Origin of the sequence: Martinezella tropici (assembly GCF_008370325.1) — a bacterium.
GTDB classification, from domain to species: Bacteria; Pseudomonadota; Alphaproteobacteria; order Rhizobiales; family Rhizobiaceae; genus Rhizobium; species Rhizobium tropici_B.
The window spans coordinates 1-115343 of record NZ_VNIP01000018.1 but is presented as its reverse complement, the minus strand read 5'-3'; the positions used below and the strand labels follow the sequence as shown (position 1 = coordinate 115343).

99 protein-coding genes, 2 tRNA genes and 1 pseudogene (1 of these 102 running past the window's edge) are annotated in these 115343 nt (G+C 60.3%); 51 read left to right on the top strand and 51 right to left on the bottom strand.

The features are described 5' to 3' along the window. On the top strand, positions 1-1132 hold the 3' portion of the coding sequence (acs, locus tag FP026_RS28745) for an acetate--CoA ligase (RefSeq protein ID WP_149637969.1). It extends 827 nt beyond the left edge of the window; only the last 1132 of its 1959 coding nucleotides appear in the window; its start codon lies off the left edge, out of view; its stop codon occupies positions 1130-1132. A 62-nt stretch (positions 1133-1194) separates the two neighbouring features. Here acs and FP026_RS28740 read toward each other — a convergent pair whose 3' ends face one another. Beyond that, positions 1195-2187: an alpha/beta hydrolase family protein gene (locus FP026_RS28740; protein WP_149637968.1), complete on the bottom strand. Its 993-nt coding sequence runs from the start codon at positions 2185-2187 to the stop codon at positions 1195-1197. A 37-nt stretch (positions 2188-2224) separates the two neighbouring features. Beyond that, positions 2225-2452, bottom strand: a complete 228-nt coding sequence (locus FP026_RS28735; RefSeq protein ID WP_149638033.1) for a DUF1674 domain-containing protein — start codon at positions 2450-2452, stop codon at positions 2225-2227. A gap of 221 nt (positions 2453-2673) precedes the next feature. On the opposite strand from FP026_RS28735, the gene htpX reads away from it, so the two are divergent. The 4 genes from htpX (at position 2674) to purH (ending at position 8653) form a co-directional block, all read left to right on the top strand. Continuing rightward, complete coding sequence (htpX, locus tag FP026_RS28730) at positions 2674-3660, top strand: zinc metalloprotease HtpX (protein ID WP_149637967.1); 987 nt, start codon at positions 2674-2676, stop codon at positions 3658-3660. After that, positions 3657-5066 carry an RsmB/NOP family class I SAM-dependent RNA methyltransferase gene (locus tag FP026_RS28725; protein WP_149637966.1) on the top strand — a complete coding sequence of 470 codons (1410 nt, stop codon included), beginning with the start codon at positions 3657-3659 and terminating at the stop codon, positions 5064-5066. Before htpX ends, FP026_RS28725 begins: the two co-directional genes overlap by 4 nt. 93 nt (positions 5067-5159) lie before the next feature. Beyond that, positions 5160-6863: a heparinase II/III family protein gene (locus FP026_RS28720; protein WP_149637965.1), complete on the top strand. Its 1704-nt coding sequence runs from the start codon at positions 5160-5162 to the stop codon at positions 6861-6863. A 173-nt stretch (positions 6864-7036) separates the two neighbouring features. After that, positions 7037-8653, top strand: coding sequence for a bifunctional phosphoribosylaminoimidazolecarboxamide formyltransferase/IMP cyclohydrolase (gene purH, locus FP026_RS28715; RefSeq protein WP_149637964.1), 1617 nt, complete (start codon positions 7037-7039; stop codon positions 8651-8653). A 168-nt stretch (positions 8654-8821) separates the two neighbouring features. Here the strand turns inward: purH and FP026_RS28710 are convergent, their stop codons facing one another. After that, positions 8822-10216: an MFS transporter gene (locus FP026_RS28710; RefSeq protein ID WP_149637963.1), complete on the bottom strand. Its 1395-nt coding sequence runs from the start codon at positions 10214-10216 to the stop codon at positions 8822-8824. A 48-nt stretch (positions 10217-10264) separates the two neighbouring features. After that, the gene (locus FP026_RS28705; RefSeq protein ID WP_149637962.1) at positions 10265-15055 is read right to left on the bottom strand and encodes an NAD-glutamate dehydrogenase; all 4791 of its coding nucleotides are present in this window, start codon (positions 15053-15055) and stop codon (positions 10265-10267) included. A 293-nt stretch (positions 15056-15348) separates the two neighbouring features. Here FP026_RS28705 and pdxY point away from each other — a divergent pair, with 293 nt between their 5' ends. Both pdxY and FP026_RS28695 read left to right on the top strand, forming a co-directional pair. Continuing rightward, positions 15349-16224 carry a pyridoxal kinase PdxY gene (gene pdxY / locus FP026_RS28700; protein ID WP_149637961.1) on the top strand — a complete coding sequence of 292 codons (876 nt, stop codon included), beginning with the start codon at positions 15349-15351 and terminating at the stop codon, positions 16222-16224. Between the two features lie 72 nt (positions 16225-16296). After that, positions 16297-16938, top strand: a complete 642-nt coding sequence (locus tag FP026_RS28695; protein WP_149637960.1) for a carbonic anhydrase — start codon at positions 16297-16299, stop codon at positions 16936-16938. An 82-nt stretch (positions 16939-17020) separates the two neighbouring features. On the opposite strand, the gene FP026_RS28690 is transcribed toward FP026_RS28695, so the two are convergent. The 10 genes from FP026_RS28690 to FP026_RS28645 all read right to left on the bottom strand — a co-directional run bounded on the left by FP026_RS28690 (position 17021) and on the right by FP026_RS28645 (position 26304). Further along, positions 17021-17842, bottom strand: a complete 822-nt coding sequence (locus FP026_RS28690) for a lytic murein transglycosylase (protein WP_149637959.1) — start codon at positions 17840-17842, stop codon at positions 17021-17023. Positions 17843-18129: 287 nt separating this feature from the next. After that, positions 18130-19164 (bottom strand): aspartate-semialdehyde dehydrogenase, encoded by a 1035-nt coding sequence (locus FP026_RS28685; RefSeq protein WP_149637958.1) that lies wholly within the window; start codon positions 19162-19164, stop codon positions 18130-18132. A 373-nt stretch (positions 19165-19537) separates the two neighbouring features. Then, on the bottom strand, positions 19538-20047 hold the full coding sequence (locus FP026_RS28680; RefSeq protein ID WP_149637957.1) for a Dps family protein: 510 nt from the start codon (positions 20045-20047) through the stop codon (positions 19538-19540). Positions 20048-20345: 298 nt separating this feature from the next. Then, entirely contained in the window at positions 20346-21095 is a 750-nt protein-coding gene (locus tag FP026_RS28675) for an SDR family NAD(P)-dependent oxidoreductase (protein WP_149637956.1), read from the bottom strand. Positions 21096-21255: 160 nt separating this feature from the next. Next, positions 21256-21510 carry an ArsR/SmtB family transcription factor gene (locus tag FP026_RS28670; RefSeq protein WP_112339939.1) on the bottom strand — a complete coding sequence of 85 codons (255 nt, stop codon included), beginning with the start codon at positions 21508-21510 and terminating at the stop codon, positions 21256-21258. 334 nt (positions 21511-21844) lie between these two features. After that, positions 21845-22588 carry a lipid A 1-phosphatase LpxE gene (gene lpxE, locus FP026_RS28665; RefSeq protein ID WP_149637955.1) on the bottom strand — a complete coding sequence of 248 codons (744 nt, stop codon included), beginning with the start codon at positions 22586-22588 and terminating at the stop codon, positions 21845-21847. A gap of 192 nt (positions 22589-22780) precedes the next feature. Beyond that, entirely contained in the window at positions 22781-23893 is a 1113-nt protein-coding gene (leuB, locus tag FP026_RS28660) for a 3-isopropylmalate dehydrogenase (RefSeq protein ID WP_149637954.1), read from the bottom strand. Positions 23894-24171: 278 nt separating this feature from the next. Next, positions 24172-24990 carry a sugar phosphate isomerase/epimerase family protein gene (locus FP026_RS28655; protein ID WP_149637953.1) on the bottom strand — a complete coding sequence of 273 codons (819 nt, stop codon included), beginning with the start codon at positions 24988-24990 and terminating at the stop codon, positions 24172-24174. A 273-nt stretch (positions 24991-25263) separates the two neighbouring features. Then, positions 25264-25872: a 3-isopropylmalate dehydratase small subunit gene (gene leuD / locus FP026_RS28650; RefSeq protein ID WP_149637952.1), complete on the bottom strand. Its 609-nt coding sequence runs from the start codon at positions 25870-25872 to the stop codon at positions 25264-25266. 195 nt (positions 25873-26067) lie between these two features. Beyond that, positions 26068-26304, bottom strand: coding sequence for a hypothetical protein (locus FP026_RS28645; protein WP_112339850.1), 237 nt, complete (start codon positions 26302-26304; stop codon positions 26068-26070). Positions 26305-26415: 111 nt separating this feature from the next. On the opposite strand from FP026_RS28645, the gene FP026_RS28640 reads away from it, so the two are divergent. From FP026_RS28640 to FP026_RS30800, 3 genes are all read left to right on the top strand, one after another. Further along, complete coding sequence (locus tag FP026_RS28640; RefSeq protein WP_149637951.1) at positions 26416-27357, top strand: HpcH/HpaI aldolase/citrate lyase family protein; 942 nt, start codon at positions 26416-26418, stop codon at positions 27355-27357. Between the two features lie 21 nt (positions 27358-27378). After that, the gene (locus tag FP026_RS28635; RefSeq protein WP_149637950.1) at positions 27379-27585 is read left to right on the top strand and encodes a DUF1737 domain-containing protein; all 207 of its coding nucleotides are present in this window, start codon (positions 27379-27381) and stop codon (positions 27583-27585) included. A gap of 251 nt (positions 27586-27836) precedes the next feature. Continuing rightward, entirely contained in the window at positions 27837-27962 is a 126-nt protein-coding gene (locus FP026_RS30800; RefSeq protein ID WP_281408627.1) for a hypothetical protein, read from the top strand. A 47-nt stretch (positions 27963-28009) separates the two neighbouring features. Here FP026_RS30800 and FP026_RS28625 read toward each other — a convergent pair whose 3' ends face one another. Then, complete coding sequence (locus FP026_RS28625; RefSeq protein ID WP_149637948.1) at positions 28010-28447, bottom strand: metallopeptidase family protein; 438 nt, start codon at positions 28445-28447, stop codon at positions 28010-28012. Between the two features lie 277 nt (positions 28448-28724). On the opposite strand from FP026_RS28625, the gene FP026_RS30690 reads away from it, so the two are divergent. The 5 genes from FP026_RS30690 to bfr all read left to right on the top strand — a co-directional run bounded on the left by FP026_RS30690 (position 28725) and on the right by bfr (position 35555). Continuing rightward, positions 28725-29720: an ImuA family protein gene (locus FP026_RS30690; protein WP_246665480.1), complete on the top strand. Its 996-nt coding sequence runs from the start codon at positions 28725-28727 to the stop codon at positions 29718-29720. 40 nt (positions 29721-29760) lie between these two features. Continuing rightward, the gene (locus tag FP026_RS28620) at positions 29761-31188 is read left to right on the top strand and encodes a Y-family DNA polymerase (protein WP_246665485.1); all 1428 of its coding nucleotides are present in this window, start codon (positions 29761-29763) and stop codon (positions 31186-31188) included. Further along, the gene (locus tag FP026_RS28615) at positions 31185-34652 is read left to right on the top strand and encodes an error-prone DNA polymerase (protein ID WP_149637946.1); all 3468 of its coding nucleotides are present in this window, start codon (positions 31185-31187) and stop codon (positions 34650-34652) included. Before FP026_RS28620 ends, FP026_RS28615 begins: the two co-directional genes overlap by 4 nt. A 140-nt stretch (positions 34653-34792) precedes the next feature. Then, a complete protein-coding gene (locus tag FP026_RS28610) occupies positions 34793-35104 on the top strand; it encodes a (2Fe-2S)-binding protein (RefSeq protein ID WP_149637945.1) in 312 nt (103 codons plus the stop codon). Further along, positions 35070-35555 carry a bacterioferritin gene (gene bfr, locus FP026_RS28605; protein ID WP_149637944.1) on the top strand — a complete coding sequence of 162 codons (486 nt, stop codon included), beginning with the start codon at positions 35070-35072 and terminating at the stop codon, positions 35553-35555. The genes FP026_RS28610 and bfr overlap by 35 nt, the downstream gene beginning before the upstream one ends. A gap of 47 nt (positions 35556-35602) precedes the next feature. On the opposite strand, the gene FP026_RS28600 is transcribed toward bfr, so the two are convergent. The 7 genes and pseudogenes from FP026_RS28600 to FP026_RS28570 all read right to left on the bottom strand — a co-directional run bounded on the left by FP026_RS28600 (position 35603) and on the right by FP026_RS28570 (position 42101). Next, positions 35603-36142: an RNA pyrophosphohydrolase gene (locus FP026_RS28600; RefSeq protein WP_149637943.1), complete on the bottom strand. Its 540-nt coding sequence runs from the start codon at positions 36140-36142 to the stop codon at positions 35603-35605. Between the two features lie 15 nt (positions 36143-36157). Beyond that, positions 36158-37339 carry a divergent polysaccharide deacetylase family protein gene (locus FP026_RS28595; protein ID WP_149637942.1) on the bottom strand — a complete coding sequence of 394 codons (1182 nt, stop codon included), beginning with the start codon at positions 37337-37339 and terminating at the stop codon, positions 36158-36160. 210 nt (positions 37340-37549) lie between these two features. Then, positions 37550-38878 (bottom strand): S41 family peptidase, encoded by a 1329-nt coding sequence (locus FP026_RS28590; RefSeq protein ID WP_149637941.1) that lies wholly within the window; start codon positions 38876-38878, stop codon positions 37550-37552. Next, positions 38868-40325, bottom strand: coding sequence for a murein hydrolase activator EnvC family protein (locus FP026_RS28585; protein ID WP_149637940.1), 1458 nt, complete (start codon positions 40323-40325; stop codon positions 38868-38870). Before FP026_RS28585 ends, FP026_RS28590 begins: the two co-directional genes overlap by 11 nt. Before the next feature lie 272 nt (positions 40326-40597). Next, the gene (gene rlmH, locus FP026_RS28580; RefSeq protein WP_149637939.1) at positions 40598-41080 is read right to left on the bottom strand and encodes a 23S rRNA (pseudouridine(1915)-N(3))-methyltransferase RlmH; all 483 of its coding nucleotides are present in this window, start codon (positions 41078-41080) and stop codon (positions 40598-40600) included. 115 nt (positions 41081-41195) lie between these two features. Then, positions 41196-41638: pseudogene (rsfS, locus tag FP026_RS28575) on the bottom strand (ribosome silencing factor). Between the two features lie 163 nt (positions 41639-41801). Further along, a complete protein-coding gene (locus FP026_RS28570) occupies positions 41802-42101 on the bottom strand; it encodes a DUF1330 domain-containing protein (protein ID WP_149637937.1) in 300 nt (99 codons plus the stop codon). 296 nt (positions 42102-42397) lie between these two features. Between FP026_RS28570 and FP026_RS28560 the strand changes: the two genes are divergently transcribed. After that, the gene (locus tag FP026_RS28560) at positions 42398-42781 is read left to right on the top strand and encodes a winged helix-turn-helix domain-containing protein (RefSeq protein WP_149637935.1); all 384 of its coding nucleotides are present in this window, start codon (positions 42398-42400) and stop codon (positions 42779-42781) included. Here FP026_RS28560 and modC read toward each other — a convergent pair whose 3' ends face one another. From modC to rplU, 11 genes are all read right to left on the bottom strand, one after another. Then, a complete protein-coding gene (modC, locus tag FP026_RS28555; protein ID WP_149637934.1) occupies positions 42782-43855 on the bottom strand; it encodes a molybdenum ABC transporter ATP-binding protein in 1074 nt (357 codons plus the stop codon). Beyond that, on the bottom strand, positions 43852-44553 hold the full coding sequence (gene modB / locus FP026_RS28550; protein ID WP_149637933.1) for a molybdate ABC transporter permease subunit: 702 nt from the start codon (positions 44551-44553) through the stop codon (positions 43852-43854). Before modB ends, modC begins: the two co-directional genes overlap by 4 nt. 87 nt (positions 44554-44640) lie before the next feature. Further along, the gene (gene modA / locus FP026_RS28545; protein ID WP_149637932.1) at positions 44641-45438 is read right to left on the bottom strand and encodes a molybdate ABC transporter substrate-binding protein; all 798 of its coding nucleotides are present in this window, start codon (positions 45436-45438) and stop codon (positions 44641-44643) included. Between the two features lie 571 nt (positions 45439-46009). After that, positions 46010-46591, bottom strand: coding sequence for a nicotinate-nucleotide adenylyltransferase (locus FP026_RS28540; protein WP_246665484.1), 582 nt, complete (start codon positions 46589-46591; stop codon positions 46010-46012). 37 nt (positions 46592-46628) lie between these two features. Continuing rightward, positions 46629-47912, bottom strand: coding sequence for a glutamate-5-semialdehyde dehydrogenase (locus tag FP026_RS28535; RefSeq protein ID WP_149637930.1), 1284 nt, complete (start codon positions 47910-47912; stop codon positions 46629-46631). Next, the gene (gene proB / locus FP026_RS28530) at positions 47905-49074 is read right to left on the bottom strand and encodes a glutamate 5-kinase (protein WP_149637929.1); all 1170 of its coding nucleotides are present in this window, start codon (positions 49072-49074) and stop codon (positions 47905-47907) included. Before proB ends, FP026_RS28535 begins: the two co-directional genes overlap by 8 nt. Beyond that, positions 49071-50177, bottom strand: a complete 1107-nt coding sequence (gene obgE, locus FP026_RS28525; protein ID WP_149637928.1) for a GTPase ObgE — start codon at positions 50175-50177, stop codon at positions 49071-49073. Before obgE ends, proB begins: the two co-directional genes overlap by 4 nt. Before the next feature lie 266 nt (positions 50178-50443). Next, positions 50444-51031, bottom strand: a complete 588-nt coding sequence (locus FP026_RS28520; RefSeq protein WP_149637927.1) for a GNAT family N-acetyltransferase — start codon at positions 51029-51031, stop codon at positions 50444-50446. Beyond that, positions 51028-51663 (bottom strand): GNAT family N-acetyltransferase, encoded by a 636-nt coding sequence (locus tag FP026_RS28515; RefSeq protein WP_149637926.1) that lies wholly within the window; start codon positions 51661-51663, stop codon positions 51028-51030. Before FP026_RS28515 ends, FP026_RS28520 begins: the two co-directional genes overlap by 4 nt. A 128-nt stretch (positions 51664-51791) precedes the next feature. After that, positions 51792-52061: a 50S ribosomal protein L27 gene (gene rpmA, locus FP026_RS28510; protein ID WP_004127267.1), complete on the bottom strand. Its 270-nt coding sequence runs from the start codon at positions 52059-52061 to the stop codon at positions 51792-51794. A gap of 32 nt (positions 52062-52093) precedes the next feature. After that, the gene (gene rplU, locus FP026_RS28505) at positions 52094-52411 is read right to left on the bottom strand and encodes a 50S ribosomal protein L21 (RefSeq protein WP_004127263.1); all 318 of its coding nucleotides are present in this window, start codon (positions 52409-52411) and stop codon (positions 52094-52096) included. 306 nt (positions 52412-52717) lie between these two features. Here rplU and FP026_RS28500 point away from each other — a divergent pair. Further along, positions 52718-52807, top strand: a tRNA-Ser gene (locus FP026_RS28500). Between the two features lie 66 nt (positions 52808-52873). On the opposite strand, the gene FP026_RS28495 is transcribed toward FP026_RS28500, so the two are convergent. The 4 genes from FP026_RS28495 to FP026_RS28480 form a co-directional block, all read right to left on the bottom strand. Further along, positions 52874-53248, bottom strand: a complete 375-nt coding sequence (locus FP026_RS28495) for a hypothetical protein (RefSeq protein WP_149637925.1) — start codon at positions 53246-53248, stop codon at positions 52874-52876. Further along, on the bottom strand, positions 53241-53756 hold the full coding sequence (locus tag FP026_RS28490) for a Panacea domain-containing protein (RefSeq protein ID WP_149637924.1): 516 nt from the start codon (positions 53754-53756) through the stop codon (positions 53241-53243). Before FP026_RS28490 ends, FP026_RS28495 begins: the two co-directional genes overlap by 8 nt. A gap of 447 nt (positions 53757-54203) precedes the next feature. Continuing rightward, positions 54204-54599, bottom strand: a complete 396-nt coding sequence (locus tag FP026_RS28485; protein ID WP_149637923.1) for a cupin domain-containing protein — start codon at positions 54597-54599, stop codon at positions 54204-54206. 240 nt (positions 54600-54839) lie between these two features. Then, entirely contained in the window at positions 54840-55760 is a 921-nt protein-coding gene (locus FP026_RS28480; protein WP_149637922.1) for an alpha/beta fold hydrolase, read from the bottom strand. Between the two features lie 156 nt (positions 55761-55916). Between FP026_RS28480 and FP026_RS28475 the strand changes: the two genes are divergently transcribed. Both FP026_RS28475 and FP026_RS28470 read left to right on the top strand, forming a co-directional pair. Beyond that, positions 55917-56381 carry a winged helix-turn-helix transcriptional regulator gene (locus FP026_RS28475; protein ID WP_149637921.1) on the top strand — a complete coding sequence of 155 codons (465 nt, stop codon included), beginning with the start codon at positions 55917-55919 and terminating at the stop codon, positions 56379-56381. Positions 56382-56589: 208 nt separating this feature from the next. Beyond that, entirely contained in the window at positions 56590-57252 is a 663-nt protein-coding gene (locus FP026_RS28470; RefSeq protein ID WP_149637920.1) for a flavin reductase family protein, read from the top strand. Between the two features lie 18 nt (positions 57253-57270). On the opposite strand, the gene FP026_RS28465 is transcribed toward FP026_RS28470, so the two are convergent. Beyond that, positions 57271-57885, bottom strand: coding sequence for a TetR/AcrR family transcriptional regulator C-terminal domain-containing protein (locus FP026_RS28465; protein WP_149637919.1), 615 nt, complete (start codon positions 57883-57885; stop codon positions 57271-57273). A gap of 84 nt (positions 57886-57969) precedes the next feature. Here FP026_RS28465 and FP026_RS28460 point away from each other — a divergent pair, with 84 nt between their 5' ends. Further along, positions 57970-59178: a TCR/Tet family MFS transporter gene (locus FP026_RS28460; protein ID WP_246665483.1), complete on the top strand. Its 1209-nt coding sequence runs from the start codon at positions 57970-57972 to the stop codon at positions 59176-59178. A 45-nt stretch (positions 59179-59223) separates the two neighbouring features. Here the strand turns inward: FP026_RS28460 and FP026_RS28455 are convergent, their stop codons facing one another. Beyond that, entirely contained in the window at positions 59224-60141 is a 918-nt protein-coding gene (locus FP026_RS28455) for a DUF1003 domain-containing protein (protein WP_149637917.1), read from the bottom strand. A 451-nt stretch (positions 60142-60592) separates the two neighbouring features. Between FP026_RS28455 and FP026_RS28450 the strand changes: the two genes are divergently transcribed. Then, the gene (locus FP026_RS28450; RefSeq protein ID WP_149637916.1) at positions 60593-61549 is read left to right on the top strand and encodes a phytanoyl-CoA dioxygenase family protein; all 957 of its coding nucleotides are present in this window, start codon (positions 60593-60595) and stop codon (positions 61547-61549) included. A gap of 35 nt (positions 61550-61584) precedes the next feature. Here FP026_RS28450 and FP026_RS28445 read toward each other — a convergent pair whose 3' ends face one another. The 5 genes from FP026_RS28445 to FP026_RS28425 all read right to left on the bottom strand — a co-directional run bounded on the left by FP026_RS28445 (position 61585) and on the right by FP026_RS28425 (position 64478). Then, a complete protein-coding gene (locus FP026_RS28445; protein WP_149637915.1) occupies positions 61585-62094 on the bottom strand; it encodes a DoxX family protein in 510 nt (169 codons plus the stop codon). An 18-nt stretch (positions 62095-62112) separates the two neighbouring features. After that, positions 62113-62868 carry an HvfC/BufC N-terminal domain-containing protein gene (locus FP026_RS28440; protein WP_149637914.1) on the bottom strand — a complete coding sequence of 252 codons (756 nt, stop codon included), beginning with the start codon at positions 62866-62868 and terminating at the stop codon, positions 62113-62115. A 9-nt stretch (positions 62869-62877) separates the two neighbouring features. Further along, the gene (gene bufB, locus FP026_RS28435) at positions 62878-63732 is read right to left on the bottom strand and encodes an MNIO family bufferin maturase (protein ID WP_149637913.1); all 855 of its coding nucleotides are present in this window, start codon (positions 63730-63732) and stop codon (positions 62878-62880) included. A 145-nt stretch (positions 63733-63877) separates the two neighbouring features. Next, positions 63878-64165, bottom strand: coding sequence for a BufA1 family periplasmic bufferin-type metallophore (locus FP026_RS28430; protein WP_149637912.1), 288 nt, complete (start codon positions 64163-64165; stop codon positions 63878-63880). A 46-nt stretch (positions 64166-64211) separates the two neighbouring features. Beyond that, a complete protein-coding gene (locus FP026_RS28425) occupies positions 64212-64478 on the bottom strand; it encodes a BufA1 family periplasmic bufferin-type metallophore (protein ID WP_149637911.1) in 267 nt (88 codons plus the stop codon). Between the two features lie 290 nt (positions 64479-64768). Between FP026_RS28425 and FP026_RS28420 the strand changes: the two genes are divergently transcribed. The 9 genes from FP026_RS28420 to FP026_RS28380 all read left to right on the top strand — a co-directional run bounded on the left by FP026_RS28420 (position 64769) and on the right by FP026_RS28380 (position 74518). Beyond that, positions 64769-65335 carry a sigma-70 family RNA polymerase sigma factor gene (locus FP026_RS28420; RefSeq protein ID WP_149637910.1) on the top strand — a complete coding sequence of 189 codons (567 nt, stop codon included), beginning with the start codon at positions 64769-64771 and terminating at the stop codon, positions 65333-65335. Further along, complete coding sequence (locus tag FP026_RS28415; RefSeq protein WP_149637909.1) at positions 65322-65957, top strand: NrsF family protein; 636 nt, start codon at positions 65322-65324, stop codon at positions 65955-65957. Before FP026_RS28420 ends, FP026_RS28415 begins: the two co-directional genes overlap by 14 nt. 237 nt (positions 65958-66194) lie before the next feature. Further along, a tRNA-Gln gene (locus FP026_RS28410) sits at positions 66195-66268 on the top strand. 168 nt (positions 66269-66436) lie between these two features. Then, complete coding sequence (locus tag FP026_RS28405; protein WP_149637908.1) at positions 66437-67567, top strand: glycosyltransferase family 4 protein; 1131 nt, start codon at positions 66437-66439, stop codon at positions 67565-67567. A 305-nt stretch (positions 67568-67872) separates the two neighbouring features. Beyond that, positions 67873-68865 carry a GDP-mannose 4,6-dehydratase gene (gene gmd, locus FP026_RS28400; RefSeq protein ID WP_149637907.1) on the top strand — a complete coding sequence of 331 codons (993 nt, stop codon included), beginning with the start codon at positions 67873-67875 and terminating at the stop codon, positions 68863-68865. A 25-nt stretch (positions 68866-68890) separates the two neighbouring features. After that, positions 68891-69856, top strand: coding sequence for a GDP-mannose 4,6-dehydratase (locus FP026_RS28395; RefSeq protein WP_149637906.1), 966 nt, complete (start codon positions 68891-68893; stop codon positions 69854-69856). Positions 69857-69935: 79 nt separating this feature from the next. Then, positions 69936-70430: a hypothetical protein gene (locus tag FP026_RS28390; protein WP_149637905.1), complete on the top strand. Its 495-nt coding sequence runs from the start codon at positions 69936-69938 to the stop codon at positions 70428-70430. 13 nt (positions 70431-70443) lie between these two features. Continuing rightward, a complete protein-coding gene (locus FP026_RS28385; protein ID WP_149637904.1) occupies positions 70444-73350 on the top strand; it encodes a glycosyltransferase family 4 protein in 2907 nt (968 codons plus the stop codon). Between the two features lie 43 nt (positions 73351-73393). After that, entirely contained in the window at positions 73394-74518 is a 1125-nt protein-coding gene (locus FP026_RS28380) for a glycosyltransferase family 4 protein (RefSeq protein ID WP_149637903.1), read from the top strand. Between the two features lie 11 nt (positions 74519-74529). Here FP026_RS28380 and FP026_RS28375 read toward each other — a convergent pair whose 3' ends face one another. Then, complete coding sequence (locus FP026_RS28375) at positions 74530-75912, bottom strand: O-antigen ligase family protein (protein WP_188112709.1); 1383 nt, start codon at positions 75910-75912, stop codon at positions 74530-74532. Between the two features lie 158 nt (positions 75913-76070). After that, entirely contained in the window at positions 76071-76646 is a 576-nt protein-coding gene (locus FP026_RS28370; RefSeq protein WP_149637901.1) for a sugar transferase, read from the bottom strand. A 187-nt stretch (positions 76647-76833) separates the two neighbouring features. On the opposite strand from FP026_RS28370, the gene FP026_RS28365 reads away from it, so the two are divergent. Further along, positions 76834-77769 (top strand): NAD-dependent epimerase/dehydratase family protein, encoded by a 936-nt coding sequence (locus FP026_RS28365; RefSeq protein ID WP_149637900.1) that lies wholly within the window; start codon positions 76834-76836, stop codon positions 77767-77769. 15 nt (positions 77770-77784) lie between these two features. Here FP026_RS28365 and FP026_RS28360 read toward each other — a convergent pair whose 3' ends face one another. Next, complete coding sequence (locus FP026_RS28360) at positions 77785-79071, bottom strand: nucleotide sugar dehydrogenase (RefSeq protein ID WP_149637899.1); 1287 nt, start codon at positions 79069-79071, stop codon at positions 77785-77787. 250 nt (positions 79072-79321) lie between these two features. Here FP026_RS28360 and FP026_RS28355 point away from each other — a divergent pair, with 250 nt between their 5' ends. The 4 genes from FP026_RS28355 to FP026_RS28345 all read left to right on the top strand — a co-directional run bounded on the left by FP026_RS28355 (position 79322) and on the right by FP026_RS28345 (position 82350). Next, on the top strand, positions 79322-79510 hold the full coding sequence (locus tag FP026_RS28355; RefSeq protein ID WP_149637898.1) for a hypothetical protein: 189 nt from the start codon (positions 79322-79324) through the stop codon (positions 79508-79510). Beyond that, complete coding sequence (locus tag FP026_RS30415) at positions 79500-79670, top strand: hypothetical protein (protein ID WP_188112708.1); 171 nt, start codon at positions 79500-79502, stop codon at positions 79668-79670. The genes FP026_RS28355 and FP026_RS30415 overlap by 11 nt, the downstream gene beginning before the upstream one ends. A gap of 150 nt (positions 79671-79820) precedes the next feature. Next, the gene (galE, locus tag FP026_RS28350; RefSeq protein ID WP_149637897.1) at positions 79821-80804 is read left to right on the top strand and encodes a UDP-glucose 4-epimerase GalE; all 984 of its coding nucleotides are present in this window, start codon (positions 79821-79823) and stop codon (positions 80802-80804) included. Then, positions 80782-82350 (top strand): alkaline phosphatase family protein, encoded by a 1569-nt coding sequence (locus FP026_RS28345; protein WP_149637896.1) that lies wholly within the window; start codon positions 80782-80784, stop codon positions 82348-82350. Before galE ends, FP026_RS28345 begins: the two co-directional genes overlap by 23 nt. A 70-nt stretch (positions 82351-82420) precedes the next feature. On the opposite strand, the gene FP026_RS28340 is transcribed toward FP026_RS28345, so the two are convergent. Further along, the gene (locus FP026_RS28340) at positions 82421-82927 is read right to left on the bottom strand and encodes a DUF1993 domain-containing protein (protein WP_149637895.1); all 507 of its coding nucleotides are present in this window, start codon (positions 82925-82927) and stop codon (positions 82421-82423) included. 374 nt (positions 82928-83301) lie between these two features. On the opposite strand from FP026_RS28340, the gene FP026_RS28335 reads away from it, so the two are divergent. The 14 genes from FP026_RS28335 (at position 83302) to FP026_RS28270 (ending at position 106340) form a co-directional block, all read left to right on the top strand. Next, positions 83302-84231, top strand: a complete 930-nt coding sequence (locus FP026_RS28335; RefSeq protein WP_149637894.1) for a sugar ABC transporter substrate-binding protein — start codon at positions 83302-83304, stop codon at positions 84229-84231. Positions 84232-84301: 70 nt separating this feature from the next. Continuing rightward, positions 84302-85843 (top strand): sugar ABC transporter ATP-binding protein, encoded by a 1542-nt coding sequence (locus FP026_RS28330; RefSeq protein WP_149637893.1) that lies wholly within the window; start codon positions 84302-84304, stop codon positions 85841-85843. Positions 85844-85875: 32 nt separating this feature from the next. Further along, a complete protein-coding gene (locus tag FP026_RS28325; protein WP_149637892.1) occupies positions 85876-86901 on the top strand; it encodes an ABC transporter permease in 1026 nt (341 codons plus the stop codon). 191 nt (positions 86902-87092) lie between these two features. Next, the gene (locus FP026_RS28320; protein ID WP_149637891.1) at positions 87093-88151 is read left to right on the top strand and encodes a dipeptidase; all 1059 of its coding nucleotides are present in this window, start codon (positions 87093-87095) and stop codon (positions 88149-88151) included. 47 nt (positions 88152-88198) lie between these two features. Further along, positions 88199-89839, top strand: coding sequence for an ABC transporter substrate-binding protein (locus tag FP026_RS28315; RefSeq protein ID WP_149637890.1), 1641 nt, complete (start codon positions 88199-88201; stop codon positions 89837-89839). 21 nt (positions 89840-89860) lie between these two features. Then, positions 89861-90928 (top strand): ABC transporter permease, encoded by a 1068-nt coding sequence (locus FP026_RS28310; protein ID WP_149637889.1) that lies wholly within the window; start codon positions 89861-89863, stop codon positions 90926-90928. Then, positions 90925-91851 carry an ABC transporter permease gene (locus tag FP026_RS28305; RefSeq protein WP_149637888.1) on the top strand — a complete coding sequence of 309 codons (927 nt, stop codon included), beginning with the start codon at positions 90925-90927 and terminating at the stop codon, positions 91849-91851. The genes FP026_RS28310 and FP026_RS28305 overlap by 4 nt, the downstream gene beginning before the upstream one ends. Beyond that, the gene (locus FP026_RS28300) at positions 91848-92681 is read left to right on the top strand and encodes an ABC transporter ATP-binding protein (RefSeq protein WP_149637887.1); all 834 of its coding nucleotides are present in this window, start codon (positions 91848-91850) and stop codon (positions 92679-92681) included. The genes FP026_RS28305 and FP026_RS28300 overlap by 4 nt, the downstream gene beginning before the upstream one ends. Next, a complete protein-coding gene (locus FP026_RS28295; protein WP_149637886.1) occupies positions 92678-93427 on the top strand; it encodes an ABC transporter ATP-binding protein in 750 nt (249 codons plus the stop codon). Before FP026_RS28300 ends, FP026_RS28295 begins: the two co-directional genes overlap by 4 nt. A gap of 161 nt (positions 93428-93588) precedes the next feature. Beyond that, positions 93589-93777, top strand: coding sequence for a hypothetical protein (locus FP026_RS28290; RefSeq protein ID WP_149637885.1), 189 nt, complete (start codon positions 93589-93591; stop codon positions 93775-93777). A 162-nt stretch (positions 93778-93939) separates the two neighbouring features. Then, the gene (locus FP026_RS30410) at positions 93940-94098 is read left to right on the top strand and encodes a hypothetical protein (protein WP_162943936.1); all 159 of its coding nucleotides are present in this window, start codon (positions 93940-93942) and stop codon (positions 94096-94098) included. A 987-nt stretch (positions 94099-95085) separates the two neighbouring features. Beyond that, the gene (locus tag FP026_RS28280) at positions 95086-103596 is read left to right on the top strand and encodes a GH36-type glycosyl hydrolase domain-containing protein (RefSeq protein WP_149637883.1); all 8511 of its coding nucleotides are present in this window, start codon (positions 95086-95088) and stop codon (positions 103594-103596) included. Between the two features lie 93 nt (positions 103597-103689). Next, positions 103690-104904: an OpgC family protein gene (locus tag FP026_RS28275; protein WP_149637882.1), complete on the top strand. Its 1215-nt coding sequence runs from the start codon at positions 103690-103692 to the stop codon at positions 104902-104904. Between the two features lie 344 nt (positions 104905-105248). Continuing rightward, a complete protein-coding gene (locus tag FP026_RS28270) occupies positions 105249-106340 on the top strand; it encodes a porin (RefSeq protein ID WP_149637881.1) in 1092 nt (363 codons plus the stop codon). A 340-nt stretch (positions 106341-106680) separates the two neighbouring features. Here the strand turns inward: FP026_RS28270 and FP026_RS28265 are convergent, their stop codons facing one another. Next, positions 106681-108450 (bottom strand): glucan ABC transporter ATP-binding protein/ permease, encoded by a 1770-nt coding sequence (locus FP026_RS28265; protein ID WP_149637880.1) that lies wholly within the window; start codon positions 108448-108450, stop codon positions 106681-106683. Between the two features lie 379 nt (positions 108451-108829). Here FP026_RS28265 and FP026_RS28260 point away from each other — a divergent pair, with 379 nt between their 5' ends. Together FP026_RS28260 and pyc are read left to right on the top strand one after the other, a co-directional pair. Further along, the gene (locus FP026_RS28260; protein WP_149637879.1) at positions 108830-109570 is read left to right on the top strand and encodes a helix-turn-helix transcriptional regulator; all 741 of its coding nucleotides are present in this window, start codon (positions 108830-108832) and stop codon (positions 109568-109570) included. Between the two features lie 116 nt (positions 109571-109686). Then, positions 109687-113148, top strand: coding sequence for a pyruvate carboxylase (gene pyc / locus FP026_RS28255; protein ID WP_149637878.1), 3462 nt, complete (start codon positions 109687-109689; stop codon positions 113146-113148). A 99-nt stretch (positions 113149-113247) separates the two neighbouring features. Here the strand turns inward: pyc and FP026_RS28250 are convergent, their stop codons facing one another. Both FP026_RS28250 and FP026_RS28240 read right to left on the bottom strand, forming a co-directional pair. Beyond that, positions 113248-114504, bottom strand: coding sequence for a multidrug effflux MFS transporter (locus FP026_RS28250; RefSeq protein ID WP_149637877.1), 1257 nt, complete (start codon positions 114502-114504; stop codon positions 113248-113250). A 415-nt stretch (positions 114505-114919) separates the two neighbouring features. Beyond that, a partial coding sequence (locus tag FP026_RS28240; protein WP_149637875.1) for a TetR family transcriptional regulator occupies positions 114920-115343 on the bottom strand: 424 nt, incomplete at its 5' end.

Genomic DNA, 115343 nt, shown 5'->3' with positions numbered 1-115343 from the left:
CACGACGGCCGGCTATCTCGTCTATGCGGCGATGACGCATGAATATACGTTCGACTATCACCCCGGCGATATCTACTGGTGCACGGCCGATGTCGGCTGGGTCACCGGCCATTCCTATATCGTCTACGGGCCGCTCGCGAATGCCGCGACCTCGCTGATGTTCGAAGGCGTGCCGAACTACCCGGACCAGGGCCGCTTCTGGGACGTCATCGACAAGCACAAGGTCAATATCTTCTACACGGCGCCGACGGCGATCCGTTCGCTGATGGGGGCCGGCGATCATTTCGTCAAGCGCGCCTCGCGCTCCAGCCTGCGCATCCTCGGCACGGTCGGCGAGCCGATCAATCCGGAGGCCTGGGAATGGTACTACAAGGTGGTCGGCGACAGCCGTTGCCCGATCGTCGATACCTGGTGGCAGACGGAGACCGGCGGCCACATGATCACGCCGCTTCCGGGCGCGACGGACCTCAAGGCCGGTTCGGCCACCCTGCCCTTCTTCGGCGTGCAGCCTGAGCTGGTCGACAATGAGGGCAACGTGCTGGAAGGAGCCGCCGACGGCAATCTCGTCATCGCCGACAGCTGGCCCGGCCAGATGCGCACGGTCTATGGCGACCACGAGCGCTTCATCCAGACCTACTTCTCCACCTACAAGGGCAAGTACTTCACCGGCGACGGCTGCCGCCGTGATGAGGACGGTTATTACTGGATCACCGGCCGCGTCGACGACGTGCTCAACGTCTCGGGCCATCGCCTCGGTACGGCGGAGGTGGAATCGGCACTGGTGTCGCACAGCCATGTTTCGGAAGCGGCCGTTGTCGGCTATCCGCATTCGATCAAGGGTCAGGGTATCTACTGCTACGTGACGCTGATGGTCGGCCAGGAAGGCTCGGACGCGCTGCGGCAGGAGCTGGTGAAACACGTTCGCGCCGAAATCGGCCCAATCGCCTCGCCGGACAAGATCCAGTTCACGCCCGGCCTGCCGAAAACCCGCTCCGGCAAGATCATGCGCCGCATCCTGCGCAAGATCGCCGAAGACGATTTCGGCGCACTCGGCGATACCTCGACGCTTGCCGATCCGGCTGTCGTCGATGATCTGATCGCCAATAGGCAGAACAAGGCGGATGCGGCGTAAGTCTGACCAGGGGCATTGGGCCATTTGACGTTAGGTGAGAGCTGTGCTCTCGCCTAAGTTTCTCATTCAGCGGTGCTGAAAAAAGCAATTGCCATTTGAGCAACATGGTTGTGCACGTTTTCGCGTACCAAGCCCGCAATGTCGGTAAAGACTGCTGGTGATGCCTTCAGGCCTTGTGGTGTGGCCTCAGGCAAAAACGTATAGTGGCCCACTCCGCCGCCCATGATTTCAAGAGAGCTGGAGCGCACATTCTCGTGGAGCCATGTGCAGCATTCGTGAGCCGGCGCTATGATATCTGCGTCGCCACCAATGATCTGAACAGGAGCTGTTATTTCTTCGAGGCTTTCCTTGGCAAAGCCGAGAACCGACCGACCTGGCGCGATCGCCAAAGCGGCCTTCACTCTTTCGTCTCTGAAGTTGCCTCGTCGTCGATTCCATGACTCCAGGAACCTGCTGTCTTGGAGAAGCGAAGGAATGTGATCCGCCAAATCAGGGAATTCTCGCGGGCCGCGTATGGGGCTCTTCTGAGGGTTATCTGGTTCGAACTGAGAGTAGGCAATGCGCGCGCCGACAAACAGCATCGCGGTATGGGCACCTGCGGAAAATCCCGCGACATGGGCTTGATCTTCGACGGCTCCTCCCAAAACCTCTCTCCAGTCATTTGCGTTGAGCAAGGCGGTCAGATCGGCCGCTCGCTCCCAAAGACAGAGGAATCCCTCTGCTCTGTAGGGTTCCGAACCTGTATGGCCGTGATGGTCGATACCCAAGGCCACGAAGCCGGCCTGAGCCAATCGATGTCCGAGCCATTCTAGTCCGATGGCAAGGCCGCCCGACCCATGGGACAGCAACACCAGGGGGAGCGGATCGGAAGACTTCTTCATCGGCACGTTGGGCGCGACCGGCTTTTGCTTGAACCAAGACGGCGAAGATGCAATTTCGATTGCATCATCATCGGCCGGATACCACATGGACCAAGCCAAAGGGCGGTGGCCGGTACCGCTCCAGTTTGCGCGCTTCTTATCAAAGGACAGACCTTGAGAGAAACCTACAGGCATTATTCTCCCATCGAATGACGGCTAACCTAAACTCATCTCAAAAATCGATCGCCCGTCCATTGATCTCCCAGTCGCCGAAGCGTGCGGGGTCGGCGCCGCCGCGGCCGCCGATTTCCGGGGGGAGCTCGGCCTGTGCTTGAGCTTCCTGCACCTTGCGGCGCTCCTCGGCTTCGGCAAGCGCGCGCTTGGCCGCAGGCGAGAGCGGCTTGCGAGTGATTTCACCGGTTTCGGTGTCGAGTTTATTGTCGTTATCGGCTGTCTGCATGATCTGATCGGTCCGGAACCGTTGAATTAGGCGGAGGAATAGCCAAATCATAGAGCATGATGCCGAAAAGTGTGAACGGTTTTCGGGTGACATCATGCTCTGCTTTTTTGATTTCGGAGCGGATTCAGATTTCAGGTCGAAAAGACCTGAAATCATCCGGCTCCGGCGCGTCCGGCCGCAAAGAAAAAGGTTCGGACGACAGATGTGTTGGAGACCCCTCGATGAATCTCATGCGTACTGCCATGCTGCTGGCCTTCATGACCGCTTTGTTCATGGGCGTCGGCTATCTGATCGGCGGTCAATCGGGCATGCTGATCGCATTCGTCGTTGCTGCCGGCATGAATTTCTTTTCCTACTGGAATTCCGATCGCATGGTACTCTCCACCTATGGTGCGCAGGAGGTGGACGAGCGCAGTGCCCCGGAATTCTACCGCATCGTCCGCGATCTAGCCCGCAATGCCGGCCTGCCGATGCCTAGGGTTTATCTCTATGACAGCCCGCAGCCGAACGCCTTTGCCACGGGCCGCAATCCGGAAAATGCCGCCGTTGCCGCCTCCACCGGCCTGCTGCACGGGCTGACGCCCGACGAAGTCGCTGGCGTGATGGCGCACGAGCTTGCCCATGTGCAGAACCGCGACACGCTGACCATGACGATTACGGCGACGCTTGCCGGCGCCATTTCCATGCTCGGCAATTTCGCCTTCTTCTTCGGTGGCCGCCGCGACAACAACAATCCGCTCGGCATGGTCGGCGTCCTCGTGGCGATGATTGTCGCCCCTCTGGCTGCCATGCTGGTGCAGATGGCGATCAGCCGGACGCGCGAATATTCGGCCGACCGCCGCGGCGCCGAGATCTGCGGCAATCCGCTTTGGCTTGCCTCCGCACTCGGCAAGATCGCCCGCGGCGCAGAGCATATTCCGAATGAAGAGGCCGAAGGCCATCCGGCGACGGCGCATATGTTCATCATCAATCCGCTCTCCGGCGAGCGCATGGACAATCTGTTTTCCACCCATCCGAACACGGAAAACCGCATCGCCGCGCTGTATGAAATGGTTCGTTTCAGCGGCGGCAGCGCCCCGCCGATGACGCCATCTTCGGACTTTGGCTCGACGGGACCGTCCTTCACTGCTAATCCGGGGCGCAAATCGCGCTCCGTGCCGAATACGGGTCGCGGTGGTTCGCAACCGCCGAAGGGTCCCTGGTCTTGAGTTCTGACACGAAAAACAATGCTTCCAATAGAGACGGAAAACGATCGGGCAAGCGGCCTCAGCAATCCCGCCCGCTCGATTCGTCTCCGCCGAAGCCTGGCCTTGCGGCCCGCGCGGCGGCGGCAAAGATCCTGGGAGCCGTGCTGGACCGCAAGACGCCGCTCGACGGCATGCTCGATTCTGAAGGCGGCAGTGCTGCCTATACGACGCTCAGCGACAGCGATCGGGCGCTGGTGCGCGCCATTTTGAACAGCGCGCTGCGGCACCTGCCGCGCATCGAGGCGGCAATCTCGTCGCTGCTCGATTCACCGCTGCCGGAAGGCGCCCGCGCGCTGCATCATGTGCTTGTTGTCGGCGCGGCGCAGATCCTCTATCTCGACGTACCGGATCATTCCGCCGTCGATCTTGCCGTCGAGCAGGCTAACCGCGATCCCCGTAACCGCCGTTTCGCCAAGCTGGTCAATGCCATTCTCCGCCGCATCGGCCGCGAAAAGCAGGAGATTCTTGAGCGGGTCGCGAAAGTGCCGGCCATGCCGGACTGGTTCCTCTCCCGGCTGGAGGCGGCCTATGGTGCTGCCGCTGCGCTCAGAATTTCCGACACGCAGCTCGAGCCGGCCGCGATCGACCTCACGGTGAAATCCGATGCAGAAGGTTGGGCGAAACGGCTGAACGGCACCGTGCTGCCGACGGGCGGCTTGCGGCTTGCCGCTTTCGAAGGAGCCATTCCCTCGCTGCACGGTTTCGATGAGGGTGAGTGGTGGGTGCAGGATGCCGCCGCCAGCATTCCGGCAAAGCTTTTCGGTTCGCTGGCCGGCAAACGGGTGGTGGATCTCTGCGCAGCACCCGGCGGCAAGACGGCTCAGCTCATTCTCGCCGGCGCTAAGGTCACCGCACTCGATCAATCCGCCAACCGCCTGAAGAGGCTGTCCGCCAATCTCGGGCGCCTCGGCATGGAAGCCGAGACCGTCGTTGCCGATATGAGCAAATATCAGCCCGACGAACTTTTCGACGCCGCTCTTCTCGATGCCCCCTGCTCCTCGACGGGGACGACACGCCGCCATCCGGACGTGCTCTGGACCAAGGGGCCGGAGGATATCGCCAAGCTTGCCGCCCTGCAGGAGCGCCTGCTTCGCCACGCCCTGACGCTGGTCAAGCCGGGCGGCGTGGTGGTGTTTTCCAATTGCTCGCTCGATCCGGAAGAGGGCGAGGATCTGGTCGCGCGCCTGCTCTCCGATACCGACAATGTCGAGCGCGTGCCGATCGCCGCGAGCGATTGGCCGGGTCTCGAAACGGCGATCTCGCCGCTTGGAGCGTTCCGCACCACGCCGGATATGCTGCCGCTTTCCGATGGCTTTGCTTCTGGTCTCGACGGCTTCTTCGCCGCCGTGCTTCGCCACACGCGCTAGTTGTACATTGGCGCATCATTCCCCAGGACGGTTAAAAAACCCGGTAATATGTCCTTAATCGGTATATCCGTAACCTCTTTTTAACCACGGGCCATGAGAGTAAGCAAAAGCAAATATGCAGGTCTGCGGCAGGGTTTTGTGAGTTCATACATGCGGGAAGCATGGCGGCGGATGTCGCGCCGCGCGGCGTTGACGCGATTGCGTCTCACCCGCCACACGATGCGTGTGCCGGAACGCCTGATCGTGGCGCCGACCGATCTGCGCAGCGTCGATCCCTTTTTCGTCGAAGAGCTTCTGAACGGACGCATCCTGCTGGCCGGGCGCGTCCTGGAAACGCAAGGCGCATCGCCCTTCTCGCTCGAACTGCCATCGCTGGCCTTTGCCGCCCGGCTGCATAATTTTCGCTGGCTGCGGCATTTGCGGGCGGAGAAAAGCGACCAGGCCTCGGCCATGGCGCGGTCGATCCTTACCGATTGGATTGCCGTTCATGGCCGCCGGCTGCACGGTCTTGCCTGGTCGCCTGATATAGCGGCGCAGCGACTGATCGCGCTCCTGTCGCATTCGCCAGTGCTTTTGCATGGCACCGACAGCGGTTTCTACCGCCGTTTCATGCGGATGCTCGTCTTCCATGTGCGCTTTCTGCAGCGGATCGTTTCGTCCTCGCCGGATGGCATCACCCGGTTCCGCGTGCGCATCGCGCTTGCCATGTCCTCGGTCGCCATGCCGAGCAGCGCTCTGCGGCTGAAGCGCGCCGGCCAGGCACTCGACCGTGAGATCGACCGGCAGATTCTGCAGGATGGCGGCCATATCTCCCGCAATCCGCGCGCGTCGCTGGAACTGCTGCTCGATCTGCTGCCGCTGCGACAGACCTACGTCAATCTCGGCCATGACGTGCCGATACGGCTTATTCCCGGCATCGACCGTATGTATCCGGCGCTGCGCTTCTTCCGCCACCAGGATGGCGATCTGGCGCTGTTCAACGGCGCGACCTCGACGCTTGCCAACGAGCTGATGTCGGTGCTGCGCTATGACGAGACGGCGGGGCAGGCTTTCAAGGCCTTGCCGCACACTAGATATCATCGGTTGGCGGCCGGTTCGGCCGTCGTCATTATCGATGTGGGAACCGCCGCCTCGGCCGATCTTAGCCGCACGGCGCATGCGGGCTGCCTTTCCTTCGAAATGTCATCGGGCAAGACGCGCTTTATCATCAATTCCGGTTCCCCGGAGTTTGCAGGCGAGCGCTTTACACAAACTGCGCGGGCGACCGCGGCGCATTCGACTGTCACGCTCAACGACACCTCATCATCGCAGTTTTCCAAATCGAAATCTCTCGGGCCGATCATGGTCGGCGGTGTCAAGAAGGTCATCGTCGAGCGCGCCGAGACCGAAGACGGCCGCGATTATGTCCGGGCCGCTCATGACGGCTATCTCTCGGCCTTCGGCTATGTCCACGAGCGGGAGCTCAGCCTCAATGCCAGCGGCACGATCGTCGCCGGCCGCGACCGGCTCTTCGTGCCGGAGGGCAGGAAACAGCCGCCGAAGGGCGAAGGCATTGCCTCCGCTCGCTTCCATATCCACCCTTCCATCAGCCTTCTGCAGACGGAAACGGATTCCGCGCTGCTGATCGCGCCGGATGGAGAGACATGGGTCTTCTCCTCGCCGGGCAACGAGGTGCTTGTCGCGGAGGACATCTTCTTTGCCGATCCTTCGGGCATGCGTTCTTCCGATCAGCTCGAGATCGTTTTCCGAATCACGGAAAAGCCGGAAATCCGCTGGTTTTTATCCCATCGGCCATAGGCTAAGCGCGTCAGCTATGCTAACGGGGCGGCATTATCCGTCCCGCGCCATCTACGCCGGACGCCTCGTCTCCTCATGCCGGAGCGTATCAGCTCTGTTTTTGTTATCTCGCAATTCCGGACGGAAAACCGCTGCGCACTTTTCCTGGAATTGCTCCAGACCGGAGAAAGCCCATGGCCGTCGTTTCCAAGAAAATTCCCGCTCCCGACAAGGTGAAGGTGAAAACCGCGCTTCTGTCCGTCTTTGATAAGACCGGGATCGTCGAGCTGGCGCGTGCGCTCAGCGAGCAGGGCGTGCGCCTCCTGTCGACCGGCGGCACGCACAAGGCGATTGCCGCAGCGGGTCTCGCGGTGACCGACGTGTCGGAAGTCACGAATTTTCCGGAGATCATGGACGGCCGCGTCAAGACGCTGCATCCGAAGGTCCATGGCGGTTTGCTTGCCATCCGTGACGATGCCGAACACCAGGCCGCGATGAAGGAACATGGCATCGAAGGCATCGATCTTGCCGTTATCAATCTCTATCCCTTCGAGGACGTACGCAAGGCTGGCGGCGATTATCCGACGACGGTCGAGAATATCGACATCGGCGGCCCGGCGATGATCCGCGCTTCGGCCAAGAACCATGCCTATGTGACGACGCTCACAGATCCGGCCGATTATGCCGAGCTGCTGGCGCAGCTTGCCGCCGATGCAGGTCAAACGACCTATGATTTCCGCAAGCGCATGGCCGCCAAGGCTTTTGCCCGCACCGCTGCCTACGACGCGATGATCTCCAACTGGTTTGCCGAAGCGCTCGATATCGCCACGCCGCGCCATCGCGTCATCGGTGGGGTCCTGCGTGAGGAGATGCGCTATGGCGAAAACCCGCACCAGAAGGCGGCTTTCTACGTGACGGGCGAAAACCGCCCCGGTGTTTCCACGGCGACGCTCATCCAGGGCAAGCAGCTTTCCTATAACAACATCAACGACACAGATGCGGCCTATGAGCTCGTTGCCGAGTTCCTGCCGGAAAACGGCCCGGCCTGCGCGATCATCAAGCATGCCAACCCCTGCGGCGTTGCCACCGGTCCGAGCCTGGTTGAAGCCTACAAGCGCGCCCTTGCCTGCGATTCGGTTTCGGCCTTCGGCGGTATCATTGCGCTGAATAGCCTGCTCGATGCGGAAACCGCCGAAGAGATCGTCAAGCTCTTCACCGAAGTCATCATTGCGCCCGAGGTTAGGGAGGAAGCCAAGGCGATCATCGCCCGCAAGCCCAACCTCCGCCTGCTCTCGGTCGGCGCCTTGCCCGATCCGCGTGTGCCGGGCCTGACCGCCAAGACCGTCTCAGGCGGCCTGCTGGTGCAGAACCGCGACAATGCCTTGGTCGAGGATATGGAGCTCAAGGTCGTCACCAAGCGCGCGCCGACGGCGCAGGAGCTGGAAGACATGAAGTTCGCCTTCCGCGTCGCCAAGCATGTGAAGTCGAATGCCGTCGTTTACGCCAAGGACGGCCAGACGGCCGGCATCGGCGCGGGACAGATGAGCCGTGTCGATTCCGCTCGTATCGCCGCGATCAAGGCCGAGGAAGCCGCCAAGGCCATGGGGCTTGCCGAGCCACTGACGCGCGGTTCGGCCGTCGCCTCCGAAGCCTTCCTGCCCTTTGCCGACGGCCTGCTTTCGGCGATTGCAGCAGGTGCCACCGCGGTCATCCAGCCGGGCGGCTCCATGCGCGATCAGGAGGTCATCGACGCGGCCAACGAGCACAATGTCGCGATGGTCTTCACCGGCGTGCGTCATTTCCGTCATTGATCAGCGGATATACCAGATTCGAAGAATGCATATCCCGGTTGGTTCGCCAGCCGGGATTTTCTTTACCTAGAGCAATTCCAGGAAAAGTGCGTAGCGGTTTTCCGTCCGGAATTGCGTAAAAACAAGAGGATAGAGCGTTTTCGCGATTCGGAGAAAAGCGGAAAGGCTCTATTTCGTTGCCCTATCCGCCGGATAAGGCGTCGGCAGCAGAAGCAGCAGGCCGCCGGCGAGGAAGAGGACGAGCGTCGCCATGCCGAGGCGGGCCGAGCCGCTCCAGTAGGTCACCAGCGAGAAGAACAGCGTTGCCATGAAGCTGGTGGCGCGGCCTGACAGCGCGTAGATGCCGAAATAACGGCCGGCCTCCGAGAGGCTGACGCTGCGGGCGAGATAGGAGCGCGAGGAGGCCTGCACGGGGCCGAAGGCGATGCCGATCAGCAGGCCGTAGCCGATATAGGCCTTTTCCGCCGCGGTGCCGAATAGGCCGCCGGAATTGACGGTCGAGAGCGGAACAAGGCCGAAGAGCGTGAAGCCGGGTCCGGTCGATATGATGCCGAAGGTGGCGACAAGCAGCAATGTCAGGCTGATGACGACGGTCGTCTTCGAGCCGAGCCAGCGATCGACATAGCCGGCGGCGAAGCAGCCGAAAATGGCGATGACATTGAGGATGATGCCGTAGATACCGATCTCGATCGTCGCCCAGCCGAACATGCCGGCCGCGAAGGTACCGCCGAGGATCAAGAGGCCGTTGACGCCATCCTGATAGATCATGCGGGCGATGAGAAAGAGGCTGATGCCGCGCCGGCGCTTCAGCTCGCTGAGGGTCGCCGATAGCTCGCGGAGGCCCGAGCGAACCGCGGTGCGAAGCGGCAGGCCGCGGGCGGCGTCCGGCGTGAAGAGGAACATCGGCAGGATGAAGATCAGATACCATGCGGCCGAAATCGGCCCGGTGATGCGGGCATCCTCGCCGAGTGCGGCATCGAGGCCAAAGAGTGGTGTCAGGCCGAGGATGGTCTTTCCGGTCTGCGGATTGCCGGCGAGCAGGGTCACGACGGTGATCAGCACGATCATGCCGCCGAGATAGCCGAGGCCCCAGGCGGCGTTCGACAGCTTGCCGACATCGTCCTTGCCGACCAGCCGAGGCATCATCGAATCATTGAAGACGATCGAGAATTCGGCCGAGATCGACGCCAGGATCATGAAAATGACGGGATAGATGACAGGCGATCCAGGCGCTGCCCCCCAGAGGCAGAAGAGGCTGGCGATCTTGATGACGGCGAAGAAGGCGATCCACGGTTTACGGGCGCCGGATTGATCGGCGATCGAGCCGAGGACGGGGGAGAGAATGGCGATGATCACCGAGGAGATCGTCGCCATATTGCTCCATGTCGTCTGTGCGGAGACGGGATCGGCCGTCAGCCGCGCGACGAAATAGGGGCCGAAAATGAAGGTGGTGACGACCGTGAAAAAGGGTTGGGCCGCCCAGTCGAAAAACATCCAGCCCCAGATACCGCGTGCCGGCACTTTTGCCGGCACGTCATTGTCAATAATTTCGGTCGCCACCAGATTCAGCCCTCATTCCCTCATCCGCATGACGAGGTCGGGCGGACTGTGTCACCTTGACCTGCCGTTCGCAAGATCGGTAAGCAGGCCAGCGGCGACAGTGATGCGGGCGAGGTTGGGATCGCCGCTTTCGCTGAGGCCGCCAAGCTCTTCGGCGATGCGATTGATGCGGATACGGTCTTCCGCATGCCATGCCTGAACCGGCTGTTTGTCCTTCGGATGGTTCGACAGTGCGGAGATGACGATATCGCGGCGGGCGCCGGCGATCTGGTCGAGGCTACGCGCCAAAGCGAGGCTCTCATAGTGGTCGCCGGTGACGATCCGGCTGCCGGCGAGTAGCAGGCGGCCGACACGGAAGGTCTGCGAGACGGTGAAGTAGCTTTCGGCCGCCCGGTTCAGCGTATCGCCGGTGCGTTCGGCGATCTGCATGATCTCCGGCACGAGGACGAGCGCGTAGATCGTGGCGATCTCCGAAGCGAGCTTCTCCGGCAGGCCGGCAGCCTGATATTCCGCTTCGCGAGCGGCGATCTCGGCTGCGAAATCCGCCGGGATGTGGCTGAGGAAGACGGGGCGCAGCTTCTTCAGGGCTGCACGAAGCCGGCTAACAGTTTCCTCGATATCGCCCTTGGCCGCTCCGGTCTTCAGGAGGAGGCGCGTCAGCGCGGTATAGACCTCGGTGATCTCGCCATAGACTCGGTTCTGCATCTGGCCGCCAACCTTGCCATCCAGCGCGTCGGTCTCGTTCCAGAGCCGGTCGAGATCGAAACCGTCGCGGGCGATGACGGCCGCCTTGACGACTTCGGCAGCCGATGCGGCCGTCGCGTCCATCATGCTCACCGCAAAGCCCGGGCCGCCACGGTTGATCGCTTCGTTGGCAAGCGCCGTGCCGATGATCTCGCGGCGCAGGCGGTGACTTTCGATATCGGCGGCGTTCGAGCGCTGCATCTTGGCGGGGAAATAGCGGCTGAGCGTTGCGGCGAAATAGGGATCGTCGGGCAGGTCGCTCGCGACGATCGCATCGAAGAGGACGATCTTGGCGTAGGAGAGCAGCACACCGATTTCAGGGCGGGTCAACGGGCGTCCGTTGGCATAGCGCTCGGCGAAGGTCTGGTCGTCGGGCAGGGTCTCAACCTTGCGGTTGAGCTGCTTTGCCGCTTCCAGCACGCTCATGAAGCGGCTGAGTTCGAGAGCGTTGCCTGCACCCTTGCGCTCTGTCAGCGAGATCGCCAGGGATTGCAGGTAGTTGTTGCGCAGGACGAGAGATGCCACTTCATCGGTCATGGAGGCGAGCAGTGTGTCGCGCTTGGCGCGCGTCAGCCGGTCGTCGAACATGGCAGATGCCAGCGCGATCTTGATGTTGACCTCGACGTCCGAAGTGTTGACGCCGGCGGAATTGTCGATGGCGTCGGAATTGCAGCGCCCGCCCTTGAGGCCATAGGCGATGCGGCCCTTCTGCGTGACGCCGAGATTGGCGCCCTCGCCGATCACCCTGGCGCGAACCTCGTCAGCCGTGATGCGGATCGGATCGTTGGCGCGATCGCCGACTTCCGAATCCGTTTCAGCGGTTGCCTTGACGTAGGTGCCGATGCCGCCGAACCACAGCAGGTCCACTGGCGCCTTGAGGATCGCCGTCATGATCTCGAAGGGGGTTGCGACCGCCTTGTCGATGCCGATGGCCGCCACCGCTTCCGGCGTCAGCGTGACCGATTTTGCCGAGCGCGAGATGATCATGGCGCCCTTCGACAGAACGGACTTGTCGAAATCCTGCCAGCTCGAGCGCGGTAGGTTGAAGAGGCGCTGCCGCTCAGCGAGCGTCTTGCCCATGTCCGGATCGGGATCGATGAAGATGTCGCGGTGGTCGAAGGCGGCGAGCAAGCGGATTTTCGGCGACAGCAGCATGCCGTTGCCGAAAACGTCGCCGGACATGTCACCGACGCCGACGACGTCGAAGGGCGTTGTCTGTATATCGATGTCCATTTCGCGGAAATGTCGCTTCACGGTTTCCCAGGCGCCGCGAGCGGTGATGCCCATCTTCTTGTGATCGTAACCGGCCGAGCCACCCGAAGCGAAGGCATCGTCCAGCCAGAAGCCGGCTTCCTGCGCCAGCGCATTGGCGGTGTCGGAGAAGGTGGCGGTGCCCTTGTCGGCAGCGACGACGAAATAGGGGTCGTCACCATCAAGCCGCACGGTGTCGGCCGGCGGGATGATATCGGCGCCGGCGATGTTGTCGGTGATCGACAGCAGCGTGCGGATATAGGTCTTGTAGGCTTCGCGGCCGGTATTGAAGATCTCGTCGCGGCTGCCGCCAACGGGGAGCTTCTTCGGATAGAAGCCACCCTTGGCGCCGACGGGCACGATGACCGCGTTCTTGACCTGCTGCGCCTTTACCAGGCCCAGCACTTCGGTGCGATAGTCTTCGGCGCGGTCAGACCAGCGCAGGCCGCCGCGGGCCACCTTGCCGAAGCGTAGGTGCACGCCCTCCACTTCGACGCCGTAAACGAAGATTTCGCGGAAGGGGCGCGGCTCGGGCAGGCCATCCAGCAGCTTCGGATCGAGCTTGAAGGCAAGCATGGCCTTCGGCGTGCCGTCCGGGTTCTTCTGGAAATAGTTGGTGCGCAGCGTCGCGTCGATGGCGTTGACATAGCGGCGCAGGATGCGGTCGTCGTCGAGGCTTGGAACATCGGCAAGCTCGGTTTCAATGCCTGCATGCAGGTCGACAAGCTTCTTCGTGCGGTTCTTGTCGCTGAGTTTCGGGTCAAGCGTGTCATGGAAGAGGCGGAAAAGCGAGGCAGCGATGCGCGGGTATTTGTCCAGTGTCGCGGCGATGTAATCCTGCGAATAGGCGATGCCTGCCTGGCGCAGATAGCGGGAATAGGCGCGCAATACATTCGTTTCGCGGGCGGAAAGGTCGGCGGAGACGATCAGCCTGTTGAAGGCATCATTGTCGATCGTGCCGCCGAAAGCGGCGAGGAAAGCTTCTTCCAGGGCCGCGCCATGGCGGGTGAGATCGATCGTTACGCCGCTTCGAGCTTCGAGCTCCATATCGTGAAGCACGACATGGCCGGTCGAGCCGTCCTTGGCAGTGACATAGATATCGAAGGTGCGCTCGCTGATGACGTTGAAGCCGAGATTTTCCAGCAGCGGCACGCGGCGCGACAGCGCGAGATTGCCCTGGCCATGAAAGATTTTCAGCGAGAGAATGTCGCCGGCTTCGTCCTTGCGGATATAGAAGGCGATGCGGATCGGTTCGACGCCGGCGGTTGCGGTGATATCAGGCAGATCGGCAAAGGCATCTTCCGGCGAAAAGGCTTCCTGGAAGGCCTGGCTGACGGAGATACTCGGCGCTTTCGGGCCTGCCAGCATGACGAAGCGTTCGTCCCAGCGGGCTGTGATGGCACGGATCGCCTCTTCGAGCTTCGCTTGCGGGATATGCGGTGTCTTGCCGGCGCTACGTCCGATGATGAAATGCACGCGTGCCACGCCGCCTTCCGGGAAGGCCGGATAATAGGCGGAGACGCGGCCGTCATAGACTGACTTCAGGTAGTTGCCGATCTTCTCGCGGACGACGGAATCATATTCCTCGCGCGGCACATAGACGATTACCGAAACAAAGCGGTCGAAATGGTCGATGCGCGGCAGCGCCCGCACGCGCGGCCGGTCGGCCAGGTCGTTGATTTGTTCGGCGAAGCTTGCGAGCAGCGTCGTGTCGATCTGGAAGAGGTCGTCGCGCGGATAGGATTCCAGCGTGTTTTCGAGCATGCGGCCGGAGTGGCTTGTGGGATCGAAGCCGAAATGATCCTTGACCTTCTGGACCTTGGAGCGCAGCAGCGGCACTTCGGCCGCTGCACTGGTATAGGCCGTGGAGGTGAAGAGGCCGACGATGCGCAGCTCGCCCGTCACGTTGCCATCCGCGTCGAAGCGCTTGACGCCGACATAATCCATATAGGCACGGCGGTGGACGATCGACTTGACGTTGGCCTTGGTGACGATCAGGAAATCCGGCCCGTTGAGGAAAGCGAGGATTTCCGGTGTCGTGGTGACGGCGTCCTTACCCTGCCTCAGAACGCGCACATCCGGATTGGAAAGGATGCCGAGGCCGGTGCCGCGATCACGCTCCACCTTGGCGTTGGCGCCCTTGCCGGAATAGACATATTCGCGCATGCCGAGGAAAGTGAAGTTGCCGTCACGTAGCCAGGCAAGGAAGGCGAGCGCCTCGTCGCGGTCGTTCTTGCGGCGGCCCGCCGCCTCATGGGTGGAAAGCTCCGAGATGACCGTATCGAGGCGGGACAGCATCGGCTTCCAGTCGGAGACGGTGAGATGCGTCTGGTCGAGCACGCTCTGGATCCGCTTGATCAGGTCCGTTGCCTGTGTTGCCGTCAAAGGCGAGAGATGAAGCTGGATATGGCTGACGCGATGGGCAGGATCGCTCGGATGATCGGCGGAATAGAGGCTCGGCTGCTTGCCCTTCTCGATGACCAGAATCGGGTGCACGGCCATATAGAGGTCGCGGTAGCTGCTGGTCACCTCGCCCATGATCGATTCGTAAAGGAAGGGCATGTTCTGGTCGGTGATCGAGAGGATCGACACGGCGGCGCCATCGGGCTCGATATGGGCGACCTGCTCGATGCTGACGCGCGGAGAGGTACCGCTCCAGGCTGCCAGTTCCCTGGCCGCGTGCGCCGCAGCAAGAGCCAGCATTTCCGGGGTGTATCGCTCCATATCGTCATTGCTGGCGCGGCCGAACAGGATTTCGGGATCGAGGTGCGCCTCGCCCGCCGTCGCGGCTAATTTGCGTGCCGCTTCGATCTGTTTTTCCCGTTTCGGATTGGTTCTCGGCGCCATGAAATTCCTCCCGATTTTCGAATTCTGACCACAGTAGCAGAAGGTTTAGCGAAAAAACTGGCAAAAAGAATGCGGATTTAGTTGCTTTTGGACCGATTTCGCTCCGTTTTTTCAAGAATCTTGCCGGAATATGCGCTTCCGATGCAAAGCAGATGAACATTGGCGTGAAATTGACGGAATAAGCTCGTCAACAGAGGTTTTCATGACTCTGTGAAGCGCGGTTGACAGAGTGGCGCGAAAGGGATCATCAACTGCGCCATGCAGTGCGAAGCCCTGAACTGAAAGCAAGGATCATGTCGCAAATGTCGGCCGGCGCCGTTATCGTCATCTCCAGCCATGTTGTCAGAGGCTCCGTCGGCAATCGTGCGGCCGTTTTCGCGCTGGAAACGCTCGGTCATCCCGTCTGGGCGCTGCCGACTATCGTTCTTCCCTGGCATCCAGGCCATGGCCGCTCGACGCGGCTGGCCTTCAATGAGGCGGATTTCGACCACGCCATCGACGATCTCATCGCGGCACCCTGGCTTTCCGAGGTGAAGGCGGTTCTCTCAGGCTATTTCGGCAATGCCGCGCAGGCGCGCTCGGTCGCCAGGCTGGTGACTGCCCTGCGGGAAAAGAACCCCGACCTTTTCTATGCCTGCGATCCTGTGATCGGCGATGCCGGCGGCCTTTATGTGCCCGAGGCAACGGCCGAAGCCATCCGCGATCTCCTGATTCCGCTGGCATCTCTCGCGACGCCGAATCGTTATGAGCTCGCCTGGCTTGCCGGCGCGCCGCTCGAGGACAACAACGCCATCATGGAAGCGGCCCTTGCGCTGGGACCATCGCGCATGCTGGTGACGTCGGCGGTGCCGATGATGGCCGGCGGCATCGGCAACCTCTATCTTAGCGGCCGAAACGCTTTGCTTGCCGAGCATCGCAGCATCGAAGGAGCGCCGAACGGGCTTGGCGACCTGCTGTCCGCGGTGTTCCTGTCGCGGCTGTTATCGGGCATGGATGAGGAAAGGGCGCTGCAGCTGACGACGGCCAGCGTGTACGAAGTGCTGGCGCGCGCCGTCAAACGTGGCAGTAACGAGCTGACGCTCGCCGTCGATTCCGCGAGCCTGTCGACACCGATGGCGATGGTGCAACTGCGGCACCTCATCCATCCGGCGCAGCGGCGGAAGAAATAGCGGCTTGCGACGGTTAACGCTTTTTGCAGCGCAACAGTTGCCATCGACAGAACTGCGCTGTAATCCAATGTCATGCAAAGCTTTCCCGACACCCTTCTGAACGGTTATCGTAACTTCATGAGCGGGCGTTACGTCGATGAGCGCGAACGCTATCGCAATCTGGCGGAGATCGGCCAGAACCCATCGACCCTTGTGATTGCCTGCTGTGACTCCCGCTCGGCGCCGGAGATCATCTTCGATGCCGGCCCGGGAGAGCTCTTCGTCATCCGCAACGTCGCCAACATGGTGCCGCCCTATGAGCCGGATGGCAATTTCCATGCGACCTCGTCGGCACTCGAATTCGCCGTCCTGTCGCTCAAGGTCTCGGATATCGTCGTGATGGGTCACGGCCGTTGCGGCGGCATCCGTGCCGCGCTCGACCCCGATGCCGAACCGTTGTCTCCCGGCGATTTCATCGGCCGATGGATGGGCTTGCTGAAGCCGGCCGCCGAACAGATCCAGAGCAACGATATCATGACACCGGCCGAGCGGCAGACGGCGCTGGAGCGCATTTCGATCCGCAATTCGCTGGAGAACCTGCGCAGTTTCCCGGAGATCAAGGCGCGGGAAGAAGAGGGCAAGCTTAGTCTTCACGGCGCGTGGTTCGACATTTCGACCGGCGAGCTATGGATCATGGATCCAGACACCCGCGATTTCATCCGCCCGGATGTGTGAGGGCGGAAGGCAGATCAAATGAAAAGGCGCTGCGGACCATCCGGTCGCAGCGCCTTTTTCATTCCCGTCGCCGTTGTCTGGCTTACTGGCCGTCGATCTGCTGACCGATATAGGCGATCGCCTGCTGATAGACCCTTGCGTCGTTCCAGCCGGCGATGGCGGAGAAATTCGGCTCGCCGGGCTGATAGCCGGCGCCCGGCTGCCAGCCATGGCCGCGCAGGAAGTTGGCCGTCGAAGCGAGCGCATCCGCGCGCGAGCCGACGAGGTCGACTCTGCCGTCGCCATCTTCGTCGACGCCGAAGGCAACGACGTTCTTGGGCATGAATTGCGTCTGGCCGATCTCACCATGCGCCGCGCCGCGTGCCGACGGGCTGAGGTAGCCTTCGCCGACAAGCTTCAGGGCGGAGTAGAGCTGTTCGGTGAAGAAGGCCGAACGACGGCAGTCATAGGCAAGGGTCGAAACGGCCGAGAGCGTATGCTGGTCGCCCATATAGCCGCCGAAGCCGGTTTCCATGCCCCAGATCGCGATGATCGGACCCGGGGGGACGCCGAAGCGCTTCTGGATCCTGGCGAAGAGCGCCGCATTGGCCTGCTTCATGCTCTTGCCGCGATTGATGATCGTCTGGCCGCCGCGCTTCTTCATGAATTCCTCGAAGGAAAGCTTGAAGCTCTTCTGGCCGCGGTCGGCGCGGATGGTGGGCTGATTGTAATGAACGTTGGCGAAGGCTTTATCAAGGACCGAGGGGCTGATGCCCTGCCCTTGCGCTTCGCGTTTGAATTCCTGCACCCAATTCTCGAAACCGGCGGAAGTGTTGCCACAGGATGCCGCATTTGCGGCAATCGGCGTCGCCAGCAACAACCCGCCCGCCACGAGAGTTGCCATTCCAGACTTTGTGATGCGCATTCAGTGTCCCCGAATTCTTACCGCGCCGCGAACGCGGTAACCGTTTTTGAAAGGCGCATAAACCCTCCAGTTTCCAAGCTTATGCGCTGTCTAGTCGCCGCTGGACCATGCCAGCATCCGACTGCTCTGTCATTATCTCATTTTAGCAATCAATGTTTCGCTTCACGTGAAACATCACCGCCAAACTCATTTGCAAAAGCCCCGCCTTTCATCCGAAATGGCGAGGCTTTCGTTCGATCCTGCTTAGCCGGCAAGAATTTATAAACCGTAAATTGGTTTACGGATCCTTACGCAGCCTGCTTGCGCGGCTTGATCAGGCCGCGGTTGACGAGCAGTTCGGCAATCTGGATGGCATTGAGCGCGGCTCCCTTGCGCAGGTTGTCGGAGACGACCCAGATGTTGAGGCCATTTTCGACCGTTGCGTCCTCGCGGATACGCGAAATATAGGTCGCGTCTTCGCCGGCGGATTCGTAAGGCGTGATGTAGCCGCCGTTTTCATGCTTGTCGATGACGAGGCAACCAGGAGCTTCGCGAAGGATATCGCGGGCCTGGTCGGCAGTGATCTCGTTTTCGAACTCGATGTTGACCGATTCGGAATGGCCGATGAAGACAGGAACGCGCACGGCCGTGCAGGTGACCTTGATCTTCGGATCGAGCATCTTCTTGGTTTCGGCCAGCACTTTCCATTCTTCCTTGGTGTAGCCGTCTTCCATGAAGCTATCGATATGCGGAATGACGTTGAAGGCGATGCGCTTGGTGAACTTCTTGTTCTCGATCGGATCGGCAACGAAGACGGCGCGGGTCTGGTTGAACAGCTCGTCCATGCCATCCTTGCCGGCGCCGGAAACGGACTGGTAGGTCGAGACGACGACGCGCTTGATCTTGGCGAAATCGTGCAGCGGCTTCAGGGCGACGACAAGCTGCGCGGTCGAGCAATTCGGATTGGCGATGATGTTGCGCTTGGTGAATTGCGTGATGGCATCCGGGTTCACTTCCGGAACGATCAGCGGCACGTCGGCGTCGTAGCGCCATGCGGAGGAGTTATCGATGACGACGCAGCCTTGGGCACCGATCTTCGGCGAGACCCTCTTCGAAACGTCGCCGCCGGCCGACATCAGGCAGATGTCGGTGTCGGAGAAATCGTAATTCTCCAGGTTGGCAACCTTCAGCGTCCGGTCTCCGAAGGAAACCTCGGTTCCCTGCGAGCGGGCCGATGCGAGCGCCACGACCTCATCGGCGGGAAAGCCGCGTTCGGACAGGATGTTGAGCATTTCACGTCCGACATTTCCGGTCGCGCCCGCTACTGCAACTTTGAAACCCATTTCTCAAGCTCTCTTTCTCTTCTCTCCTCTTTGGCGAGGGGGGAACCGCGGCCATAACGGCCGGTTCCTGTCCCCGGCCGAGCCGGGGAGAGAGCGGCAGGCCAGAGACGTCAGACGGTTTTCGTCGTCGTTTTGGCCTTGGTTTTGGAAGAAACCGGAAAATAGACATCCCGCCCGGCACATTGCGCCGGGTGACTGAAGCTATCGAGCTGTTCGAAGCGAACCATGGAAGTCTTCCTTTTCCGTCGCCGGTTCTAAGATGTTTTCCACAGGAGTCAAGGATTTCCTCGCTCCCGTCGGTGCGGGAGCGAGGAAATCGAGCGCACCGGAACCGGCCTTCGACTATCGTGTTCGAAGGCACGTCGCTTCGATATCAGCGGTTGGACTGGCGGGTGGTTTCAAACAGGAACCAGGTGCGGCGCTCGGACTCGTCGATCCAGTTTTCAAGAAGGCTCGCGGTGGCGACATCGCCGTACTCGTCGCAGACATCGTGAACGGCGCGCATTTCGGCAGACAGCTTGAGATTATCGTCAGCGAGTTCGGCCAGCATGTCCTGCGGATCGACATATTCGGCGTCATTGTCCGGAATGCGCTGCAGCTTGGCGATCTGACCGATCGACCGCAGGGTCGTTCCGCCGATCTTCCTGGCACGCTCGGCCATAGGGTCGGTCATCGCGAAAATCTGTTCGCCCTGTTCGTCGAGAAGCAGGTGATAATCGCGGAAATGCGGCCCGCTCATGTGCCAATGAAAATTCTTGGTTTTCAGATAGAGGGCGAAGACATCCGCCAGCAGGGCGCTCAAGGCTGCGGAAATATCGCGTGTCGCCTCCTCGCTGAGATTGGTGCGTGTACCCAGTTTCGACTTGGTATTGGCGGTATTCATAAAGACGTCCTCCGTTGTTGTTCACGACAGCGATCGCCGGCGGATCTTAGGGGAGTTCGATGACATTCGCTGCTGCGTAGGATCGCATTGAACACAGGATGTTTTGAAATCTCACGGCCGAAATATCGCCGCTTTGCGGCCTGGCAGCTGTGATGCTTAGGCGGAAAACCCGAACGCATCTACTAAATAGGAAAGTGGGGTGGTTTGGCAATTGTTTGCTAATGTATTGGCCGGGCGTGCGGTTGTGTCGCGCCCGGCAAACCGCCCTCCTCTCGGAGGGCAGTATCGCGAATAGCGACTACTTCAGGCCACCGCCGACATAGATGGTTTCGCCGGTCACCCAGGCGGCATCTTGCGAAGCGAGGAAGACGGCGACCGGAGCGATATCGGTCGGCTGACCGAGACGGCCGAGAGGCGTTTGGGAGACGAGATGCTTTTCAAAATCGCTGCCAATGATGCCTGCGGCAACAACGCCTTCCGTCTCGACGCCGCCAGGTGCCAGATTATTGACCCGGATATTTCGTGAACCGAGTTCCTTGGCGAGAATCTTGGTGACGGAATCCACAGCGGCCTTGGTTGCCGTATAGACGGAGGCAGTCGGCAAGTTCATGCTGACAGCGTTGGAACCGATGTTGATCACGCTGCCGCCCTCGGGGCCGAAATGTTTCACCGCCTCTTGCGTGGCCAGCAATGTCCCCAGGACATTGATGTTGAATTGGCGATGAAATTCCTGCTCGGCGAATTCCTCGATCGTCGCGAATTTATAGACGCCGGCATTGTTGACGAGGATATCGACGCGCCCGAAGGCCTGCTTAGCCTCGGCAAAGAGGTGCTTGACGTCCTCGGATTTGGAAACATCGCCGTGGACAGCGAGCGCCTTGCCGCCCTTGGCGGTGATTTCCGCCACCACTTTATCGGCACCTTCGCGGCTCGAGGCGTAGTTGACGACAACGGCTGCACCCGCTTCGCCCATAGCCTTGGCGATGCCGGCGCCGATGCCTTTGGATGCTCCGGTCACGATCGCGACCTTGCCTGTCAGTTTGCTCATGTCATTTTCCTTCGGAAATTGTTAGACATTTTTACAATCATCAAATCATTCGACAGACGCGACCCGAAAACCGCTCCGCATCGTCACTTTGATATTTAGATAATCATCTAATTGATACAAGAGCCACGGCGGAAAATGCCGATGGCGTGGGATGGAATCATCAGATCTTGGAAAGTTCCGCCATATAGGCGTTCAGGGTATCGCGGCGCAGCACGAGGTTGGCGAACTTGCCGTCCCGCTGGATCTCGATGAGACCGGCATTCTCAAGTTCCTTGATATGATGGGACATCGTCGCGGCGCTGACGGCATGGCACTCGTTCAGCGTGCTGCAGGGCATGGGTTCGCTGCGCGTGCCGATTTCCTTCAGGATCTGCACACGTCGCGGCTCGGCAAGTGCCCGGGAGATCAATCCCATCTGCCTTTCGCTCAAACGTATCGGCCCGGCATCCATGATTTTCATCGCAAGTGAACGAAATCGGGTTGACCGCCCTCGGTGACCCGTCTGTCAGATATATGAATGTACGGCGGGCTTGGCAACCTTTGCGATCTTTCTATGCATCGCCAGGCGTAAAGGCCGATGCGGGATCTATCCCCTCGCCCACCGGGCAATCGCGTATAGGTCGGATCAGCACCGGAAACTCCTTCTCCCCGCTGGGGAGAAGGGAGGGCGGCTACGATTTCAGGTGATATGCGATTTCCCTGCAACCGACCGCGGGCGGCGGCGCTGCGCATAGTTTTCAATCGGAGCGTCACTTGCTCTTCAGCAACCGCCATTTCGGCGTCGGCCAGCCGGCGGGGTTGATGCGGAAAAGCAGGCCGTAGCGGGAATAGACGGTCGCCATCATGAAGGAAAACCAGCCGCCAAGCGCCAGGCCGGCGATGACGTCGCTTGGATAGTGCGCGCCGACCATGACACGCGTGATCGCCAGCCACAGGGCGCAGGCAGCGAAGATATAGCGGTAGCGTGGGAACATGAAAGCAAGCGCCACGAAGAGGGCGCCAATGGTGGTCGCATGGCCTGACGGGAAGCTCTCGAAGCTGGCCCGGCCGTTGAAGGGCGAGAAACCAAAAGGGCCCCAATCGGCAAAATGGGTGGGGCGGGCGCGGCCGATGGCGCGCTTGAGCAGATTGGCGAGAAGGCCGGAAAGCACGACTGTCGTCAGCAGATAGCCGCCGATCTGGCAGATACGCAACGCTTTGCAACGACAGCGCTGCGAATGCAGCAGACGGCTACCGGCCCAGCCTTCGAAGAACAGGAAGGCGCTGATGATGATGATCCACTCGGAATCGCCGAAATCGGTCAGCATTCCGCCGACGAAGCGAACGGAGGGCGACTGGCTTTTAAGGGTGGCGCCGAGAGGCCAATCGAACAGGAGGGCCGAAAGAAGCACGATATTGGCTGTCAGAAAAAGGCAGATTTTCCAGTGAGACGAAGCAAGTGCCGCATCGCTTCGCCGCCAACGCCTATCGAGAGACGTCAAGATCGCCTGCATAATCATCGCCCATTTTGATTTCCAATCAGCTGGACGACTAGCAGGCTCCTGTAACAGTATTTTTAAGATCGCCGGATCGGCCCGTCGATTCGAGGCTCACTGCCGGCTCCTCGTGCTTAATGAAAACCCCGCACTGCGCTGCAGAGCGGGGTTTCGTGTTTCACGTGAAATATATCAGGCGATCTATCTGGCTTATGCCGAAAGGGCCTTGAATTCGGCGAGGATGGCGTCGCCCATTTCGGCGGTGCCGACCTGGCGGCTGCCAGCCGACATGATGTCGCCGGTGCGGATGCCACTGTCGAGCACGTTGGCAATCGCCTTTTCCAGTGCATCGGCTTCGGTAACCAGGCCGAAGGAGTAGCGCAGGCACATGGCAAAGGAAGCGATCATGGCGATCGGGTTGGCGATGCCCTTGCCGGCGATATCGGGTGCGGAACCGTGCACCGGCTCGTAAAGTGCTTTGCGCTTGCCGGTCTTGGCATCGGGTGCGCCGAGCGAAGCGGACGGCAGCATGCCGAGCGAGCCGGTCAGCATGGCGGCGACGTCGGAGAGCATGTCGCCGAACAGGTTGTCTGTCACGATGACGTCGAACTGCTTCGGTTGGCGAACGAGCTGCATGCCGCCGGCGTCCGCCAGCATATGTTCGAGCTGCACGTCGGAATATTTTTCCTTATGCGTTGCGGTGACGACCTGGTTCCAGAGCACGCCCGACTTCATGACGTTGCGCTTTTCCATCGAGCAGACGCGGTTGTTGCGGGTGCGCGCCAGTTCGAAGGCGACGCCGGCAATGCGCTCGATCTCGTAGGTGTCGTAAACCTGGGTGTCGATGCCGCGCTTCTGGCCGTTGCCGAGATCGATGATCTCCTTCGGCTCGCCGAAATAGACGCCGCCGGTGAGCTCGCGGATGATGAGGATATCGAGGCCGTCCACCAGCTCCGGCTTTAGCGAAGAAGCAGCCGCCAGCGCCGGGTAGCAAATGGCCGGGCGCAGGTTGGCAAACAGCTGCAGATCCTTGCGCAGGCGCAGCAGGCCGGCTTCCGGGCGCACTTCATAGGGAACGCTGTCCCACTTCGGGCCGCCGACGGCGCCGAAGAGCACGGCATCAGCCGCAAGCGCCTTCTGCATGTCTTCTTCGGAGATAGCGGCGCCATGCGCATCATAGGCGCAGCCGCCAACAAGGCCTTCATCCGTGACGAAGCCGGCATTCTTCGCCTCGTTCATATAAGCGATGATCTTGCGAACTTCGCCCATGGCCTCGGGGCCGATGCCGTCGCCCGGCAGGAGGAAGAGATTGCGCACTGTCATGGGGAAAGCCTCCGCGAAAGAAAAAGTTGCGGGGTTTTTAGACCTGCAAATGCGGCTTTTCAAGCGAGGAAGGGGCCGAAACGGTACGGTTTTCGGGCATATTGGACCGAAAGCCTACCCTCGCCCCGTCGGGGAGAGGGTCGCGCGGAACGCGCGGGGTGAGGGGGCGTTACCGAGGATCTCTCTTTTAGGTAAATCTGGTAGCGGCAGCTTCGTGCCGCCCCCCTCATCCGCCCTTCGGGCACCTTCTCCCCCAGGGGAGAAGGGATATTCGAGCCTTACTCAGCCAGTCCGAGCGAAGCGAGATAGGCTGCCGATGCCGGGATCTTCGACTTGTCCTTGATCTCGATGATCAGACGCGGATTGCTGTCGAGCTTGGCAAGGGCGGCAAAGACGGCACGCCAGTGGATATTGCCTTCGCCGAGGCTCCAGTGACGATCGGCATAACCGTCGGCGTCCTGCAGATGGACATGCTGCAGGCGATTGCCGGCGGCATGCACGTAGTAGTCGACCGGCGGAGCGCCCGTATAGCCATGGGCGTAATGGGCATGGCCGGTGTCGATCGAAACCGCGACGGCGGGCGAATTGAAGCTGTCGGCGAGGCCAACGCGGATATGGGGATCCTTGTCCTCGATATTCTCGATGACCATGGTGAGGCCAATATCTTCGGCGCGCTTCACCGCGTCCTTCAGCGTCAGATGCGTATATTCGATGATCTTTTCGCGCTCGCCCTTGTTGTTGTCGAGGTTGTTATAGGACCACGACGTATAGGGGCTATGGATGACCATCTGCGTGGCGCCGATATTGGCGCAGACATCGAGCGCCTGCAGCAGGCGCTTGGAGACGACGGCACGGATATCCGGATCCTGCGAGGCGATGACGAAGCCCCAGAACGGGCCATGGATGCCAAGGCGGCCCTGATGGCCGTCGAGCAGCTTGCGGGCGCGCTCGGCAAGCGGAGCCCAGTCACCATTGAGGATTTCGGCTTCGACGAAACTCTGCAGTTCCAGATCGCGCGGCTTTTCGAGCAACCAGTTACGATGGATTTCGACGTCGTCAAGCGTCATGGCGGCGCCGACAATGGGAAGGGAGGTCATGAGGGGCTCCATTGCGTGGAGAAGAGAAGAACAGGGGTGGGAGAGGCCCCAAAAGGCCTCGGCAGGCCTGTATGGACCCCCTTCTTGTCGAGCATATTACAGCGGGTGGGAAAGATGGTGTCTGATCAGCTTTCCGGGATTTGCGGTCTCCGCTCCTGGGGTGCCGTAACTGCGGATAGTTCCCTCTCCCCGCTTGCGGGAGAGGGAGTTCTCGGCATGAAAAAAGCCGGGCTGTAAGGCCCGGCTTCGAAACATGCGATAATGATAAACCGGTCAGGCGGCCCAGGGGCGCGATGCGGCATTCGTCTTTTCGAAATCGTTGATCGCGGAAGATTTTTCCAGCGTCAGGCCGATGTCGTCGAGCCCGTTCAGCAGGCAATGGCGCTTGAACTCGTCGAGTTCGAACTTGAGCGCGCCGCCGTCCGGACCGGTGATTTCGAGATTTTCCAGATCGACCGTCAGAATGGCGTTGGAGCCACGCGAGGCGTCGTCCATCAGCTTGTCGAGATCTTCCTGGCTGACCTTGATCGGCAGGATGCCGTTCTTGAAGCAGTTGTTGTAGAAGATGTCGGCGAAGCTGGTCGAGATGACGCAACGGATGCCGAAGTCGAGCAGCGCCCAGGGAGCATGCTCACGCGAGGAGCCGCAGCCGAAATTGTCGCCGGCGACGAGGATCTTGGCGTTCTGATAGGCCGGCTTGTTCAGCACGAAATCTTCGTTCGGCGTGCCGTCCTCGTTATAGCGGGCTTCAGCGAAAAGGCCCTTGCCGAGACCCGTGCGCTTGATGGTCTTCAGATAATCCTTCGGGATGATCATGTCGGTATCGACATTGACGACCGGGAGGGGTGCTGCGACACCGGTCAACTTCACGAACTTGTCCATGGGGTCCTGCCTTCATTCTCGTCTAAGCACGAATTATCCTGCCAATAGAGCAAATCCGGCCCGAAATGAAGGAGAATCTTGGAAATGCTCTAAAAGGTGGCGCTTTGGGTCGCATTCCACCTTTCGCGCGTGTCCGAGCTTTGGGGGCGAATGCGTTCGGCAGCCCGCGAGAGGCTGCCCTCACCTGTTTCGACCTCAGAGGTCGATGATCGTGCCGCGACCGTCGTTCCAGATGCGCATTTCGCGCTGGCCATTCGTCTTTGCCTTGGCATGCACCGGCGCCGGCTTCATGCGGAGCGAAATCGCGCGGGCTGCCATGAGCACGGTCAGGATACCGCCGACGGCAAGCGTGACCGAAACGGTAAACAGCGCCATGGCTGCAAACACGGTAATACCGGCAAGCGCGATGAACAGGGAACGGATATTCTGCATGGTCGAGACCTCTCTACTCCCAGCAATGTGGTCCTCTTCCTTCCCCTCTGCAAGAGGAGCATGGCTTTTTGTTGACTTGCCTGGCGATCAAAAGCGCGGCAAAACGGCACAATGAGCCAATCTGAGAGCCAGACTTCCCCTTCCCGGCCCGCCCACCTGCGCCGCTCGGTCTTAAGCGTTCCCGCTAGCAACCGCCGCGCGCTGGACAAGCTTTCGAGCCTCGATTGCGACGCCGTCATCTTCGATCTCGAGGATTCGGTCTCGCCGGAAAAGAAGGCCGAGGCGCGGGAGAATTTGCGGGCCTTCTTCGCGGCTTCGCCGCTTCCGGGCAAGGAGCGGATCATCCGCATCAACGCGCTTTCCTCCAATTTCGGGGCCGACGACCTGGCGCTGGTTGCGGAGCTGGAGCCGGATGCGGTGCTCTTGCCCAAGGTGGATGAGCCGCAGGATGTGACTGGCGTCAGCGACAGGCTCGCGGAAGCCGATGCGCCGGAAAGCTTGCGCATCTGGGCGATGATCGAGACGCCGCGCGGCATCCTGAACGCTGCTTCGATCGCCGAGGCCGGGCGCACGGCGGGCAGCCGGCTCGATTGCTTCGTCGTCGGCCTTAACGATCTCAGAAAGGAAACGGGTGTCCTGCCGCAGCCGGGTCGCGTCTATCTCGTGCCCTGGCTGATGCAGGTGGTGCTTGCTGTCAGCGCCTATGGGCTCGAGGCCATCGACAGCGTCCTTAACGATTTCAAGGATGCCGAGGTATTCGAGGCTGAATGCGGCCAGGGCCGCATCATGGGCTTTGCCGGCAAGATGCTGATCCATCCAAACCAAATCGAAGCGGCTAACCGGCATTTCGGCCCGGATGAAGCTGTCATCGCCGAGGCTGAAGCTATCATATCAGCCTTTGCCGAGCCGGGTGCCGATGCTCTCAATGTCGTGAACCTTAACGGACGGATGGTGGAGCGGCTGCACCTTGTCCAGGCGGAGAGACTCGTCCATAAAGCTCGCCTGATCGAACAGCGCTCCATTGCCCTTCGACAGGCTCAGGGCGAGGACTGATACGTTACGAAAGATGCTTTGATGAAACTCTACCGCTTCCTCACCGGTCCCGACGACGCGTCCTTCTGCCACAAAGTGAGTGCTGCGCTGAACAAGGGCTGGGAGCTATACGGCTCGCCGACCTATGGCTTCAATGCCACGAGCGGGCGGATGGAGTGCGGTCAGGCCGTGGTCAAGGAAGTGGCCGGCAAGGATTACGACCCGGATATGAAGCTTTCGGAACAATGATCCGGAGGAAAAGCAGAGCAAGCCGTCGTGACCCTCGTCCATAACGAACGCACCAAACTATTGGCCAATGCGCTCGATCGTGCATCTACCGCTTGCATTGCTGCGGGTCTAATCGCTCCCGTGGTCTCGGCGGTGAATGGTACCGCTGCTTTCCAACTTTCCTGGATCGCCATTCTTTCTAGCATCAGTTGGCTTTTTGCTGCTTTTACATTACATATGGCAGCGAGGCACGTTGTGGGGAGGCTGAAACTATGAATAGCGCAGCCATCTTCTTTTTCTTTGTTTTACCCTTTGTCATCGCGGCGCTGGGGTGGATAATCGTGTTCGTCAACGATTGGAATGATCGGCGCCAGCAAAGGCTTCATCCCGGCGAATAAATCGTCGGATTTTCCTTCTTTCCCGCAATTCTTAAATGCGAAACGCGTCAGCGATCCGTCGCTTCTTCCGCGCTCGCCTCGATGCGCTCCATGTCCTCGTCGCTCAGGCCGAAATGGTGGCCGATCTCGTGGATCAGGACGTGGGTGATGATGTCGCCGAGGGTTTCGTCGTTTTCGGCCCAATAATCGATGATCGGCCGGCGATAGAGGCGGATCTTGTTGGGCATGTCGCCGGTCTGGGCGGTGAAGCGCTCAGAGATGCCGCGGCCTTCGAAGAGGCCGAGCAGGTCGAAGGGCGTTTCCAGCGCCATGTCCTCGAACACGTCATCATCCGGGAAATCTTCGATGAGGATGACGAGATCACCGGTGAGCGAGCGAAATTCGTCCGGCAGGTGGCTATAGGCCTCCATTGCCAGAGATTCGAATGTGCTAATGGAGGGCGAGTGACGATCCCGCCAGTTTTCGCTCTGGTCAACGCGAGCCATGAATACTTCCTTCCTTGGCTGGTCATATAGAGGCTTTGCGCTGCTTTTACGAGAGCGGATTGGAGCATGATGCCGAAAAGTATTTGAGCGGTTTTCGGACGACATCATGCTCTACCTATTTGATTTTAGAGCGAATTCGGATTGTAGGTCGAGTGGACCTAAAATCAACCGACTCTACGCAGAGGAATATTTTCTTATAAATTGGTGTTGACTCTTTTCCTGACCTCTGGAATCCATAAGAACATAACAGGAACATTATCGATCTGGAGTGAACGTCATGGCCGAGGCCGCCGTGGCGCGGGAAACGCTTTTTGTCCTGCGTGAAACCATTGCCAGACTGGAAGGCAGGCCGATTCCGGCACTGGCAGCGGCGGCGTATGAGATGCTGGCGGCCAAGCCGGTCATGGGATCGGCAGGCATTGGAAAGCCTCTGCCTGCCCAAGCCAGGTCTGCTCAGTCTAAGCCTGCCCAGCCGTTTCTTGCGACCGGCGTCGACGATCTCGATGCCGCCCTGCAAGGCGGTCTGCCGCTCGATGCGCTGACGGAAATCCGCTCGCTCGGCCTGCGCGATGCGGGGGCAGCGAGCGGCTTTACCCTTGCGCTTGCCGCGCGGCTTCACGCGCAAGCTTCGGGTACAGACGCGGCCGCATCTCCGATCCTGTGGATCGGCGATACGGTCGCCACGATGGAGGCGGGCCTGCCCTATGCCATCGGCATCCGGAATTTCGGCCTGGAGCCCGAGGCTTTCCTGCAGGCCTCGCCGCGCAAGCTGGAAGACGCGCTCTGGGTGGCGGAGGCAGCACTTGGGAGTGCTGCCTTTACTCTCGTCATTCTGGAAGTGCGCGGCAATCCCGCCCGTTTCGGCCTGACCGAAAGCCGACGGCTGGCGCTGAGGGCCAAGGCGGCGGGGCGGCCCTTGTTTCTGTTGCGACAAGGAGGCGAGGAGGAAGCGAGCAGCGCCCTCTTCCGCTTTTCCGTCGAACCCGCGCCGGCGCTGGCGCGGCCCCTGCCGGACGGATCGGTGCTTGGCGGCAGCATCGGTCATCCGGCCTTTCGTCTGACCTTGGAAAAGAGCCGAAACCCGGCGCCTCTTTCCATAACCCTGGAGTGGAATGCCCATGACCGCCGCTTTGCCCCTGTCCTCGACACTCAACGCCCTGCCTTTCCCGGCGAACACGCAGCGCATTTTGGCGCTGACCTTCCCGCATCTGCCGACCGACCGCATCGCGCGCAAGCGCTGGGGCCTGTCCTGGCGTTCGACAGGCAGGCTTGAAGCGCCGCCGCTGGCCTGTGCCGGCAAGCTCAACAATGCCATGCGGCTGACCGCGCTCAACGAGCGTGCGGAGATGATCGGCCTGAAGCAGGGCCAGGGCGTGGCCGAGGCGAAGGCGATCTGTCCCGATCTCGATGTCGTCGAGGAGGATTCGGCCGCGGATCGCAAGCTGCTGGAAGCGATCGCCGACTGGTGTGACCGCTATACGCCGCTGGTGGCGATCGACGGTAAGGATGGTCTTTTTCTCGACATTACCGGCTGCGCCCATCTTTTCGGCGGCGAAGAGGCGCTGCTCGAGGATATATTGATCCGGATTTCCCGGCTGGGCCTCGATGTGCGTGGCGCCATTTCCTCCGCGCCCGGCCTCTCCTGGGCGGTTGCTCGTTTCGACGAAAGCCGTGTCGTTCCTTCGGAAGCCATGGAAGAGGCCCTGGCGCCACTGCCCGTGGCGTCTCTGAGGCTCGGCGAAGAGACCATCGCCGCGTTGCAGAAACTGGGATTGAAGCAGGTGGGCGACCTTCTGGCAGCGCCGCGTGCGCCGCTTGCCCGCCGTTTCGGTGCGCAGCTGATGTTGCGGCTCGATCAGGCCGTCGGCCTCGTCGAGGAGCCGATCTCGCCGCGCCGTCCGGTCGCGCAATTGTCGGCCGAGCGCCGGCTGGCCGAGCCAGTTCAGGCGGAAGCCGACATTCTCCAGCTTGCCCGCCAGCTCGCCGAAACGTTGAAGCCGGGACTGGAAGCCCGTGGTGTCGGCGGCCGCTCCTTCGAACTCCTGTTGTTCAGGGTGGATGGAGCAGTCTTCCGCGTTGCTGCGGGCGCATCGCAGCCGCTGCGGGAGCCGTGCCGGATCGCCAACCTGTTCACGGAGCGTTTTGGCGCCATTCATGACGATCTCGATGTCGGCTATGGTTTCGAGATCGTCCGTCTCAATATTCTCCAATATGCGCCTTTCGACGCGATGCAAGGCGATTTCGTCGGAGAAGACCGTCAGGACGGGTCGCTCGCCGCTTTTGTCGACCGGGTGGCCGCGCGGCTGGGCCCGGATTGCCTGCAGGGTTTCGAGCTGCAGCAAAGCCATATTCCCGAGCGGGCGATACGGCCGGTGCCGGCTATGGATGTCCTTGCCGCTCGCAGACGGGCGGGCGCCGACTATGCCGGCTACGGCTTTTCCCGGGGTGAACGGCCGTTGCGGCTGTTTCGCATGCCGGAGCCGATCGAAGCCGTTGCCGCCGAAGTGCCCGATGGCCCGCCCCGGCAGTTCCGTTGGCGGCGGGTCATGCATCGGGTCAGCCGGGCTGAAGGGCCGGAGCGGCTTTCGGCGGAATGGTGGATCGAGGAAAAGGAAGAACCCGCCCGCGATTATTTCCAGGTGGAGGACGAGGAAGGCCATCGTTTCTGGCTGTTCCGCAAGGGGCTTTATGGACGCGGGGGAACGGCGCCGGACTGGTACATGCACGGGGTCTTCGCATGAACGCGCGCCCGAGCTTTCACGAACCCGTGCCCTTCTTCGAGATCGGGGCGAGAACGAACTTCTCCTTTCTCGAAGGCGCCTCGCATCCGGAAGAAATGGTGATGCAGGCCGCCATCCTGAAACTGTCCGGGTTTGGAATTGCCGACCGCAATTCGGTGGCAGGCGTCGTCAAGGCGCATGCGCATACCAAGGTTCTTTGGGCGGAGCATAAGAGGGCCATCGAGGAAAACCTGGAGCTTCGAGCCAAGGGGAAGCCGGAAAAGCCGCTCCTGAAGCCTGCCCCTTTTCAGCCCGGCGCGCGCCTGGTGTTTTCGGACGGCACGCCTGACATTCTTGCCTATCCGGAGAATCGCAAGGGCTGGGCACATCTCTGCCGGCTGTTGAGTGCCGGCAATCTCAGAGCCGAGAAAGGTTCCTGTCAGCTCGAGGAAGCCGACCTTCTGGAATGGGGCGACGAGATGATGCTGGCGCTCGTTCCCGATGCGACAAGCGTCGAGACGCCGGAGGAGCAGGCAAAGCTTGAGGAGTGCCTGAAGCGGCTATGGATGCGCTTTGGCCGAAAGTTCCATATGGTCCTGTCGCCTGCCTATGACGGGCGGGATCGGATGGTCTTTGCTACGTTTTCCATTCTTGCGCAACGCAACGGCGTGCGGCTGATCGCCAGCAATCAACCGCTCTATCATGCAACCGAACGCAAGCCGCTTGCCGATATCATTGTTTCGATCCGCGAGCATGTGCCGATCGCCGAAGCCGGTTTCAAACTGGCAGCGAATGCCGAGCGCTATATGAAGGACGCTGCCGAGATAGCGCGCCTTTTCCGGGATTATCCGAAGGCGGTCGCCAATACGCAGAAGTTTTTTAGCCGGCTGTCTTTTTCACTGGATGAGCTGAAGCATAACTATCCCGACGAAAGCGTTCCTGGCGAAACCGTCTCGGAAACGCTGGAGCGGCTGACGTGGGAAGGCGCCAGATGGCGCTATCCTGATGAGATTCCCGAAAAGGTCGCCAAACAGATCAATGATGAGCTCGCTCTTATCCGCGAAAAGCAATATGAGCCCTATTTCCTGACGGTGCGCCGCATCATGGAACATGCTCGCAGTAAGAATATCCTGTGTCAGGGGCGTGGTTCAGCCGCCAACTCCTTGGTCTGCTATTGCCTCAAGATTACGGAGGTCAATCCAGAAATCACGTCGCTTTTGTTCGAACGCTTCATCTCGACGGAGCGCGAGGAGCCGCCTGATATCGATGTCGATTTCGAACATGAGAAGCGTGAAGAGGTCATCCAGTTTATCTATGACCATTACCACATCGAGCATGCCGGGCTGACGGCGGCGGTCACCAGCTATCGGGCGCGCTCGGCCGGCCGCGAAGTGGCCAAGGCCTTCGGCCTGTCGGAGGATGTGCAGTCGGCTCTTGCGAGCGGCGTCTGGGGCTGGTCGACGGAAGAGCTGTCCGAGCGCGAGGCGAAGATTGCCGGTCTCGATCTCAAGGACAAGACGACACGGAACGTCCTTTCCTATGCTTCGACGCTGATGGGATTTCCGCGGCATCTGACCCAGCATGTCGGCGGCTTCGTCATCACCAGGGATCGATTGGACGAAGTGGTGCCGATCATGCATACGGCGATGGATGATCGCTACATGATCGAGTGGAACAAGGACGATCTCGACAATCTCAACATATTGAAGATCGACGTGCTCGCGCTTGGCATGCTGACCTGTCTCGCCAAGGCTTTCGATCTGTTGCTCCTGCATTACGACGTGAAGAAGGAGCTCGCTGACCTTGGTTACGCCAACTACCCCGACGGCGAGCCAGTCTACGACATGATCTGCCGGGCCGACACGATCGGCGTCTTCCAAATCGAAAGCCGGGCGCAGATGAGCATGCTGCCGCGTCTGCGGCCCCGCAAATTTTACGATCTGGTCATCGAAGTGGCGATCGTTCGGCCAGGTCCTATCCAGGGCAATATGGTGCACCCCTATCTCAAGCGGCGGGAAGCCTATCGGGCGGGAAAGGAGCTCGACTATCCGAGCGAAGAGCTGAAGGAAGTGCTGAAGCGAACGCTGGGCGTTCCCCTGTTTCAGGAACAGGCTATGCAGATCGCCATTACGGCAGCGGGATTTACGCCTGCCGAGGCCGACAAGTTACGCCGGGCGATGGCGACCTTCAAGCGGACCGGGACCATCCACACTTTCGAGGAGAAGATGGTCGGTGGCATGGTTGCCCGGGGTTATGACCGTGAGTTCGCCAAGAACTGTTTCGAGCAGATCAAGGGCTTCGGTGAATATGGCTTTCCTGAAAGCCATGCGGCCTCCTTCGCCCTTCTCGTCTACGCCTCCTCCTGGCTCAAAGCCTATTATCCCGATGTCTTCTGTGCGGCGATCCTCAATGCCCAGCCGATGGGCTTCTATGCGCCGGCGCAGCTGGTGCGCGATGCGCGCGAGCACGGCGTCGAGGTGCGGCCGGTGGATGTCAATCGTTCCAGCTGGGATTGTCTGCTGGAGAAGGCGTCTTTCGACCGCAGTTCGGTCGAGCCGCGTCATGCGTCGATGCGCGGGATCGTCAAGACGCAATGTGCCGTCCGCCTCGGCTTCCGGCAGGTCAAGGGTCTGTCTGAGGATGAGATGAAGCAGCTCACTGAGCGCCGTGGCGAGGGCTATCGGTCCGTGCGCGATCTCTGGCTGCGCTCCGGTCTTGCCAAGGCGCAGATCGAGCGCCTGGCGGATGCGGATGCGTTCGGCTCTATCGGCTTGAGCCGGCGCGAGGCACTCTGGGCGGTGCGGGCGCTCGATGCCGGAAGTGCCGCCGAAAAGCTCCCCCTTTTCGATCTTGGCGACCATGCGGAACTCCAGATCGAGCCGGCTGTCACGTTGCCGGAGATGCTGCCCGGCGAGCAGGTCATCGAGGATTATCGCTATCTGTCACTGTCGCTGAAAGCGCATCCGGTTTCCTTCCTGCGCGCCGATTTCGCGCGGCAGGGCATCGTGCAAAGCCGGGATCTGCCAAAGGTGGCGAATGGGCGGATGGTGACGATCGCCGGCCTGGTGCTGGTGCGCCAGCGGCCGGGTTCGGCCAAGGGGGTGATCTTCATGACCTTGGAGGACGAGACCGGCGTTGCCAATGCGATCGTCTGGCCGAAGAAGTTCGAGAAGTATCGTGCCATCGTCATGGGCGCGCGGCTGGTGAAGATCCGTGGCCGGCTGCAGAGCGAGAGCGGTGTCATCCATGTGGTGGTCGATCATATCGAGGACATGACGCCGGCGCTCGGCATTCTTCAGCGCGAGGCACGGCGTTTCGGCGTCAGCGATCGGGCGGATGAGGCGCTTCGGCCGACCATGGATGTCAGACAAAAGGAGAAGCTCCCGCTGCCGCCGCGTGGAGCCGCTGCCGGGGCAGCGGCGGAAGGCCGCAGCAATGGTGCCGAAACAGCTGGAGTCATGCCGCGGGGGCGCAATTTCCATTGAAATTCCGGTCTTCGCATCGAAGGCAAAAGGTCAACGGCCTCATCGGCGGATGAATTCGAATCGTTTCTTTCTTGACAAAGGGCGTCTTCTTTAGCAGATAACAAGACAGCGAATGTCATGTTTGACGGGCTGAACGAAGAATGCTGGTTTGCAGTTGTAATTACATCACCGACAAGGAAATCAGGGACGTCATCAACGAGTTCCTGGACGAGGATTGTTGGCAGCTCATCGTTCCCGCCAAGGTTTATCACGCCATGGAAAAGCGCGGCCGTTGCTGCGGCTGTTTCCCGAATGTCGTTGATATCATTATACAGACAACCGAAGATTATCATGCCCGTCGTCACTCGACGGAAGCCGAAATATTTGATTTCATGTCCCGCCTGAAAAAATTTCATGAAGACAACAGGAGAGCGGACATTGAAAGGCGACAAAAAAGTCATCGAGCGGCTTAACGAGGCGCTGTTTCTCGAGCTTGGCGCAGTCAATCAATATTGGGTTCACTATCGACTCCTTGAGGACTGGGGCTACACGAAGCTCGCCAAAAAGGAGCGCGCCGAATCCATCGAGGAAATGCAGCACGCCGATCGTCTCGTCGCTCGCATCATCTTTCTCGAAGGCCATCCGAACCTGCAGACGCTGGCGCCGTTGCGCATCGGCCAGAATGTCAAGGAAGTGCTGGAAGCCGATCTCGCCGGCGAATACGACGCCCGCACGGCCTACAAGAAATCCCGCGACATCTGTCACGATGCCGGCGACTATGTTTCGATGAAGCTGTTCGAAGAGCTCTTGGCGGACGAGGAAGGCCATATCGACTTCCTGGAAACCCAGCTCGATCTGCTCGGGAAGATCGGCGAAGCCAAGTATGGCCAGCTCAACGCTGACTCCGCCGATTCCGCGGAATAGCCCACAGCTTGCAGAACCGGCCGCTTTTGCGGCCGGTTCTCTTACGTTCAGTCTTCGGCCTTCAGGCCGGCGAGATGGCTGAATTCTGAAACGACCCGTTCGTAGACCGACCGCTTGAAGGCAACGATCAGGCCGGGCAGCGCTTCCATCGGCTTCCATTCCCAGGCATCGAATTCCGGTTCGTGGCCGCCCGGCGGCGGGTTGATGGCGATCTCGCTTTCGTCGCCGTCGAAGCGGAAGGCGAACCAGCGCTGCGTCTGGCCGCGGTATTTTCCTTTGAGGCCGATACCAATCAGCTGCGGCGGCAGATCGTAGTTGATCCAGTCTTTCGCTTCCGCCAGCAGGGTCACGGTTTTCATACCCGTTTCTTCGTAGAGCTCGCGATAGGCGGCTTTCAATGGATCTTCGCCGTCGTCTATCCCGCCTTGCGGCATCTGCCAGAGCTGCGGCGAGCCGTCATATTCGGAATTGCCGACCGGAATGCGGCGTCCGGCCCAGACCAGACCATCCCGGTTCAGGATCATGATGCCGACACAGGGACGGTAGGGCAGGTCTTCGGCTCTCACGGGGGCGTGGGGCGTGCTCATCTTTCTCTCCAGCGATCAGGGATGTTTCGGGTCTTCGGCAAGCGCCGAGACAGCAACGATTTCTATGCCGCGCATGGCGGCTTCCTCACTCCATTTGCTGATGGCGTCGACGCTCTCGTCGAAGGCGGAGGCAACGCCGATCGCCGAACCATTGCGGCGGGCAATGCGCTCCAGCTCATCGAGTTTTTTCAGGATCGCCTCCTGCTGCAGCTCTCCATCGAGCTGGATATCGGCAAAGGCATGCGGCACTTCCAGCGTTTTCGACAGCGTTCCGGATTTCGATTGTGCCGAAGAGCCATCATCCAGGAACAGCAAGCCGCGTTTGCCGACGTCGCGCAGAACCGGCTCCAGGGCATTGGGATTGGCAAGGAAGCGGCCGCCGAGATAGTTCATGACACCGGTATAATTGGTGATCTTGCCCATTGCCTTGTGCAGATTGTCGATATTCTTCGCCGATGACAGCGAGGTCAGCAGCGTATCCGGTCCGGGATTGTTGCTGGGATAGTCGAAAGGCTCGAAGGGCACCTGGATGAGGATCTCGTGGCCGCCGCGTCTGGCCTCCTGCATCCAACGCTGCAGGCTGTTGCCGCTGGCGGCAAAGGCGAGCGTGATTTCCTCCGGCAGCTTCTCGATGGCGCGCTGAGTGCCCGTCTGGCTGAGGCCGAGGCCGCTGACGACGATGGCGATGCGCGTGCCGCGGGTGCCGGACCAGGGCCGCGCATATTGGTCCATCGGCCTGAGCCCGCTCGGCGCGGTGACCGGCAGCTTGCCGAAGGGCGAATCCTCCAGCAGGCTCTCGTTCGGCGTCGCCGCCATGCGCGGATCCTGGCCCACCTGATTGGCGTTGATCAATACCGGGCCGCTGCCGTCGCGATTGCCGGGGCTGAACATGGTGACGACGGAACCGTCATCGGTGACGACACGCGACGTATTGGCGCCGGATTGCGGGTCAACCTGGGTCAGGGCCGACTGGCCGTTCGCCGGCTTGGTTTCGGCTGGCGGCGCGGGCTCTTCCTTTTTTGCGGTTTCGATCGGCCGGGTCTTCTGAAGCTCGTCGCGTTGCAGCGCCGAATAGAGGGAGAAGCAGGCAATCGCGATCAGACAGAAGCCGCCGAGAATACGCCCAAAGGGTGGAAGACGCCGCTGGTGGCCGGGGCGGCGATTCTGTCCCAACGGTGCATGCAGATCCGTTCCCAAAGTTCCTATCCACCCCAAGCGGAAAACTGTATCGGCGTCGGGCACTCCCCTCGCAGCCGAGCGGCAAGATGCCGGCAACACTCAAAGTGCTAAAACATGAGCTGTTTTGAACAAGGCCGATGTCATTCGGCCGAGGAGAGCGGAACGATACGCAAATCCCCTCCCCGTTTATGAAAGCGCCGGGTCTGTTTCCAGCCCGGCGCCATCTCCTTACTTGGAGGAAACTGCCTTTTCCGGGTTCGGCGGGAAGGACGGATCCGTCTTGGCGCCGCGCAGCAGGTCGAGCGCGTAGTTGAGCTGGATATCGTCCTTCGGGTCCGGCGGCACATAGGCCGAAGAGCCGGAACCCTTGTCGGTTTCGCTCTGGCCCTTGATATGGCCCGGCAGGCTGGATTCGCCTTCCGTCGTCAGCTTGCCCTTCAGATCATCCGGCAGCGGCTGGTCGACCTTGATGTCAGGCGTGATGCCGGTGCCCTGGATCGAGCGGCCCGAGGGCGTGTAATAGAGCGCCGTCGTCAGGCGCAGCGCGCCGTTGCCGTCGCCCAGAGGAATGATCGTCTGGACGGAGCCCTTGCCGAAGGACTGCGTGCCGAGAACGGTGGCGCGACGCAGATCCTGCAAGGCGCCTGCGACGATTTCCGAAGCGGAAGCCGAGCCGCCGTTGGTGAGCACGATGATCGGCTTACCGTCGGCCAGATCGCCGGGCGTGGCGTTGAAGCGGCGCGTTTCATCCGGGTTGCGGCCGCGCGTGGAAACGATCTCGCCACGCTCGAGCACGTCGTCGGCGACATTGATCGCCTGGTCGAGCAGGCCGCCCGGGTTGAGGCGCAGGTCGAGGACATAGCCCTTCAGCTTGTCGGCCGGGATATCCTTCTTGATCTTGGCGATCGCGGCTTCGAGATCCGGCGTCGTCTTTTCCGTAAAGGAGATAATGCGGATATAGCCGACATCGCCGCCTTCCTCGCGTGACTTGACGGCGGCAACGGCGATCACGTCACGAATAACGGTGAGTTCGATCGGCTTGTCGGCGCCCTTGCGCATCAAGGTGAGCTTGATCGGCGTCTTGACCGGGCCGCGCATCTTCTCGACGGCGTCTTCCAGCTTCAGGCCGCGAACGGACTGGCCGTCGATCGCGGTGATATAGTCGCCGGCAAGAACGCCGGCCTTGGCGGCAGGCGTATCGTCGATCGGGGTGATGACCTTGACGAGGTCGTTGTCCATCGTCACTTCGATGCCGAGGCCGCCGAATTCACCCTTGGTCTGGGTGCGCATGTCTTCGGCGTCCTTGGCATTCATATAGCTCGAATGCGGGTCCAGAGAGGTCAGCATGCCGTTGATGGCGGCTTCGATGAGCTTGTCTTCCTGCGGCGGCGTCACATACTGCGCGCGGACGCGCTCAAAGACGTCGCCGAAAATCGACAACTCCTTGTAGGTGGAAGTGCCAGCGGCTTCCGCCGGCGCTACCGCCGAGTAGATAACGCCCATCGCGGTCGCACCCATCAATGCGCCGACGAGAACAAGAGAAGCCCTACGTATCATTGCGTGCCTTTCCAGTGTCTTTGGAGGTCCACCAAGGCCGAGAATCGACCGGTTTTCCATCTTTTCTGAATTCAATGTAAAGCGTTGGCCGATCCGTTTCCAGCGCCAAAGCGGTCGCGCTCGCGACTCTTTTTTGGCCCATCGTGGCGAGCGGCTCGCCGGCGAAGACAAATCTGCCCGGACGCGTCTTGATCGCGTCCATTCCCGACAGCACCATGTGATAACCGTCGCCCGTATCCAGAATGATCATCTGACCGTAGCTGCGAAACGCGCCGGCGTAGACAATCGTGCCGTCGGCAGGAGCCGTGACGAGCGCTTCCGGACCCGTCGCAATGGTCAACCCCATCGCCGTATGGCCGGTACCGTCGTCGTCGCCGAACTGGCGGAGGGTATCGCCCGCCACGGGCAGCTCCAACTTCTGTTTAAGGTCCGAGAAGGGATATGCGGGCGTAATGCGGTTTTTATCGGGCACACCGTTCTCGGCGAGGGCCTTCGCCTGCTCGCGCTGCTGTTCGGTCATTTGCGCCCGGCGCGCCTCTTCCGCCCGCGCGGCAGCCGCGGCGTCGCGTACCGAGCCGATCTGGCTTTCCAGCGAGGCGACGAGTCCTTCCAGGCTGGTTGCCTGGCCTGCCAGTTCCTCGGCGCGCTTGCGCTCGGCCCCGAGCTGGGCGGCATTCTCCTTGCTGTGTTTGTCGTTTTCGGCAATCAGCAGATCCATGCGCCGCTCCTCCTCCAGACTGTTGGTCATGGTGGTGGTGAAGCTCGCCTTTTCGGCCGCCGCGTCGGCATGCAGCTTGCTGAGATCCGTGAGATCGGCGATCAGTTTGTCCGTCTCCTTGCGCATTCCCGGCACGACGGCGCCGAGAAGAATGGCACTGCGTACAGAGCCGAGTGCGTCGTCCGGCGTCACCAGCAGCGCAGGCGGCGGGTTGCGGCCCATGCGCTCTAGAGCGCCCAGCACTTCGGCCAGCAGGGCGCGGCGATCATGCAGGGACGCGCGGATTTTGCCTTCCTTGACGGCAAGGTCCGTCAGCGTCTTCTCGCTCTGCTGGATCTTACGATCCAGCTCCTTGCGGCGGGCGGCGCTGTCGATCAGTGCTTGGCGCAGGCTGGTGGTGCTCTTGTCGAGGGAGGCGATGCCGTCTTCCAGCTCTTTCGTCTTGCCGGAGGAGAGATTGATCGTCTTCGACAGCTCGTCCAGCTGGGCGCGGGTTTCGTCGCGCTTGCGGGCAAGATCCTCGGCCGGGTCGGGAGCCTGTTGCACCGGCGGCGCCGATGCGGTCGTCGCGGCGCGACCGTCAGGCGCCTGCGGTGCAGTGGTATCGGCCTCCTGCGCCACGGCCACGTCCAGCAAAGGGAAAGGGCCGGTCACATAGGCGCCCACACCGAGACATGCCGCCAGAGGTGGCAGCAGAAGACGGGAAAGCATGGGCTGGGCTTTTCTCATCCAGTCGGTTCGGGCCTGGTCCCTTCGGATCGCGTGAAAATAGGCTGATTTGCCGCGATCGGCTAGAGCGTTGCCGCTTTTCTTCGAATTGCGAAAACGCTCTATGTTCTTGTTTCTTTACGCATCCGGACGGAAAACCGCTGCGCACTTTTCCTGGAAATGCTCCAGGAAGCATCGTCATTTTCAGGGCGGGAATCAAAACACGCCTGTGTGAGCGTTTCGTTAACGCAAAAAGCCCGAAAGCCAAACTGTTTTCGAAGCGGGATAGAGGGTTACACCCTGTGGTAGGGATGGCCGGAGAGGATGGTGACGGCGCGGTAGAGCTGCTCGGCAATGAGGATGCGGACCAGCTGGTGCGGCCAGGTCAGCTTGCCGAGGCATATGGTCAGGTCGGCCTTGTCGTAAAGGGATGGGTCGAGGCCGTCGGCGCCGCCAATGGCGATCGTCAGGTCGCGCTTGCCCTGATCGCGAAATGTCCCGAGCATGGCGGCGAAGGCTTCGCTGTCGAGCGCCTTGCCACGTTCGTCGAGAAGAATAAGCACGCCGCCTTCCGGATGCGCCTTCTGCAGCAGACCCGCCTCTTCGCGCTTGCGGGTCTCGCTGTTGGAGGCGCGGCTTTCGGCAACCTCGGTCATGCGTGCCATTTCCAGGCCGATCGCCGGTCCGGCTTTGGCGAAACGGTCGAGATAGCGAGCCGCAAGATCCTTTTCAGGGCCGGCCTTCAACCGTCCCACCGCGAAAAGACCTATCCGCATTCCCGCTCCCAACCATATCCGCCGTCATGGCGGCACAAAACGAAACTCTTGCCGGAAGCTCATGTCCGGCGATGTGAAGCTGCCGACCGGTGCCGGGAAAGCGGTCCGGGGTCGGTTAGTGCAGCGTGCCTTCGTCGAGATCGGGAGCTGCCCACATCTTTTCGATGTTGTAGAACTCGCGGATCTCCGGTCGGAAGACATGAACGATGATATCGCCGGTGTCGATCAACACCCAGTCGCCACCATCGAGACCTTCGACGCGGGCATTGCCGAAGCCCTCGTCCTTGAGATCGGTCATGAGATGGTCGGCAATCGCCAGGACATGGCGGTTCGATCGGCCGGAGACGACGACCATGTAGTCTCCAAGCGCGGACTTGCCAGCAATGTCGATGGGGACGATATTTTCGGCCTTGGAGTCCTCGAGGCTTGCGAGGACGGCTTGCAGGGCGCGGGCAGCGGCATCGGCGCCACGTTCCGAGCTCTTCGGGATAACGACAGGCGTTCTTCCCTTGGCGTGTACTGTTGTCAGTGCTCTTCCTTCCTTGAGTAACAGAACATGCACATCGATGATCTGAGTCGATCACCCCCTAAAGATAGGCACCAAAGCATTAAGGTTTCAAGACGCCAATGGCCATCTTGAGGCGTTCAGGACAAGGATTTGTGTCCGAATTGGGCTCTTTCGCACCAGATATGGGTGAATATTCGCGCCGAGGGCCAAAAATCAGGCTGCCGAGCCTACTCCATCGACAAGAATGAGCTTGCGGCTGAGAGCCTTGTCGCGAATGTCGAGCGCAGCTGCGTATTCCGGCGAACGATACCAGGCCTTCGCCCGCTCGAGGTCGGGAAACTCCACGATGACGAGGGCTCGCGGCGACCAATCGCCCTCCAGTTGTTCGATCGGACCGCCGCGGACCAGATAGCGGCCGCCATATTGGCCTATGGAGGCGGCAGCGCGGGTTCGGTAGGTCTCGAAAGCTTCGACATCCCTCGCCGTGACGTCGGAGATGATATAGGCCGGCATAGTGTCTCCCTTCCCCGCGAAAGTCGAACTCCCGTACAATCCCCGTTCCTGCCCTGAGTTTGCATGCGGACGCGTCTTTTACATTGGAGATCAGATAGGCCGATATCGCCGCTTGTCCATTCCCGTCGGGATGTACAGGCAGGCGAAGGCCGCGTATAGGCCAGCGGGATTTCAGGTCGAATTGACCTCAAATCTGAATCCGCGCTAGCATCAAATAGATAGAACACGATGTCGTCCGAAAACTGCTCACACTTTTCGGCATCATGCTCTCGGGAGACCAAACCGTTACAGATGCTATGACAGATGCTCCGCAGCCACCGTTGAAGCCCATCCTCCGCATCAGCTTTTCGGGGCAGGATCGGCTTGGGCGCGGCAAGATGGAACTTCTCGAGCATATTCAGGAGACCGGCTCGATTTCCGCTGCCGGCCGCGCCATGGATATGTCCTACCGTCGGGCCTGGCTGCTCATCAGCGAATTGAACCACATGTTTCGCGAGCCGGTGGTGGAATCCCAGCGCGGTGGGCAGAAGGGTGGCGGCGCAGCCCTGACACCGTTCGGCGAGGAGTTGCTGCGGCGCTTCCGCGGTATGGAAACGACCTTGCGCGCCGCCATTGCCGACGACCTGAACTGGCTCGAAGCCAATCGAAGTTCAGTCGAGGCTTCTTCGGAAAAATCCTGATTAATGTTCGAGTGCCACGGTCTTGATGACCGCATGGATCGGCAGGCCGATGCGCAATCCCAGCCGCTCGGCGGAGAATTGCGTGATGCGTGCAAGCACCGTGTCGCCGCCGCAATCGACCCTGACCTCCGCCGTTCCGTCCGCGGCCGTACCGATCTCCAGTACTTCACCGTCGAGGATATTGAGGGCGCTGAGACCCTCTGGCCGCGCCGTCGCCAGCATGACGTCGCGGGCAGGGATATGGACGCGTAGGGCCTTGCCGACAGCCGCCGCCTGACCCGGCACGACGAGTTTCGCAGTCTTCAGGGCGATAGTGGTCAGGTGATGCCGGTCGTCCATCGATTCCACGCGGCCCTCCAGCAGCACGCCGGCCTCGCGGCGATCGGCCGCCAGCGGGCCGGATAGCTGGCTGAAAATATCGACAGCGGCACCGATCGTCTCGACCCTGCCGTCGCGCATGACGACGACGCGGTTGGCGAGCCGCGCCACTTCGGCCATCGAGTGGCTGACATAGATGATCGGTATCCTGGTCTCGTCGCGCAGCCGCTCGAGATAGGGGAGAATCTCCGCCTTGCGGGCTTCGTCGAGTGCAGCAAGCGGCTCATCCATCAATAGGAGCCGTGGGGAGGAAAGCAGGGCGCGGCCGATCGCGACGCGCTGCTTTTCGCCGCCGGAGAGCGTGGCTGGTCTGCGGTCGAGCAACGCGCCGATGCCGAGAAGATCGACGACGCCGTCAAAGCTTTCGCCGCGCTCGTTGCGGGGAGCGAACCAGCGGCCGTAATTGAGGTTCTGCCGCACCGAAAGATGCGGAAACAGGCGCGCTTCCTGGAAGACATAGCCGAAGCGGCGGCGGTGGCGCGGCACGAAGATCTGCCTGCCGGTGTCGGCAAGCACCGTTTCGTCGAGGCTGACGCGGCCGTGATCGGGCCGGATGAGGCCGGCAATGATGCGGACGATCGAGGTCTTGCCGGACCCGGAGCGGCCGAAAAGGGCGGTTACGCCGCCATCGGAGGTGAATGCGGCCTCCAGCGAAAAGGCGCCGAGGCGATGGCGGATATCGACCGAAAGCGTCATTCGAAATCCACCCTCCGTCCGGCGAGATAGGCAAGGAATTCCGAAGCGAGCAGCGCCGCCATGGAAATGACGATGGCGACGATGGTCAGCCGCATGGCACCGGCATCGCCGCCCGGAACCTGGGTGAAGGTATAGATGGCCGAAGACAGGGTCTGTGTCTCGCCGGGAATGTTGGAGACGAAGGTGATGGTGGCGCCGAACTCGCCCATCGCCTTGGCGAAGGAGAGGATCATGCCGGCGATGATGCCAGGCAGGATCAGTGGCAGGGTGACCGTCAGGAAGGTCCAGATAGGGCTGGCGCCCAGCGTGCCGGCCGCCTCTTCCAGCTTGCGGTCGACGGCCTCGACCGACAGGCGGATGCTTCTGACCATCAGCGGGAAGCCCATGACGCCGCAAGCAAGTGCAGCACCCGTCCAGCGGAACGAGAAGACGATACCGAGATATTGGTCGAGCAAAGACCCGATCGCCCCCTTGCGGCCGAAGAGGATGAGCAGGATGAAGCCGGTGACGACTGGCGGCAGGATCAGCGGCAGATGGATGACGCCGTTGAGGACCGATTTGCCCCAGAACCGGCCGCGCGCAAGCAAGAGCGCGGCGACAATGCCGAAGGGCAGGCTTACCAGCATGGCGACAATGGAAACGCGCAGGCTCAGCTCTATGGCCGTCCATTCGTCGCTGCTCAAACCCAACGCTTCCAAATATCCGCCCCTTAAAACATCTCAGGCCCGCCATGGGTCGGCGAGCCTGATGATTGAACTTTCATGCCTGACTTGCGGTGATGACGCTCACTGCTTCAGGATCGTGAAGCCCTCATGCTCGAAGAACGGAACAGCCTTAGCCGATTTCAGATAGTCAAAATAGGCTTGCACATCCGGGTTCTTGCTGCTGCTGGTAATTGCGATCGGGTAGACGATCGGCAGGTGGCTGTCTGCCGGGAAGGTGCCGACAACGGCAACGCCCGGATCGGCCGAGACATCTGTCTGATAGACGATGCCGTAGGGCGCTTCGCCGCGGGATACCAGCGCGAGGGCTGCACGCACGCTTTCAGCGCCAGCAACCTTCTTTTCGACGGAAGCCCAGATGCCGAGCTTTTCCAGCGCCGTCTTGCCATATTTGCCTGCCGGCACCGATTCCGGCTGGCCGATCGCCAGGCGGCCATCGCCGAGCAGGCCAGCGAGATCGAAGCCCGGCTTGATCTCAACCGGCCTCGCCTTGTCCTTGGCAGCGACCAAAACGAGCTTATTGCCGAGGAGGTTCACCCGGCTGTTGTCCTTGATCAGCTTCTTGCCGGCGACATAGTCCATCCAGTTGGTGTCGGCGGAGATGAAGACATCGGCCGGGGCGCCGTTTTCAAGCTGCTTGGCGAGCGGGCCGCTGGCCGCATAGGAGACGGTCACTTCCTTGCCGGTTTCCTTGGCGAAGGCAGCGTCGGCATTGTCGAGCGCGTTTTTCATGCTGGCGGCTGCAAAAACGACGATCTTATCAGCAGCGAATGCCGGCACAGGTGCGGTCGAAAGGCAGAGCCACACGGCGGAAGCGGCGGCGGTTGCAAGCTTGATCCATCGGCGTCGGCTGGTGGCCATTTTATTTCTCCCCAAAGATATCGACATATTTCGACAGATATAACGACGCGCGAAGCTTGGCTAGGGATGTGTTTGTAAAAATATATCGCCTTGGTGCAGCGTAACCTTACGAATTCTATGGATTTTCCGTGCCGCAGCGCATACGAGTGACTTCGGGCATTACAAAAATGCATGACTGGATTCGCCCAGCAGATTGGCGAACGCTCACGAAACAAGACGTAACGTTACGAACCGTGGGATCCGGTGTCATTCTTTCGCCTAAGTAATTCCAACAATGAAAATTAAATCGCGAGAAATTTGGAAAAGAAGCGTTTTTTGGGCAGAAAATTTTCAGAGCCATGCTTCTATTGCATTGCTGCATTGCGCAATCGGCCATTTATTAAGCGGTAAAATCTGCTAAAACATAATCATCGAAACGGCGATCTCCTCCTCCCAATGCCGTTCGATATGGATCAGCAACTCTCCTCCTCCCAGTTGCTGATCAGGTTCAAAAGCCCGACGCACCTCCTCCCGCGTCGGGCTTTTTATTTTTAAGCTCTTCCCAGAAATTTTGGCCAGGAATTCGTGTCGACTATTGTGCGGCGCGCAAGGCTGTCGAGCTGAGCGCCGATCGCGGTCCGTGGATGAAGGTCCAGGCCGGCGCCCGCTTCTTCCAGAGCACGCGGGCGTCATCCTCGTCGACACGCGCATAATGGAAGGTCTTCGCCATCTTGGCCGAGAGATAGGACAGCGTTGATCCCGGCCGGTCAATGACGGCGATCGGGAAGGTACGGGCGATTTCCTGCCATTTCTGCCAGCGGTGGAACGTATTCAGGCTGTCTGCACCCATGATCCAGATGAAATGGACATGACTGTTGCGCGCCTTCACATGCGCTAGCGTATTGGCCGTATAGCTCATGCCCAGCGTCTGCTCGAACGCCGTCACCTTGACGCGCGGATCGTGGAGAAGCTGTTCGCTGAGCGCGAGGCGTTCGGCGAGCGGCGCAAGGTGATTGCGGCTCTTCAGCGGGTTGCCCGGCGTCACCATCCACCAGAGCTGATCGAGGCCGAGCCGGCGGATGGCGATCTCGGCCACGAGTGCGTGGCCTTCATGCGGCGGATTGAAGGAGCCGCCAAAAAGGCCGACCACCATGCCGCGCTCGGCATGGGGCATGCGCAGATAGCGTTGATCGACCTCTTCTGTCAGCACGTCAGGGCCGTATCTGTCCGGTGCCGCGAACGCGATATTTGAAGGAGGTGAGCTGCTCGACGCCAACAGGCCCGCGCGCATGCATCTTGCCGGTGGCGATGCCGATTTCCGCGCCCATGCCGAATTCGCCGCCGTCGGCAAATTGCGTCGAGGCATTGTGCAGCAGGATTGCCGAGTCGATCTCGGTGAAGAAGCGTTCGACGATTGCGGGATCTTCGGCGATCACGGCTTCGGTATGGTTCGACGAATATTTGCCGATATGGGCAATCGCGCCGGAAATGCCCTCGACCAGCGCGACAGAGATAATCGCGGCCAGATATTCCGTGGTCCAATCCTCTTCCGTTGCCGCTTTGAGGCCGGGAACGAGCTGCAGCACCTCGGCGGAGCCACGGATTTCGCAGCCCGCCGTCGCAAGCCCGTCAAGCAGCGGTTTCAGATGGGTGGAAGCGACCTTCTTGTCGACCAGCAGCGTTTCGGCAGCGCCGCAGATGCCCGTGCGGCGCATCTTGGCGTTGACGATGATGGATTTCGCCATCTCCAGATCGGCCGAAGCATCGACATAGACGTGGCAGAGGCCCTCGAGATGGGCAAAGACCGGTACGCGTGCCTCGGCCTGAACGCGGGCGACGAGGCTCTTGCCGCCGCGGGGCACGATGACGTCGATATTGCCTTCCAGACCACGCAGCATGGCGCCGACGGCGGCGCGGTCGCTGACAGGCACGAGCTGGATGGCATATTCCGGCAGGCCAGCCGCCTTCAATCCTTCGACCAGGCAATCGTGGATCGCCTGCGAGGAGCGGCGCGAATCGCTGCCGCAGCGAAGGATTACGGCATTGCCGGCTTTCAGGCATAGCGCGCCGGCATCGGCCGTCACATTCGGCCGGCTTTCGAAGATGACGCCGATGACGCCGAGCGGCGTACGCACGCGCTCGATCTTCAGGCCGTTCGGACGATCCCAGGCGGCGATGACTTCACCGACCGGATCGGGGAGGGCGGCGATGGCGCGAATGCCGTCGGCCATCTCGGTGATACGCTTATCATTCAGCGTCAGGCGATCGACGAAGGAGGCGAGCATATCCGTGCCTTCAACGTCTTTCAGATCCCTAGCGTTTTCGGAGAGGATATGATCCTTGCGGGCAAGAATGGCATCCGCCATGGCATTCAAGGCCTTGTTCTTGCTCTCCGTGGAGGCGAAGGCCAATGGTCGCGACGCAGCCCGGGCCTTGCGGCCGATATCGTTCATCAGCGCATCGATGTCGGGGCTTTGTGCGACAGCATCAAGCATGAGCTTCATCCTTCTTCGATTTCTCGGCCTTCGCCTTGACGGAAGCGGTCATGACGAGGTCGTCGCGATGCACCATGGCGGCGCGGCCGGCATAGCCGAGGATTGCCTCGATCTCCGCCGACTTGCGGCCGGTGATCTGGCGGGCCTCTTCGGCATCGTAGCCGACAAGGCCGCGGGAGATCTCGCGGCCGGAGGGACCGATAACGGCGACGGTGTCGCCGCGGCCGAAATGACCGACGACGCGGCGCACGCCGGCGGGCAGCAGGCTCTTGCCGGCACCAAGCGCGGTCACCGCGCCATCGTCGACATGCAATTCGCCGGCCGGCTGCAGCTGCCCGGCAATCCAGGTCTTGCGGGCGGTAACGGGCGTGCCTGACGGCGCAAACCAGGAGGAACGGGCGCCGCTTTCGATCGCGTTCAGCGGCCGGTCTGTCTTGCCTGAGGCAATGATCATGGCGCAGCCGGCGCCGGTCGCAATCTTGCCGGCATCGATCTTGGTGCGCATGCCGCCGCGCGACAGCTCGGAAGCGGCACCGCCGGCCATGGCCTCGATCTCGGGCGTGATCTCGGCGATCGTATCGAGGAATTTCGCCTGCGGGTCGAGATGCGGCGGCGCAGTATAGAGCCCGTCGATGTCTGACAGTAGTACCAGCAGATCGGCGCCCGTCATGGTGGCGACGCGCGCGGCGAGGCGGTCATTGTCGCCATAGCGGATTTCGCTGGTCGCGACCGTATCGTTCTCGTTGATGATCGGCACGGCGCCGATCTTCAGAAGCTGGTTGATGGTGGCGCGGGCGTTGAGGTAACGGCGGCGCTCCTCGGTATCGCCGAGCGTCAGCAGGATCTGGCCGGCAACGATATCGTCATGCGACAGGCTTTCCGACCAGGCGCGGGCTAGCGAGATCTGCCCAACGGCCGCTGCCGCCTGGCTTTCCTCGAGCTTCAATGCGCCGGAGGGCAAGTCGAGCACGGAGCGGCCGAGCGCGATCGCGCCCGAGGAGACGACCAGTACATCGATGCCCTTGGCCTTCAGCGCGGCGATATCGGCGCACATGCCGTCGAGCCAGGATTTCTTCAAGCCGGTCTTGCGATCGACCAGGAGGGCAGAGCCGATCTTGATGACGATGCGGCGGTAGCGGTCGAGCGGCTTGCGGGCAGTCATCCCTGATGATCCCCGTCTTCACTAAGACGCTCGTCAGCGTCTTCATCGTCGGCGGCCTGCATGTCGCGATGCCGTACTTTCGGCGACTTTGCCGGCTTGTCCGCTTCGCCGGCATTGGCTTCGACGATGACGTCGCGCAGCGCGCGCAGCACTTCCGTCATGCCGCGACCGGTGACGGCGGAAATCTGGAACGGCGTCTTGCCACAGGCGCGCGCCAGTTCGCGAGTCTTCTTCTTCAGCGTTTCTTCGTCGACCACGTCGATTTGCGAGAGAGCGACGATTTCAGGCTTGTCGGGGATGCTGTTGCCATAGGCTTCAAGCTCGTGCTTCACGGTCTTGTAGGCCTTGCCGACCTTTTCTTCCTGGGCGGAGACCAGATGCAGCAGCACGCGGGTGCGCTCGACATGGCCGAGGAAGCGATCACCGATTCCGACGCCTTCATGGGCGCCTTCGATCAGGCCGGGGATATCGGCGAGAATGAATTCCTGGCCGTCGATGGTGGCGACGCCGAGATTGGGATGCAGCGTTGTGAACGGATAGTTGGCAATCTTCGGCCGGGCGCGGCTGACGGCCGCGAGAAACGTCGATTTTCCCGCATTCGGCAGGCCGACGAGACCGGCATCGGCGATCAGCTTCAGCCGCAGCCAAATGGTCTTTTCTTCGCCCGGCAGGCCGGGGTTGGCCCAATCGGGCGCCTGGTTGACCGAGGATTTGAAATAGGCGTTGCCGAAGCCACCATTGCCGCCGGCTGCGAGACGGAAGCGCTGGCCTTCCTGCGTGATGTCGCAGATCAGGGTTTCGCCGTCTTCTTCGAAGATCTGCGTGCCGACAGGCACCTTCAGCGTCACGTCTTCGCCCTTGGCGCCGGCGCGGTTCTTGCCCATGCCGTGCGTGCCGATCGTGGCTTTGAAATGCTGCTGATAGCGGAAATCGATCAGCGTGTTGAGGCCGTTGACAGCCTCGACCCAGACATCGCCGCCGCGGCCGCCGTCGCCGCCATCCGGGCCGCCGAATTCGATGAATTTCTCACGGCGGAAGGAGACGCTGCCTGCGCCGCCGTCGCCTGAGCGAATATAGACTTTTGCTTCATCGAGAAATTTCATCTTACGTCCGTCACTCGGTGTCGCGCATATCCCTTCGGATCGAATGGGATTCACAAAAGCCTATGCGCTCTTTTCAATTCTGCCGCGCCTCACGCATCCAAAAGACGCATCGGCTGGCCGTTTGCCCGTCATGTCGCCTTCGATATAGGCGCTTCGGGCTGAGGTCAAAGAATATCGTGCGGCTCCAGTGCCATAAAGGGGCGGAACTGCCTGATTGGCATGATGGTCATCGCCGGTTTGGCCGGCGACGACCGATTTTCAGGGCCTTAGGCCGCCTGCGAGAGCCGCAGCGCGCCTGGCTTCAGCACGGTTTCGATATGCGGAACCATGGTGTTGCGGGCGAAGCTGTAGATCTCCGAGCAGCCGGTGATCTCGAAGCCGAGCTTCTGCTGCAGCTTCAAGGATGCCGGGTTGTCGGCGAAGGCGCCGGAATGGATGGCGACTTCGGGCATGCGGCGGGCAAAGCGTTCGAGTGCCGCCTTGACCGCTTCGGTCATGATGCCTTGCCGCCAGTAGAAGCGGTTCAGCCAGTAACCGAGGTGCCAGCGACCGCGGCGAAGCTCGATGCCGATGCAGCCGATATGGGCATCATCCCGCTCGGTGATGGCCAGCTGCCAATCGTGCCCGAGGCCGGAGGTGTGCTGAATCAGCCAGTCCAGCGCATCCTGCCGGTCATAGGGCGCGGGCACGCGGGCCAGCATGCGGGTGACGGCGAAATCCGAAAGCGATTCCGCAATCATATCGGCATCACTGAGCCGGTGCGGGCGCAGCGTCAGCCGTCCGGTCTGGATAACCGGCGTAGGGCCGGGCATCAGGATCCGGGCATCGCGGCGGGTGAGGGCAAGCGCGTTCATCTCATGCCTCCCCAGCTGCGCAACGACATCCAGGTCTTGCGGTCAAGCCTGTACCATTCGACCGGCACGGTGCTGCCGAGCGCCAGCGACGCGGCAAGGCCGGATCCCTGGAACTGGAAGCCACACTTCTGGACGACGCGCCTGGATGCGACGTTCATAACCCGGCAGCGGGCATCGATCTGGGCGACATTTTCGCGGGTGCGGAAGACCATGTCGACCAGTGCGTGGGCCGCTTCCGTCGTATAGCCCTGGTTCCAGTAGGGTTCGCCTAGCCAGTAGCCGATCTCGACAGTGTTGGGATCGCCCGTGGGCTCTACCCCGCAGCAACCGAGAAAGGCGCCGTTGTCGGCTTTGGTAATCGCATAGACGCACTTGCCAATCTCGCCAAGCTTCGTGCGTCGCACGAAATCGGCGGCATCATTGGTCGTATACGGGTGCGGCATACGCGATACCATAGTGGCGACGTTGGCGTTGTTGGCGAGATGGGCAAGGGCGTCGATGTCTTCTTCGTGAGGGGCGCGCAGAACGAGCCTTTCCGACAGTAAGACGGGGCAATCGGTCCTTAACCTGTCCGGCCTCAGCCGTTCTTCGGGAGACCTTGATTGGTCTTCCCTTAACAATTCGCCTTGCATGGTTCAGTCCTCCTTGGTTGAGGGTAAAGAAAAAGGGGAGATGGCGCCCCATCTCCCCTTTTTCTTGACTGAACCTTGTAGCGTCAGCCGGGTCGATGAGACGCCGGCTGTTTTAGAGCGCTACCGGCTTATTCCGCTGCTTCCGCTTTCGGCATTACAGACACGTACACGCGGCCATTGGCCTTCGTACGGTAGTTCACGTTGCCCGCCGTAAGCGCAAAAATCGTGTGATCCTTGCCGAGGCCAACGTTGGAACCGGGGTGCCACTGCGTGCCGCGCTGACGCACGATGATGTTGCCTGCGATGACGGCTTCGCCGCCGAACTTCTTCACGCCAAGGCGCTTGGATTCGGAATCGCGACCGTTGCGCGAGGAACCGCCAGCTTTTTTGTGTGCCATTGGAGTTCTCCTTTAAACCTTGATCCCGTTACTTACTTGGCAGCCACGATGTCCGTGATGCGGACGACCGTGTGATGCTGGCGATGGCCGCGCGAACGCTTCGAGTTCTGACGGCGGCGCTTCTTGAAGGCGATGACCTTCTTGCCGCGGTTGTGCTCGACCACTTCGGCCTTGACGGAAGCGCCCTTGACGAAGGGAGCACCAATCGCAGCGTCGGCGCCTTCGCCGATAACGAGGACTTCGGTGAATTCTACGGTGCCGCCGGCGGTGACTTCGAGCTTCTCGATGGTCAGCACGTCGTTGGCTGCCACACGGTACTGCTTACCGCCGGTCTTGATGACTGCGAACATTTTTTATCCTTTCATGTTCGTTCCGGCTCTCTTGCCACGAGGGACAAGCGGCCGTCTTTTTATCAGTCGAAACTTAGCAGGGATTCCAAAGGCTTGAGCCTTCAAAAAGATCTGCCGGTGAAACCCTGCGCGAAGCAGGGCGGGCAAGGCGCGGACTTATCCACACCTATTGCGTCGCACGGGATATATAAGCGTCCCTGATCTGTCAAGGCAAAAGGATGAAAAGCTTTCATATTCGCCCTTGCCATCCCCGTCGTCTGTCGCTATGAGACAGCCCGCGCCGAACAAGCGCCGACCAGCATAACCGGAGAGGTGGCAGAGTGGTCGAATGCACCGCACTCGAAATGCGGCATACCTGCAAGGGTATCGTGGGTTCAAATCCCACCCTCTCCGCCATATCTATTTGAAAATATTATATTTTGGACGAAATATGGCTGAAAAGCAGCGGTTATGATAACCGCATTATTCTTTGGTAGAGGATCCGCTCTTACCGAAAAGGTAGCCCATAGCGCCTGTAATGATAGAAAACGCGCCTGTGACGACTCGATCGTATACGGCAACTAGCTTGTCCGTTCCAACGTAGGCCGAGGCTACAGCGCCTACGATAAGTACGATAAAAGATACAACGATTACGGCATAGGCAATGTTGCCAGCCTTTTCGGGGCCGCCTCCGATAAAGCGGCCCACTCTGCCAAGATGTTGGTCTAATTTTTCGTCTCGCCGGCCTGTAAATGGGTCGACATCTTTGGGCAGGGGTTGCGAACCATTCGAGTTGGCCGTTACTGGTGTGTTAGTAATGCTTTCAAGAGAAACGGTTCCCGGCTGCCCATCAGACATTCTTGGTTGCTAGCTCCACGAAGTGACGTTGTATATCTTCATTGTAGATATACTGCTGACCGCGTTCGCGCGCTAGTGACCAAGGTGTGCCTTGCTGATGTGTGAGATCAGAAAGTTGTTTTCCACTTAGTCCCTTATATTTTGTCCATACACGGTCAAATACCGCAAAAAACTGTTCATCAGATCGGGGCACCATAAGTGCCTTGACCTCACCAGTTGCTGGATCGACGTCAGTTGCGTATTCGGTTATTGTATTCCACCTGTAATGCTTGAATTTATGGTACAAATTCGCTAGCACCGGCCCATTCGGCCATGCCTCAAAATTTTCTCCGACTGCTGGTATGCCAGCCGTGGCAAGCCTCCATCCATGCATGCAATAAACCAGCTTTTGGATCTTTAGCGGATCAATGTCATATACCTTGTCTTCAGCTGCTCTCCAAATGAAGGTGTTTGCAACCCAACTCGGCTTGTAAACGAAAGACTGAGGCGGAAGATTTGGAAGTGTCATACACCGCCCCCGTCAGCCAAAACGAGAGGGCCGTCAGTAGAAATGCAGCAAGAAAAATTCTTGCTTTTAGCATATGCAGACATGGCGTTCTCCTTCGTTGAATCAAAATAGCGCAGCGACTCAGAGTCGCTACGCTTCGTTACTTTCATATAGTGACGGATTTGTAAGATTTCTACAATAGGGCCTTGACAAAACAGGCTGATTTTGCCGGAAAATCAATCTTCAAAATAGAATCGATTTAAATTCAATATGATGGATGACTGAGGCTTTCGTTTATGATTCAGAAAGCCGCCCGGCTGGCGTGACCGCGGCGCGCTTTTGAGGTGGCCTGGTGGCCGGAGCGCCATTGGGACGTTTTGGGCATGCGTCGAGTCCACTTCTCGGCGCGATACCTAGCTAGCAGCTCTTCTTAGGCGATCTGAGGGCGAGTGAGTGAACCAAAACGCCTCAACCCTCCGGAAACCGATAGACCACATCCGCAAAAGACCCCGTCGGGAATACATAGAAGAATTTCAAATTGGCTGACGATTCGTTGCGGATGCCGTGTTCGGCGTTGCCGGGGATGAAGACCGTTGTGCCGGCCGTGACCGTCGTCTCCTCTCCGTCGATCCGGACGATGCCGGTTCCCTCGAAGATGAAGTAGATTTCCGATGGGTCGTGGCGATGCGGCTTGAGTTCGCCGCCGGGTGTCAGTTCGGCGATGCCGGCGCTCATGCTGTCGGTGGGGGTGATGTCGCTGCTGAGCAGCGTGTGCCAGGATATGGAGCCATGGACGGGGTCGTTCCATCCGTCGCGCGGGCGCTCTTCGGCTGTAGTGATAACGGCTTGCGATCGTTTTGTCATTTTGCCTCAAAACGCTGGGTCAGCAATCAGCCGGAACGGTGTCACAGCCGTGGAGAATGTCAATTGGATGGGTATTGAATCAGTCGATATCAGCTGTCGTTCGCCGGCTCTCGATAGCTTTCTCAAAGCGCCATGTCGCGGCGAGGGCGGGCAGGGGCCGAGCCATGTCGTGGTTGACAGAAGCGGGAAGGCTTTCTCGCTCCTGCGCTTTGCTTCGAATTCGATCCTGAACCGCAGTGTTCAGGCCCGCCGCAGGAAGTCCGCGATCAGGTTCGAGATGGTTTCCGGGGCATCTTCGAAGCAATAATGGCCGATGCCTGGCAGGCGCTCGATGGGGGCAGACGGGAAGAGGGCGGAGAAGAGTGGCAGGAAATGCTCGGCATGCAACGTCCGGTCCGCCTCGCCCCATATGGCGAGCGCTGGTTTGCTGCGGATGATGCGCTCGGCTGCAGGATCGGGCGTTTCGAATTGATGGGCGCCGGTCGCAAAGCCTTTGGCCCAGCCGAGCGCGCCGAGGCACTCAGCCGCGCTCATAAAAGGAGTGCCGTAGGCTTTGAGCCAGGTGTCGGTGATGATGGCGTTGTCCTCGAAGCCATTGAGCTTGAGCATGCTGAGGATGTTGAAGCCGAGATTGTTGAGCACCGGTTCGAGGGTGCCGTCGGCTTCGGCCTTGATGATCCATTGAAACCAGGGCGATTGGGTGGTGTTCGCTATCGCCCGATCGACAACATCCGGCTGGCCGAAGGGCGTCGGGCCGTTTGTCGAGATGATGCGGCGGATGCGCTCGGGGTGGCGGGCGGCAAAGCCCATGCCGACCGGGCCGCCGAAATCATGCATGACGAGGGTGATGTCGGTGAGGCCGAGTGCGAGCACGAAGGCCTCCAGATTGGCGATGTGATCCTGTAGCCAATAGCTGCGTCCTTCAGGCGTTTCGCTCTTGCCGAAGCCCATATGGTCGGGAACGACGACGCGATGCGTAGGGCTCAGCGTCGAGATCAGATGGCGAAACAGATAGCCCCAGGTCGGTTCGCCATGCAGGCAGAGAATGACATCGCCGTCGCGCGGCCCTTCGTTGACGTAGTGCATTCGGAAGCCAGGTGCATCGGTGAAATGCGGAGCGAAGGGGAATGTGCCGGCGAATGTCTCATTAGCAGGAATCACAATTGTTCTCCTAACGTGGTTTTAATTTGAAACCATGATTCCAGTATCCCTTGTAGTTTTAGTTTGCAACCGCTATATTGCGCTGTCGATGTTGGCGCTTGATTGCGTTCCTGATGAGGCATCGGCAGGTATGGAAACAGGCGAGGGCAGGGCGGCATGGCCAAGAGAGTGAGCCATAAGGATTCGATGTGCGGGGTGGCGCGGCCACTGGATGCGATCGGTGACTGGTGGTCGCTGCTGATCATCCGCGATGCCTTCGACGGCCTGCGCCGCTTCGGCGAATTTCAGAAAAGCCTCGGCCTTGCCAAGAACATCCTTTCGGCCCGGCTGCGCAATCTCGTCGCCCACGGCATCCTCGATACCGTGCCGGCCTCCGATGGCAGCCCCTATCAGGAATATGTGCTGACGCAGAAGGGGCAGGGCCTGTTTCCGCTGCTGGTCGCGCTTCGCCAATGGGGCGAGGATTTCTTCTTCGCGCCGGATGAGCCGCATGTGACGCTGGTCGATAGGGCGACGCATATGCCGGTGCGGCGGCTGGAGCTGCGGGCGCAGGACGGGCGCATGCTTATGGCGGAGGACACCGTGGTCGTGGTGCCGGCGCTCGCAGGCGAGCGCGAATAAGTTAACCGGCAAAAATATTACAGGTCCTCTAGTAGAGTTTGCTCGGCGGCCGGGCCGCTTCGGCGCAGAGCGCGCGCGATCAGCGTCGTCAGAGGGTTGCCTGAGGAAATGAGGGCTGGCGTTCCGGCCTTCGAGCAACAGTTCGGTCGCGGCCGAACTGTTTCAGAGGGATGTCGGTTACACTGAAACTCTCAAGGGAGAGTTTGCAATGTTGGCGAACACAGCCGAATTCAACGCAGCCGAGAACGATCGCGAGCATATCGAAATCAAACCCAGCGTGCTTTATGTCGGCACTCCCGTCGTGCTGATTACGAGCCTCAATCCCGACGGTACGACGAATATCTCGCCGATGTCCTCGGTTTGGGCCTTATATGACCGTGTGGTTCTGGGTCTGACGTCGACCAGCAAGGGCCGGGAAAATCTCATGCGCGAGCGCCAGCTTGTATTGAATTTTCCGTCGCCGGAACTGTGGCCGAAGATCGAGGCAATCGCCCCGACGACGGGCCGCGACCCCGTTCCCCCGCACAAGGAAAAGATTGGCTATCGTTTCGAGGCCGACAAATTCGATGTCGCCGGCTTCACGCCGCAGGCGGCCGACCTCGTGCGGCCGCTGCGCATCGCCGAATGTCCGATCCAGTTCGAGGCGGAGGTGGTGGCGGCGCATCCTCCCGGCGAGGAATGGCCCTCGGAGCGTGCTGAAGCCTTCTCCATCATCGAAGCGAAGGTCCTTCGCGTCCACGCGCACAAGGATATTGTCATCGCCGGGACCAATCATATCGATACCAGCAAGTGGAGCCCGCTGTTTTACGTGTTCCGACACTATTTCGGTTCCGGGCCGGATCTTGGCCGTACTTTCAAGGCCGAGAGATGATGCATTTTCGGCCGGTGGTCATATACCGCATCTGCCGGCTTCGGCCCCGCCTATCAACAATTCGAGGCCGGCTTCGAACAGGGCTTCATGGCCGTTGGAGCGGTAAAGTGACAAGGCTTTGGCAAGGTTAGGCCGGCTTTCCGCTGCGGCATCGAGCGCTGTGCGATCCGGCGGATCGGCCGCATCCGCCTGTTCTTCCAGCACGCATCCCACCACATACCGGCTGATGGCAATCTCCAGCGCCAGGGCCTTTTCCGGATCGAAACCTGCGGCAAGCAGGCATTCCAGCTGGGCTTCGATCGAGTCGAGGTCCGAGGGATCGACCTCCGTTCCCGCGTGAACGCGCGCGCCGTCGCGCCATGCCAGCAAGGCGGAGCGGAAGCTGCGGGCATTGGCGCGCAGGAATTCCTGCCAGGTCTCCCCGGCCAAGGGCCTGTTGCGGATATGGTTTCGCCTCAGCATCTCGGTGTTCATCGCCGCCAGCAGGGCCTGTTTGCCCTTGAAGTGCCAATAGAGCGCCGGTTGCTGAACGCCGAGGCGTTGGGCGATCAGCCGCGTCGACAATCCATCGATGCCGACTTCGTTCAGAATGGTCAGTGCCGCATCGACGATCTGGCTTCGATCGATTTTCATCGTCTCTCCGATTGACAGTTCGATCATCATAATTTATCGGCGATAAAGTTCCTTATCAATGATAAGTTTTGCACTGTGAACAAGATGCTTTTGACCATCCTCTCCGTCGTCGTTCTCGATGCCGCCGGAACGGGTCTCGTGATGCCGATCCTGCCGGAGCTTCTGCAGAGCGTCGCGCATACGCCCGAGCTCGGCTGGCGCTTCGGCGCGTTCCTCTCGCTTTATGCGGCGCTGCAGTTTCTTGCCTCTCCCATCCTCGGGACGCTAAGCGATTTCTACGGCCGCAGGCCGGTGCTGCTCGCCTCGCTGGCGGGCGGCATGATCGACTATGCCTTCATGGCCTGCGCGCCGGGTTTCTGGTGGCTGTTTCTCGGGCGAGCCGTTGCCGGCCTCACGGCGGCCAATGCCGCAGTGGCGGCAGCCTGTCTCGCCGACATCATGCCGGAGGAGCGCCGGGCGCGGGCTTTTGGGCTCCTCAGCGCCTGCTTCGGCATCGGGTTCATTCTCGGACCCGCGATCGGCGGCGTGCTGGGCACGATTTCGGTGCGAGCACCTTTCATTGCGGCCGCGCTGCTCGTGATGGTGAATTTCATCGTTGCGCTGATCGTGCTGCCCGAGACGCGGGCGGTGAAGCCCGGGCGAATCGACCCGGCCGCCTTTCATCCGCTGGCGCCGCTGCGCTGGATCGGCACATTTCCAGCACTGCTGCCGCTTCTCGTCCTATCCATCATCCTCAGTATCGTCGGCGAGGTCGGCGGCACCATCTGGGTGCTCTACGGTCAGGACAAGTTCGGTTGGGATACGGCGACCGTCGGCCTGTCTCTCGCCGGCTTCGGCTTCTTCCACGCTCTCGCCCAGGCCTTCGTCGCCGGCCCGCTGAGCGAACGCTGGGGCGAGCGGTTCGCGCTTATCGTCGCGATCGTCTGCGATAGCGCTGCTTATATCGCGATCGCCTTTGTCTCGCGCGGCTTCATCGCCTTCCTGCTTTTCCCGCTCTTCTGCCTCGGCGGTATCGGCCAGCCGGCGCTGCTGTCGTTGATGACGAAAAGGGTGGGCGCGGATGAGCAGGGGCGCCTACAGGGGGTGCTGACGAGCCTGGCGAGCCTCGCATCCATGGTGGCGCCGTTAGCGATCAGCGAGATCTATTTCGCCTCAAGACATGTCTTTCCCGGTCTGGTCTGGGTTCTGGGAGCCTCGCTCTATCTCCTGTGCGTGCCGGTTCTGTTTGCACACCGGCGGCGAGTGGCTGAACCTCCTGAAGGAGCCGCGTATCGACAAGGCGAGCAGCCCTGAAGGATATTCGGCGGCGCCATAGAAGGCGCCGCCTCTCATCGGCGGTCAGTTGGCGGATTCGTCCGGATCGGCGTCCTTGGCCTTGGTGAAGAGGCTCTTCAGCGCACTGGTCTTCGCCTTCGCCGCCTTGTTGGCCTTGATCGCCCGGGTGGCGGCCTTTGCCTGTTCCAGCATCATCTCGATCTGGATCTGCTGGATTTCGGTCAGCCGCTCCCACTGGCGATTGAGGAGATGATCGACCTTTTCATGCAGGTGGCGGATTTCCAGTTCCGCCTTCAGGTTGACCTTGTAGTCGTTGAGCGCGCGCAGGCGATCCTTCTCTTCCTGGCGCCGCTGGCTCATCATGATGACGGGCGCCTGCAGCGCGGCGATCGTCGAAAGGACGAGGTTGAGCAGGATGAATGGATAGGCATCGAACGCCTTGCTCTCGCCCATGACGATATTAACGGCCATCCAGACGGCGAGAAACAGACAGAAGGAGATGATGAAGACCCAGCTGCCGCCGAAGGAGGCGACGCCGTCGGCCATCCGGTCGCCGATGGAGCGGTGGTCCTCATAATCCTCTTCGATGTTTTCGGCGAGCGTATCATGCGTCTTCAGGCTTTCGACGACTTCGTCCTCGAGGGTGGAAAGTTCGCCGCGCTCGTCGGTCAGCAGCTCGGCGATATACTGGGCACGGTAGTCGTCCATCACCTTGCGGCTGATATAGTCGTCGGCACGAAGCTCGGGGTGCTTCAGCCGCATGAAATCCGCCAGCGAGGGACGAAGGTCGTCGACATGCACCGCATCTTTTTTCTTGAGCACCTGACCGGTAATGGCGTCGATAAGCTTGACGGACTTGGCTTTCGCCTGGGCGAGGCTCTTCGTATAGTCGTCCATCTCCACCACGGTCGGGGTCTCGCCCTCGCCCGCGTCGAAATCGACCATGCCTTCCGCCGGTTCAAAGGTCTTCGCTTCTGCCATATAACGGGCCTTTTTTACGTTTTTCTCGCTCATCTAACCAATAAAGCGAACAGGAATGTGACGGTTGGAAGACTGTCAAAATCGCAGCCGAATGAAATCGCCATCCACTTTCCTGGGCATATTTAGCGCCATTATCCTAAGTAACGGCAAATGAAATGCGCTGTTCCCGTATCTCTTGGCGTCACGCCGGTTATCGGGCCTGAAAACAACTGCTCCGCGCGATCTTGCAAATGCTTTCGAAAGCGCCGCGTGTTTCTGCAGAAATTTCTACGGATACAATCAGGTTTTGACTTTCAAGCCCCTTGACCAAGGCCGGACGACCGCTATTTGCCGCGCTGCAGCAGATATTCGCTGCTGCGAATAAACTTAGAGTTTCAAAGAATTATATCGCATCAACAGGGGTGTTGGGCCTGTTGCCACGGATTTTTGCAAATATGCGGAAAGGGTAGCTATGCACAATCCCCCGGCAAGAGACTTGGAGTCCATCGCCCGACAGGGCGGCCGCCTCAAGCGTATGGCTGTCAGGATACCAACTTACCTGACCGATCTTAAAGAAAATCCAGCCTGGTTGCCCATGTTCCTGTTGGCCAGAACCCTGCCGTTTCGGCGGATCCATTGGCTTGCAACCAAGCAGGCCGTCAGGCTCTCCGTTTCCGGCGCCTCGATGTTTACCGGTGTCGAGCGCAACGCTGTCGTCAACGCCTTGCGGACGGATGGTATCTATCCGGGCCTGATGCTGCCGGATCACATCCATCGGGAGATCGCCGAATTCGCTGGAAATACCGGCTGCTACGGCAATTTCAACAGGCAGCTCGAATTTGTCCCAAGCGAACATAAGGAAGCGGAGGCTCGTTTCGGGCGGCCGATTCTGAGCGGGCACTTCTTTGAACGCTCGCTTGATTGCGAGGCCGTCATGGCGGTGCAGCGCGATCCGTTGCTGATCGATGTCGCCCGCCAATATCTCGGCGGGCAGGCCAAGGTGATCACCACCCGCATCTGGTGGAGCTTTCCCACGCAGGCTTCCGAAGCCGACAGGAGCCTCGCCTCGCTCGACAAGTATCACTTCGATCTCGACGATTGGCGAATGCTGAAATTCTTCTTCAATCTTGTCGACGTGGACGAGGGCACCGGCCCGCACGTCTTCATCAAAGGAAGCCATCGGCGCCGACAGGTCCGGCATCAGCTGACGTTGCTTGTGGGGCATCCGGCGAACGAGGTGCTCGATTATTATGGGCAGGCGAATGCGCTGACGCTGACCGGCAAGGCCGGATCCGGCTTCGTCGAGGATCCCTTCGGCTTCCATATGGGCACGGTGCCCACGCGCAAGCCGCGCCTGATGATGGAGGTGGGTTTCGGCGTCTCGAAGCCGTCCCAGCGCCGCTTCCATGGGGAGCCGGTCCTTCGATAGGCCTCGTTTGGCCATCATGCCAGGGAGCGCCGCCGTCAGGCGCTTCCCTCGGTCCCGCCTCGGGAAGAGCGGCCATACCGCCTGGCGATCAGGTGATCGAGCGCGACACGCCCGGGCCCGCCAGCTATGATCACCAGAAAGCAGGTTGCCCAGGTGCCGTGCGTCGGCCAGGCATCGGGATAGACGAAAATCTCGATGACAAGCGTCATGCTGAGCAATGCCAGCGCCGACAGCCGGCTTGCCAGGCCGATGACGAGCAAAAAGGGAAAGAAATGCTCGCTGAAGGCGGCAATATGAGCGGCGATCCAGGGATCGACCAGCGGTAATTTATACTCCGTCTGGAAGAGATAGACGGCATTATCGGTCACATGCCAGCCTTCCACTTTCGTCTGTCCCGACTGCCAGAAGACGGCGGCGATCGACAGCCGCGCAATGAGCGCGATCAGATCATGCGGAATGCGGTCGAGAAGCTTTAAGCCGCCATAGAGCCTTTGGGGCATGGTTTCGCGTTCGGCCGGAGCGGCCGTCATCATCTGGTTCTGCATCTTGGTTCCTCTCGGCGTTCAGCGAATGGCCACGAAAGCGCCTGCCGTGAACGCACCGGCGAGGTTGGCGGAAAGATCGAAATCTGCGGTTTCGGCAAGGGACGTCTCGAAGGCGCTGCCGAGATCGGCGCCGGCAAATAGCCGCTCCAGAAAGGTGGCGCCGCCCAGAGGCAGGCGATGCACTTCCACGATCATCTCAGGACGAATGATGAGGGCATCTTCGCCAGCCCAATCGGCGATATCGGCAAGCTCGATCTGACCGGTATTCATCGCCCAGATGGTAACGGCCGGATAGGCGGAGCGAATGACGGAGGCCGAGGGATGCGGCGCGAATTTCAGCTTCGCCAGCCCTTCCGGCTCGACTGTCGCCAGCAAGGCGGCATCGGCCGGTATTGCATCCGCCGCGTGATAGGCTCGGCCTCGGGCTACCTCCAATCTCATGACGTCAGGCAGATAAGGGATTTCCTGTGTCGGCTCGAAACCCTCGACGAATTCGGGAAAATCATCGCCATAGGCAAGCAGCAGCGGCGATCGCGGCGGATGAAGCCGGATGAATGCATGCGCCATGGCTGCGAAGAATTCCGCGCCGACGATCCTTTCCGCTGCCGGAAACCGCGAAGCGAGCGCGCCGATCAGGCCGATCGCGACATTGTTGCGATAGACGCCGAAGCGTCGCGCCGGCTCCGGACCGCTCCAGGCCGTAAGCCCCTTGGGCACGGCGTGGTCGGGATCGATGAGGGCTGCTGCGAACTCGCTTTGCGTGGTGAGAGACATAACCCCTCCTCAGGCTGCCTGGCGCTTGGCCGCGCGTTTCAGGATGGCGTCAGCAGCCTCGGCCTCGGCTCTCAGAATCGGCCATTCCGGGACGTCATTGTCCCATTCGACCAGGCTGGCGATTGGCCCGATCCGGCCGATAAGCTCTTCGTAAAGCGCCCAGACCTGATCCTTCACCGGCGTATCGTGGCTGTCGATCAGGAGCGGCGCGCCTGAATCGTCGATGGTCTCCGAATGTCCGCTCAGATGGATCTCGCGCACCCACTGCACAGGGAAGCGCTCCAGATAGGCCCGCGCATCCATATGGTGGTTGGTGGCGGCGACGAACACATTGTTGACGTCGAGCAGCAGGCCGCAGCCGGTGCGGCGGGCGACGTCGGCCAGAAACTCCGTTTCCTCGATCGTGCTTTCCTCGAAGAGCAGGTAGGTAGCCGGATTCTCCAGCAGCATCTGGCGCCCGAGCAGCGCCTGAACCTGATCGATATGGTCGCAGACCAGCGCGAGCGTTGCTTCGGTATAAGGCAGCGGCAGTAGATCGTTGAGAAAGGTCGTGTCGTGGCTCGACCACGCGAGATGCTCCGAAAAGCTCTCCGGCTCGTAGCGATCGCAGACGATCTTCAGGCGGGCCAGATGTTCGCTATCCAAGGGCTGCATCGAGCCGATGGAAAGGCCGACGCCATGGATGGACAAGGCATAGTCCCGGCGCAGCCTGCCAAGCTGGGCATGTGGCGGACCGCCGGCGCCCATATAGTTTTCGGCATGAACCTCGAAAAAGCCGATCGGCTGCCTCTCGGCATCGATTGCGGCGAAATGCTCCGGCTTGAAGCCGACACCGGCGCGGCGGGGAAGTTCGGACGGTTTCATTGCAGCCTCCGGGATAGAGCAGTTCCAGCAAAAGTGCGAAGCGGTTTTGCGTTCGGAATTGCGTGAAAACATAGAGATCATTCCGTTCGGGAGGCGGGCGGCGCCTATGAGAAAAATGCGCCGCCCACGTGTTCGCGCTGCCTTGTCAGACGGGCGCCGGACCCTGCATCAAAGTGCCGTGACCGTTCGGCGTCTTGATCGTCTCGCAGGTTCCGGCGGGAACCAGCTTCCACGAGTTGCGCTGATAGTCGACCTTCGCTGTTCCGGCGCAGGTCGTGCCGGGGCCGGCGGCGCAATCGTTCTGGCCCTTGAGGGCGATGCCGTAGCATTTTTCCTTGGCATCGGCGGCCGAGGCGGTCGTCGTTGCGCCGGCAGCCAGCGTCACGGCGGTGGCAACCGATGCGGCCAAGGCGAGTGCGGACATCTTGTTCATGACATGCTCCTTACGACAGGTGATTGGCTGATGATCCGGTTTCGGATCAGGCCGGGGTCAGCGAGCCATGGCCCTTCGGGGTCTTCATGGAGGTGCAGGTGCCTGTGGGAACGAGCTTGAAGGACATCTTGTCGTAGCTCATGGTCGATTTGCCGGCGCAATCATGCTTGCCGGCGGCGCAATCGTTCTGACCCTTGAGGGCGACGCCGTAGCATTTTTCCTTGGAGTCGGCTGCCGATGCCGGGACAGCAACGGATGCAAGTGCCGATGCGATGGAGCCCGCGATGGCCAGGGTGATGAGGCTGTTCTTCATGGATCTGTCTCCTTGATGGGATGCGAGCCGCCATTGGCTTGCATCGAGGTCTACGGAGCGTCCCGGCCGGATGTTACAGCCATATCGGAATTTTTTCGAGATGGCGTCCATTATCCTGCGCCGGCTATCTGCCGGGCCGGAGTTATATGCGCCTCATGACGGTGAAGCTGATACGGGTATCAAGGAAGGGTGCGGGAGTTCGGCGGTTCCCGATGGAAACGAAAGGGCTTGAAAAATAAGTGCCGTTGCCGGTAACGAAATCCTGCGATCCCGCGTATAGGAGTTGTCGGATGAATCATTCGGCGCGCGAAAAGGAATGGGCAGTCTGGATGCGCGCCGCCATCAGCGGCGATGCGCAGGCCTACCACCGTTTCCTGTCCTCGGTGACGCCGCATCTGCGCGCCATGGCGAAAAGGCGCTGCGATCAGTTCGGCGCGCCGGTAAGCGAGGCCGAGGATGTGGTTCAGGAAGTGCTGTTGGCCATCCACCTGAAGCGCGGCACATGGGATTCATCACGCCCGATCGGGCCTTGGCTGTCGACGATCGTGCGTAACAAGCTGATCGACAGCCTGAGGCGGCGTGGGCGACATATGAGCGTACCGATCGACGATGTGATCGATTTTCTGGAGGCGGAAGAGCATTCCGACGCCTTGGATCGGTTTGATGTCGATCGTATGCTGGAGCAGCTGAAGGATCCACAGAAAACCATCGTACGCTCGATTTCCGTCGAGGGAACCAGCGTGCGGGAAACGGCGGACCGGCTGAAAATGACGGAAGGGGCGGTGCGCGTGGCGCTGCATCGCGCGCTGAAGGCGCTTGCGGCCCTCTATCGGAGTGAGACCAGTGAAGACCGATGACCTCATCAATCTTCTGGCGCAGGATGCGCCGGTCCGCGCGCGGATCGGCAAGGCCCTGACCATGGCGGTCGTCGCGGGAATTCTGATCAGCGGCGGCATTTTCTTTGCGATGATCGGCTTTCGAGCCGACGTAGACAGCGCGATGCAGACCGTCCGCTTCCTGTTCAAATTCGTGGTGACCATTGCGCTCGCGGCGACGGCTTGCGCCGTCGTCTTCCGCATCGGCCGGCCGGGCGTATCGCTGCGCATCTGGGGCTGGACGCTGCTGGCGGCGCCGCTCCTGCTGCTTGCCGCCGCCGCCGTCGAAATGGCCGTCATGCCGGCCGACAGCTGGAGTGCGCGTATGATCGGGCACAATGCCCGCTTCTGCCTGACGTTTATTCCACTGCTGTCGATCGGCCCGCTTGCCTGCTTCGTGTTCGCGCTTCGCCATAGCGCGCCGGAAAAGCCGGGGGCCGCTGGTGCCGTCGCCGGCCTTGCCGCCAGCGGCATCGCCGCGACGTTCTACGCCTCCAACTGCACGGATGACAGCCCGCTTTTCGTGCTGCTCTGGTACCCGATTGCGATCGCCATGGTGACGGCTGTCGGATATATTCTCGGCAAGCGCCTGTTGCGCTGGTGAAAACGATCTCGTCGACCTAGCGACAAGTGAAGATCTCTCCCTGGTCAGCCTTTCGGAGCGGTCCCGATGGTGAGGTTCGGAATATCCGCTGCAACACCGGGATTAGAGACCGTTATCGCTCGCCGTCCCGATCCTCCAAAAAATTGCACCCGCCCGCGTTAAAGTGTTTGCATCCGTGGAAAATTCGATTATAGAGGCCATGCTTTCCCCGCGGGACATAAAATGTTCGGCGGTCGTTGGGGAATAGTTCAATGGTAGAACGACGGACTCTGACTCCGTTAATCTTGGTTCGAGTCCAGGTTCCCCAGCCAGATATCCTTCATTAAAAAGATCGATCACAGAGCCTCTTGGCGAGCTGGAGTTTTCTTCGAGTTCTCGTCGCGCTCTATTTCCTTCTTTTATGAGTTTATGGGGCAGCACTCTTCCCATGCTTCTGTTATCCAGGTGACGACGCCGGTGCTTTTCGATACAGGAGCGACATGCGCGTTCTCCATTTTTTCAAAACCTATTGGCCTGATACATTCGGCGGTGTGGAGCGGACGATCCATGCGATTGCCAAGGGGGTGGCCAAATATGGGGTCGAATCCGATGTCCTTTCACTCAGTGAAAAGCCGGGCGAAAACAGCCGCGAATTTGATGGCCACATGGCCCACAAGGCGAAGCTCGATTTCGAATTCGCGTCTACCGGATTTTCGCGAGAGGTATTTGGACGTTTCCGTGAGCTGAGCGGCAAGGCCGACGTCATCCACTATCATTTTCCCTGGCCGGTGATGGATATCGTCCATCTCGTCATACACACCGGCAAGCCGACGCTCGTCACCTATCACTCCGATATCGTGAAGCAGAAGGTTCTGCTGCAGTTCTATAAGCCTTTGATGTCCCGCTTCCTGTGCAGTGTTGATCGCATCGTTGCGACCTCGCCCAATTATCTTGAGTCGAGTGATGTCTTGAGAAGGTTTCGAGCCAAGACGACCGTCATTCCGTTGGGCCTCGACGAGGCTGACTACCCCAAGGCCGATGATGTGACGCGTATGCTGTGGCGCAACCGTTTTCCCGGCCACTTTTTCCTGTTTGTCGGTGTGTTGCGGTACTACAAAGGCATTCATATTCTGGTGGAAGCGGCCAAGAGGAACGGCCTGAGCGTCGTCGTCGTCGGCAGTGGGCCGATGGAGGAGGAATTGAAGCAGGCCGCGCAGGGCGCCGAGAATGTCCATTTCGTCGGTGCTTTACCGGATCAGGACAAGATTGCCCTTCTTGAACTTTGCGAGGCCCTCGTCTTCCCATCCCCCCTTCGCTCGGAAGCCTTCGGATTGTCGTTGGTCGAGGCGGCGATGTTCGGCAAACCCATGATTTCATGCGAAATCGGCACCGGGACGAGTTTCGTCAATTTGAATAACGAGACGGGATTGGTCGTCCCACCTAATGATGTCGATGCCCTATCGGATGCCATGAAGTGCATCTCGGAAGACGCGGAAAAAGCCGTTGCCATGGGTGCCGCCGCCCGTGATCGCTATCTCGCGCATTTTACGGCAGAAAGAATGTGCGAGGGATATCATCGCCTTTATGATGAGCTGACGGCGGGACGATCGATCGCAAGGGAATCGATTTGATGCCATGCCGCAGCCTTCTTCGCTTCGGCAATGCGAGGAGACCGGCTTTGGCATCAATGAACTCCGATGCCGGTCGATGGCCCAAGATTCTCCAAATTCGTTGAGGTAATACGATGTGACCGAGCACAAAGGGTCGATTGTGGCATGAGTGCATAAATTGTTTTTGATGCTCGCCATGAGGGAAGTTGTTCTGGCTCGTTGTCATTGGGAGCTATAGAGGTTAAATGGCGCATAAATGAGCGTTGGTATGGGCGCATGTATTTAGTGACGGCGCCGAGCTTCCCCGGTTGGGTTGATCGAACGCGATGAGAACGGAGATTAATGTGGCGAAGAAAGCACTGGTAACGGGGATCACGGGTCAGGATGGCGCCTATCTGGCGGAACTCCTGCTGCAAAATGGCTACGAGGTTTATGGCCTTGCTCGCCGCTCGAGCACATCGGACGTCAACCTCAGCCGACTGCAATGGCTCGGCATCGAAGGCCAGGTTCGGATCGTCGATGGCGACCTGATGGATCTTTCCGGTCTTGTGCGCACGCTCAAGGACGTGAGGCCGGAAGAGGTTTACAATCTCGGGGCGCAGTCCTTCGTCAAGTCTTCGTGGCAGCAGCCTTATCTGACCGGCCAGGTTACGGCTCTCGGCGTGACGAATATCCTAGAGGCCCTTCGTCTCGAGCAGCCCGAGGCTCGTTTCTACCAGGCTTCCTCCTCGGAAATGTACGGTCTCATCCAGGAGCCGATGCAATCCGAGCAGACGCCGTTCTATCCGCGTTCGCCTTATGCGGTCGCCAAGCTTTACGGTCATTGGATCACGGTCAACTATCGCGAGAGCTTCGGTCTTCATGCCTCGAGCGGCATTCTCTTCAATCACGAATCACCGCTGCGCGGTATCGAGTTCGTCACGCGTAAGGTGACGGATGCCGTTGCCCGCATCAAGCTTGGTCTGGCAAAGGAGCTTCGGCTCGGCAACATCGATGCCAAGCGTGACTGGGGGCATTCGAAGGATTATGTTCGCGCCATGTGGCTGATGCTGCAGCAGGAGGTTGCGGATGACTATGTGATTGCGACCGGCCGCACGACGACCGTTCGCGACATGTGCGCCATCGCCTTCCAGCATGCGGGCCTGAAGATGGAAGACCACCTGGTCATCGATCCCGAACTTTTTCGCCCGGCGGAAGTGGATGTACTGCTCGGCAATCCGGAAAAGGCCCGCAAGACGTTTGGCTGGGAGCCGAAAATCAGCCTGGAGGAGATGATCGTCGAGATGGTCGATGCCGACCTGAAGCGGTTGAGCAAATAGGCCCGAGCAAGTGGCGGGGCGCCCCATGCCGAGGGAACATCGTATTCTTGTGACAGGTGCCAGCGGCTTCGTCGGCTCATGGCTGTTGCGTGAGCTCGAGAGCCAGCGGCTGAAACATGGCCAGAGGCTGAGCGTGTTGACGGCCGGCCAAAGCGATGCATCCGGGTGGAAGACGGAGATCACCGATCGAGGCCAGGTGGCGAACCTGGTGCGGGAGTGCCGGCCAACGGCCATCGTCCATCTGGCTGCGATCGCGGCGCCTGGGGATGCGCGCAAGCTGCCGCAGCGGGCTTGGGACGTGAACCTCCAAGGCACGATGAATCTCGCCTACGCCGCAATGGAATTTGCGCCCGAGGCAAGGTTCATCTTCGTCGGCAGTTCCGAAGCCTACGGGGCGTCGTTTCTGGATGCGGCGGGAGAGCCGATCAAGGAAGACGCTGCCCTGAAGCCGATGAGTGTCTATGGCGCGACGAAGGCTGCGGCCGACGTGCTTGTCGGCCAGCTTGCCTATGATGGATTGAAGGCGATCCGGTTTCGTCCGTTCAATCATACGGGGCCGGGCCAGGCGGTGGACTATGTGGTGCCTGCTTTTGCAAGGCAACTTGCCGAGATTGCCGCGGGCAAGGCCGAGCCCCGCATCAGCGTCGGAAATCTCTCGGCTTTCCGCGACTTTCTCGACGTTCGCGATGTGGTGCGTGCCTATGCTGAGGCGGCCTTGGGGGACAGGGCGTGCGCTGCGTTCGGCAAGGTCTTCAATCTGTCCTCCGGCCGATCCGTGCAGATCCAGTCGATACTGGACATGCTGATCGAATTGTCTGAAGCGGATGTGGAAATCGAGGTCGACCCGAAGCGGCTGCGCGGACCGGAAATCGCCATCGCCGCCGGCGACAACAAGGCAGCTTTCGATGCCTTCGGCTGGAAACCGGAAATAGAGTTACGCCAAACCCTTAGCGATGTGCTCCAGGATTGGAAAATCCGGATCGCGAGCTAACCTCGTCGAGGGATGCAAGGCCGGGCGGATCCATTCGGAACACTGATGCTGTGTTGCTACCCGAAGAAGGCTCATATTTGTGAACAGCGATAAGCATTCGATCGAACATCAGCCGGAGCAGCATCTCATTCGTCTCCTTGAACAGAAGGACGATCAGATACGCGATCTGGAAGATGCAGTCTGGGACGCGGATAGTCGAGAGCGTACGCTGCGTCAGCAGCTTGATCAGATACATAATAGTTTCTCGTGGCAGCTTACGCGTCCCGTTCGGGCTGGAAGTCGAAAGCTATCCGCAATCAAAAGGTTACCTAGCCGAAGCGTCATGTTTTTTTTAGCAGGACTCCTGCGCTGGCTTTCCGCCAGGCCGCACTTGAAGGACGCCTGCCTGCGATTGGCGCAACGTTTCCCGATGCTGAAGAGAAGACTTGCCGCAATTGCCATAGCGCAGGGCTATGGTGTTCCGACACTTGACTTTTCGGACGATAATCAGGAGGGGCAATGGTTTATCGATGCACCGAAGTCGGCAGTAGCGCGATGGAGCAGCCTGCTTCAAGATATCTCGAAATCGAAGTGAAAGACGATCATTGATGCGATTGTGGATCGATGGCCAGTGTTTCCAGACAGCAAGCAAGTGGCGTGGAATCGGGCGCTATGTGCAAGAGTGGCTTCTGGGAATTATCGACAACCACCCGGATGTAGAACTTCTTGTTTCGCTCAATGCCGGAATGCCGCAGGATGCGCTGGCGGCTCGCGATCATCTTCAACAGTGGCTCAAACCCGCTAATATCTTCATGTGGCATGGCGTTGCCGATGGTGGAGAAGGGGTCGACGGCTATTCCGAAAAGCGTCGGCTCAGTGAGATAGCGCTCGCATATCATGTCGCCTGCATCAATCCGGACATAGCAGTCTCTGCCAGTCCATTTGAAGGTATGAGGGACAGGGCGGTTCCGCTTGTTCCCAACGATATTTCGTCAATTCCCGTTGCATCCATCTTCTATGACGCAATTCCGTATCGCTATCCCGAGCAGTATCTTCAGAGTTCTGCTACTCGCGCGTGCTATGAGCGGCGCCTTGGTCTCCATGCGAAATTCGATCTCAATCTTTGCATTTCGGACTATTCGCGGCGTGAATGCATCGAGATCTCGGAGAATGCTCATGCAATCAATATGCTTGCCGGGATATCGAAAGATTTTAAAGACGCAATCGATCACCCGGAGCTGAGATCGTCGCGCCCGACGCCGAAACGCTTCGTCCTTTACGTTGGCGGGTTGGATTGGCGAAAGAATGTGGAATCGGCAATTGCCGCATTTGCGCAGCTGCCTGAAGATTTGCGAACGCAGTACAGTTTCGTCTTGGCCGGCGACCATCCGAAAGCGCTTCTGAGAGAAGAGGAGGAGCGCTGGCGCAAGCTTGGACTTCCGCAACAGGATTTTGCGGCGCTCGGGCATGTGACGGACAGTCAACTCGTCGCCCTTTACAAAGAGGCGGATCTGGCAATTCAGCCCTCGCTGCTTGAGGGATTCGGCCTGACCGCGCTTGAAGCCATGACCTGTGGCACACTTGTGATCGCTTCAAACACCGGTGCTCTTCCAGAGGTGATTGGGGACCGGGAGTTTCTCTTCAATCCCGCCGATGTTGCGGACATTGCACGGGTCATGCGTCGAGCGTTGAGTAATCGCGAGGCGGCAAAGACTGCGGCCGCACGGCAACAGAGCCGCGCCTCCGACTTTAGCTGGGCCAAGACCGCAGCCATCGCTGTCACCGCTCTAAAGGACGTTGCCGGCAAAGCCGCGGCCTTGCGGGATGTGAATTCGCAGGCGAGGGTTGAAAAGGCCGTTTTGCAGAAAGTGGAAAAGATCGGCCTGCCGCGCGATTTCGTCTCGGAAGTGCTGGCGCGCAGCGAGATCCCGAGTTCCGGAAAGCCTCGCCTTATCGTGGATGCGACCTCGACATATCGAGTTGATCACAAGACCGGGATTCAACGGGTCGTTAAAAATATTTGCGCCAATCTGCCGCCGGAGCGTGTTGTCGACGGACAAAGCGTCGAGCTCGTCGTCGCTTATAGCGATTCTCTCGACGGATGGTTTCCCGTCCTCAAGACCCTGGAAAAAGCCAAGGATGCAAATGCATTCAGCGAGGATGCCCGCCTGCAGTTCGGGGCAGATGACCGCATCTTGATGCTCGATAGCTCTTGGGAGTTCTTCAAGTACCACTATAAGACATTGCATGCCGCGCGATTAAGGGGCGCGACGATTGTCTCCTGTCTGTATGACACGGTTCCGCTGAGATTTCCCGGCTTCTGCGATCCCGGAATGTCTCCGACATTTTCGGTATGGTTCCAGGCGGCGCTTGCATACTCGAACGCGTTTATCTGCATATCAAAAGCCGTGGCCGACGAGCTGATCACGATACTGGAAGGTATTCGGTTTCCGCGTGAGATGAAAATTGGCTATTGGCATCTTGGTGCAGATTTCAACCAGGCTATCGTCCGCACAGATATTGCCGAGCAGGTGCAGAGTGCACGCCACAATTTCCTGATGGTTGGAACGCTCGAGCCGCGCAAGGGATATGCGCTCGCTTTAGATGCACTTGAAAGATTGTGGGACGAGGGGCGAGATGTCGGGCTGACGATCGTGGGAAAGCAGGGCTGGGGCGTTGAGCATCTGATCCGCCGCATCAAGCAACATCGCGAATACGGCGAGCGTCTCTTTTGGCTCAATGGTATTTCGGACGAAAAGCTCCAGCAGGCCTATGCAGGGAGTGACGCCCTCATTGCGGCTTCCTATGCAGAAGGTTTCGGTCTTCCCATCGTGGAAGCGGCGCACTTCGGAAAAGCCGTGATCGCAAGCGATATTCCCGTTTTTCGCGAAGTGACCGCGGGCGGTCAGAATTGTCAATTTTTCACAAGCGGCTCCTCGGAGTCTCTCGCTGCGATGATCCGTTCCTTTCTCGATACTGCTCCCTCATCATTCGAGCCCGTCACGAACAATGGGATAAGCTGGAAAGAAAGTGCCGAGGAGCTGCAGCGAATAGTGCTCACGGATGACTGGTATCGGATCTATGCGCCGGGGGACAAGAAGGCCTATGTGCCGATTACCGACATGGGCGATATTAAGATGGCAGGCCCGCTTGTTCGCGGAGACACCCGGCACAAGATCGAGCTGATTGAAGGGCCGATCGTGGCGGACAATAGGACGCTGAAATATATCGTCCGTGTTACAAACCTCTCGCCGAAGCCGTGGGCCAGCGCCGGAACCGCCGGCGACGCGTTTGGGGTTGCGGCGAGCTATCGTGTCTTGTCGGCCGATGGCGATATCAGCTATCCGGATAACGACCGCTCCCGTATTCCATTCGTCCTGCCACCGGGGGATAGCCTTTATCTTGGCATCGAGATCCCATCAGAGTTCAAGCGAAAGGGTGCCGCCTTCGCCGAGATAGGCCTGTTCCAGGAATCGGCTGGCTGGTGGAGCAATCCGCTGCAGGTTCCGCTGTGATGACAATAATCGAGACATTCGTCGACCGAAGGGTAGCCTCCGCATGAAGATCGGTATCGATGCGCGCAATCTGACGACGAGCATGACCGGAATTGGCCGCTATGTGCTGGAAATGAGCCGACATCTCGCGCTTCGTGGCCATCAGCTTTATCTTTATTTCCCGCAGTCCCCTCACGGCGACGTAAAGAACCTGCCGCCTGCGCAGCTGCGCGTCGCGCGGTTCCCGGGCGGGGTAAAGCGCATGATCTGGGCTCAGACCGAGCTTCCGCGCCGCGCCGCGCAGGATGGCCTCGATGTTTTCTGGGGACCGGCGCATCGTCTGCCATCCTTTCTTGATCGCCGAATTGCCCGTGTCGTCACGATTCATGACCTCGTCTGGAAAGATATGGCGGCAACCATGCGATGGCAGACGCGCATGGGCGATCGCTGGTTGATGAAGCCGGGAATCGCCGTTGCGGACCAAGTGGTTGCCGATTCCGAGGCGACGGCCAATGCGCTAAGGGAGCAATTTCCCGCATACGCTGAAAAGCTGAGTGTCATTTATCCGGGTTTGACGGCCATCCAGGGAGGGTCGAAAGCCAAGTCTCTGTCGTCATTTGGGATCAATCGCTCCTATATCCTGTTCGTCGGAACGCTCGAGCCGCGTAAAAATCTGTTGCGACTGCTGCAGGCCTATGCCTCCCTGCCGGAGGCGATTCGACAGGAATTGCTGCTGGTACTCGCGGGCGGCCAAGGCTGGAGGCTTGGCGACCTTAAGGAGCACATTGCAAGCCTTCATCTACAGTCATCCGTTCGGCTGACCGGTTATGTGTCGGATGCCGATTTGGCGCAGCTTTACGGCCAGGCGCGATTCCTGGCGATGCCATCGCTTTACGAAGGCTTCGGATTTCCCATTATCGAAGCCAATGCGATGGGAATACCAGTGCTGACGTCTAATCGGTCTTCCATGCCCGAAGTTGCCGGGGCCGCCGGTGTCCTCGTTGATCCCGACGATGTGCAATCGATTTGCAGGGGCCTGGAGAGCCTTGTGGCCGACAACGTGCTTTATGACCGCCTTGCCGGAGAGGCGAAATCTAACGCCGGTCGATTCGATTGGATAGAAAGTGCATGCCAGCTAGAGCGGGTGTTCGAAACTGCGATTGCCAAGCGTCGCCAAGGCGTCCGCTAAGGCCCGGGTGGTCAAGCAAGTGCTTTCCGCTGTACCATCGGGTTCCCCGCCACCAAACACTCTCCCTTTAGACGCATGTGGCACCAGCAGGCAAATGCCGAGGAGGCGAAGGCGAGGCCTTCGCCGATGGCGAGGCGGTTGTTGGAATTGCTGAGCAGGGTCAGTGAGAAGAAGAAGAGGCAGGCGATATAGGCGTGCCATGCGGCCCGCGGGATGATGCCGGCCTTGCGGGCGCGCCAGACGGCGCGGATGAAGACGCCGAGCATGAAGGACATCACGGCGGCGCCGAAGAGGCCGTAGCGTACAAGGATCTCCAGATAGCCATTGTGCAGCAGCGTGTACTGGATATGCGAGTAGCGCGTCTCGGCCCAGCGCTCGAGCCACCGGTTGCCCCAGCCGAAGAACGGCGCGGAGGAGAAGACTTCCCAGCTGTTGGACCACAGCTGCAGGCGTTCGTCCATCGATACGGGTGTATTCGTGGAGCTGATCGCAGTCGAAACCACGCCGCTCATTTCATGGCCGTCGGCCATGTTCTCCACCATGGAAAGGGCGGCCGACACGGTCGGTCCGGCCGTCTTGTCGAGATTGTGCCGCACGCCGTAAACGCCGGCGATCAACAGGGCCGCCACGGCGATGATAATGATGACGCCGCTCTTCAAGCGCAGATAGGTCAGCGTCATGAGCGCCAGGACAGGCAGTGTTATGCCGAGCGAGAGCCAGACGCCTTTCGATTTGGCGCCGTAGATGGCGATGAAACAAAGCGCGAAGATGAAAGGCGAAACGATATAGGCAAAACGCGCGATCCGGCGGTCGCTGGATTTTTCCGTGAGATAATGCAGCAGCCAGAACAGCGTGAAGATCACGATCATGCCGCAGGCGACGGCGCCGTGGATCTGATTGTTCATGATCAGCGGACGGATGGTTTCGCCGGCGAAGACCTCGCGCAGATGCTGCGTTGCCACAAGCATGATGAGAACCATGGCGAAATAGGCCGCGACGATCTTTTCCATCAGCTCTTCATAGAGCAGGAAGGCGACGCCCATGATGGGGAAGAAAAAGGGGAAGGCATAGAGCCAATCCGAGGCACCGATATCATGCTGCGGCGTCAGCCAATAGGTAATGCCGAAACGGGCCATGACATAGAAGGCCCAGCCCATGCAGATCCAGCCAATCCAGTCCGTACGCGGCCGCACCGGCGCTCTCAGGTAATAAAAGAGAGCAATCAGGGACAGGAGCGCTGTGGCATAGCGATAGGCATCGCTTTCGACCACGGTCGGCGAGGCGACGAGAAGCCATAGAAGGCCGCCGATGATCGCTACCGGTTTTGCCATGCTGCTTGCAGCTTTGGTGACGCCGATCGGCTCGGCGGCAAGATCAGCATGGGGTTTGTTCATGCGCGAGTCGTCCACTGTCGTCGTCCGCCCTTCATCCAAAATCGGTTCATTACCCCGCATGCGTGGTCCCCCTGACGGCCCCTATGGCCGCAAAAGGGCAGGAATGCGGCATTTTATAATGCCGATGGACGGGCAGCGTCGATTTCGCCGGATACTTGCTAATGAGCAACTCCATCGCGTCGGACCACTTTCAAGGCCGTCAGGAATATGATCTTGAGATCGAAGAAAAACGAGCGCCGGCGCAGATATTCCTCGTCCAGCGCCACCTTTTGCGGGATCGGCAGTTCGTCGCGACCGTTGACCTGCGCCCAGCCGGTCAAACCGGGCAGAAGCGCGTCGACGCCGCTCTGCGTGCGCAGGGCAACGAGGTCGTGCTGGTTGAAAAGGGCGGGGCGCGGGCCGACGATGCTCATTTCCCCTTTCAGGATGCACCAGAGCTGCGGCAGCTCGTCGAGGCTCGATTTGCGCAGGAAGGAGCCGATCGGCGTCAGATAGATATTGGCGTCCTTCAGGAGATGGGTTGCGACCGCGGGCGTGTCCGTGCGCATGCTGCGGAATTTCGGCATGCGGAAAATCTTGTTCTTCCGGCCGACCCGATCCGACCAATAGAGGATCGGACCTCGCGACGTCAGCCGTACGGCGAGGGCGACAACGAGGATGGGAATGAAAAAGACGATGGTCGCGGCAAGAGCGGCGAGAAAATCGAAAAGGCGCTTGGCGATCGTGTAAAACATCATCTCTTGCTGTTGCATCGACGCCGGTCGAGGCGGCGATGAAGGTCGTCATTGTCCTGTGCATCTCATATCGCGAATTTAAGCACAACCGCCCCGGCCAAGATTCCCCGGCCTTGTTCCCGGCCGATATCCCGTGCAAAGCATGTCCGCGGTAATGATGGCGTGAAAAAGCGGAGGCGGTGTAGGCATGATCCTGGTGACGGGTGCGACGGGTTTTGTCGGGCAGGCCTTGTGTGCCGAGCTTTCCCGGCGACGAATGGACTATCGGCCGGTCAGCCGTTCTCCCCGGCCGGGCTTCGCCGCTATCGGCGCAATCGGCGGCGATACGGATTGGTCGGCCGCGCTCGCCGGCGTCGATATCGTCATGCACCTGGCGGCGCGTGTTCACGTCATGAACGAAAATGCCGCCGATCCGCTGGCCGCATTTCGTGCCGTCAATGTCGATGCGACGGTCCATCTGGCGCGGCAGGCCGCACTCGCCGGTGTCAAGCGCTTCATTTTCCTGAGCTCGATCAAGGTCAATGGCGAGAGAACGGCGGCGGGAAGGCCGTTCAAGGCCTCGGACGAGCCGCACCCGGAAGATGCCTATGGCCGCTCCAAGCTGGAGGCGGAGGAGGCTTTGCTTGCGCTAGGCGAGGAAACCGGCATAGAGATCGTCATCATCCGGCCGCCGCTTGTCTACGGTCCTGGCGTCAAGGCGAATTTCGCAAGCCTGATGACGTGGTCCGCCCGGCCGTTCCCGTGGCCGTTCGGTGCGGTTCGAAACCGCAGGTCTCTCGTCTTTGTCGGCAACCTCGTCGATTTCATGCTGCTTTGTGCCCGCCATCCGTCCGCCGGCAATCGTGTGTTCCTCATCAGCGACGGCGAGGATCTTTCGATCGGTCAGCTGATCGAAAGATTATCCGGGGCCTCGGGGCGAAGGGCTCTGATGCTGCCGGTGCCGCCAGGGCTGCTGGAAGGGCTTGCCGCCCTTCTCGGCCGCAGGGCCGCCGCGCAACGGCTGCTGGGTTCGCTTCAGGTCGATATTGGCGAGACGAGAGCGATCACCGGCTGGTCGCCGCCTTATTCCGTCGAAGAGGGGCTGGCAGCAACGGTCGCGGCTGGCGGGGGGAAGGCACGCTGATTTGGCTTGGGAGCCTCAAAGGCTCCAGAGCGAATGGCCCGCCAACAGAGGATTGGTCCGATCGAGGGCGGCCTTTACATCGACCACCACGCCGTTTTCGCTCAGTAGGTCGAGTATCTCGGAGGCGCTGTTGGCCAGATAGGACTTGTGGGGAACGGCGAGCACGAGAGCATCGAGCTGGCCGAAGTCCTTCAGTTCCCTCAGACGGATGGCGTATTCCTCTTCAGCTTCCGTATGGCTTGCCATCGGATCGTGCACCAGCGGCTCGAGACCGAACTGGCGCAGTTCCCTTATAATGTCAGGCACGCGGCTGTTGCGCAGGTCGGGGACATTTTCCTTGAAGGTCAGGCCGAAGATGCCGATCCGCGCGCCATTGATCGGCTTTTTCGCCGCGACCAGCATCTTGATAAGCTTCTGGGCGATGAAGGCGCCCATGCCATCATTGATGCGGCGGCCGGAAAGAATGACTTCCGGGTGATAGCCGAGCTCTTCAGCCTTGGCCGTCAGGTAATAGGGATCGACGCCGATGCAGTGGCCGCCCACCAGGCCGGGGGTGAAGGGCAGGAAATTCCATTTCGTGCGGGCCGCTTTCAGCACGTCGGCCGTGCGGATGCCCATCTTCTCGAAAATGATCGAAAGCTCGTTCATCAGCGCTATATTGACGTCGCGCTGGGTATTCTCGATTACCTTGGCGGCCTCGGCCACCTTGATGCTGGGGGCGCGGTGGATGCCAGCCTCGACCACGGCACCGTAGATGGCGGCGATCCTCTCCAGTGTTTCCTCGTCATCGCTGGCGACCACCTTCACGATACGCTCGAAAGTGTGTTCCTTGTCGCCGGGGTTGATGCGCTCCGGCGAATAGCCGACATGGAAATCTTTGCCCTGTCGCAGGCCGGAAACCTCCGCCAACACCGGGCCGCAGACCTCTTCGGTGACGCCGGGGTAAACGGTCGATTCGTAGACGACGACCGCACCTTCACGCAAAACCTTGCCGACCGTGCGGGAGGCCGAAATCATCGGCCGCAGATCCGGCTGCCGATTGCCGTCGATCGGCGTCGGCACGGCAACGATGAAGATATCCCGATCCCTGAGATCCTCGGTGTCGCTGCTGATGCGCAGCCCGCTCGATCTCAACCGCTCGGTGGAAACCTCGCGGGTGTCGTCCTCGCCAGCCTTCAGCGCGGCGACGCGGGAGGCCTTGATATCAAAACCGACCACATCATGGAATTTTTCGGCAAGCGCAATCGCGACGGGCAGGCCAACATAGCCCAGGCCGATGACGGCAATTTTTTCGTTCAACACAACATACCTCGAACAATCCACCTGAATTAGCCTAAATCCGAAGCCGATGTCAGCGGCAATATTCGCCTTCGGGATCATTTCAGGTGCGGGTCGCATGAATGTGATGACCAGCCAACGGCTTTGCAACAGGCGCGGCGGTGGGACATTGCCGCAGTCGTTTCAAGGGAACGGGCAGGGTGGCTATCGAAACTTTCAGGCTTTGGCCCTATTTATCAGGTAAGACCCAATTTCTCGGAAAGCGTGGTTCGCAATGCGAAACAGCTATCTCAAACAACTCCGCACCCAGCGCGAGCAGCTCGAAGCCAGGCTTGAGCTGCATATTGCGCGCTATTGTTTCGGCGATGAAGAGGTGGACGACGGCACCGAGGCCGAGCTCCGGCAAAGGATTTCGGAAATCTCGGACGAAATCGCCAATCTCGAAGGCGAGCGTGGCGAATAGAAGCGCAGGTGGGGTCGCCGTCGGCGGCTTTGGGCTGGGCTGCGCTATGGCGGCCGTGCTTTTCCTGTTCGTCGGCATGCCATGCTTCCTGCCGCCGCCGGTATTGGCGCTGGCCGGAATTCTCATGCACACCGGCAGGGCGGCGACAAAGCCGGCTTAGCTTTTCGCCTCCGTCCATTCTTGATCTTGCCGATCTTGCGCCTTTCTCCAGCCTTGCAAGTCGGTTACAGCTCTCTAAGTGTACGCGTCGGATCGAACCCGGTCCGCCGCTTCGGGGCGGTAAATCGTTGTCAGTCGAGAAGGGATGATCATGGCAGGAGAAACGGTGCTTGTGGTAGGCGGAGCCGGCTATATCGGCTCGCATACATGTCTGGACCTGGCGAACAAGGGTTTTCAGCCTGTCGTCTACGACAATTTCTCCAATGGGCACCGGGAATTCGTCAAATGGGGTCCGGCCGAGGAAGGCGATATTCGTGATCGCGCGCGTCTCGACGAGGTGCTTGCCAAGCACAAGCCTGCCGCGATCCTGCATTTCGCCGCGCTGATCGAGGTTGGCGAGTCGGTCAAGGATCCGGTCTCCTTCTATGAAAATAACGTCATCGGCACGCTGACCCTGCTTTCGGCAGCTCAGGCGGCTGGCGTGAAGGCCTTCGTCTTTTCCTCCACCTGCGCGACCTACGGCCTGCCGCAGAGCGTCCCGCTCGACGAGAGCCACCGGCAGGTGCCGATCAATCCCTACGGCCGCACGAAATATATCGTCGAGCAGGCACTCGCCGACTATGACCAGTACAAGGGTCTGCGCTCCGTCGTCTTGCGTTATTTCAACGCTGCCGGCGCCGATTTCGAAGGGCGCATCGGTGAATGGCATACGCCGGAAACCCATGCCATCCCGCTCGCCATCGATGCGGCGCTCGGAAGGCGTCAGGGCTTCAAGGTCTTCGGCAGCGATTATGATACCCGCGACGGCACCTGCGTGCGCGATTACATCCATGTGCTCGATCTCGCCGACGCCCATGTCCGCGCCGTGGAGTATCTGCTTGATGGCGGCGATTCCGTCGCCCTTAATCTCGGCACCGGCACGGGCACCACGGTGAAGGAGCTGCTCGGAACGATCGAGACCGTGTCGAACCGGCCGCTCCCGGTCGAATATGTCGGCCGCCGCGAGGGCGATTCGACAACGCTGGTCGCCAACAACGACAAGGCCCGCGATATTCTTGGCTGGTCGCCACAATATGATCTGGCCGAGATCATTCAATCTGCCTGGAATTGGCATGCCAAGTCCAACCAGCACTGAACAGCGTTCTTTCGTTGGTGTTGGGGGCAAACGCCCGAACGTTTTGCTGATCTCTGCCGATCAATGGCGGGGAGATTGTCTCTCCGCCGTCGGTCATGAATGCGTCAGGACGCCGAATGTCGATGCGCTGGCGCGGGAAGGCGTGCTCTTCCGGCGGCACTATGCCGGTGCGGCGCCGTGCTCGCCGGCACGTGCAACGCTCTATACCGGCCTTTACCAGATGAATCACCGCGTTTGCCGCAACGGCTCGCCATTGGATGCGCGTTTCGACAATGTCGCGCTTGCGGCGCGTCGGGCCGGATATGATCCGACGCTGTTCGGCTATACCGACACGGCGCCAGATCCGCGTGGCCATGATCCCCACGATCCGCATCTGACGACCTATGAGGGGGTGCTGCCCGGCTTCACGGCGCGACAGCTCCTGCCCGAACACGAAAAGCAATGGCTATCCTGGCTGCGGTCGCGCGGCCGTGCCGATGCCGTCAGCCGCGATATCCATATTCCGGTCGGTGCCGCGCCCGGCGAGATTTCCTGCAATGCGCCGGCCTATTCGACGGACGAGACGCAGACGGCCTTTCTGACGGGCGAATTCATCCGCTGGCTTGGAGAGCAAGATCAACCCTGGTTCGCGCATGTTTCTTTCCTGAGGCCGCATCCGCCGTTCTCAGTGCCAGAACCCTATAGCCGCATGTTCTTTGCCGCCGATGGTCCGGCTTTCGCGCGCGCCGTCGACCGCGAAGCGGAGATGGCATCGCATCCGCTGCTCGCTTTCGGTCTGCCGCTCATTGACAAGGGCGGATTCATCCATGGCGGCAAAGGCTCCATCGACGAATGGACGCCCGAGGATTTTTCGGCAATCCGCGCCATCTATTACGGCATGATCGCCGAAGTCGACGCGCAGCTTGGCCGCATCTGGCAGGCATTGAAGGATGCCGGGGCCTGGGACGATACCGTCATCGTCTTCACCTCGGATCATGCCGAGATGATGGGCGATCACTGGATGCTCGGCAAGGGCGGTTTCTTCGATGGCAGCTATCATGTTCCGCTCGTCATCCGCGATCCCCACCAGCCCAAAACGCATGGCCGGCAGGTAGAGCATTTCACCAGTGCCGCGGATATTTTCCCGAGCCTGTGCGATCGCCTCGGTATAGTGCCGGCAAACCATGTCGATGGCGACAGCTTGCTGCCGTTCCTCTCTGGTTCCGAACCGGAAAACTGGCGTGATGCGGCTTTCTGGGAGTTCGATTTCCGCGATATCGCCGCGGGCATTCCCGAGCGGCATTTCGGTTTGCGGTCCAATGCCTGCAATCTGGCCGTCGTGCGCGACGAGCACTTCAAATATGTCCATTGCGCCGGGCTGCCGCCGCTGCTCTTCGATCTTGCGGAGGATCCGGCGGAACTATCCAATGTCGCCGAAGACGGCGCCTATCTGGCAATCAGGCTTGCCTATGCCGAAAAGCTTCTCTCCCTTCGCGCCCGGCATCTGGACCAGACGCTCGCTTATACGGAACTGACGGAGAATGGGCCGGTATCGCTCCGGCCCTGAATTGTCCCGTCATTTGTTTTTACGCAATTCCGGACGGAAAACCGCTGCGTACTTTTCCTGTATTGCTTCTTTAGCCGAACGATCCGAGATAGTTCATCTTGCCGACGGACAGCCCGCGGCTGCGCAGGATGTCGTGCGCCGTCGTAACGTGAAAAAAGAAGTTCGGCAGCGCGAATTTCGCCAGATAATCCTCGCCCTTGAAGACGATCTTGTTGCCTCCGGGCGTGATCGTCACCTCCCGCTTGTCGCTGCCTTCCATGGTGGCCGGCGTGATTGTCGCCAGGAAATCCTGCGTCTTCTTCAGGCGTTCCCGCAGGTCTGCGACGGTCGTCTCATTGTCTTCGAAACGCGGCGCGGCGATGCCGGTAAGTCGGGCGATGGTGAGCTTCGCGGTATCGGAGGCGCGCTGATACTGGCCGGAGAGCGGCAGCATGTCGTCGATGAGACGGGCGGAAATGAGCTCGCCGGGTGCAATGCCCTTTTCCGAGGCGTGGGCCTCGATCTTATCGAGATAGACGGAGAGGTTTTGGAGGCCGCGTTGAAAGACGGGGACCGAGAAACTGTACATCGAGGGCATGCGTGTTCTCCGTTGCTTGCCGCGCTGCGGCCGGTTGGTCATCAGTATTCTATTCCGTTCCCGTGTCGATGGAATAACCGTTCCATCACGCCGGGCGCCCGTATGTAGGTTCGGCCTTCGAATCTTACAGCCGTGCCGGCGACAAAATCTGTCTTCGCGGGTTCCCGCAACGCGGCCAGAATTTGGTGTTGACCTTTGCAGTGAAAAATGGAATGAATATTCCGCATAAAGAATTTTACGGTTTGTTTGTTCCGTTTTTTCAATGTGGCCGTCATGGGAGTGACGGCCGAATTGATGACAGGCTCTGCGGTCGAGACTGAGGGCCCCCGGCATTTAGGAGGGGTGTGGCCGGGCACCGTATCTGGGAGGAAAACATGAAGAAATTTATCCTTGGCTCTGCGATGGCGCTTATGCTGTCGACCGCTGCCCATGCCGAAACCATCGGCGTTTCCATGGCGCTGTTCGACGATAACTTCCTGACCGTCCTGCGCAACGGCATGCAGGATTATGCAAAGGGCATGAGCGGCGTGACGCTGCAGGTGGAAGATGCTCAGAACGACATCGCCAAGCAGCAGAGCCAGATCCAGAACTTCATCGCCAGTAAGGTCGATGCCATCATCGTAAACCCGGTCGATACCGATGCGACCGCCGCCATTTCCAAGCTGGCGGCTGAAGCGAAGATCCCGCTTGTCTACGTCAATCGCGAGCCGGCCAACGTCGACAGCCTCCCGGACAAACAGGCCTTCGTCGCCTCCAACGAGCAGGAATCCGGTACGCTGGAAGCCAAGGAAGTCTGCCGATTGCTGGGCGGCAAGGGCAAGGCCGTCATCATGATGGGCGAGCTTTCCAACCAGGCCGCCCGCATGCGCACCAAGGACGTCCATGACGTGGTGGCGACCGACGAGTGCAAGGGTATTCAGATCGTCCAGGAGCAGACCGCCAGCTGGCAGCGCACCCAGGGTGCCGACCTGATGACGAACTGGCTCTCCAGCGGCATCGAATTTGACGCTGTTATCTCCAACAACGACGAAATGGCGATTGGCGCCATCCAGGCACTGAAGGCGGCCGGCAAGCCGCTCGACAAGATCGTCGTCGCCGGCGTCGATGCCACGCAGGACGCGCTTGCCGCCATGCAGGCCGGCGACCTGAAGGTCACCGTGTTCCAGGATGCCGCCGGCCAGGGCAAGGGCGCAGTCGATGCCGCGCTCAAGCTCGCCAAGGGCGAGAAGATCGAGAAGAAGGTCTATATTCCCTTCCAGCTCGTCACGCCGGCCAACGTCAAGGACTTCGTCAAGAAGAACTGATGACGAGAGTGTTCGACGGGTGCGGGCGTTGCCCGCACCCTTTGAAATCCGATCTGCCCGGGAGGGAAAAATGGTTGTGAGCCCATCCACCATGGCGGCGGTGCGCGCCAGCGGCGCTGTCCCTAATGCCGCCTATCTGCTGAGCGCGGAAGGCATCCGCAAGGAATTTCCCGGCGTGCTCGCCCTCGACGACGTTTCCTTCCGCCTGAAGCGCGGAACGGTGCATGCGCTGATGGGTGAAAACGGCGCGGGCAAGTCGACGCTGATGAAAATCCTTGCCGGCATCTATATTCCCGACCAGGGTGAAGTGCTGCTGAAGGGCGTCGAAATCCGGCTGAAGTCACCTCTCGACGCGCTGGAAAACGGTATTGCCATGATCCATCAGGAACTGAACCTGATGCCGTTCATGACGGTTGCGGAAAATATCTGGATCCGGCGTGAACCGAAGAACCGCTTCGGCTTCGTCGACCATGCGGAGATGAGCCGCAAGACCGAGGAACTCTTCCAGCGGCTGAACATCTCCATCGACCCCGAAATCCAGGTGCGCGAGCTTTCCGTCGCGAGCCGGCAGATGGTCGAAATCGCCAAGGCGGTTTCCTATAATTCCGATGTGCTGATCATGGACGAGCCGACTTCGGCGCTGACCGAGCGTGAGGTTGCGCATCTCTTCCAGATCATCCGCGATCTGCGCGCCCAGGGCATCGGCATCGTCTACATCACCCACAAGATGAACGAGCTGTTCGAGATCGCCGACGAGTTTTCGGTATTCCGCGATGGCAAATATATCGGCACGCACGCCTCCACCGATGTGACGCGCGACGACATCATCCGCATGATGGTCGGCCGCGAGATCACGCAGATGTTCCCGAAGGAGGAGGTGCCGATCGGCGAAACCGTGCTGTCGGTCAGGGATCTCAGCCTCGACGGCGTGTTCTCCAATGTCTCTTTCGAGGTCAGGGCCGGCGAAATTCTCGGCGTGGCCGGGCTTGTGGGATCGGGCCGATCCAATGTCGCCGAGACCATCTTCGGCGTCACGCCGGCCTCGTCCGGCACGATCGAGCTTTTCGGTAAGAAGACCGACATTTCCTCTCCGGCGGCGGCGATCCGTCACGGCATGGCGTTCCTGACAGAGGACCGCAAGGATACGGGCTGTCTTCTCATCCTCAGCGTGCTTGAAAATATGCAGGTCGCCGTGCTGCACGACAAGTTCGTGCGCGGCGGTTTCGTGCAGGAGGGCTCGATCGAGCAGGCCTGCGAGGAGATGGCGCGCAAGCTGCGCGTCAAGACGCCGAATCTCGACGAGCGCATCGAAAATCTTTCCGGCGGCAATCAGCAGAAGGCGCTGATCGGCCGGTGGATGCTCACCAATCCCCGCATTCTGATCCTGGACGAGCCGACGCGCGGCATCGATGTCGGCGCCAAGGCGGAAATCCATCGCCTGGTTACCGAAATGGCGCGCAACGGCGTCGCCGTCATCATGATCTCCTCGGAAATGCCGGAAGTACTCGGCATGAGCGACCGCATCATGGTGATGCATGAGGGACGGGTGACCGGATTCCTGGATCGCGCGGACGCAACTCAAGTGAAGGTGATGGAGCTGGCCGCGCAGTGACGCCGCCAATCGTCGCAAGGGAGGATTGAACCATGGTTAGCAAAGTTGCAGAGGCGACCGCCCCGGCAGTCACACGGCCAAGACGCCGGCGTGTGCCGCCCGAACTCGGCATCTTCCTGGTGCTGATCGGCATTGCGCTTCTCTGCGAGATCCTCGGCTGGATCTTCGTGGGTCAGAGCTTCCTGATGAACTTGCAGCGCCTTAAGATCATGATCCTGCAGGTCTCCGTCATCGGCATCATCTCGGTCGGTGTGACGCAGGTCATCATAACAGGTGGCATCGATCTGTCATCGGGTTCGGTGGTCGGCCTGACGGCCATGGTCGCCGCGAGCTTCGCCCAGTCATCGACATGGGCAAGGGCCGTCTACCCGGCATTGACCGACATGCCCTTCTTCGTGCCGATCGGCGTCGGCTTGCTGCTCGGGCTTTTGGCCGGCTATATCAACGGCCAGCTGATCACGAAAACGAAGATCCCTCCTTTCATCGCCACCCTCGGCATGATGGTTTCGGCCCGCGGCCTGTCGAAGCTCTATACCAAGGGCCAGCCGATCTCGGGCCTGACCGATCAGTTCAATTTCATCGGCTCCGGCATCTGGCCCGTCGTCGTCTTCCTGATCATCGCCATCGCCTTCCATATCGTGCTGCGCTACACGCGCTACGGCAAGTTCACCTATGCGATCGGTGCCAATCTGCAGGCAGCGCGCGTTTCGGGCATCAACGTCGAGGCGCATCTGGTCAAGGTCTATGCCATTGCGGGGCTTCTCGCCGGTCTTGCCGGCATCATCACCGCCGCCCGCGTGCAGACAGCGCAGGCTGGCATGGGCGTCAACTACGAGCTGGATGCGATCGCGGCAGCTGTCATCGGCGGCACGTCGCTGACCGGCGGCGTTGGCCGCATCGCCGGCACCGTGATCGGCACCGTCATTCTCGGCGTGATGATCTCCGGCTTCACCTTCCTCAACGTCGATGCCTATTACCAGGAAATCGCCAAAGGCTTCATCATCGTCGCTGCTGTCGCCATCGACGTCTACCGCCAGAAGAAGCGGGCCAAGCGCTGAAATGCCCGACACATCGTCAGCGTTATAAAGCATGCTCTCAAGGCGGGGTTTTTGCCCCGCCTTTTTCGTTTGCATATGCCGTTCCATGCAAATGCAAATTTTTTTCATTTGGGTATGGCGAATCCTGTCAGCTTTTCTATTCTGGCCGCTTTCCATTCGCTCCCCTCGGGGCGCTTCATCCAGGATAGACGATGCAATCCGTATTTGATGGCCATAACGACGTTCTCCTGAGACTCTGGCATCATGCGCGCGACGGCGCCGATCCGATCGCCGAATTCAGGGATGGAACGCCGGGCGGCCATATCGATGCGCCGCGGGCGCGTGCAGGCGGGCTGGCCGGCGGCCTTTGCGCCATCTACATTCCATCGGGCGATCTCGTCTTTGCCGAGTCGGATGGCAATGGCCACTATGCCACGCCGCTGGCGGTGCCGCTCGAGCGCGCGCCTTCGCTCGATATCGCGCTGGAAATGGCGGCGATCGCGCTGCGGCTCGACCGCGCGGGTGCCTGGAAGCTCTGCCGTTCCACAGCCGAGATCCGCGACTGTATGGAGAAAAGCATTTTCGCTGCCGTGATGCATATGGAAGGCTGCGAAGCCATCGATGCCGATCTCGCCGCACTCGAAACCTTTTACGCCGCAGGCCTGCGCTCGCTCGGCCCCGTCTGGAGCCGCAACAATGTTTTTGCCCATGGCGTCCCTTTCGCCTATCCGAGTTCGCCGGACACCGGGCCTGGCCTGACCGAGGCCGGCTTCGCCCTGGTGCGCGAATGCAACCGGCTCGGCATCTTGGTCGATCTCGCCCACATCACCGAAAAGGGCTTCTGGGATGTGGCGAAGACCTCGGATCAGCCGCTGGTCGCGAGCCACTCCAACGCGCATGCGCTGACGCCGGTCGCGCGCAATCTCACCGACAAGCAGCTTGACGCGATCAAGGAGAGCCGCGGCATCGTCGGCCTCAACTATGCGACGGCCATGCTGCGCGAGGATGCGCGCTCGGATGCCGATACGCCGCTCGAGGCGATGGTGCGGCATGTGGATCATCTCGTCGGCCGTGTCGGCATCGACTGCGTCGGCCTCGGATCGGACTTCGATGGCGCCACGATTCCTGCGGAAATTAGCGATGCCGCAGGCAATCAAAAGCTGATTGCCGCTCTTCGGAACGCTGGTTATGGTGAAGCCGATCTTGTAAAGCTGTGCAGGGAGAACTGGCTTCGCGTCCTGGCGTCCGCTTGGAAGGAAGGCAGCCGGTAAAGTGCGTGCCGATATTGCGTAGAGTTTAAAAAAGGGGAATGAAAACAATGATGATTACCAAGATGAACAGCGGTTTCCGCGCACTTTCCGCCGGCGTGGCTCTCTCGCTTCTGCTGATGGCGGTGCCGAACGCATATGCTGCGACGCCCAAGGACACGCTGGTCGAAGGCTTTGCGTTCGACGATATTCTGAGCATGGATCCGGCCGAAGCCTATGAGCTGTCGGCTGCCGAAATCACCGGCAACACCTATAGCCTGCTCGTTCGTCTCGACATCAACGATACCTCGAAGATCAAAGGTGACCTTGCCGAGAGCTGGACGGTTTCCGACGACCATCTCACCTATACGTTCAAGCTCAAGCCTGGCCTGAAGTTCGCCTCCGGCAACCCGATCACCGCCGAGGACGTTGCCTGGTCCTTCGAGCGCGTCATCAAGCTCGACAAGAGCCCGGCCTTCATCCTCACCCAGTTCGGCCTCACCGGCGATAACGTGACGGAAAAGGCCAAGGCGACCGATCCGAACACCTTCACTTTCACCGTCGACAAGCCCTATGCACCGAGCTTCGTGCTGAACTGCCTGACGGCGACGGTCGCCGAAGTGGTCGACAAGAAGCTAGTCCTACAGCATGTCAAGCCGGCGACGCCGTCGGCCGACTACAAGTATGACAATGATTTCGGCAATAGCTGGCTGAAGACCGGCTTTGCCGGCTCCGGCCCGTTCAAGCTGCGCGAATGGCGCGCCAATGAGGCCGTCGTGCTGGAGCGCAACGACAATTATTACGGCGAGAAGCCGAAGCTTGCCCGCGTCATCTACCGTTTCATGAAGGAAAGCTCGGCGCAGCGCCTGGCGCTGGAAAACGGCGATATCGACGTCGCGCGCAATCTCTCGCCGACCGATCTCGCCTCTGTCGAGAAGAACCCGCAGCTTGCCTCCACCAATGCGCCGAAGGGCACGATCTATTACATCAGCCTCAACCAGAAGAATCCGAACCTTGCCAAGCCGGAAGTGCAGCAGGCGTTCAAATACCTGGTCGACTATGATGCCATCGGCAAGACGCTGATCAAGGGCGTCGGCGAAGTCCACCAGACCTTCGAGCCGAAAGGCCTGCTCGGCGCACTGGACGAAAATCCGTTCAAGCTCGATGTCGCCAAGGCGAAGGAATTATTGGCCAAGGCCGGCCTGCCGGATGGCTTCTCGGTGACCATGGACGCGCGCAGCATCGAGCCGGACACCGGCATCGCCACCGCGATCCAGCAGACACTCGGCCAGGCCGGGATCAAGGTCGAGATCATTCCCGGCGACGGCAAGCAGAAGCTGACTAAGTACCGTGCCCGCAATCACGACATCTACTACGGCCAGTGGGGCAACGACTATTGGGACCCCCATTCCAACGCCGATACGTTCACGAACAATCCCGACAATTCCGACGCGGGCACCAACAAGACGCTTGCCTGGCGCAACGCTTGGACGACGCCGGAGCTCGACAAGCAAACGAAGGCGGCGCTGTTCGAGGTCGATACCGACAAGCGTGCCGCCATGTACCGGGAAATCCAGAAGAAATATCTGGAGGCCAGCCCCTTCGTCTTCCTCTACCAGCAGACGGAAGTTGCCGGCTATCGCAAGGATATCAAGGATTTCAAGCTCGGTCCGAGCTTCGATACCAACTTCGTCTGGCCGATCTCCAAGTGATGATCCGGCGGGACTAATTCTTTGAGCACTGTCGAACGGAAAATGCAGGTGCGGCCCAAGAAGGGCCGTGCCGCTCCCTTTTTCATGGGTCTGCTGCGATTCCTCGTCGTGGCCGTCACGACCTATCTCGGTCTTCTGGCCGTAACCTTTTTCATCGGGCGTGTCATCCCGATCGATCCGGCGCTGGCGATTGCCGGCGACCATGCGCCGACGCAGGTGCTGGAGCGCCTGCGGCGAGAGATGCATCTCGACCAGCCGCTCTACCTGCAATTCTATTATTACCTGTTGAGCGCGCTGAGCGGCGATTTCGGCACGTCGGTGCTGACGACCAATCCGGTCATGGACGACATCAAGCGCGTCTTTCCAGCGACGATGGAGCTTGCCACCGTCGGCACGATCATTGGCGCCGTTTTCGGGGTCCCCTTCGGTGTCCTTGCCGCCGTGCGCCGCAACAGCATCATAGACCAGATCGTCCGCGTCGTCGGACTTGTCGGCTATTCGCTGCCGATCTTTTGGCTGGCGATGGTTTCGCTCGTTATCTTCTATGCGAAACTGAACTGGGTCGCCTATCCCGGCCGCATCGATATCGCCTATGAATATACCTTCACGCCGACTACGGGCTTCTTCCTGCTCGACAGCGCGATGCAGGGGCAATGGGACGTCTTCTGGGATGTTTTCCGCCATATTATCCTGCCAGCTTCGCTGCTCGGCTATTTCGCGCTCGCCTATATCAGCCGCATGACGCGCAGCTTCATGCTGAACGAGCTGGGGCAGGAATATATCGTCGCTGCTCGCGCCAAGGGTCTTTCCGAGACGCGCGTAATCTGGGGGCATGCCTTGCGCAGCGCCATGGTGCCGCTAATCACGGTGATCGCGCTTTCCTACGCCTCGCTGCTGGAGGGATCGGTGTTGACTGAGATCGTCTTCTCCTGGCCGGGCATCGGCTTCTATATCACCAGTTCTCTGCGCAATGCCGACATGAATGCCGTCCTCGGGGGGACCATCGTCATCGGTACGGTTTTCATCGGCATCAACCTGATTTCCGATCTGCTCTATCGGACCCTCGACCCAAGGACGCGACGTAAATGATGGCTGAGACCACACAACCGAGCTTGAGGGACTGGCTGTTGTCCGACCGGCCGCAGTCGCGCCGGCAGGCAAGGCTGGGGCGCGCCTACGTCACATGGCGACAATTCTCCGCCAATCGCCTGGCCGTCATCGGCTTGCTGATCATCATCGCGCTTGTGACGCTAGCGGCGCTTGCCGATGTCATCGCGCCGCATTCCCCCGTTATCGGCGATCTTACCAATGCCTATCTGAAACCGCCGGGCACGCCGGGTTATCTGCTCGGCACCGACGATCTCGGGCGCGACATCCTTTCCCGCCTTATCTACGGTTCGCGGTGGACGCTCTACATCGTCGTGCTGGTCGCGATCATATCCGCGCCCATCGGGCTGATCATCGGCATGGTGTCGGGCTATCTCGGCGGCTGGACCGACACGATTTTGATGCGCATCACCGATATCTTTCTCGCCTTTCCGAAACTGGTGCTGGCGCTTGCCTTCGCCGGCGCGCTTGGCGCCGGCATCGAGAACGCCATCATCGCCATCGCCATCACCTCCTGGCCACCCTATGCGCGCCTGGCGCGGGCCGAAACGATGACGGTGCGGCGCTCGGACTATATCGCCGCCGTGCAGCTCATGGGCGCTTCGCCGCTGCGCATCATCTTCCGCCATGTCATGCCGCTCTGCATCTCATCGGTGATCGTCCGTGTCACGCTCGACATGGCCGGCGTGATCCTGACGGCCGCCGGCCTCGGTTTCCTTGGCCTTGGCGCGCAGCCGCCGCTGCCGGAATGGGGGGTCATGATCGCAAGCGGCTTCAAATACTATCTCGATCAATGGTGGGTGGCGGCCATGCCCGGCATCGCGATCCTTATCGTCAGCCTCGGCTTCAACCTGCTTGGCGATGGCCTGCGCGATGCGCTCGATCCGAAGGAGAGCGGGCAATGACGACACTTTTGACCGTGGAGAACCTCAGGGTTCGCTATCCGACGCGCACGGGCGTCATCGAAGCCGTGCGCGGCGTGTCCTTCACGCTCGGCCGCGAGCGGCTCGGCATCGTCGGCGAGAGCGGTTCCGGCAAGTCGCAGACCGGCCGTGCCATCATGGGGCTGACGCCGCCGCATGCGCTCGTCAGCGCCGACAGGCTTGACTTCAGCGGTATCGACCTGCTGTCGGCTTCGGGCAGGGAGCGCCGGTCGCTGCGCGGCAAGCGCATCGCCATGGTGCTGCAGGACCCGAAATATTCGCTCGACCCCGTCATGACCATCGGCCGGCAGATCACCGAGACGCTGCGCACACATGAGAAGGTCGGCAAGGCCGAGGCGCGAGACCGTGCCATGGCCATGCTGGAAGCCGTGCAGATCCGCGATCCCCGCCGTGTCTACGATCTGCATCCGCACGAAGTATCCGGCGGCATGGGCCAGCGCGTCATGATCGCCATGATGCTGATCGCGGGACCGGAGCTGCTGATCGCCGACGAGCCGACCTCCGCGCTCGACGTCACGGTGCAGCTCGACGTGCTCAAGATCATGGACAAGCTGGTGTCGGAGCGCGGCATGGGTCTGATTTTCGTCTCGCACGACCTGCGGCTTGTCTCGTCCTTCTGCGATCGGGTGATCGTCATGTATGCGGGTAAGGTCGTGGAGGAGCTCAAGGCTTCCGAATTGAACAATGCACAGCATCCCTATACGCGCGGCCTGCTGAACTGCATGCCTGTCATCGGCGAGAACCGGCATCCGCTGCCGGTGCTCGACCGCAAGCCGGAGTGGGCAGCATGACGGCGGCACTTGCGGTTGATGGCCTCAGCGTCGTCTATGATGGCTACTATGCGCTCGATGCCGTCGGCATCGAGGTGAACAAGGGGGAATCCTTCGGTCTGGTCGGCGAGTCCGGTTCCGGTAAGTCGACGCTGCTGCGTGCCGTTGCCGGCCTTGCGCCCGTCACGGATGGCACCATCCGCGTCGGCGGCGAGCGGCTGAAGGGTGCCAAGCGCAGCAAGACCTTCTATCGCCAGGTGCAGATGGTGTTTCAGGACCCATACGGCTCCCTGCATCCGCGCCAGACGATCGATCGGCTGCTCTTGGAGCCGCTGGCGATCCATGGGATCGCCGACAGCGAGAGGCGCATCGCGAGAGCGCTGGACGAAGTCGGCCTCGGCTCCGGTTTCCGCTTCCGCTATCCGCATCAGCTCTCCGGCGGCCAGCGGCAGCGCGTCGCCATTGCCCGTGCGCTGATCGTCGAGCCATCCATCCTGCTGCTCGACGAGCCGACTTCGGCGCTCGATGCTTCCGTGCAGGCGGAGGTGCTCAACCTGCTCGAACAGGTGCGCAAGGACCGCAGTCTGACCTTCGTGATGGTGAGCCACGATCTCGGCGTCATCACCCATATGTGCGGGCGTTTGGCCGTCATGCGCAACGGCGCGGTCGTCGAGAGATTGGCGGCGAAGGAGCTGGCGGCGGGCGACGTGAAAGAAGATTACACGCGTAATCTGATGGTCGCCAGCAAGGGATTCGTCCGCGCCTGAGCGGGCGACGCCCTGCGCCCTTGCCACGTTAACGAATGGACCGGTTAAACACGACCAATCGTATAGACTATTGACACCCGCCGCAATTCTGTCATGATCTCGTTAATGGCAGTTAACTTTCGTGATCCCGATCAAGGGTCAGACGTTAAGTGGAGGCAGGCATGTTTTTCATGGGTGGCATGACCATGGGCTATCTTCATCCGCCGGTTCCGGCGAAGCAGGAAGGTGCACGGTCCGCCTCTCTTTCCGATGAAAACAGCCGCCGCCAGGCCGGATCTGCAGAAGAGCAGGCGGCCGATACCAGCGCCATCGAGCGCAGCTTGATTTGGGCCCGCCGCATTCTTTGCTGAATTGGCATTGCCGATCTTTCGGGTCCTCGAAATCCAGTGGTTTAATTTTTCTCAGCTGATGTTCTGGACGGAAATTCATCTCTACCTAGTTGATAGGAAATATATGAATATCCGTCCCGGGCTTGACCTGAGAGACATATAAGAAACGAACGGAGGCAACACATGGCGAATTTGGGTATTTCGAATACGCATGTGAATCAGTTCGATGGTTCCAAGCGCGCCGCCAAGACGCGGCACAAGATACAGACGGCAATCCATGTCGTCCTCTTCTCTGCCGCATTCCTGTTCGTTGCGGCCATCGTTTGCGGCATCGTCGTCTAGAGCCTTTCCGCTTTTCTTCGAATCGCGAAAACGCTCTATCTTTTTCTTTCTTTACGCATTCCGACGGAAAACCGCTGCGCACTTTTCCTGGAAATGCTCTAAGCGCGATGCTTTGCGGGGCGGCAGCCCACGCCTCCTGCACAGCGTGGTCCTCTTCTCCGCGCCTGTTGCGGCGTCAAGGGCCAAGGCGAAGCTGGAGTGCCGGACGCCATACGCGGGCCGGCCTATCCGAAGTTCAGATCCATTTCACCGCAACTCTCCCTTTCTCCCGCTGGCGGAACTTCGCCGGGCAAAGAAAATTTGCCCGGCCGATAGAATATGCCGCACAGAAACGGTAAGCTTCCCGCAAATAAAGAGCATTCGGGAGAGCAGTCGGCGCGGTCGTGGCCCGGCGGCGCGGAGGGGACCGAAAGATTCGTGTGCGTTGTGCATTTTCCCCGATCGTGAGCAGCACCGTTTCCGTGTGGCGGGTCGGGGCAGACGGGGCCCAAGCTCCGTGCGTCGGCGAGCGGTGGCCAATCCGATCGGCTCGCGAACCGTTTCGAAAAACGATGCGTCCCGACAGGAATTTGCGAATCTTTTTATGGGGTTCAGTTTAAGTTCATCTTCTGCGGGATATTGAGGGCTCAATATGCCGAACCATGCTGAATTTCCGAAACGGGATGAATCAGCCCAGGGAGAATGCCTCATGACCTTGATCGATTGTCGTTGACCTGTGCGGATCGCTGCCGGAACCATTTGGCCGCGTATCCAGTTTCACGGACACCCTTTTGGATGATGACGAATAGTCGCCGCAATCTTTAAGACCGCCCGTGAAAATCTTCGCCTTTATATGTTTGTTCTAAGCCGTCACTTCGAATTCACCCCCCTTCGCCCGCCGGGAAGCGAAGCAAAAGGGTCCAAATGCGTGAATTCTTGCGTCGGGCAGGGCAAAAACGATAAAGGCGACAATGCCACTCACTCTGTTTGGACCCAGAACCCGAATCCATGACATCTCAAAATCTCTCCACCGTTACGCCGCGCGATTCTGAAGCCAAGCAGATCGATCACAACGATGCGATCCGCGCCACCTATTTCTCCAACGAGCAGATAAAGGAATGCGGCGCGACCTTTGCCCGCAACGGCGCGAAAACCAAGCTGCCGGGCTTTGCAGCCTTTGACTTTTTCGCCCGGCACAAGGAAAACGAGAAAGAGATACTGCGCGTCTATCGCTCGGCCAATGCCGATGTCGATGCCGGGGAATCGATCACGCCGGCGGCCGAATGGCTGCTCGACAACCACTACATCATCGAAGAGGCTATTCAGGAAGTCCGCCGCGATTTTCCGAAGAAGTTCTACGATCAGCTGCAGACGATTACCATCGACGGCATGGTGATGCCGCGCACCATGGCGCTCGCCTGGCTCTATGTCGCCCACACCCACAGCACGGTTTCCAATCAGGGCCTGCTGGCACTGGTGGAAGGCTTCCAGTCGGTGGAGATGTTGAAGATCGGCGAGCTCTGGGCTGTTCCCTCGCTGGTGCGCTATATCCTGGTCGAAAACCTGCGCCGCATTTCGAGCCGCGTCGAGCAGAGCCGCATGACGCGCAAGAAGGCCAATGCCGCCGTCGACGAACTGATCCGCCTCAATGACGACGCCAAGGTCGCCGAATTCCTGAAGACGCTCGAGCCGTTCACTTCGGACAATACCTTCGCCACGCAGTTCCTTTATCGCCTGCGCGACGGCTCGCACACGTCGGGCCTCGCCGTCACCTGGCTTGAGAAGCGGCTGACTGATGCCGGCACCGACGCGGAAAGCGTCATGATGGCCGAGCACAATCGCCTGTCGTCCGGCAATGTGACGATGGGCAACATCATCAAGAGCCTGCGCCTGATCGACGACACCGACTGGTCCGTCTGGGTCGAAGAGGTCAGCGCCGTCGACAAGCTGCTCTGGGACGAGACGGATTATGCCAAGCTCGATCCGGGCTCGCGCAACAGCTATCGCCGCCGTATCGAAAAACTTGCCCGCCGCTCCGAAAAGACCGAAATGGAGATCGCCCAGGTTGCCATGGCGATGACCGAGGCGGCCAAGGTATCGGGTGAAGTCCAGCCGCATGAGCCGAATATCGGCGACTTCATCATGGGCCAGCAGACGCAAAAGCTAGAGAAGGCGATCGGCTATCGTGTGCCGCTGTCGGTGAGCTTCGTGCGCCAGTGGCGCAAGCTCAACTGGCTATCGATCGCGGCGCCGGTGCTGTTCCTGACCGTCGTGGCGCTCGGCATCGTCGGCTACTTCATGCTGCATGCCGGCATGGGCTGGGTCGAGACCATCCTGCTGCTCCTGATGTTCTCGTTGCCGGCGTCGGAAGGCGCCACCGGCCTCTTCAATTTCTTCGTCACCATGTATCTGACGCCGGCGCGCCTGGTCGGCTACGAATTCAAGGAAGGCATTCCGGAAGAAGCCCGCACGCTGGTCGTCGTGCCGACCCTGATCGGCAATCGCGACAGCGTCGACGAGCTCGTGCGCAATCTCGAAGTTCATTATCTCGCCAATCCGCGCGGCGAAGTCTATTACGCGCTGCTCAGCGACTGGCCCGACAGCCAGGAGGAAGAGAGCGAGCGCGATCTGGAAATCCTCGATTACGCCCGCCGCGAAGTGGCCAATCTGGCTGCGCGCTATGACGAGGACGGCATTCAGCGCTTCTACCTGCTGCACCGCCGCCGCCTCTACAATCCTTCCGAAGACGCCTGGATGGGCTGGGAGCGCAAGCGCGGCAAGCTGCATGAGCTGAACATGCTGCTGCGCGGCGACCGCGATACCACCTTCCTGCCCGGCGCCAACATCGTGCCGAAGGATGTGCAGTATGTCATGACGCTCGATTCCGATACGCGCCTGGTGCGCGATACGGTCACGAAGCTCGTCGGCAAGCTGCATCACCCGATCAACCGCCCGGTCTTCGACCCCGAGAGCAAGCGCGTCGTGCGCGGCTACGGCGTGCTGCAGCCGCGTGTCACCCCGTCGTTGACGACGGGCAAGGATGCGTCGGTGTTCCAGCGCGTCTTTTCGGTCAATCGCGGTCTCGACCCTTACGTCTTCGCCGTTTCCGACGTCTATCAGGATCTGGTTGAAGAAGGCACGTTCACCGGCAAGGGCCTCTATCACGTCGATGCCTTCGAGGCGTCGCTGAAGGGCAAGATCGAGGAGAATGCGGTTCTCAGCCACGATCTGCTCGAAGGCTCGATGGCGCGCTGCGCCCTCGTCACGGATTGCGAACTCGTCGAGGATTTCCCGATCCGCTACGAAGTGGAAGTCTCGCGCCAGCATCGCTGGGCGCGTGGCGACTGGCAGCTGCTTCCTTATCTCTTCAATCCGAAGCGCGGCGTCACCGGCCTCGGCCGCTGGAAGATGATGGACAATTTGCGCCGTTCGCTGACGCCGATCGCCTGGTTCTTCGCTTCCGTTCTCGGATGGTACTTCATGGAGCCGCTGGCGGCGCTCATCTGGCAGATCCTGTTGATCTTCTGCCTGTTCGTGGCGCCGACGCTGTCGCTCATCAACGGCATCATTCCGCGCACCAGCGATATCGTCGCCCGCGCTCATCTCTATACGGTCTGGTCGGATATCCGCGCCGCCAATGCCCAGGTCGCGCTGCGTATCGTCTTCATTGCCGACGGCGCCTGCATCATGGCCGATGCTATCGGCCGTTCGCTCTACCGCGCCTTCGTCAGCCGCAAGCTGATGCTGCAATGGCGAACCGCGGCAAGCGCCCAGGCCGCGGCGCAGACGACGATCCTCGGCCACTATCGCGTCATGTGGCATGCGCCTGTGCTGGCACTGCTGGCACTCGCCTTTGCGTCGCTTTCCGGCGACAACGCCTTCTTCGTCGGCATTCCCTTTGCGCTGCTCTGGGTCCTGTCGCCGGCGATCGCCTGGTATGTCAGCCAGTCGGCCGAAACCGAAGACAGGCTCGAAGTGCCGGAAAGCGTTTCCTTCGAGCTGCGCAAGATCGCGCGGCGCACCTGGCGTTATTTCGAAACCTTCGTCGTCGAGCAGCAGAACCATCTGCCGCCCGACAACGTGCAGCAGACCCCGAACGCCGTCGTGGCATCACGGACGTCGCCGACCAATATCGGCGTCTACCTGCTGTCGGTCATTTCCGCGCGTCACTTCGGCTGGACCTCTTTCGAGGAAACCATCGATCGCATGGAAAAGACCATGGCGACCGTGGCGAAGCTCGAAAAGTTCCGCGGACACCTGTGCAACTGGTATCACACCGACACGTTGAAGCCGATGGGCGCTCGCTACATCTCGGCTGTCGACAGCGGCAATTTCGCCGGCCACCTGATTGCGGTTTCGTCTGCCTGCCGCATCTGGGCGGAAGCACCGTCCGCGCATATGCAGGGCAATCTCGACGGTATCGGCGACGTCGCCGGCATTCTCGCCGAAACCCTTGCCGAGCTCCCGGACGACCGCAAGACGGTGCGGCCGCTGCGTCGCCGTCTGGAAGAGCGTATCGTCGGCTTCCAGAATGCGCTTGCCGCCGTCAAGCGCGAACATGAGTTCGCCTCCATCCGCGTCATCAACCTTTCGGTTCTGGCGCAGGACATCCAGAAACTTGCGGCAAACCTCGACCATGAGGTGAAGTCCACGCAGAGCGGCGAGGTGCTCACCTGGTCGCAATCGCTGGTCAAGGTTTGCGAAGGCCACATCGCCGATAGCATCTTCGATCTCGCCAATGTGGATTCGCTGCGTCAGCGTCTGGCGAAGTTGCGCGACCAGATGCGTGAACTCGCCTTCGGCATGGAATACGCGTTCCTCTATCGTCCGGAGCGGCGCCTGCTTTCCATCGGTTTCCGCGTCGAAACCAACGAGCTCGATGCCGCCTGCTACGACCTCCTGGCTTCCGAAGCCCGCCTCACCAGCCTTTTCGCCATCGCCAAGGGCGATCTGCCGACCGAGCATTGGTATCGTCTCGGCCGCCAGGTCGTGCCTGTCGGCTCGCGCGGTGCGCTGGTCTCCTGGTCCGGCTCGATGTTCGAATATCTGATGCCGCCGCTCGTCATGCAGGAGCGCCAGGGCGGTATCCTCAACCAGACGAACAATCTGGTCGTCCAGGAGCAGATGAACTACGCCAAGCGCCTGGGTTCCGATATTCCCTGGGGCATTTCGGAAGCGGCCTTCAATGCCCGCGACCACTACATGCACTACCAGTACACCAATTTCGGCGTGCCTTCCCTCGGCCTGAAGCGCGGTCTCGGCCAGAATGCCGTCATCGCGCCATACGCCTCGATCCTCGCCAGCCAGTATCGTCCGGCCGCGGCGCTGGAAAACCTTCAGAAGCTGCGCAAGGTCGGCGCGCTCGGCATCTATGGCTTCCACGATGCCGTCGATTTCACGCCGACCCGCGTTCCCGAAGGCAAGAAGTGCGCGGTGGTCTACAACTACTATGCCCACCACCACGGCATGTCGATCGCCGCGATCGCCAACGTCGCCTTCAACGGTCGCCTGCGCGAACTCTTCCACGCCGATCCGGTGATCGAAGCCGCCGAACTGCTGCTGCAGGAAAAGGCGCCGCGCGATATTCCGGTCATGGCCGCCAAGCACGAGAGCGACCAGCCGGCGAATATCCAGGAAGACATGCTGCGTCCGGAAATCCGCAAGATCGCCGATCCAGCCACGCAGGATCGCGAACTCGCCTTCCTCTCCAACGGCCATTATTCGGTCATGCTGACGGCGACCGGCGCCGGCTATTCGCGCTGGAACGGCCTGACGGTTTCGCGCTGGCGCGCCGACCCGACGGAAGACCGTTGGGGCACGTTCATCTTCCTGCGCGATACCGCCTCCGGCCAGTGGTGGTCGGCGACCGCGGAGCCGCGCAGCATCGAGGGTGAGAAGACCAAGGTCTCGTTCAGCGATGAGAAGGCCGAGTACAGCAAGACGGTCGGCGATCTCACCAGCGATGTCGAATGCATCGTCGCGACCGAGCACGATGCCGAAGGCCGCCGCGTGACGCTGCTCAATATGGGCACGGAAGATCGCTTCATCGAAGTGACCTCCTATCTCGAGCCCGCGCTTGCCAGCGACGACGTCGATTCCGGTCACCCGGTCTTCGCGCGCATGTTCGTGCGCACCGAGATCGGCAATGGCGGCGACGTGATCCGCGCCGAGCGCAACAAGCGCGACTATAATGAACCGGACATGTCGATCGCCCATCTGGTCGTCGACAATGCCGGATCGGAACGCCCGACCGAATTCGAAACGGATCGTCGCAAGTTCCTCGGCCGTGGCCGCACGCTTGCGGAAGCCGCCGCTTTCGATCCGGGCACGACCCTTTCCGGCACCGACGGCTTCACCATGGATGCCTGCCTGTCGCTGCGTCGCGTCGTGCGCGTGCCCGCGGGCAAGAAGGTCAGCGTGATTTTCTGGACCATCGCCGCGCCGAACCGCGAGGAGGTCGACAAGGCCGTCGAGCGCTACCGCAATCCCGACACCTTCGGTATCGAGCTCACGCAGGCCTGGACGCGCACGCAGATGCAGATGCGCCATGTCGGCGTCACCTCGCAGCAGGCGGCCGCTTTCCAGAAGCTCGCCCGCTACCTGGTCTATCCGGATATGCACCTGCGCGCCGATGGCGCCACCGTGCAGGCCGGCCTGCATTCGCAGTCCGCACTCTGGCCGGTGACGATCTCGGGCGATTTCCCGATCTTCACCCTGCGCATCAATGACGATATCGATCTCGAAATCGCCCGGGAAGCGCTGATGGCGGCGGAATATCTGCGTTCACGCGGCATCAGTGCCGATCTGGTGATCGTCAACGAACGCGCTGTCGAGCAGGCCCAGGACATGCAGCGCGAGCTGGACAAGCTCGTCGAGCATGTGCGTCACAACCAGGGCGACGGTCTCAGGCAGAACATCTTCTCGGTTCGCAAGGACCAGATCGAAAACGAGACCTACCAGGAGATCCTTGCCGCATCGCGGGTGATCTTCCATGCCCGCAACGGCAAGCTCGTCGATCAGATCGCCCGTGCAGCGACGCTGTTTGCCTCGGCGCAGTCCGATGCGCCGGCGCCGCTCAACCGCCTTACAGTGCCGGTGGCGCTGCAGGAGTCGGTCTTTGCGGCCGACGCTCTGGAGGCGCAGGACGATCTCGATTTCTGGAACGGCTATGGCGGCTTCTCCAAGGACGGCCGCGAATATGTCGTCCGCCTGCCCGGAGGGCAGTCGACGCCGCATCCGTGGATCAACGTCATTGCGAACGAGCGCTTCGGCTTCCATGTGCCCGCCGAAGGCGGCGGCTTCACCTGGAGCCACAATTCGCGCGACTACCAGCTGACGCCGTGGACCAATGACATGGTCGTCAACCGTCCGGGCGAGGCGCTCTACGTGGCCGATCTCGACAGCAACAAGGTCATGACGCCCTATGCCGGCCTGTCGCGCAATGCGAAAGTCCGTTTCGAGGCTCGTCACGGTCTCGGCTACTCTGTCTTCTCGAGCGAAGAGAACGGCGTAGCGCTGGAACTGACGCAGACGGTCGATCGCGAGCGCCCGGTCAAGCTCTTCCGCCTGCGGCTCAGCAACAACGGTGCCGGCAGCCGGCGGCTGCGGATCTACAACTACGCCGAATGGGTGCTCGGCACCAATCAGAACAAGACCAGGCCCTTCATCCTGTCGACGCTGGATGAGGAGACGGGTGCGCTGTTTGCCAACAACCCCTACAGCATCGATTACTTCAAGCGGACCGCCTTCATGGCGGCGAGCGAGACGCATTCGAGTTTCTCGGCAAGCCGCCGCGAGTTCATCGGCCGCCATGGCACGATCCAGATGCCGGAAGCCGTCGTTACGGCTGCCGCGCTCTCGAATTCAGCGGATCTCGATGGCGATCCCTGCGGCGCTCTGGCCTTCGATGTGACCATCGCGGCCGGAGAGCAGAAGGAAATCTGCTTCTATATGGGCGATACGGCCACCGTCGAAGAGGCCCGAGCATTGGTGTCGGAAATCCGCAAGGCCGATTTCGAGGCCGTGCTTTCGGCAGGCCGGGAGTTCTGGGACGGCTTCACCGGTCATGTGAAGATCTCGACGCCGGACAAGGCGATGAACAACATGATCAACGCCTGGCTGCCTTATCAGAGCCTCGGCTGCCGCATCATGTCGCGTACCGCCTTCTACCAGTCGTCGGGCGCCTTCGGCTTCCGCGACCAGCTGCAGGATACGCTGGCATTCCTGGTGCATAGACCGGAGCTTGCCCGCAACCAGATCCTCAATGCGGCGCAGCGTCAGTTCCGCGAAGGCGACGTGCAGCATTGGTGGCTGCCGGGCAGCGGCGCCGGCGTACGCACGCACATCTCGGACGATGTCGTTTGGCTCGCCTATGCCATCGACCAGTACTGCACCGTGACGGGCGACAAGTCGATCCTCGACGAGGAGCTTGCCTTCGTCGAGGGTGCGGCCCTGATGCCCGGAACGCATGACGTCTTCTATCAGCCGACCGTGTCGCAGGACAAAGTCAGCGTCTACGAACATGCGGCTCTGGCTCTCGACCTCGCGATCAAGCGCAAGGGCGGCAATGGCCTGCCGCTGATCCTCGGCGGCGATTGGAACGACGGCATGAACCGCGTCGGCATCCAGGGTCGCGGCGAAAGCGTGTGGCTCGGCTGGTTCCTGGCCGGCATGCTCACCGCCTTCCTGCCTTATGCCGAGGCACGCGGCGACAAGGAGCGCGTCAAGCGTTGGTCCGATCACCTGCCGGACCTGCGCAAGGCGCTGGAGACGGCCGGTTGGGACGGCGGTCATTATCGCCGTGGCTATTTCGACGACGGTAGCCCGCTCGGCTCCAGCGAGAATTTCGAGTGCCAGATCGATTCGATCGCGCAGTCGTGGAATATTCTCTCCGGCGAAGGCGACAGGGCGCGGGGCGAGAAGGCGATGAATGCCGTTCTCGACAAGTTGGTGGACGATGAAAACCGTATCATCCGGCTGTTCACGCCGCCCTTTGCCAAGTCGGCGCGCGATCCGGGCTACATCAAGTCTTACCCGCCGGGCGTGCGCGAGAACGGCGGCCAGTATACCCATGCCGCGACCTGGGTCGTCATGGCGCTGGCGGAGATGAATCGCGGCGACGATGCCTGGCATTGCTTCGACATGCTGAACCCCGTCAACCACGCACGCGATCGTGATCAGGCCGATACCTATCGTGTAGAGCCCTATGTGGTCGCGGCTGATATTTATGGCGAAGGACAATTGACCGGCCGCGGCGGCTGGACCTGGTACACAGGATCTGCCGGCTGGCTGTATCGTGTCGCCGTCGAAGGCATTCTCGGTATCCGCGTGAAAAACGGCCGACTTTTCGTCAAGCCGGCGCTGCCTTTGAACTGGGACGGCTTTGCGGCGGAACTCGAGCTGCCGGGCGGAAATTATCGCATTTCCGTCTCAAAAGCGCCCGATGCGACCGGATACTCGGTCACCATCAATGATAGGGCGATCGCCCATCCCGAAGAGGGTCATCCGATCGGACAGTAGCGTCTCCTGCACTGTTTTGCGTCGACGATCGGGGCCAAAAAGAGGGAACTCTTTGGCCCCGATCGCATTTGATTGTCGGAACAGGAGAGTTTTATGAATTCAAGGGCGAATATCGGCTCGGCCGCGGTTCAACGCATAAGCTTGCCGAAGCCGGTCTCTCAGAGGGATACCCGGCTGGATGTTCTCAGGGCCTTGGCCCTGATCATGATTTTCATCAACCATGTACCAGGGCAGTTTTTCGAGGATTTGACCTCGAAGAATTTTGGCTTCTCAGACGGGGCGGAAGCTTTCGTGCTGATCTCCGGCATCTCGGTCGGCCTTGCCTATGGAACGAAGTTCTCATCCGGCAATCGGCTGAAAATGGCGTGGAAGGCGATCAAGCGGGCATTCACGCTCTATACCGCCCATATGATCACGACCTTCGTGACACTGGTGCTGTTCATCTCGGGGGCATGGATTTTTCACCAGAAGGGCCTGCTCTGCGAAGTGAATATTCTGGCGTTGCTGATGGATCCGGCGCGGGGCATTCCCGCGCTGCTGACGCTCGGGCACCAGATCGGCTACAACAATATCCTGCCGATGTATGGCGCCCTGTTCCTGATGCTGCCGCTGATCATGCTGCTGGAGGCGAAAAACCCGCTGCTCCTGCTGCTGATTTCCGTCGGCGTCTGGCTGGTGTCGGGCATCTATTATATCGCGCCGCATACGACGCTGCTCGATGGGTTCTGGTTCCTCAATCCACTGTCCTGGCAGCTCCTGTTCGTCATCGGCTTTATAGCCACCATGCATGTCAAGCGCGGCGGGCGTATCCCCGTGCATCCGGTGTTGATCGCGCTTGCGTCTGCCTATGTGCTCCTGTCCTTCATCTGGGTGACCGACAAGCTCTGGATCCTCGGCGACTATCTCGCCACGTTCGGCCTGCCCACCGTCGTCACCGGCTTCGACAAGACGTTCCTGTCGCTGCCACGCCTGCTGCACGTGCTGGCACTCGCCTATCTGATCGTCAGCATACCCTCCATCTCGCAGCTGTTGCGCCGTTCCGCCAATCATCCGCTGACGATCCTCGGCCGGCATTCGCTCAGCATCTTCGTGGCGGGCACGATCCTGGCCATGGCCGGTCAGGTCATCCTCTATGTGACCAACAAGAGCCCGACCGTCGGCGCGATCTATGTCGTCATCGGCATCGCCGCGCAGTTCCTCTATGCCTATCATCTGGAACACAAGCGGCTGCAGCTCGCCGGCCCGCGTGCGGCGAAGGTGCCTGCAAGGGCGATCACGGTGCCCGCACATATCGCGAAACGCCGGTGACTTTCCTTGAGCTGCGCGTCAACGCGCGGCTCAATCTCATGATTTTCTTCGATATTTCTGTTTATGACACTTTCACGAAGGAAGTGTGACGTGATTTTTCTGCAACGCGGCATGATTGCACTGCGCTGCAGCAGAATTTCGAGTGCCCAAAATCTTGTTGTGCAAAATTTAATTGTTATATGGTCGATGTGACGGCGCTCGGGAGCGCCGCCATCGCGTCGCCGGCATTGTCCAAGGGGATGGCCGCGCTTTCGTGGGGATTGTCAAAAATCGGGAATGAGTAGGGACGTCGAATTCTCGGCGCGGCAGCTCATGTCCAATCGATACTGAATTGGAGTAATCTAATGAATATCAGAGGTCTTCTTCTCGGCTCGGCCGCCGCCCTGGCAGCTGCATCGGGGGTGCAGGCGGCTGACGCCATCGTGGCCACCGAGCCGGAACCGCTTCAGTACGTTCGCATTTGTGATGCTTACGGCCCCGGCTACTTTTTCATTCCAGGCACTGAAACCTGCCTGAAGGTCGGCGGCAAGGTTCGTACCGAAGGTGAATGGTACGATGCCTACAACGCCCGCAGCAAGAACGGTACGCTCTGGCACACCCGTGCGGAACTGAGCGTCGATACCGCGACCGACACCGAATATGGCCCGCTGAAGACCAACACGGTCGTCCGTTGGGACTGGAACGACGGCAACTCCACTTCCACCAAGCTGCTGTTCGCCAATATCAGCCTCGGCGGCTTCCTGGTCGGTAAGGCCGACTCGCAATACAACAACTACATGGGTTATGCCGGCAACGTCATCAACGACGACGTCATCTATGACGGCCCGAAGGAACTCAACCAGCTCACCTACAAGTACGATGCCGGCAACGGCTTCACGGCTGTGATCTCGCTCGAAGATTCCAATTCTTCCAGCGATACCTCGTCCTACGGCGGCGCATGGCAGACCGGCAAGGGCAACCATTATGCTCCGGACGTCGTTCTCGGCGCCGGCTACAAGACGGGTGCATGGACCCTTCGCGTGATCGGGGGCTATGACAGCGTCGTCGAGGAGGGCGCGATCAAGGCTCGTATCGATGCCGATTTCGGTGACTTCAAGGCCTTCCTGATGGGCGGTTACAACACGGACGGCGACAAGCTGAACAAGTATGCCGGCTCCTACCTCAACAGCAATCGCTCCGCCTGCCCGACCAACGGCGCAGATTGCGGCTGGGGCGACTGGGCCTTCTGGACGGGCGCGAGCTATCAGCTGAACTCGAAGCTGCAGGCCAATGCTCAGGTTGCCTACACCGACTCGAAGATCTTCGCCGCTACCGCCAACGTTGCCTGGCGTCCGGTCAAGGATCTGCTTGTCGAGCCGGAAGTCTCCTACACGAACTGGGATGCTGCCGACCGCGACCAGTGGGCCGGCGTGCTCCGCTTCGAGCGCAAGTTCTGATCTGATCCCGGTCGGGCGCCGATCTTAACTCCTGGTGCGCTCGCCCAAATTGACCTCCGATCAGAAAACGGAAAGGCCCGGTTTTCCCGCCGGGCCTTTCTTCGTGTTTGGTTGGCCGTGTCTTTGATCGAGGCGGCGGATCTTGCGGATTTGTTCGGTATAGCCCCTCACCCCAGCCCTCTCCCCGTTGAAACGGGGAGAGGGCTGGGGTGAGGGGCCAGGCAGGAGGTTGCCGATCGCGCTGTGCTTGCCTGACAATCGTCGCCTGTCCAAAGCCTCGACAGCAAAAAGCCGGGAGAGCGGTGCTCTCCCGGCTTCGATCTTGGGCCCCTTGCGAAGATCAGGCGGCTTCGGTTTCCGTTGCGTGTGCCTTGCGGACTTCCTCGTCCGTCAGGATGCCGCTGGCGCGCAGCAGGGCGGCGAAGCGGCCGTTGCTCTGGCTGAGCTCGTTGAAGCTGCCGTTCTCGATGATGCGTCCGTTGTCGAGGAAGAGGACCATATCGGCCTCGCGGACCGTCGACAGGCGGTGAGCAATGATGAAGGTCGTGCGGTTCTGGCGCAGGTTGTCGATCGCCGTCTTGACCCGGTTTTCGGTTTCGACGTCGAGCGCGCTTGTCGCTTCATCGAGCACGAGGATCGGAGCGTCCTTGAGGATGGCGCGGGCAATCGCGATACGCTGGCGTTCGCCACCGGAAAGTTTGTTGCCACGTTCGCCGACGCGGGTCTCGTAACCGCTTTCGCGGGTTTCGATGAAGTCGTTGGCGGCGGCGGCCTGTGCTGCGCGGACCATTTCTTCCTCCGTCGCACCTTCGCGGCCGAGGCGGATATTGTCGCTGATCGAACGGTTCAGCAGGCCCGCATCCTGGAAGACGGTGGCGATGAAGCGGCGCAGCGACCTGCGCGTCACCTTGGTGATGTCGTGACCGTCGACGAGGATCTGGCCCTTCTGCGGATCGAAGACACGCTGCAGCAGGTTGACGAGCGTCGTCTTGCCGGCGCCGGTCGGGCCGACGATGGCGACGGTCTGGCCAGCCTTCACCTTGAAGGAGATGTCGTGCAGACCCTGCGACGAGTTGGCGAAGCCAAAGGAGACGTCGCGGAATTCGACTTCGCCCTTGACGTCCTTGATCTCGGCCAAGCCAGCCGGCTCTTCGCGGTCGCGGACTGAATCTTCCAGCGTGTAGAAGTCTTCGAGCTTGGCGCGGGCCTCGAAAATCTGGTTGGCGAAGTTGCGCAGCTGCTCGAGGCGGCCGATCAGCACGTTCGCAAAGGCGATGAAGGTGATCAGGGCACCGAGGCTCAGGCTGCCACCCTGGACGAGGACGGTGCCGATCATCAGGATCGCCATCATTGCGACGGTCGAGGCCGTGCGGTTCAGGGCGCCCGCAAGGGCCCACCAGTCGAGGACCGGATACTGGGCTGCCAGCAGACGTTCGGTGAACGACTTCAGCGCCTTGGTTTCAGCTTCGATGCGGTTGTAGCTGTGCAGCACCGACACGTTGCTGATCGAGTCGCTCACATGCGAGAAGACCGTATTGTAATGGCTTTCGACCGAGGTCTGGCCATCCTTCGTGCGGTTCATCACCAGGCGGCCGATGATCCAGTAAAAGACGCCGAGCAGGATCAGCACGGCCGAGAGACGTAGGTCCATGGCCATGGCGGTCGGGATCATGACAACGAGCGCGACGGCCGTCGTCAGGTGGTTGCGCATGAATTCGAGCCACAGGCCGAACAGTGCTTCGCAGGCGCGCAGCAAGGTGTTCAGCGCACTCGCCGTGCCGCGCTGGCTATGCCAGGAGAGCGGCATCGAAATGATGCGGCCGAATGCTTCGGTGAGCAGGGAGGCGCGACGGCCATGCGCGAGACGATCCGCCTCGCGGGACACCACGATGAAGGCTACGGCACTGAAGACGGCAAAGCCGGCCCACAACATCATGGTCGGCGTGACGGCTTCTTTCTTGGCAATGGCGTCGAAGATGCGGCCGAACAACACCGGTTCGTAAATGGTGGTCATCGCAAGCGCGATGTTTGCGATCACGACCATCCATACGCGGTATCGATACGCGCCAAGATACTTCAGGGCTCTTGCATAGACTTTGAACAGTGACACGATCCGGCACCCTCTGTGCATCAGCAAAACTCGGAATGGTCGGATGCTACAGATTGCTACCTGAACCGGCGATTAACGGAATCTGCAGCTGTTTTTTCAGGGTATTTTTCGCGCCATGCGGGCGATGGCATGATGATGTCGCTATCGATCGCCGCAGAAATATGACAATTTGAGGAGACTTGAACGTGGTAGTATCTCGTATCTTCAAGCGCCGCATAGATCGCCATTCAGGGTTGAACGGTAAAAAAATCGCTAAGGGCGTTCAATTTTGCGCCGGCATGAGTATGTTGCCGGCGATTGAGCGCGCCGTGGGACCAGACGGGCATAGTGGCAATGCCCCGTCCGCCGGTAATTCAGGCTGCAAAGCCGAGGGGTAGATGTGAATATCCATTCGCTGTTACAATTGCTTGTGGTCATCGAAGAGTGCAAGCTTGCCAACGACGTCGTGACCGAGCTAGAGCGCGTGCTCCGTTCCTACAAGTTCGAATTCTATGGCGTGCTGAAACAGACGCGGCCGAATGTCGATGTCGCGAACTTCATGCTCGCGGGGCGCTGGCCCGATCAGTGGCCGCTGATCTATGTTCGCAAGCGGTACATGCTCGTCGACCCGGTCGGGCGCTATCTTGGCCGGGCACAGCGTCCTTTCCGTTGGCGCGATGCCGTCATTGCCCTGAAGGCGGATCCGCTGCGGCGGCGGATGGAGCAGATGATGGCGGATGCCCGCGCCAACGGGCTTGTCGACGGCTATGTTTTCCCGATCCATGGGCGGAGCGGCTTGCTCGGATGCATGACGATCGGTGGCGAGGCGGTCGATCTTTCTCCGACGGAGCTTTCTCTTTTTGATGCAGTTGCCAAAAAGGCCTTCTGGCGGCTTCTGGAACTAAACGGCGAAGCGCAATCGCTGGAAGATCCAGGAAGGACCGAACTGAAGCTGACCAAGCGCGAGATGGAGGTGCTGAACCACCTGGCCGACGGCATGACGTCGATCGAGATCAGCCGCCTGCTGACGATCTCCAACCACACCGTCGATTGGTACATGAACAGTATCCAGGATAAGCTCGATGCCAAGAACAGGCAGCATATCGTTGCCATCGCTTTCAGAAACGGACTTATTCCATAATAGCAACTATTTTGCTGTCGGATGTCGCAGGAGAAATTGAACTTCCCGCGACAAGAAGTTAAGAATTTTCTTCGCGGGTGCAGCATTGCCCGTTTCGATGCCGTGAGGAGAGCGCATTGCCCATTTCCAAGATCCTGGTCGCCAACCGTTCCGAAATCGCCATCCGCGTCTTCCGCGCTGCTAACGAGCTTGGCATAAAAACGGTCGCCATCTGGGCCGAGGAAGACAAACTCGCGCTGCATCGCTTCAAGGCGGACGAGAGCTATCAGGTCGGCCGTGGCCCGCATCTTGCCCGCGATCTCGGGCCGATCGAGAGCTATCTGTCGATCGACGAAATTATCCGCGTCGCTAAGCTGTCCGGCGCCGATGCCATCCATCCGGGCTACGGCCTGCTGTCGGAAAGCCCTGAATTCGTCGATGCCTGCGATGCCGCCGGCATCATCTTCATCGGCCCGAGGGCCGACACGATGCGCCAGCTCGGCAACAAGGTGGCGGCACGCAACCTGGCGATCTCGGTCGGGGTGCCCGTCGTGCCGGCAACCGAGCCGCTGCCAGATGATATGACTGAGGTCGCCAAGATGGCCGAAGAAATCGGCTATCCGGTCATGCTCAAGGCCTCATGGGGCGGCGGCGGCCGCGGCATGCGCGTCATCCGCTCCAAGGCCGATCTCGCCAAGGAGGTGACGGAAGCCAAGCGCGAGGCGAAAGCCGCCTTCGGCAAGGACGAGGTCTATCTCGAAAAGCTCGTCGAGCGCGCCCGCCATGTCGAAAGCCAGATCCTCGGCGATACGCACGGCAACGTCGTACACCTGTTCGAGCGCGATTGTTCGGTTCAGCGCCGCAACCAGAAGGTCGTCGAGCGCGCGCCGGCGCCTTATCTGACCGACGCGCAGCGCCAGGAACTGGCCGCCTATTCGCTGAAGATCGCCGAAGCCACGAATTATGTCGGTGCCGGCACCGTCGAATATTTGATGGATGCCGATACCGGCAGATTCTACTTCATCGAAGTCAATCCGCGCATCCAGGTCGAGCATACGGTGACCGAGGTCGTCACCGGCATCGATATCGTCAAGGCGCAGATCCACATTCTCGATGGCTTTGCCATCGGCACGCCTGAATCGGGCGTTCCGAAGCAGGAAGACATCCGGCTCAACGGCCATGCGCTGCAGTGCCGCGTGACGACGGAGGATCCGGAGCACAATTTCATCCCGGACTACGGCCGCATCACCGCCTATCGCTCGGCTTCCGGCTTCGGCATCCGTCTCGACGGCGGCACCTCCTATACCGGCGCGATCATCACCCGTTACTACGATCCGCTGCTGGTGAAGGTCACCGCCTGGGCGCCGAACCCGCAGGAGGCGATCGCTCGCATGGACCGCGCGCTGCGCGAATTCCGCATCCGCGGCGTGGCGACGAACCTCACCTTCCTCGAAGCGATCATCACGCACCCGAAATTCCGCGACAACAGCTATACGACGCGCTTCATCGACACGACACCGGAGCTGTTCCAGCAGGTCAAGCGCCAGGATCGCGCCACGAAGCTTTTGACCTATCTCGCTGATGTCACCGTCAACGGCCATCCCGAAACGCGCGGCCGCCCGGCACCTTCGCCGAAGGTCGCCGAGCCGGTATTGCCCTATATTGACGGCAAGGTGCCCGACGGCACCAAGCAGCTGCTGGACAAGCTCGGCCCGCAGAAATTCGCCGAATGGATGCGCGGTGAGAAGCGCGTGCTGATGACCGACACGACGATGCGCGACGGCCATCAATCGCTGCTTGCGACCCGCATGCGCACCTATGATATCGCCAGCGTCGCCGGCACCTATGCGCGCGCCCTGCCGCAGCTTCTATCGCTGGAGTGCTGGGGCGGCGCCACCTTCGACGTTTCCATGCGCTTCCTCACCGAAGATCCGTGGGAACGCCTGTCGCTGATCCGCGAGGCCGCGCCGAACCTGCTCCTGCAGATGCTGTTGCGCGGCGCCAACGGCGTCGGCTACACCAATTATCCCGACAATGTCGTCAAATATTTCGTCCGCCAGGCGGCCAAGGGCGGCATCGATCTCTTCCGCGTCTTCGACTGCCTGAACTGGGTCGAGAACATGCGCGTGTCGATGGATGCCGTTGCCGAGGAGAACAAGCTCTGCGAAGCAGCGATCTGCTATACGGGCGACATTCTCAATTCGGCCCGCCCGAAATACGATCTGAAATATTATACCAATCTCGCCGTCGAGCTGGAAAAGGCGGGCGCCCACATCATCGCGCTGAAGGACATGGCCGGCCTTCTGAAGCCGGCCGCGGCCAAGGTGCTGTTCAAGGCGCTGCGCGAGGCGACCGGTCTGCCGATCCATTTCCACACGCATGATACCTCGGGCATTGCCGCCGCGACGGTGCTCGCCGCAGTCGACGCCGGCGTCGATGCCGTAGACGCGGCGATGGATGCGCTGTCCGGCAATACCTCGCAGCCTTGCCTCGGTTCGATCGTCGAGGCGCTCAAGGGGTCCGAGCGCGATCCGGGCCTCGATCCCGAATGGATCCGCCGCATCTCTTTCTATTGGGAAGCCGTTCGCCACCAGTACGCCGCCTTCGAAAGCGATCTCAAGGGACCGGCTTCGGAAGTCTATCTGCACGAGATGCCGGGTGGACAGTTCACCAACCTCAAGGAGCAGGCGCGTTCGCTTGGACTTGAGACCCGCTGGCACCAGGTGGCGCAGGCCTATGCCGACGCCAACCAGATGTTCGGCGATATCGTCAAGGTGACGCCGTCTTCCAAGGTCGTCGGCGACATGGCGCTGATGATGGTGAGCCAGGACCTGACGGTTGCCGATGTCGAGAACCCGGCCAAGGATATCGCCTTTCCGGATTCGGTCGTCTCCATGCTGAAGGGCGATCTCGGCCAGCCGCCGTCCGGATGGCCGGAAGCCCTGCAGAAGAAGGCGCTGAAGGGCGACAAGCCATACACTGTCCGTCCCGGCTCGCTGCTTGCCGAAGCCGATCTCGATGCCGAGCGCAAGGCGATCGAGACCAAGCTGGAGCGCAAGGTCGACGATTTTGAATTCGCCTCCTACCTGATGTATCCGAAGGTCTTCACCGATTACGCGCTGGCCGCCGACACCTACGGCCCGGTCTCAGTGCTGCCGACGCCGGCCTATTTCTACGGCCTGAAGGAAGGCGACGAGCTGTTTGCCGAAATCGAGAAGGGCAAGACACTCGTCATCGTCAACCAGGCGATGACGGCGACCGACGAGAAGGGCATGGTGACTGTCTTTTTCGAGCTTAACGGCCAGCCGCGCCGCATCAAGGTACCGGATCGTGCCCATGGCGCTTCCGGCAGTGCGGTGCGCCGCAAGGTCGAAACGGGCAACGCCGCCCATGTCGGCGCGCCGATGCCGGGCGTCATCTCCACGGTCTTCGTTTCGCCCGGCCAGGCGATCAAGGCCGGCGACGTGCTGCTGTCCATCGAAGCCATGAAGATGGAGACGGCGCTGCACGCCGAAAAGGACGGCACGGTTTCCGAGGTTCTCGTGCGCGCCGGCGACCAGATCGATGCCAAGGATCTGCTCGTCGTTTATGGCGCGTGATCGGCAAAGGACGGTTTTCGAACCTGGCCGCTAACTAAACGCAGACAAGTCTCTGCCGCAAAGCCTGACTGTTGCAGCCGGCTTTGTGGCAGAGATGCCTTACCCTGGTTTACGGGCATGCCGCTCCACGAACGCGGCCCAAAGTGCCGCGAGCAGCGCGAGCAATGCGGATATCAGCATCAGCGCGAAGAGGGTATGGATCGTTGCCGATTGCGCGACGAACAACCCGCCGATGGAACCGATGAGCGCGCCGCCGGCGATCCGCATGGCGGCGGCCAGTCCCGCGGCCGTCCCGACCATATCCGCCTGTACCGACATCGCGCCACTATTGGCCGCCGGCATGGTGAGGCCGTTGCCGATGCCGATGAATATGCAGGGGCCGAAAAGCGCCAGAGCCTGCGTAGCGCCTGATAGCGACAGGGCGAGGCCGACCGACAGGCCGATACAGGTCAGAAGCCGCGCGATGACAAGGATCGTGCCGAGCGGAATTTTCGCGGCGTAGCGGCCGGCCAGATAGCTGCCGAGAATGAAGCCGGCGGGAACCATGCCCATATAGAAGCCGAGCCTGGCGCTCGATCCGCCGAGTGCATCGCCTATCGTGAGCGGCGCTCCGCCCAGGAAGATATAGAGAACGCCCATCGAGCAGGCCATACAGAGGGTATAGGCCCAGAATCGCGCCGAAGACAAAAGAAGGCCATAGGAGGCAAGGTAGTTCCTCCGCGCAGCCGATAAGGGCGCTCTCGATCCCCTCAATTCGCGTATGGACAGGAGGAAGGCGGCAATGCCGAGGCCCGCCAGAACGACGAAGCTTGCCCGCCAGCCGAAAAACTCGTCCAGCGAACCGCCGAACAGTGGGCCGACCATGGGCGCCAACGCCCATCCCATGGCGAGATAGCCGAATTTGCTGGCGGCTTCACGCTCGTCCGATGTTTCCTTGATGATGACGAGGGCGACGGAATAGCACGGACCGATGCAGGCCTGCATCGAGCGAAAGACGAGAAAAGTGCCGATATCGGGGGCGAGAATGCAGCCGATCGAGGCGATGATGAAGATCGTAAGCGCCGTCAGGACCACCGGCCGGCGGCCGAACCGATCTGATATCGCGCCGCCGATCGCCTCAAGGGTTGCAGTGACGATGGAAAAGCCGGCAACGGAGAGGTTCACGAGAGCGAAATCGGCGTGGAATGCCGCTGCTATCTTCGTCAGCGATGGCAGGATCATATTGACCGGCAGCACCGCAAGGGCGGAGAGTAGGATGAGGGTCGTCAGCCGCGGCGTTACAGCGGCTCTTCCGGTGTTGGTGTCTTCGATCGCTTGCGAGGCTGGATGCTCAATGCGGCTTTCGGTGCGCGTCATGGCCTTGTCCGTCGTGTGAGTGGGAAGTCGAGGGAGATCTGACGAGGCGCCGCCCTGTTTCAGGGCAATAAAAAAGGCCCCGTCAGGAGCCTGCTTACCGCGCATGGGTGCTTTCGCCGGATGGTTACACCATCCTGCCCATGCGCCTTCCTACCACTACGTGAACGAGTGCCGTGTTCATGGCGCTAGAGCTAACCGCAAAGCCCTGCATCGTCAATGCATGGCCTCCCCGTGAAATGGTCGTGCCGTTATGCCGAACTCGGCATAACGGCACTTATCCCGAGCCGGATACTATGCCGGGCCCGTTTCCTAAAGCACGGGATTTCAGGTGAAGCTGCCCGGCAAACTCGGCATATTCTCAAAGCAATCAAACACAGGATCAGGTCTAACGCGACTGACTGCAGCGCGTGTCGCCTCAGCGGATCTCCGAGGCGACGCTACGGAATATGTTCTCAAGAAGTTCGGCCAGCGGCCGCTCGCCATTTTCCTGAGTGAAGATATCTCCGGCAACTCGCATGGCCCCGACTGCGAGCATCGCAACGGCTCGCAACGCCATTGAGCGTTCAGGCTCAGGCCACCGCTCTCTGAGCGCTGCGTAGATTTCGCCCTCTTGCTGCACATAGAATGCCTGCTTGCGAGCTTGAACACTCACACTTGTCCGCATCAATCGATCCAACTCGATCATGTCGGTCGAGGGAATCGCGTTACAGACACCGATAACAGCGTTCCGAACGGCGTCGATCGGAGCCGAGTCTAAGGGAGACTTTCGCACCGCATCTGTAAGCATCTCGCCTATTCCACTTAACATGGACAGCAGAATCTCGTCTTTGGACTCGAAA

Excerpts from the sequence above, each read along its gene's own strand:
- FP026_RS28490 (WP_149637924.1), bottom strand. The coding sequence starts at position 53,756 with ATGACACTTCCAAATCTTCCGCCTCAGTCTTTCGTTTACAAGCCGAGT.
- FP026_RS28640 (WP_149637951.1), top strand. The coding sequence starts at position 26,416 with ATGAGCCAATCTGAGAGCCAGACTTCCCCTTCCCGGCCCGCCCACCTG.
- FP026_RS28465 (WP_149637919.1), bottom strand. The coding sequence starts at position 57,885 with ATGAAAATCGATCGAAGCCAGATCGTCGATGCGGCACTGACCATTCTG.
- bufB (WP_149637913.1), bottom strand. The coding sequence starts at position 63,732 with ATGAAACCGTCCGAACTTCCCCGCCGCGCCGGTGTCGGCTTCAAGCCG.
- FP026_RS28345 (WP_149637896.1), top strand. The coding sequence starts at position 80,782 with ATGCCAAGTCCAACCAGCACTGAACAGCGTTCTTTCGTTGGTGTTGGG.
- FP026_RS28290 (WP_149637885.1), top strand. The coding sequence starts at position 93,589 with ATGTTTTTCATGGGTGGCATGACCATGGGCTATCTTCATCCGCCGGTT.
- FP026_RS28620 (WP_246665485.1), top strand. The coding sequence starts at position 29,761 with ATGCGGCTGACCGCGCTCAACGAGCGTGCGGAGATGATCGGCCTGAAG.
- FP026_RS28520 (WP_149637927.1), bottom strand. The coding sequence starts at position 51,031 with ATGAACGCGCTTGCCCTCACCCGCCGCGATGCCCGGATCCTGATGCCC.
- FP026_RS28365 (WP_149637900.1), top strand. The coding sequence starts at position 76,834 with ATGATCCTGGTGACGGGTGCGACGGGTTTTGTCGGGCAGGCCTTGTGT.
- modC (WP_149637934.1), bottom strand. The coding sequence starts at position 43,855 with ATGACGCTTTCGGTCGATATCCGCCATCGCCTCGGCGCCTTTTCGCTG.
- FP026_RS28685 (WP_149637958.1), bottom strand. The coding sequence starts at position 19,164 with ATGGGTTTCAAAGTTGCAGTAGCGGGCGCGACCGGAAATGTCGGACGT.
- FP026_RS28305 (WP_149637888.1), top strand. The coding sequence starts at position 90,925 with ATGATGGCTGAGACCACACAACCGAGCTTGAGGGACTGGCTGTTGTCC.
- FP026_RS28540 (WP_246665484.1), bottom strand. The coding sequence starts at position 46,591 with ATGCCCCATGCCGAGCGCGGCATGGTGGTCGGCCTTTTTGGCGGCTCC.
- FP026_RS28645 (WP_112339850.1), bottom strand. The coding sequence starts at position 26,304 with ATGCAGAATATCCGTTCCCTGTTCATCGCGCTTGCCGGTATTACCGTG.
- FP026_RS28320 (WP_149637891.1), top strand. The coding sequence starts at position 87,093 with ATGCAATCCGTATTTGATGGCCATAACGACGTTCTCCTGAGACTCTGG.
- FP026_RS28485 (WP_149637923.1), bottom strand. The coding sequence starts at position 54,599 with ATGACAAAACGATCGCAAGCCGTTATCACTACAGCCGAAGAGCGCCCG.
- obgE (WP_149637928.1), bottom strand. The coding sequence starts at position 50,177 with ATGAAATTTCTCGATGAAGCAAAAGTCTATATTCGCTCAGGCGACGGC.
- htpX (WP_149637967.1), top strand. The coding sequence starts at position 2,674 with ATGAATCTCATGCGTACTGCCATGCTGCTGGCCTTCATGACCGCTTTG.
- purH (WP_149637964.1), top strand. The coding sequence starts at position 7,037 with ATGGCCGTCGTTTCCAAGAAAATTCCCGCTCCCGACAAGGTGAAGGTG.
- FP026_RS28300 (WP_149637887.1), top strand. The coding sequence starts at position 91,848 with ATGACGACACTTTTGACCGTGGAGAACCTCAGGGTTCGCTATCCGACG.
- FP026_RS28275 (WP_149637882.1), top strand. The coding sequence starts at position 103,690 with ATGAATTCAAGGGCGAATATCGGCTCGGCCGCGGTTCAACGCATAAGC.
- FP026_RS28705 (WP_149637962.1), bottom strand. The coding sequence starts at position 15,055 with ATGGCGCCGAGAACCAATCCGAAACGGGAAAAACAGATCGAAGCGGCA.
- leuB (WP_149637954.1), bottom strand. The coding sequence starts at position 23,893 with ATGACAGTGCGCAATCTCTTCCTCCTGCCGGGCGACGGCATCGGCCCC.
- FP026_RS30690 (WP_246665480.1), top strand. The coding sequence starts at position 28,725 with ATGGCCGAGGCCGCCGTGGCGCGGGAAACGCTTTTTGTCCTGCGTGAA.
- FP026_RS28560 (WP_149637935.1), top strand. The coding sequence starts at position 42,398 with ATGACAGATGCTCCGCAGCCACCGTTGAAGCCCATCCTCCGCATCAGC.
- FP026_RS28430 (WP_149637912.1), bottom strand. The coding sequence starts at position 64,165 with ATGAACAAGATGTCCGCACTCGCCTTGGCCGCATCGGTTGCCACCGCC.
- FP026_RS28250 (WP_149637877.1), bottom strand. The coding sequence starts at position 114,504 with ATGACGCGCACCGAAAGCCGCATTGAGCATCCAGCCTCGCAAGCGATC.
- FP026_RS28735 (WP_149638033.1), bottom strand. The coding sequence starts at position 2,452 with ATGCAGACAGCCGATAACGACAATAAACTCGACACCGAAACCGGTGAA.
- FP026_RS28655 (WP_149637953.1), bottom strand. The coding sequence starts at position 24,990 with ATGACCTCCCTTCCCATTGTCGGCGCCGCCATGACGCTTGACGACGTC.
- FP026_RS28680 (WP_149637957.1), bottom strand. The coding sequence starts at position 20,047 with ATGAATACCGCCAATACCAAGTCGAAACTGGGTACACGCACCAATCTC.
- FP026_RS28720 (WP_149637965.1), top strand. The coding sequence starts at position 5,160 with ATGAGAGTAAGCAAAAGCAAATATGCAGGTCTGCGGCAGGGTTTTGTG.
- FP026_RS28380 (WP_149637903.1), top strand. The coding sequence starts at position 73,394 with ATGAAGATCGGTATCGATGCGCGCAATCTGACGACGAGCATGACCGGA.
- gmd (WP_149637907.1), top strand. The coding sequence starts at position 67,873 with ATGAGAACGGAGATTAATGTGGCGAAGAAAGCACTGGTAACGGGGATC.
- FP026_RS28675 (WP_149637956.1), bottom strand. The coding sequence starts at position 21,095 with ATGAGCAAACTGACAGGCAAGGTCGCGATCGTGACCGGAGCATCCAAA.
- FP026_RS28475 (WP_149637921.1), top strand. The coding sequence starts at position 55,917 with ATGGCCAAGAGAGTGAGCCATAAGGATTCGATGTGCGGGGTGGCGCGG.
- rlmH (WP_149637939.1), bottom strand. The coding sequence starts at position 41,080 with ATGCGGATAGGTCTTTTCGCGGTGGGACGGTTGAAGGCCGGCCCTGAA.
- FP026_RS28325 (WP_149637892.1), top strand. The coding sequence starts at position 85,876 with ATGGTTAGCAAAGTTGCAGAGGCGACCGCCCCGGCAGTCACACGGCCA.
- FP026_RS28635 (WP_149637950.1), top strand. The coding sequence starts at position 27,379 with ATGAAACTCTACCGCTTCCTCACCGGTCCCGACGACGCGTCCTTCTGC.
- FP026_RS28405 (WP_149637908.1), top strand. The coding sequence starts at position 66,437 with ATGCGCGTTCTCCATTTTTTCAAAACCTATTGGCCTGATACATTCGGC.
- FP026_RS28515 (WP_149637926.1), bottom strand. The coding sequence starts at position 51,663 with ATGCAAGGCGAATTGTTAAGGGAAGACCAATCAAGGTCTCCCGAAGAA.
- FP026_RS28455 (WP_149637917.1), bottom strand. The coding sequence starts at position 60,141 with ATGGCAGAAGCGAAGACCTTTGAACCGGCGGAAGGCATGGTCGATTTC.
- FP026_RS28570 (WP_149637937.1), bottom strand. The coding sequence starts at position 42,101 with ATGCCGGCCTATATCATCTCCGACGTCACGGCGAGGGATGTCGAAGCT.
- FP026_RS28385 (WP_149637904.1), top strand. The coding sequence starts at position 70,444 with ATGCGATTGTGGATCGATGGCCAGTGTTTCCAGACAGCAAGCAAGTGG.
- FP026_RS28425 (WP_149637911.1), bottom strand. The coding sequence starts at position 64,478 with ATGAAGAACAGCCTCATCACCCTGGCCATCGCGGGCTCCATCGCATCG.
- FP026_RS28695 (WP_149637960.1), top strand. The coding sequence starts at position 16,297 with ATGCAAAGCTTTCCCGACACCCTTCTGAACGGTTATCGTAACTTCATG.
- FP026_RS28740 (WP_149637968.1), bottom strand. The coding sequence starts at position 2,187 with ATGCCTGTAGGTTTCTCTCAAGGTCTGTCCTTTGATAAGAAGCGCGCA.
- FP026_RS28370 (WP_149637901.1), bottom strand. The coding sequence starts at position 76,646 with ATGTTTTACACGATCGCCAAGCGCCTTTTCGATTTTCTCGCCGCTCTT.
- FP026_RS28615 (WP_149637946.1), top strand. The coding sequence starts at position 31,185 with ATGAACGCGCGCCCGAGCTTTCACGAACCCGTGCCCTTCTTCGAGATC.
- FP026_RS28270 (WP_149637881.1), top strand. The coding sequence starts at position 105,249 with ATGAATATCAGAGGTCTTCTTCTCGGCTCGGCCGCCGCCCTGGCAGCT.
- rpmA (WP_004127267.1), bottom strand. The coding sequence starts at position 52,061 with ATGGCACACAAAAAAGCTGGCGGTTCCTCGCGCAACGGTCGCGATTCC.
- FP026_RS28450 (WP_149637916.1), top strand. The coding sequence starts at position 60,593 with ATGCACAATCCCCCGGCAAGAGACTTGGAGTCCATCGCCCGACAGGGC.
- FP026_RS28355 (WP_149637898.1), top strand. The coding sequence starts at position 79,322 with ATGCGAAACAGCTATCTCAAACAACTCCGCACCCAGCGCGAGCAGCTC.
- FP026_RS28535 (WP_149637930.1), bottom strand. The coding sequence starts at position 47,912 with ATGCTTGATGCTGTCGCACAAAGCCCCGACATCGATGCGCTGATGAAC.
- FP026_RS28295 (WP_149637886.1), top strand. The coding sequence starts at position 92,678 with ATGACGGCGGCACTTGCGGTTGATGGCCTCAGCGTCGTCTATGATGGC.
- FP026_RS28420 (WP_149637910.1), top strand. The coding sequence starts at position 64,769 with ATGAATCATTCGGCGCGCGAAAAGGAATGGGCAGTCTGGATGCGCGCC.
- leuD (WP_149637952.1), bottom strand. The coding sequence starts at position 25,872 with ATGGACAAGTTCGTGAAGTTGACCGGTGTCGCAGCACCCCTCCCGGTC.
- FP026_RS28440 (WP_149637914.1), bottom strand. The coding sequence starts at position 62,868 with ATGTCTCTCACCACGCAAAGCGAGTTCGCAGCAGCCCTCATCGATCCC.
- FP026_RS28600 (WP_149637943.1), bottom strand. The coding sequence starts at position 36,142 with ATGAGCACGCCCCACGCCCCCGTGAGAGCCGAAGACCTGCCCTACCGT.
- FP026_RS28460 (WP_246665483.1), top strand. The coding sequence starts at position 57,970 with ATGCTTTTGACCATCCTCTCCGTCGTCGTTCTCGATGCCGCCGGAACG.
- FP026_RS28625 (WP_149637948.1), bottom strand. The coding sequence starts at position 28,447 with ATGGCTCGCGTTGACCAGAGCGAAAACTGGCGGGATCGTCACTCGCCC.
- FP026_RS28330 (WP_149637893.1), top strand. The coding sequence starts at position 84,302 with ATGGTTGTGAGCCCATCCACCATGGCGGCGGTGCGCGCCAGCGGCGCT.
- proB (WP_149637929.1), bottom strand. The coding sequence starts at position 49,074 with ATGACTGCCCGCAAGCCGCTCGACCGCTACCGCCGCATCGTCATCAAG.
- FP026_RS28315 (WP_149637890.1), top strand. The coding sequence starts at position 88,199 with ATGATGATTACCAAGATGAACAGCGGTTTCCGCGCACTTTCCGCCGGC.
- FP026_RS28335 (WP_149637894.1), top strand. The coding sequence starts at position 83,302 with ATGAAGAAATTTATCCTTGGCTCTGCGATGGCGCTTATGCTGTCGACC.
- FP026_RS28280 (WP_149637883.1), top strand. The coding sequence starts at position 95,086 with ATGACATCTCAAAATCTCTCCACCGTTACGCCGCGCGATTCTGAAGCC.
- FP026_RS28610 (WP_149637945.1), top strand. The coding sequence starts at position 34,793 with ATGCTGGTTTGCAGTTGTAATTACATCACCGACAAGGAAATCAGGGAC.
- lpxE (WP_149637955.1), bottom strand. The coding sequence starts at position 22,588 with ATGCAGGCGATCTTGACGTCTCTCGATAGGCGTTGGCGGCGAAGCGAT.
- FP026_RS28495 (WP_149637925.1), bottom strand. The coding sequence starts at position 53,248 with ATGTCTGATGGGCAGCCGGGAACCGTTTCTCTTGAAAGCATTACTAAC.
- FP026_RS28470 (WP_149637920.1), top strand. The coding sequence starts at position 56,590 with ATGTTGGCGAACACAGCCGAATTCAACGCAGCCGAGAACGATCGCGAG.
- FP026_RS28585 (WP_149637940.1), bottom strand. The coding sequence starts at position 40,325 with ATGAGAAAAGCCCAGCCCATGCTTTCCCGTCTTCTGCTGCCACCTCTG.
- FP026_RS30410 (WP_162943936.1), top strand. The coding sequence starts at position 93,940 with ATGGCGAATTTGGGTATTTCGAATACGCATGTGAATCAGTTCGATGGT.
- galE (WP_149637897.1), top strand. The coding sequence starts at position 79,821 with ATGGCAGGAGAAACGGTGCTTGTGGTAGGCGGAGCCGGCTATATCGGC.
- pdxY (WP_149637961.1), top strand. The coding sequence starts at position 15,349 with ATGTCGCAAATGTCGGCCGGCGCCGTTATCGTCATCTCCAGCCATGTT.
- FP026_RS28445 (WP_149637915.1), bottom strand. The coding sequence starts at position 62,094 with ATGCAGAACCAGATGATGACGGCCGCTCCGGCCGAACGCGAAACCATG.
- FP026_RS28670 (WP_112339939.1), bottom strand. The coding sequence starts at position 21,510 with ATGGGATTGATCTCCCGGGCACTTGCCGAGCCGCGACGTGTGCAGATC.
- rplU (WP_004127263.1), bottom strand. The coding sequence starts at position 52,411 with ATGTTCGCAGTCATCAAGACCGGCGGTAAGCAGTACCGTGTGGCAGCC.
- FP026_RS28590 (WP_149637941.1), bottom strand. The coding sequence starts at position 38,878 with ATGATACGTAGGGCTTCTCTTGTTCTCGTCGGCGCATTGATGGGTGCG.
- FP026_RS28375 (WP_188112709.1), bottom strand. The coding sequence starts at position 75,912 with ATGAACAAACCCCATGCTGATCTTGCCGCCGAGCCGATCGGCGTCACC.
- FP026_RS28395 (WP_149637906.1), top strand. The coding sequence starts at position 68,891 with ATGCCGAGGGAACATCGTATTCTTGTGACAGGTGCCAGCGGCTTCGTC.
- modA (WP_149637932.1), bottom strand. The coding sequence starts at position 45,438 with ATGGCCACCAGCCGACGCCGATGGATCAAGCTTGCAACCGCCGCCGCT.
- FP026_RS28340 (WP_149637895.1), bottom strand. The coding sequence starts at position 82,927 with ATGCCCTCGATGTACAGTTTCTCGGTCCCCGTCTTTCAACGCGGCCTC.
- FP026_RS30800 (WP_281408627.1), top strand. The coding sequence starts at position 27,837 with ATGAATAGCGCAGCCATCTTCTTTTTCTTTGTTTTACCCTTTGTCATC.
- FP026_RS28690 (WP_149637959.1), bottom strand. The coding sequence starts at position 17,842 with ATGCGCATCACAAAGTCTGGAATGGCAACTCTCGTGGCGGGCGGGTTG.